This is a genomic window from Jiella flava (genome assembly GCF_017349315.1).
Lineage (GTDB): Bacteria > Pseudomonadota > Alphaproteobacteria > Rhizobiales > Rhizobiaceae > Jiella > Jiella flava.
In genome coordinates this window covers 1-85,942 of sequence record NZ_JAFMPP010000019.1, presented here as the reverse complement: position 1 = coordinate 85,942, position 85,942 = coordinate 1, and the positions used below count along the sequence as shown (strand labels likewise).

The window sequence follows — 85,942 nt, the reverse complement described above, 5'->3', positions numbered from 1 at the left end:
AACGACCAAGTCATCTCACAAACTCATGAAAAAACGGAAAGGATACCGATCTTCATGAGCCGCAAAAACCACGCCGCCCACATTTCTCTTTCTTGTCTCTTAATACCAACTATGTCAAAGAACACGATCAATACTTGATCGCCGGATGAAAAGCGTTCCCGCGTTACCATCCTGTCTCAGTCCCGACCGAAGTCTGAAGAACCTTGTTCGTGGCTTTTCGGCTACCGTTGGAGCGAACCGAAGGGCTCGCCGGCGGCGCCGTCGCCGTCGATGGGTGGCTTATAGGCCCTGTCCCTTCGCGAAGTCAACGCGTTTTTTGCAAAAAAAATCATCCCCCCGAAAATCCCTGAAAAACGCGCCAAAAGCCGATGTTCACGGCTCTTCACGGGTCATCTCACGGTCATGATGACGGGCCGATGGCGTAAATCTTACGCCGCAGAGATTCGCGCCAGCGGCAATTTTCCGGCGCCCATCCCGCTCGCCGCCCGCCTCTTCGGGCTCGCTGACCCGTCATTCCGACGGGTCTGGGCAGGAAATCGGCCCGCCGCGCGGCAAGTATTCGCCACGCCTCAAAATCCGCCGGAAACAAAGTCGAACACCAGCTTGGCATTGAGGACGATAATCATCACCGCGATCACGCCGCTGAGGAGGAGCAGCCAAAGCGGCGGCCGATGCGGCCCCATATGCCGCGATCGGGCGCTGAACATCACCAGCGGAACCACCGCAAAAGGCAGCTGCAGCGACAAAACCACCTGGCTGAGAACCAGGAGCTCCGCGGCGCCCTTCTCACCATAGGCGACGATGACCGCGGCCGCCGGCAGAATCGCCAGACCGCGGGTGATCAGCCGGCGCACCACCGGCGACATGCGCAGCCGCAAAAAGCCCTGCATGACGATCTGCCCGGCAAGCGTCGCCGTCACCGTCGAGGACAGACCCGAGGCCAAAAGCGCGACGGCGAAGAGAATCGGCGCCAACGCCGAGCCGAGTAGCGGCCGCAGCAGCGCATGGGCGTCACTGAGATCCTCCACTACGCCGTGACCCGCCTTGTAGAACGCCGCGGCGGCGAGAATCAGGATCGCAGCGTTGACCAGAAAGGCGAAGCTGAGAGCCGCGGTGGAATCGAGGGTCGCGTAGCGAATCGCCTGTTCCCGCCCCGCCTCGTCGAGCGGATAGGCGCGGGTGTGCACGACGCCGGTGTGGAGATAGAGATTGTGGGGCATCACCGTCGCCCCCAAAATGCCGAGCGCGAGATAGAGCATCTGGTTGTCGGTGACGATCTGCGGCGTCGGAATCAGCCCGCCGACAATCGCCGCAACCGACGGCTCGGCAAGAATGAGCTGGCCGAGGAAGCAGGCCGCGATGACGAGAATCATCGCCGCGACGAAGGCTTCCAGCCGGCGAAAGCCCTTGGTTTGCAGATAAAGAATCAGGAACACGTCGAGGGCGGTGACGACGACCCCCCAAACCAAGGGCAGACCGAACAAGAGCTGCAGGCCGATCGCCGTGCCGATCACTTCGGCCAGATCGGTGGCGACGATGGCAAGTTCGGCCAGCACCCAGAGCGGCACCGACACCCAACGCGGAAAATAATCGCGGCAGGCCTCGGCAAGATCGCGGCCGGTGGCGATGGCGAATCGTGCGCACAGGGCCTGAAGCACAATCGCCATCAGCGACGACAGCAGCACCGCCGCCAGCAGCGTGTAGCCGAATTGCGATCCGCCGGCGATCGACGTCGCCCAATTGCCGGGATCCATATAGCCGACAGCGACGAGGAAGCCCGGACCAAGAAAGGCAAGGAAGCGGCGAAACGGATTGCGCCCACCCACCGCAACCGAGCGGAAGGATTCGTCCAGCGAACCCTCTTGCCCCAGCACACCCGCGGCTCCCTTGACGTCGGCGCCCCAATCTCCGGCCCGCATGCTTCGTCCTCCTTGACCGCTTCAGACGATCGCAACGGCCAAGCGGCCCATTCTGCGACAATGACTCGTGGTTTGGTGAGCGCACTATGGCACGGGTTTTTGGAAATGCAAATTATTTGCAATAAAGCGATTGCAAGCCTGTCAAGGGCCGCGAGACCGGCCGCCGATCCGTGATCGCACCGTCAAACCCTTGCCTCACTGGCTGGAACCGGGCAGACCTCCATGACAATGCCCGGAAAGGAAGAGACGTGGCAGGCATGGCAAAGGGACGGCAAAACAGCGAGACCAGCGATTTCGAGGCGGTGTTGCGCGGCGCTGGCCTCAGAATTACCCGGCAGCGTCGCGTGATCCTGGCGATTTTGGCCGAGGGCGGCGACCATCCCGATGCGTTGGCGCTGTTTCGCCGGGCCGCGCGCCAGGATCCGACGATCTCGCTATCGACGGTCTACCGCACCATGAAGGTGCTGGAGGAAAAGGGCGCGATCCAACGCCACACCTTCGAAGGTGGACCGGCGCGCTTTGAACATGTCGACAGCCAGCATCACGACCACCTGATCGACCTCGACACCGGCGCTGTCATCGAATTTCGCTCCGATCGAATTGAACGGCTGCAGGAAGAGATCGCCAAGGAGCTTGGCTACGAGATCGTCTCCCACCGCCTGGAACTCTACGGCCGTCGCCGCAAGGACTGAGCAGCGCTGGTTCGAGCCGTGTGCGGCCTGACCAGGCACCGCTTTTTTCGCGCCCGGGTCGGCGCCCTCGCGCTTCGGCCTGACGGATCCCGTGTTCCACCGCCGTCACCAGACACGCTGCATGGGCGATCGCTACGGATGTCCTCAACCGCTGTTCTGGATCCCCGGCTCGGGGGCCGAGGATGACGACTCGGTGGAACGGTGCGCACCTCTCATCTGCCGTATCGGAAGCTGCGACCATTGGCCGTTCGTCGCACCCTTGGCGCATTGCAGGCCGAGCACACCGTCCGTCGCGGATGCAAAACCGCGCGACCCTGGGGGCCGCGCGGCGAAGGCTTCGCATGACAATGGGCCGGCGCGGAGCCGACCCGCATGCGGTGCTCAGACGAGCCTGGCGTCGAGGGTCACCTCAATGGCGCCGAGGGCTTTCGAGATCGGGCAACCCTCCTTGGCTTTCTTGGCGAGGTCGTCGAAGACCGCCGGATCGATCCCCGGCACCTTGGCTTCAAGGGTGATCGCGCTCGTCTTGATCGCGAAGCCACCGCCTTCCTGCTCAATATTGACCACCGATTTCGCCTTCAGCTGCTCGGCAGGGGTCCCGTTCTCGGCCAAAAAGTGCGACAGCTGCATAGCGAAGCAGCCGGCATGGGCGGCCGCTAGCAGCTCTTCCGGATTGGTCCCGGCCTTGCCGCTCTCATCCTCGAAGCGGGCCTTGAACGAATAGCCGTGATTGTCGAGGGCGCCCGACTGGGTGGTGATCGAACCGGCCCCGTCGCCGAGGGCGCCCTTCCAGATCGCAGTGGCATGACGTTTCATGACAAATCTCCGTCGTTTGATTGATTGGCATTGGCAAAGAAATTGGCGCGCCGGGCGAGAACGTAGCGCGACGCGGCTGCTGCACACAGATTAGTGCACGCATGAACTAAATCGATTTCTTGTCGATCACGTTCTCGACAAGACTCTTTTGACACACGCGTGGTTTCATCACGATGTCGCCGATCCTCAGGATCGTGACAGCACCGAGCGGTTGTGGATGCCAAAAGCGCGGCTATCGCCACGCAACGAGCCTCCCCCATCCCGGCGCGCGACGCAAGCACGGGCGGCAGGAGAGCGATGATGACCGCGGCGATTTTGGTGCATGCAAGCCGTGCGCTGCTCGATGAAAAGACCGCCTGGCTCGAGACCCTGGCCAGTGAGCGCAACGCCAGCGCGCATACGATCGCCGCCTACGAACGCGATCTGCGGCAATTTCTGACGTTCCTGACCGCGTATCACGCCCGCCCTGCGATGATCGCCGATCTGGCCGATCTGAAAACCGCCGATTTGCGCGCCTTCCTCGCCGAGCGACGGCGCGGCGGCGCTGGCGCGCGTTCGCTCGGCCGCAATCTGTCCGGCGTGCGCGCCTTTATCAAACATCTGGAGAAGAAGGGGCTGGCCTCGGCCGCTGGCGCCCGGGCGATGCGCGCGCCGAAAGCCGCCAAAGGGCTGCCCCGGCCGCTCGCGGTCGACGATGCGCTGGAGGTGGCCGAGGAGGCCGGCAGCTTTGCAGTCGAGCCCTGGATTGCGGCCCGCGACGTCGCGGTCCTGACGCTGCTTTACGGCTGCGGCCTGCGCATTTCCGAGGCGCTGTCGCTGGCCGGCGACGCGCTTGCCGATCCCACCCTGCGCGCGATGCCGATCACCGGCAAAGGCGGCAAGACGCGGATCGTGCCGCTGCTGCCGGCCGTGCTCGATGCCGTCGCCGACTATCGCCGGCTCTGCCCCTTTCCGCTTTCGGCGAGTGAGCCGCTGTTTCGCGGCGCCCGGGGCGGGCCGCTGCGGCCGCAGATCGTCCAGCGCAGCATGGCGCGGCTGCGCGGCGCGCTCGGCCTGCCGGATTCGGCGACGCCGCACGCCTTGCGCCATTCCTTCGCCACCCATCTCCTGGCCGCCGGGGGCGATCTGCGGACGATCCAGGATCTTCTCGGCCATGCCAGCCTCTCGACCACCCAGGCCTATACGGCGGTCGATTCGGATCGGCTAATGAGCGTCTATCGCTCGGCCCATCCGCGGGCCCGCCGCAAGGCCTGACGTCCTCGACGCGCCGCGAGACCGCAGATTGGCCGATCCAGACTGGCCTTTGCCGCCGGCGGCGCCATGTCATCAATGCTCGGCGCCCATCTCGCGCGGTGCCCGCCGTCTCGACCGCTCCGCAAACCTTGATCAAGGACATTCGCCCTTGTCGCTGAGATCGAAATTTCTCGCCCGCAGCGTTGTCGCTGCGACATTGATCGTCGCAAGCTTTCTCGCGGCTGTCAGCGCTCAGGCCGAAGCGGCAAACTGCGACGCCAAGAGCCTCATTCCGCAGCTGAAGACCGAGGGCAAACTCGACGGCGTCGAAGCCGAGGCAGCGAAGGTCAAGAATGGCGAGGGCCGATTTTACCGGATCGAAAAGGATGGGGTCGCGCCTTCCTATCTGCTCGGCACCATGCATCTCGGCGATCCGCGCCTGTTGCAGCTGCCCACCCCGATCGAGACCGCCTTCGATCAGAGCCGGCGCCTGGTGATCGAGACCACCGACGTTCTCGACCAAAAAAAGCTTGCCGGCGTGATCATGGCCGATCCGACGCTGACCATGCTGCCGAATGGCCAGACCCTCGACGACTATCTCGATCCGAAGGAAAAGGATCGGCTGAAATCGATGCTCAGCAAGAAGGGCGTGCCGCTGCAGGCGGTCGAGCGATTGCAGCCGTGGTTTCTCTCCAGCGGTTTCATGCTGCCGTCCTGCCAGCAGGTTCTGGTCAAGGGCATACCGATCGTGCTCGACACCACCCTGGCACTGCGGGCGAAAACCGCCGGCAAACAGGTCGAAGGGCTGGAAACCGGCGTCGAACAGCTGAAGACGATGGCGGCAATCCCGTTGAAGGAGCAGATGGACAGCTTCGTCGCCCTGCTCGCCATCGAAAACCGGATCGGGGACGTCTTCGAAACCATGATCGAACTCTATCTCGAAGAACATGTGTCGACGATGATACCGGCGATCGAGGCGGCGGTTCCCGATGGCGGCGTGATGGTCGGCGCCGGCGAGGGCTACAACAGCTTCGAGGAGAAGGTGATCCTCGAGCGCAATCGGCGCATGGCCGATCGGATGGTGCCGCTGCTCGACAAGGGCGGCACCTTCGTCGCGGTCGGAGCGCTGCATCTGACGGGCGACAAGGGCCTCGTCGCCCTGTTGCGTGGCAAGGGCTATCGCGTGACGCGGGTCACGGTGCCGGTTCCGGCAGCGGCGATCGAGCCGCCGACCGCCGCCGACGCCAGCAAGGAGGTCACGCCACCAACGGCGGCCACGCCCGAGAAAAGCGACGACCAATAACCGATTTTGAGCAGCAGCCCGCGCCGTGTCTTTGCACCGCGGCCGGACGCCTCAATGCCCAACGCCGAGCCGGTCCAAGATCGCGCCGACCTGACGCCGTGCGTCCTCGGTTCCCTTCGATGTGTCGACGACGAAGTCGGCCCGGGCACGTTTTTCCGCATCCGGGATCTGCTTGTCGAGAATCGCCGTGAATTTCTCGTCGCTCATGCCCGGCCGGGCGAGCACCCGCTCGCGCTGCATCTCGAACGGCGCTGAGACCACGACGACCTTGTCGCAACGGCTTTCGCCACCGGTTTCGAACAACAAGGGAATGTCGAGAACCGCGAGCGGCGCGCCAGCCATCTCTTGCGCGTCGACAAAACGCTGTTCGGATCCACGCACCAGGGGGTGAACGATCGCCTCCAACCGCCGCAGCGCCAGCGCATCGCCGAGCACCCGTTGCGCCAGACGTTCGCGATCGACGACACCGTTTGTCACGGTGCCGGGAAACACCGTATCGATCAGCGGCGCAGCGGCGCCGGCATAGAGTGTGTGCACCGCCGCGTCGGCTGAATGCACAGGAACGCCGGCTTCGGCGAACAACGCCGCGGTGGTCGATTTGCCCATGCCGATCGACCCGGTGAGACCCAGAACGATCACCCGATCGAGACCTCCTCCTCGTTGATCACCAGCGCGATCCGCCAGTCAGCGGTAAAATCGTCTCGCCGCAAGGCATAGCGACAGCGAAATTCCATCGCGATTTCTCCGGCCAGCCGCTCCTGCGTCCAGGACAAGCCGACAAAGGCGCCGTTGCCGTCCGAGGCCGCTTCGCCGATTGCAAAGCGAGATTGTACGATTTCCTCCGCTTCGAAAACATCGAACAGGGCTTCGACATTTTCCGCCAGTTCCTCGGCATCGGCAAACACCGTGCCTTTGCCGAGCTGCCAGATCGTCACCGGATAGGCGAAACAGGATAAAACCTTGTCGAGATCGAAATCGTCAAAGCCCTCGGCATAGGTGGAAAACAGCCGGACGATGGCGCGATGAAAGCCCGAGGGCTCGAACCCGGAGGAGGTTTCGCTCGACATGTCTCACAATCCGTTTTCGATATCGGCGATCAGCGCCTGGCGCAGCGCTTCGTCGACCTTGGGTCGCCGGCCGAACCAGCGCTCGAAGCCCGGCACCGCCTGATGCAGCAACATGCCGAGACCATCGGCAAAGCGCAGGCCACGCTCCTTGGCGGCCAAAAGCGTCGGGGTCATCAGCGGCGTGTAGACGATGTCGGTAACGAGCGCGCCATCCGGCAGTGCAGACAAATCCGGGAGCTTGGCGGCAAACCAGTCCGGCGTCTCGTCGTCCGGATCTCTCGCTGGGATCGGCGCGGTATTGACCAGAAGGTCGGTGCGGCCGAGAAGCGCCGCCCGCAGATCCTCACCATGGCCGGCGACACGCCCCGGAAACAAGGCCTCGAAGCGCGCGGCAAGATCATGCGCCCGGGCCTCGGTGCGATTGACGATTTCGACGCGTTGAACGCCGCGAGACAACAGCGCATGGATCACCGCCCGCGCGGCGCCGCCCGCTCCGATGACCAGTGCGGTCTCGGCCGTGGTCCAGCCGGCAAGACGGTCGTCAAGATTGGCCGCGAAGCCGTAAGCGTCGGTGTTGCCGCCGACGAGCGTGCCATCCTCGAACCACAGCGTGTTGATGGCCCCGATCGCTTCGGCGTCACCGTCGCGCCGGCCGACCGCCTCAAAGGCCGAGACCTTGTGGGGGATGGTGACATTGCCGCCGACAAAGCCTTTGTCGGCAAGGCTTGCGAAAAACCCGTCGATCTCCTCCGGTGGCACCCCGATCCGAACATAGGAGCCGGCGATGGCGAAGTCGCTCAGCCAGCGGCCGTGGATCATCGGCGAACGCGAATGCCAGACCGGCCAACCGGTGATGAAAGCCTTCGGACCCTCGCTTGCCGCAACACGGCGTTCGGGGTCGAAGATCGATCCGGCGCCGCGCGGCCGCTCGGCGCCGCTGACATAAGGCTCGGGCGTCCAGTCCATATCGTTTTCAACCATCAATCTCGCCCCTTGCTCGCAACTCCTTGAGCAGCGGCAGAATGGGCAGACCGATAATGGTGAAATAATCCCCCTCGATTGCTTCCATCAGCTGCACGCCTTCCCGTTCGATCTGGTAGGCGCCGACGCTGGTCAAGGCTCGGGCACCGACCTGTGCGAGATAGCGTCCGATGAACGCCGGATCGAGACCGCGCATAGTCATACGGGCGACCGCCATATGCCGCCAGGTGACGACACCTCTCTCAACCAAGACAACGGCGCTGTTCAGCGTATGGGTCTGCCCCGACAAGGCCAACAGCGTGCGCCGTGCCTCGTCCATGTTGGCGGGCTTGTGAAAAACGGTGTCGCCGAGCGCCAGGGTTTGGTCGGCGCCGATCACGATCTCGTCCGGATGGCTGTTCGAAACGTCGCTCGCCTTGGCCTCGGCCAGCACCGCCGCGACATCCTCGGGCGTCGCGCCGGTCTCGCGCAGCGGCGCTTCGATCGCCCGCTCGTCGAGTTCAGACGGCCGAACGGTGAAATCCACCCCGGCATTTTTCAAAAGTTCGCGGCGATGGACGCTGCCGGAGGCGAGGACGATGCCCTTGGGCATGGGTCGTTCCCTTTTTAACAAAATCTTCAAGCTTTCGGCATGTGATAGCGCCATGGCCCCGAAGACCCAAGGGGGCCGGATTCGATTCGTGCTGCCAAGGCAAGCGCTGGCTTGAAGGATTCCCGAAATTCTCGCCAGCCTGTGGGTGAGAGTTGCGCAACTGGGGTCGACGACAGGTCGTCCCCGCCGCTCTGTTCATCAATCCGTCATCCATCCACAGGCGCACGTCGTTCGCCCGCTGTGATCGGCGCAAAGCGAATCTGTGGCTAAGCCTCGTCAAGGGTTAACGGCGAGTAAACCCGTTCTTCGCCGGTGGCGTACGCTGTGTTTTGTCGGCAAGCCATTCACCAAGCTTGGAGAATCTGGTTCATCCCCGAATTTCCCAAGCTGAGCGGCACGTCCCAATTTTGCCTCTTAGTCGAGATTGCGGATCGACTCCCAAAATTGGCGCAGGGTGTGAATCCCGGCTATCCACCGAGTCTAAGAATCATCAATCTCTTCAAATTGGATTCTTGAATGATTGGGAGAACGCCGGCCATGGCACAGCGCAAGCTCATCCGAGTGCTCGAGGGAGAACCGGTCTTCCCCCCTCCCGTCTGGTTGATGCGCCAAGCTGGGCGCTATTTGCCCGAATACCGGGATCTGCGAGCCAAAGCCGGCAGCTTCCTCGATCTGTGCTACGATCCGGACTTCGCCACCGAGGTTACCCTCCAGCCGATCCGCCGTTTCGGCTTCGATGCGGCGATTCTGTTTTCCGACATCCTGGTCATTCCCGACGCGCTCGATCGTGGCCTGCATTTCGTCACCGGCGAAGGCCCGAAGCTGACGCCGATCCGCGAAGACGAGATCGCCGGCCTCGATCCCTCCAAGGCCGAAACCCATCTCGCCCCGGTGATCGCCACCATCGCGAGATTGCGCCAGGAACTGCCGGCCGAGACAACCTTGATCGGCTTTTGCGGCGCGCCCTGGACCGTCGCGACCTACATGATCGCGGGTCATGGTACCCCCGATCAGGGGCCCGCCCGCCTGTTCGGCTATCGCCATCCCGAATCGATGGAAAAGCTGCTCTACCTGCTCGCCGAAATGAGCGCCGATTATCTGATCCGCCAGCTGACGGCCGGCGCGGACTGCGTGCAGATCTTCGATTCCTGGGCCGGCGTTCTCGATGCGGAGAGTTTCGAGGCTTATGCGATCGGACCGGTGCGGCGGATGGTCGAGAAGGTCCGGGCCGCGGTTCCGGACGCCAAGATTATCGGCTTTGCCAAGGGCGCCGGGGCGTTTTTGACCGAGTACCGCGCCAAGACCGGCGTCGACGCCGTCGGGCTCGATTGGCAGATGCCGATGGATTTCGCCCAGGCGCTGCAACGAGGCGGCGCGGTTCAGGGCAATCTCGATCCGCTGCGGCTGATCGCCGGCGGCCGGGCACTCGACGATGGTGTCGATCGGATCCTCGATCATCTCGGCCAGGGCCCGCTGATATTCAACCTCGGCCACGGTATTACCCCCGACGCGCCGATGGCCCATGTCGAGGCCTTGTTGAAGCGGGTTCGCGGTTGAAAAAGCACTGAAAGGCCGATGAACAAGGGGGCGGCCCGCGACGCCAGGGCTTGCTGCCAACACCTTTCCCACAGGCCGTCTGTATAATCCGGTCCTGCCGTTCTCTCGGCCGATCGCGAATTGACTCGTCGGCCTGCTCGGAGTCAGGAACGAAGCCGTCCGGCTGATCCGAGTCGGATGGTGATGTGAGATCGAGGCGCCGATGCTGGCCGGTTCGATCTTTGGCGTTGGGGATGGCCGTAAGCTGCGATGAAGAACGCGATGATCGCCTTTGCCGTGACCATCGTTATCGCGGCGCTGATGTTTCTGCTGGTTCCAGAATCGGGTTATCTCTGGGTCAAAGCGCTGCATGTCTTTTCTGTCATCGCTTGGATGGCGGGGATGCTCTATCTGCCCAGGCTGTTCGTCTATCACGCCGACGCGGCGGTCGGTTCTCTCCAGTCCGAGACGTTCAAGGTGATGGAACGCCGACTTTTGCGCGGCATCATCAATCCGTCGATGATCGGCACCTGGGTCGCGGGCGTCTGGCTTGCCTGGTTCGGCGGGTGGCTGCAAAGCGGCGACCTCTGGATCTGGGTGAAGGTCGTCCTCGTCCTGGCCATGTCGGGCATCCACGGTATGCTGACAGCGGCGACGCGGCGCTTTGCCGAGGATCGCAACGAACGACCCGCGCGCTATTGGCGGATTGTGAACGAGATCCCGGCGGTGCTGTTGATCGGCATCATCATCATGGTGGTGGTGAAGCCGTTCTGACGGGTTTTCGTACCGAACCGTCAGATGAGTGCCAGTACTGCGCTCTGGGCCAGAATGACCATCAACCAGTGGCCGGCGTCGATCACTGTCAGCTCCCAGCGATGACCTTCGAAGCGCTGATTGACGACGATGGTGGTGGCGACAAAGCCGGTCCAAACTGCCAGCCCATGGGCCATCGCATCCCCGAGTTCATCGGAGGCATCATGGTCGAGAAGCAGGGCGAAAACCGTCGCCATTACCAATTCGGCGGCAAAGACGATGAGGATATGGTCCGGCCGGGTCTGTGGGGAATCCTCGCCGCGCTCGGCCGCCCGCTGCCAGGCGTGCGCAAACGCCGTGTACCAGATCGTCCCGACAATCATCGAAGCGACGGTCGCCAGGACGATGGCGAAATAATCGATCGCCGCCAACGACATCGATCCGATCCCCGCAATTCCCCCACCGGCGACCTTGCGGTGTGACATGCGGTCCCGTCAACTTATCGATCGGTTTGAGTGTTATCGCGCCTGGCCAAAAGACGGATGCCCAGTCCTGAAATGCATGATCCTTTGGCTTAAAGGCTGTGAATGTGCGGGGCGTCATTCCCGCCCAGAGCACGTCGCTCCATCGGGCCGACAACGAGGTCCGATCCCCCTTGTCATTCGCCGCCGTGCCATCGCCAGACAACGACGCGCTTGATCTCCTGGTCCTCCAAGGCCCGGCTGACCGGAACGCGGTATTCGGCAAGCGCGGTCAGGTGTTGGCGCGGCAGATAAGCCCGGCCTGGATCGCCGACGAGAACGGTAACGCCGCGCTTCGCCAGTCTGTCGAACCAGGGCACCAGCCGGGCGGCCATGGCGCGGTCGTAGAAGACGTCGCCGGCAAGCAGAACCTCGGCGTCGACAGATTCGCCGGTCAGATCGGCTCGGGTAAAGGTGACGGAGGCCGCTGAGTTTGGCAGGTTGAGAGCGAGGTTCATATCGAGCGCGGTTCCGGCGAAGGGATCGATGTCGGCGGCAAGAACCGAGCACGCGCCGGCCATGGCGGCGGCGATCGCGACCAGACCCGAGCCGCTGGCGAAATCGATCACGGTGCGTCCGGCAACAAGGTTCGCCTCGTCGAGAAGCAGCCGCGCCAGCCCCTGACCGCCGGCCCAGGCAAAGGCCCAGAACGGCGGCGGCACGCCGAGTTCGGCCAATTCTTCCTCGGTCTTCAGCCAGATGTCATGGGCTTCGCTGGCGAGCCGCAACCGAATCTCCGGGACATGCGGCGCCGTCGTGATCGCGGTGTTTTCTTCGATGAAGCGGCGGGCGCGGTGCGGCTCGAGCGGCGGCCGGATCGGGGCATCGGATGACGTGCTCATGAGGGCGGAGCCTTGCTGGCAGCGCCGCGCATTTGCGGCGAATCGGTGTTTGGCGCTCGCTTGGAACGACCGGCTGCGCCGTCCTATCGTCGCCAGCAACGGATGGACAAGCAATCTGGCGACGACATGTTTCGCAGATCCGTGCAAGCCAGGGCGACGACGGAAAAGAGGATCGGGGTCAGATGGGTGAGATTGGGGGCAAAGTGGTGGGTGTGGAGCTTCGCCGCGTCGGCCGGGCCGGACGCATCACGCTGAACAAACCGAAAGCCCTCAATGCGCTCGATCGTGATATGGCGCTGGCGATCGAAGGGGCCCTCACCGGCTGGATGGACGACGAGACGGTCGACGTCATCGTCATCGATGCGGCGGGTGACAAAGCGTTTTGCGCCGGCGGCGATATTGCCGCGCTTTATCATGAGGGCAAGGCCGGCCGATTTGATCCGGCGCGCCGGTTCTTTGCCGACGAATACCGGCTCAACCGGATGATCGCCCGCTACCCCAAGCCCTATGTCGCCTTCATCGACGGGATCGTCATGGGCGGCGGCGTCGGCCTCTCGGCCCATGGCGATTTGGCGATCGTCACCGAACGCTCGATGGTGGCGATGCCCGAATGCGCCATCGGTCTCATTCCCGATGTCGGCGGAACCTTGGTGTTGGCGCAGGCTCCGGGCCGGCTCGGCGAATTTCTCGGCCTCACCGGTTTTCGCATGACGGCGGCCGACGCGATCTTTGCCGGCTTTGCCGATCGCTACATGCCGGTCGCCAAGATCGAAGGGGCGATCGCGCGGCTGGAAAAGACCGGCGATCCGGCTGTGCTGGAGGATCTGTTCGAGGCGCCGCCGGCCGGCGAGCTGTCGGGTCTTCAGGCGGACGTCGACCGCTTCTTTGCCGCTGACGACGCGGCTGCGATCCTGGCGGCGCTCGAAGCGGATGACAGCCCGTTCGCCGCGCGGACCGCCGGGGTGATTCGGCGCGGCTCGCCGCTGTCCGTCGCCGTCACCCTCGACCTGATCCGGGCGGCGCGGGCCGACCCGGTGATCGAGACCAGCCTTGCTCGCGAATATCGCTACACCTATCGCAGTCAGTCAGACGGCGACTTTCTCGAAGGCACACGGGCGGCGGTGATCGACAAGGACAAGACGCCGCACTGGCCGATCGCCCGCATCGAGGATTTGCCGCCGCAGCGCGTCGCGGCGATGCTCGCGCCGCTTGGCGAGGACGACTTGACCTTTTGACCGGCGATGTCCCTGGCAACAAGCGAGATCGACACGATAAAACGGGAGAAAACGGGAGGAGATGCGATGAAGATCGGATTCATCGGGCTTGGCCATATGGGCGCGCCGATGGCGAAGAATCTTGCGGCGGCCGGCCATGGCGTCAAAGGTTTCGACACGGTCAAGGTCACCGTCGAGGGCGTCGAGACGGTCGCGACAATGGCGGATGCGGTCGCCGGCATGGAGGCGATCGTCACCATGTTGCCGAATGGCGACATCGTGCGCCGGGTGCATGAGACCCTGATCGATGTGGCGGAGCCGGGACGTCTCGTCATCGACTGCTCGACGATCGACGTCGAAAGCGCCCGCGCGGTGCATGCGCTGGCAGAGGGCAACGGGCTTTTGTCCCTCGACGCGCCGGTCTCCGGCGGCACCGGCGGCGCTGAGGCCGGCACGCTCACTTTCATGGTCGGGGGGTCAGACGCAGCCTTTGCCAAGGGCCGGCCCCTGTTCGAGATCATGGGTCAGAAGGCGGTGCATTGCGGCGAGGCGGGCGCCGGTCAGGCGGCGAAGATCTGCAACAACATGATCCTCGGCATTTCGATGATCGGGGTGTGCGAGGCCTTTCACCTTGCCGATCGGCTGGGCCTCGACCGCCAAGCGATGTTCGATGTCGCCTCCACCTCGTCCGGCTCCTGCTGGTCGCTCAATACCTATTGTCCAGCGCCCGGCATTGGCCCGGAAAGCCCGGCCGATCGGGGCTACAAGCCGGGCTTTGCCGCCGAACTCATGCTCAAGGATCTTCAGCTGTCGCAAGAGGCCGCCGAGGCCAATGGGGCGGTCACAAAAATCGGCCGGCAGGCGAGCGACATTTATGCCCGCTTCGTCGAGGCCGGCGGCCGCGGCCAGGATTTTTCCGCGATCTTGGAGGCGCTGTCCGGCTCCAAGGGCTGATGCGCCTTCAGCTGCTTGAGCCTCAAGGCTGAAGGCGCGGCCTTGCGGTTGCGACGGAAAGGCGCGGCGCAACGGCAAGAGCTGCGCCGCAGTCTTAAGCGATGGCCGAGCGGCGTGGCTCATGGTCGTCGCGATGGCCGTCGCGCTGTTCCATCTTCTCGGCGTTTTCCAGTTCGGCCTGGGCCTCTTCGAGCGACAGCCGCGCGGCATTGATCTGTACTTTCAGATCCTTGGCCGAGTTTTGCAGATTGTCGCGCCGCAGCCGCGCCGCCTTGGCAAAGGTCGAATAGGCGAAGTGATTGATGTCGGTGATGCCCGACTTCTTCTCTTCGTTCAGGATCTGCGCATCAAGCTCGCCAGCCATCCGGGAGAATTCTTCCAGCATGAGTTCGAGCTGTTCGACCTGCCGGCGCTTTTCCAGAACCTTAAAGCGTGTCAGCCGCACCATGTTGTCGCGTTTCATACACCAACCCTCAACTCACGGCTTTGACGGTCAAAGCACGTTGGAATCCCGCGTTTTGACGGCTTCGGGCAAGGCTCACCCCGTAAGGCTCTTAACCGTCTGTTTACGCGCACGGTTAATCATAGAGTCGAGGGTTTAAGGCCGGGTAAACCGATCTTCGCATCGTTTCTGCATTGGGAAACAAAGGCGTTTGTCGGAAGCCGGTCGGATCCGAAATTCAGACTGCGGCCTCGTCGCAGCCTGGGTCCATGAAGGACCATGAGGATTTGTTAACCATTCGGTGCCAGTTTGGGCCAAACAATGACAATAAACGCTCAGCCGAATATCCGGGGTTCGGCTCAGCTGGCTGAGAGGACTTTTTGATGCGCGTTCTTTTGATCGAAGACGACAGCGCGGTCGCACAAAGCATCGAGCTGATGCTGAAGTCTGAGAGCTTCAACGTCTACACCACCGATCTCGGCGAAGAGGGCGTCGATCTCGGGAAGCTCTACGACTACGATCTGATCCTTCTCGACCTCAATCTTCCCGACATGTCGGGTTACGAGGTGCTGCGCACGCTCCGTTTGTCGAAGGTGAAGACGCCGATTCTCATTCTGTCCGGCATGGCCGGAATCGAGGACAAGGTTCGCGGTCTCGGCTTCGGCGCCGACGATTACATGACCAAGCCATTCCATAAGGATGAGCTGGTCGCCCGCATCCACGCCATCGTGCGCCGCTCCAAGGGCCACGCCCAGTCGGTGATCCACACCGGCGATCTGACGGTCAATCTCGACGCCAAGACGGTCGAGGTGAACGGCCAGCGCGTGCATCTGACCGGCAAGGAATATGCGATGCTCGAGCTCTTGTCGCTGCGCAAGGGCACGACGCTGACCAAGGAGATGTTCCTCAATCATCTCTATGGCGGCATGGACGAGCCGGAGCTCAAGATCATCGACGTCTTCATCTGCAAGCTGCGCAAGAAGCTGGCGACGGCGGCCGACGGCAAGAACTATATCGAGACTGTTTGGGGCCGTGGCTACGTGCTGCGCGAGCCGGAAGAAGCCGCGGCCTGACGGCCGGCCTGTCGTCTTAGATCAGTCCTCGCAACAAACATTGTTCTCGGCCGCCTTTGGGCGGCCGTTTGCGTTTTGACCGGCGATGATGAGACGGCGGCGATTGATCGACCAGGCAGGTGTCCGACCATGACTCGATGGTATGGTATGGGATTGGTTTGGCTCGCCCAAAGCGGTCCGGCAGACGGCCGATAACGCTGGTTCGCCGGCAATTCGGGCTTGGCCGAATCATCGAACGACGCGGACCTTGATCGGTTCGGATTGACGTTTGCCCGGCTCAGGCGACCGCCGGTTCCTCGGCGTCGATCAGATAGGCGCCGAGCCCCTCTTCCAGAGATTGGCGGGTGAACGGCTTATAGATGTAGTTTTCGACGCCGGCGCGACGCAGCCGGGTCATCAGCCCGAGATTGGCTTCGACGATCATCGCCACGAGACGAGTCGATCCGGCGGTACGTTGGCGCAGGATCTTGATCTCGTCGACGATCGCCTTGTCCTGGAGATTGGCGGCGACGATCAGGATGTCGGGCGCGCCGTGGCTGTCGATCCAGCTGCCGGCCTCGGCCATGGTCGCAAGCGTGTCGACGTCGAGCCCCTCCCGGCGCAGAAGGCGGAACGCGATCTTTCGAATCACTGGGGCCTCGTCAACGATCAGACAGGTTTTCATGACTTAGCTTCCTTACCCCCGTCCTCTCTCCGGTCATCACGGGAGCATCCGGAACTCGCCCACTTACCGTTGCCCCAGGTCCTCGCATCGATCAAGAAGAGCAGAGCGAGGATCTAAATCTCATGGCCCGATCCGACTTGCGCCGCAACCTTCCTGATCAGAGTAACGTTGCCGCTTTGAACGACGGTTGAAGAAAATGACTAACGCTAGGTAAATTTGAAGGGCGGTACTTGTCAGCATAGCGTTAGCGACCCTGGCATGAATTTGGCGCTGGAGCAATTCTGCCAAGTCGATGGTCGCCATTTTTTGGCCGTCGGCTCAGCTGTCTGTGGCGTTCGTCTTCGGCGCGATGGCGAAGATCACTTGGCCGTCGGTCTTCTCATATGTAACGGCGAGATCCGATTCTTCGGCAAGGAAGAGCGTGTAATACGGCTGGATCGCCTGGGCATCCATTGCCTCGTCGCTATTGGTGCCGTCGAGCATCTGGAGGAGGCGCGGCTGCAGGCGGATGCGCTCGCCGGTGGCGGTGATCGACGCGCGGAACGGATCGATGGCCGTGATCTGAACCTTGATCTCGCCGCCGCGGCTGATCGAGGCGCTGGCCATGACGATCAGATTGAGCACGATCTTGGCGAAGTTCTTCGGCACGAAACCTGGCTCGCCCTCCCACACCAGCGACGGCTTTTCGTGGTCCATGTAGCCGGTGGCGACGGTTTTGGCGTCGTTGAGGTCGATCGTTGCCGTCTGCGAGCCCGCCGCGCCGAAGGCAATCCGGGCAAATTGCAGCTTGGCGACCGCCGATTTCAGCGATGAGCGCACCAGATCCATCGATTCCTTGTCGCCCGGCATGTCGTCAAGCAGTTCCAGGCCGCTCTGAATGCCGAAGACCGGGGAGATGATGTCGTGGCACAGACGACTCGACAGGAGCGCCGCAAGATCCGCCGCTGAGAGGGATGGCAAGCTGGTCATTGTCTGTCGCACCGTCTGATTGTTCTGCCGAATTGGAGTGTGATCCGCCATTTGAAGGGGGTTGACGCGAATCACGGTTCGCACCCTTGCCCGACCATGATTCCAAGCTGGCGGGACGTCAACCAAGGGCGGACGGGCCAAGGCCAAGGATGCCAAGGCGTTGCGACGAAAAACCTTGAAAGAGCCGCAATTTGTTAGGCTTTCGGAAACCACGTTGGTCTCAAATTGCTGGCTGACGAGGGGTGTCTCTCCTCATTCTGGCCGATCCTCACGAAAGGAATCGATCATGCGCTCGATCGTCGGGACATTTCGAACCTTCACGGCTGCCGCTGTTCTGAGCCTTGCGGCGCTGTTTGCCTTCTCCGCTTCCGCCTCGGCGCAAGAACCAGGGCAGGAAGGCTATACGATGGAAGAGGTGATCAGCACCGGCCATCAGTTCTTCGGCTCGACGTCCGGCGGGTTGGCCCAGCTGATCGAGCGGGCCTTCAGAAGCTATGGTCTGCCGAATGGCTATATTCTCGGCCAGGAAGCCGCGGGCGCCTTCTTCGGCGGTCTGCGCTTCGGCGAGGGCACGCTGTTCACCAAGAATGCCGGTCAACGCAAGATCTTCTGGCAGGGCCCCTCCCTCGGCTTCGACATCGGCGGTGACGGCGCCCGCACCATGATGCTGGTCTATAACCTGCCGTCGGTGAACGCGATCTACGGTCGCTTCGGCGGCATTTCCGGCAGTGCCTATCTGGTCGGTGGCCTCGGCATGACCGTGCTCGCCCGGGATCACGTCCTGCTGGTGCCGGTGAAGACCGGCGTCGGCGCCCGGCTCGGCATCAATCTGAGCTATCTGAAGCTCACGCCGATGCCGACCTGGAATCCCTTCTGAGCGAAACCGTCTGGCCCGCTCAGCTGACACCAGTGGTGCGGGCCGCCCCGTCGCGCGTCTCGCCGAGTGGCGATGATATTGAGAACGCCGGGTCCGATCGCGGATCCGGCGTTCTGTCATGATGCTCGAGACTGCCGCAGCGGCATCAATGGCCGCGCGTCAGGATGTTCGGTCGGCCTTTGGCCGATTTCCGGCGTGACGCGTTCACCATAGGGCATTGCAAGAATGGCACTTTATCATCTTCGCGCGCGCCACTTTCAGTGAAATGCTCTATATGTCGTCTCGAAGGACGTTTGACTTGGAAGCCCGATGATCGCCACCGCCTTGACCTTTGCGTTCGGCTTTCTGGCAGCCATGCTGATTGCTTTGGTGATCGCCCCCCTGTTCTGGTCGCGTTCGCGTCGTCTCGCCCTGAAGGAATATCGAGCCGCGATCCCGGCTTCGGCCCGCGAGCTGCGCGCCAGCCTCGATCACGTGCGCGCTGCCGCTGCGCTGTCAGCCCGACGCCGGGAAGTCGCCGCCGAGGCCCAGATGGAAAAGGCCGCCCTGGCGCGGGCCGAAGCCGGGCGGCTCGCCGGCGAAAACGCCGATCTCCAGGTGCGCAACGTCAGGCTCGCCGATGCTCTGGCGCGGGCCGAGGCGCAACTGGCCGACGCCAGCGAGCGGCTCGCTCGACACGACAGCGAGATCGACGAGATCGAACGCGAGATGCGGGGCCTTGGTCATGACCTGGACTTGCGGAGCGAGGAACTTGGCGCCCTCGCCCAGCGCTTCCGTGAACTCGGCGAGATCGCCGAGGAGCGCAAACAGATGATCGTCGAGCGCGAGGCCCGGATCGAGACCTTGTCCGACGCGTTGCGCCAGGTTGAGCGCGACCGCCACGCCATCGCCCAAGTGCTGGAGCGTCTGCGCGGTGAGGTCGGCGCCTTCGAGGCCAGCCTCAGCAAGGAAAAGACCAGCGTGAAGCGGCTGGAGGAGAAGGCGCTGCAGTTGACCAGCCAGCTGTTCGAACGTGACGACGAGATCGCGCGGTTGCTCGCCAGGGGCGGCGAAAGCGGTGTACAGGACGAGCGCACGCTGCAGATCCGCCCGGCGATGCGCACGGTTTTTGGGCGCGAGAGCCGGAGCGGGACCGGTCCCGACGGCGGCGAGGCGGGCGAATCGGATGAGACGGTGCCTGGCCACCCTGCCACCGCCCAGAATCGCTCGGCGGCGGCGCCATCGCTCGCCGCCGCCCTCGGCCTGTCGGAAAAGCCGGACTTTGCCGAAGACCTCAGTGACGAGGAGCTGCGTCAGACCGTCGGCAATCTCGCCGCTCAGGTGATCGCGCTGACCGCTGAGCGCGATGGTCCGGGCTCGCCGCTCAGCGCCATTTTGAGTGCCGAGACCACGGCCGATGGCCCGCCAAAAGCCGATCAGGCCACGCCGTCGCTTGCCGATCGGGTGCGGATGTTGCGCGAGGAGTTCGCCAGCCGCGACCACGCCGCCGAGTGAGCGACAGCGCGCGCCCCGCCAATGCGCCAATGGGCAGGCTGAGGCAGGCCGCCGCGCTGCGAGAGCACCGGCCCCAACATCGGAATCGATTTTCGGCAATCGTGTGCGTCGACTCAATGAGATCGCGTGTCCTGAGTTCGCCCTATCGGATGCACGGCGCGCTCACGCTGCGAAAAGAGCCAGGACAGAACGATTGCCGCGCTGGTCGCAACATTGAGGCTGTCGATGCCGGGCGCCATCGCGATCCGCACCATCTCGGCCCGCGCCAGCAAGGCAGGCGGCAGGCCGGGGCCTTCGCTGCCGAGGATCAGCGCCGGCACGCCGCGGAAAGACAGCGCGGTCAATTCCACTGCACCGCGCGGCGACAGCGCGATCGGTTGATGGCCTGAGCGTTCCAGCGCAGCAACGATCGCCTCGCCGCTGCCGCCATGATGCCAGGGCAGGGTCAGCGCCGAGCCGACACCGACCCTCAGCGCCTTGCGATAGAGCGGATGGCAGGAGGTCGCGTCGAGCACGATGCCGGCCGCGCCGAAGGCCGTGGCATTGCGGAAGATCGCTCCGACATTGTCGTGATTGGCAAGGCCGACGGCGACCAGCAGCGGCCGTCTCGTCTTGCCGGCCGCGGTGACGAAGGCATCGAGCCCGGCGTCGCTCGGCGCGAGCTGAGGGGTGGCCTCGACCGCATGGGCGAGCACGCCGCGATGAATCGCAAAGCCGGCGATGTGATCCATCACCGTCCGTTCGGCGACGAAGATCGGGACGGCGCCGTCGACCTTGGCGAGGCGCTCGGCGATCCCCTCCACCCGATTCTTCAGGATGAACAGGGCGGTCGCGCGGAACCGCGGTGAGACGAGGAGATGGTCGAGCACCACCGTTCCCTCGGCGATGAAGCCGCCGGCGCGGATCCGGTCGCGCTCGCGGATGTCGCGAAAATCGGCGATCCGGGGATCGGCCGGATCGGTGATCTCGATCAGCCGGGCGGCGAGGGCGGGTGCAAGACTCATGGTGCGGGTTTAGGCCATCGCCAGCCGCCGGCAAAACCAAATTCCGCACGACGCGCTTGCCCATCGGGGGTCCAAATCGGCCGGCGACTTGCCGGGCGCTGCGGCATGTGAGAGGGGATCGACCGATCGGCGTCGGCCTCGATGCCTTGCGAACGACATGGGATGAGCTTGCGATGATCCTCTTTCCGGCAATCGATCTGAAGGACGGCGCCTGCGTGCGGCTGAAACTCGGCTTGATGGACGAAGCGACGGTCTACAACGCCGATCCCGCCGCTCAGGCCGAGGCCTTTCGCGCCACCGGCTTTTCCCATCTCCATGTCGTCGATCTTAACGGTGCCTTTGCCGGCCGGGCGGTAAACGATGAGGCGGTGGAGCGCATTCTCGCCGTTGTCGGCGCCGACATGAAGGTGCAGCTCGGCGGCGGCATTCGCACGATGGCCGATGTCGAACGCTGGCTGGACAAGGGCCTGTCGCGGGTGATCCTCGGCACCGTCGCGGTTCGCGATCCCGATCTCGTCAGGGCCGCCGCGAAGCGGTTCCCCGGTCAAATTGCCGTTGGCATTGACGCCAAGGGCGGCAAGGTGGCCGTCGAGGGCTGGGCCGAGACCTCGGAACTCTCCGCCGTCGATCTCGCCAGGCGCTTCGAGGACGCGGGTGTTGCGGCGATCATCTATACGGACATCGACCGCGACGGGGTGCTCGCCGGCATCAACTGGGACGCGACAATCGATCTTGCCGAGGCGGTGTCGATCCCGGTGATCGCGTCGGGAGGCCTTGCCTCGATCGCCGACGTCGTGCGGCTGACCATGCCGGATGCGGCGCGGCTCGAGGGCGCGATTTCCGGCCGTGCGCTCTATGACGGCCGGCTCGATGCGGCCGAGGCGCTGAAGGTGCTAGAGCAGGCCCGTTGAGGTCTGGTGACACGCAGGTTCGGTCTGACCGCAGATCGGCGACGGCGGTGGTATCTTCCCTGGCGTTGAGACGTTTCGGCATCCGCCCGGTCTCGGCGACGGCGGTCGTTGTGGTCACGTGAAGACGGTCCTCGGGCGTTTCCGGCGTCAGCAGTTTAAAAAGTGCGGTGCGCAACCGGTTGCGACGCAATCCCTGGGATGCCGCGAGGGCCGAGGCGTGAGCGCTCCGCTGCTCGTCGGCGCCATGTCGTGCGATATTGTGCCGCCGTTGCTGGCCGCATTGCCAGCCTTGCCATAACTTAGAATAATTCTAATTTATTGTCGTCATCCGCCCGCTCTGTCTGGCGGTGGTTTCTCCGCAGGTCGCCGATGTTCATGTTTTCCGCCGGTCGCCGCCGGTTTTCCGACCTTTCCGAGCGCGAGATCCTGGCGCTCGCCATTTCCGCCGAGGAGGACGACGGGCGGATCTATGACGGCTATGCCGAACGGCTGGAAGCGGACTATCCCGCGACGGCGAGGATCTTTCGCGAAATGGCGAAGGAGGAAGACGTCCATCGCCGCGCTCTGATCGGCGAGCATGAGCGCCGCTTTGGTCCGACGATCCCGCTGATCCGCCGCGAGCATGTCGCCGACTATGTCTCGCGCCAGCCGATTTGGCTGGTCGAAAATCTTGGCCTGGCAAGGATCCGCGCCGCAGCCGAGCGGATGGAGAGCGACGCCGCGCGCTTTTACGAGCTTGCGGCAAAGCGCAGCAAAGACGCCGGCACGCGGCGGATGCTCGGCGATCTGGCGGCGACCGAACGCGAACACGGCCACCGGGCCGAGGTTTTGACCGGCGCGAGCTTGACCGACGAAGCCCGCGCGGAAGAGGATCGCACGGCCCGGCGGCGGCAGATCCTCACCCTCGTTCAGCCGGGTCTTGCCGGGCTGATGGACGGCTCGGTCTCGACTTTGGCGCCGATCTTCGCGACGGCCTTTGCCACCCGCGATCCGCAGACGACGCTGCTGGTCGGCCTCGCCGCCGCCGTCGGAGCGGGCATTTCAATGGGCTTTACGGAAGCGGCCCATGATGACGGCAAGCTGTCCGGGCGCGGCTCGCCGGTCAAGCGGGGTCTTGCCTCGGGCCTCATGACCGCCCTTGGCGGGCTCGGCCATGCCCTCCCCTATCTGATCTCGGATTTCTGGACAGCGACGATGATCGCCTTCGTCGTCGTCTTTCTGGAGCTGTGGGCGATCGTCTGGATCCAGAACCGCTTCATGGAAACGCCGGTGCTGCGGGCGACAACGCAGGTGGTCGTCGGCGGCGCCCTGGTGCTGGCCGCCGGCATCTTGATCGGCGGCGGCTGAGCGGGACGGCCCGCCGACCCGCCATCCAGCGGCCGGCCTCGGTCGTTGGCCTACGAGCGTTGCACCTGCGACAACGGCGCGCGGAGCCGCACCACAAGGCCCTCCGGCTCATAATCGGTCTCGACGCCGCCGGTGCCGAGTAGACCCATGCGGATGAGGCGCGAGCCGAAGCCACGGGCGGACGGTGGTTCCGAAACGGTGGGTCCACCGGTCTCCGTCCAGCTCATCACCAGGTCCTCGTGCCCGGTCTGGCCCTCGAGCCACCAGCGAAATCGCACGCGGCCGGTCATGGCGGAGAGAGACCCATATTTCACCGCATTGGTCCCGAGTTCGTGAACCAGCAGCGAGAAATACAGGGCCGAACGGGCGCCGAGGGTGACATCCGGCCCTTCGATGTCGATGCAATCGGAGCGGTCGAAAGTCGCGAGCACCGCCGCGGCGATGGCACGGATCGGCGCCGTCGACCAGCTGCGCTGCAACAGCACATCGTGGGCGGTGGACAGCGCGTGAATCCGCTTGTTGAACGCGTCGACGGCATCCCGCTCGCTGACGCCGCGCAGTGTCTGCGAAGCGATTGCCTGCACCATGGTCAGGGTGTTCTTCAGCCGGTGGCTGAGTTCCTGATTCAGCACGCCCTGCTGAACTTCCGCCTCGATCTGGGCGATCGCCGCCTGGGTGCGATCGCCGACCTGGCGCAGCAGCCAGAGTTCGTCCTCGGTCCAGCGATAAGGTCCGTCGTGATGGACAAAGACCACCAGCACGAACCGGCCGCGCTCGATGACCGGAAGGTTGAGCATCGCGCCGATGTTGATCTGCGCGAACTGATCGGCATTCGCGGCCGTGCGCGGATCCTTCCTCACGTCCTGAATGACGACCATCTCGCCTCGGTTCAGATCGTCGATGAACGATCCAAACGTTCGGAAGGCATGCGTACCGGCGATGCTCTCGATACCCGGCGCGCAGGTTTCGGGATGCATCAGCACCGTTTCGTTGTCCGGATCGACGCTGCCGAAGCCGATGCGGCTGCAATCGATGACGCCGACGAGGCTTTCGGTCGCCACGCGGACGACCTCCGAAATGTCGTGCAGCTTGCGCAGCCGTTCACCGAGATCGGCGAGAATGACTTGTCGTTTGATCTGCCGGATCCGTTCGGTCACGTCGGAGCCGTCGATGAAAAGACCTGTAACGGCACCATCGGTGTTGCGCACCGGCTGGAAGACGAAGTCGACATAACGGTCGACGATCGGGCCGCCGGGGATTGATTGGACCGAAAACAGCGAGCCTTGCGCAACATGGGCTTCGCCGGTCCGGTAGACCCGGTCGAGCACCTCGACATAGCCTTGCGCCGCAGCGTCGGGGAGCGCCTCGGCGACGGATCGGCCGACGACGTCGCGGCCGCCGATGAGCGCGCTGTAGGCCGGATTGGCGAATTCGAAGACGTGGTTCGGCCCACGCAGCATCGCCATGAAGCTCGGCGCCTGGCAGAACATGTCGGCAAAGCGTCGCCGATCGTCGCGAATCCGTTGTTCGGTCTCGCGTGCTTCGGCGAGCAGCGCGTCGCGCTCTGCCACAGTGCGTCGCGCCTCGAGCAGCGCCACCACCTGCCCGGCGAGCCCGCGCAGATCGCCCTTTTGTTCCTCGCTCAGCCCTTGTGGCCGCAGCGCGTGATCGATCACGCAGAGCGAGCCGAGCGTATGGCCGTCGGGCGTGACCAGCGGCGCGCCGGCGTAAAAGCGCAGGAACGGGTCGCCGACCACCAGAGGGTTGTCGGCGGTGCGCAGATCCTTTGTGAGGTCAGGGATGATCAACAGATCGTCGCTGGCCATCCCATGGGCGCAGACCGAATGGGAGATCGGTGTCTCGAACGGCTCGAAGCCGATCCGGGCCTTGAACCACTGGCGGTGCTCGTCGAGCAGACTGATCAGCGCGACGGGCGTCTCGCACAATCGTCTGGCCAGTCGAACGATGTCCTCATAGGCAGGCTCGACCGGCGTATCGAGCACGTCGTAGCTGGCCAGGGCGGCCAGCCGATCCGGATCGCCAATCGGTTCCGGTGACGCAACGTCGGTCCGATTGTCCTCTGGTCGCGGGCAGAAGGCGGCTGCAGTCCGTCCGGTCTTCGAGGAGGATGTCACGTAGTGGAACTCGCGGAAAACTTTAATCCTCTAATATTTAGAGCATTTCCGTGACGTTGCGAAGGGGCAGGCACCGGCCACCCCTCGCGAAGCCGTCAGTGACGGAAGTGGCGCATGCCGGTCATCACCATGGCGATGCCATGGGCATCGGCGGCCGCGATGACCTCGTCGTCGCGCATCGAGCCGCCGGGCTGAATCACCGCCGTCGCGCCGGCCTCGACAGCCGACAACAATCCGTCGGCAAAGGGGAAGAAGGCGTCGGAGGCGACCACCGAACCGATCGTCGCCGGCGTGTCGGCGCCGGCCGCCTCGGCCGCGTCCTCCGCCTTGCGGGCCGCAATACGCGCCGAATCGACCCGGCTCATCTGCCCCGCGCCGATGCCGACGGTCGCGCCGTTCTTGGCGTAGACGATGGTGTTCGACTTCACATGTTTGGCAACGCGGAAGGCAAAGCGCAGGTCGGCGAGTTCGGTCTCGTTCGGCGCACGCTTGGTGACCACGTTCAGCTCCAGATCGTCGACGACGCCGTTATCGCGCGATTGGACCAGCAGGCCGCCGGCGACCGACTTGATGAAGCGGCCGGGTGCGCGCGGATCCGGCAGACCGCCGGTGAGAAGCAGCCGCAGGTTCTTCTTGGCCGAAATGATGGCGATCGCCTCCTCCTCGGCCTCCGGCGCGATGATCACCTCGGTGAAGACCTTGACGATCTCCTCGGCGCTTGCCGCGTCGAGTCGGCGGTTGAGGGCGACGATGCCGCCAAAGGCCGAGACCGGGTCGCAGGCGAGCGCAGCGTGATAGGCGCTGATCAGGTCGGGGCCTTCGGCGACGCCGCAGGGATTGGCGTGCTTGATGATCGCAACGGCGGCCGTGCGCGCCGGATCGAACTCGCCGACCAGTTCGAAGGCGGCGTCGGTGTCGTTGATGTTGTTGTAGGACAGCGCCTTGCCCTGCAACTGGCGGGCCGTGGCAACGCCCGGCCGGGCCTCGCCGGTGCGATAAAAGCCGGCGGTTTGATGCGGGTTTTCGCCATAGCGCAGGGACTCGGCGAGTTCGCCGGCGATCGACAGGCGTTTCGGTGCGCTTTCGCCAAGGGTTTCGGCGAACCAGCCGGCAACGGCCGCGTCATAGGCGGCGGTGCGGGCATAGGCTCGGCCGGCGAGCTGCCGGCGCAGCGCGATGCCGGTCTCGCCGCCATTCGCCTTCAGCGTCTCCAGAACCTCGGCGTAATCGGCGGGATCGACGACGACCGTTACATAGCCGTGGTTCTTGGCCCCGGCGCGGATCATCGCCGGGCCGCCGATGTCGATGTTCTCGACGATGGTTTCAGGCGAGGCACCGGACGCGCGGGTTTCTTCGAAGGGATAGAGATTGACCACCAGAAGGTCGATGCCGGTGATGTCGTGCTCCTGCATCGCGGCGGCATGGGCCGCGTCGTCGCGAATCCCGAGCAGGCCGCCATGGACAGCGGGATGCAGCGTCTTCACCCGCCCATCCATAATCTCCGGAAAGCCGGTGATATCGGAAACGTCGCGCACGGCGAGACCGAGAGCGGCGATCGCCTTGGCGGTGCCGCCAGTGGAGATCAGCTCGACGCCGAGACCGGCGAGGCCTTTGGCGAAGTCCGCCAGCCCGGTCTTGTCGGAGACCGAGAGCAGCGCGCGGCGGACCTTGACGCGGTCGGGCAGCGGCGTGGCGTTGGCTTTGACGGACATGGTGATCTTCCTCGGCTGATCTGTGGCGCCTAGTCTTCCTGCAAAGCGGCGCTAGCGGGGGCTCTCAGCGCGGCATAAGGCCGGGCCTTCGGTTCTGCCGCCCCTGATAGTCGCCCTGCCGCGCTGCGACAATAACCCCGCAGCAATCACAGATAACGCGGCATACCGACTTCCAGCGTGCGGGTCGGCGGCAGGTTGAAGCGGTCCGACGGTCGCAGTGCCAGCCGCGCCATCGCCGCATAGGCGAACAGCAACAGGCCTAGCGGCTTGGAGAAGATCGACGGCGAGATCGGTCGCTCGAGGCCGACGATGTAGACGGTCTCTTCCGGATCGGCGCCAAGACCCTGCAGTTCGCCGGCGATCAGCGACGGCAGGTTGATGCGCTGCAAATAGCCGACATTGACGACGATGCGGGTCAGATCGTCCCGGATCTGGGTCAGCTGGATGCGATCTTCCTGGGAGACGCGCGGAATGGCGCGGGTGCGCACCGAGACGAGGACGGTGCGGGCAAATCGGGTCTCGGCGAGATCGGTCATCTCGACCAGCGTGCGCGGGATGTTGGCACCGCGGCGCACCAGGAAGACCGCTGAGCGCGTGGTGGTCGCCGGACGGTTGGCACAACCCTTCAGATAGTCGCGCAGACCCTGTTCCTCGCCCTCTTGCAAACGCGCCATGCGCAGCTGGCCGAAGCGCCAGGACACGGCGAGGAACGTCACGGCGACGGCGAGCGCCACCGGCAACAGACCGCCGGCCTCCAGCTTGCCGAAATTGGCGGTGACGAAGGCGAGATCTCCTAAAAGGAAGGCGGTGGTGATGCTGATCGACACCACGCGCCAAAGGCCCTTGCCACGCTTGGTCAGCCGATAGGCCAGATAGAGGATCGTGGTGCTCAGCATCGCGCCGGCGACGGCGATGCCATAGGCGTTGGACAGCGCGTCGGAGGAACGAAACGTGATCACGACAAGGGCGGTGCAGACGCCGACAAGGGTGTTGACGGCGGGGGTCAAAAGGTCGTGCGGATTGGTCGGCGAGAAATACTGGATGCGCATCGATGGTAGGAAGTCGAGCCGCATCGACTGGCTGGCGAGGCTGGCGATACCGGTGATCACTGCCTGTGATGCGATGATTGAGGCGAGGGTTGCAAGGGCCACCGCAATCGGCAGCACGCTCGGGCCGAACAGGCTGTAGAAGGTGCTGCCGGTGACGCGGCCGGACAAAACCAGCGCGCCTTGGCCGAAATAGTTCAGCGCCAGCGCCGGAAAGGCGATGTAGAGCCAGGCGCGATTGATCGCCGTGCGGCCGAACTGGCCGAGGTCGGCATACAGTGCCTCGCCGCCGGTGACCGCCAGAAACACCGCCCCGCAGATTGCCGCGGCGATTGCCGGATGATCAACGAGCAGGACGATCGCATAGCTCGGCGATACGGCGACCAGGACCTCCGGCACTTTGGCGATCTGGATGATGCCGGAAACCGCCAGCATGGCAAACCAGGCCAGCATGATCGGGCCGAAGGCCTTGCCGATCCGCCCGGTGCCGAGAAACTGCACGGCGAACAGACCGACGACAATGGCCAGCGCGACCGGCACGATCAGATGGTTGAGGCTTGAGGTGATCTCGCCGAGGCCCTCGACGGCGCTGAGAACGGAAATCGCCGGCGTGAGGACCGCGTCGCCGAACAGCAGCGCACCGCCGGCCAGAGCGACAGCGAGCAGAAACACCGTGCGCGGTTTCATCTCGTGCCGACGGTCGAGCCTAAGGAGCGCCGCGAGCGCGAGAATGCCGCCTTCACCGGCATTGTCGACGCGCAGGATCCAGAACAGATACTTGATCGTCACCACCAGGATCAGCGCCCATAGGATCAGCGACAAGACGCCGAAGACGGCGGACTGTCCGGCACTGCCGGAGGCTTGAAGGGCAACGCGGAAGGCGTAGAGAGGACTCGTGCCGATGTCCCCGAAGACAACGCCGAGAGCGCCGATGGTCAGCACCAGGGTCGGATCGGCGCGATGGCCAGAGAAGCCGAAGGCGCTGGATTGGTTTGCACCGAAGGGAGTGTCGATCATGTTCGAGCAGCCCGAAGGCCTTACTCCAAATGACAGGCTGCGGCGTGGCGCAATCTCGCGCGTGACCGGGCCTGACTTGTCAGGGTTAAGATGGGGAGGGAGCGGGCCGCCAGGAGGTATCGGGCGACCGGCCGCAATCGTTTTGAACCGGCATTGTCAGCGCTGGATCATCAATCCACCCTTGTCGTGGTCGCGATATGAAGAAGGAAGAAACCGATTTGCAGCCTGATAATGCCGAGTGCGGCAATAGGTTCGCGCAAGCACGGCCAAGATCAGAGGGTGGCCGGCATCTCTCGATGCGTCATTGCGCCAAGTCGCGCCACAGTCAATGGGCAAGTTGCCACCCGGGAAGCTGGCCGCGTTCCGACTTGCTGATCGAACAGCTTGAAATTCGGTGGGTTTTCAGGTGCGGACGGGCCATCAAAACGATGGTCGTAAAATCGCCTAAAAACTGATTATAAGACCGGCGCCACAACCCTGACAGGGGAATCACTTGGATCTTCAATCGGCGGCGTCGACCCGGCCCGCGGATTGCGCGACGAGCGATTTTGTGCACCGCATCACTTTCGCGCGATTGGCGTTGATGCTCGGGTCCAAGGCGCGCCAATCGCCCGCCCGTGGGGGATAATCCGGATCAACGCTGACAGGTCATTGACCCCGCGCGCCCGGCTCATCCGAGCGGCGATCCGGGCGCGCTTGCTCCTCCGCACGCTTGGCGCGAAACGGCGCGGTCTTTGCTTCAAGGTCGTCAAAGGTCCGCGGCACGGTTGTCACTGCCCGGTTCATGCCGGCACAGGCCGACAGCAAGGCAAACAGGCCGAGGGCGGCCAGCCGAAGGGGGCAGATAGACCTGATCACACCCTCGACAGATGGCCAGGTCGTTCGAAAAATCCAGCTGCGCGACGGCTGAGTTGTCCGCGGCGTTCTATGACAGCCGCTCGAATGCCCAACGGACTGTGGTCACGGGGCCCGGCACGAAGGTGATGACGAGCTGCAGCGTGCGCCGCGGCCCGGAGGTCTCGGCGAATTGGATCGAATCGTCGACGCTGAAATTTTGGTCGGCGCTGAACCGCCAGATTTGTCCGCGCAGCGACAGCCGGGCGAAGCGGCCGAGGGTCTCGACGGTCACGCCCGGATGGAGATGGAAGCGCAAGTCTGCCGCTTGGGCATCCGCCCGGCCTCGGGTCCGGCGCGGGGCGATGAGTCGGTCCTCACCGTCCAGTCGATAACCGTCCGGCGAGAGCTCCAGACGGCGGGCGTGCAGGAAGCCAAGCTCACGCTCATAGCCGTTGTGGCTGGCAAAGAAGCCGACGGCACGGCCGGTTTCTGCCGTTTCGACCTCCTCCACCGATACTTCGGTCGGGCCGGGCACCAAAGGCGAGCCGAGAAACCGGTCGAGGCCGGGCTGACCGGCAAAGCGCGAGGATGACCGCTCGTCGAGAACCAGCGTCGAATGGGCGGCGGTCGAGCGGGCGAGTCGCTTCAGCTCCGGCTGGCCCGGCTGCGGGCAGCCGCAATTGACGACGATGCGGGCGTTTTCGGACGATAGTTCGAAGGCGAGCGTGCCGGCATGGGCGTTTTGCGAGACGGCGAGCGGCGGCGGGGTGCCGGTGTCGGCGATCACCACGGTTCCGCCGGCCGAGAGCCGGTGGTAGCCGGAATGGCGGGCATGGGACAGCGGCTCGCCGAGGGTCTCGTCGAAGCGGGTCAGCGAGGCCAGAAGCTGCACGTCGCTGGCGCCGGCGCCGTTGAACTGGGCGAGCGTCCCGTCGGTGTGGCGGAAGAAGCGCAGCGCCGGCAGCATCCGGTCGATCGCCGAATAGATACCCTTCGGCACCGGCTGACCCTGAGAGGTGAGGGTCTCGCGGATCGGCAGCAGTTCGGCGAGGATTTCGGCAAGCGCCGCCGGATTGCGGCTGATGTGGCCGCCATCCGGCAGGATCTGGCGATCGAGTTCATCGGCGAGATGCTGGGCCGCGGTGCGGCTCCGCCCGGCCGCAAGCGGAAGGCAGAGGGTCGCCAGCGCCAAGGCCATGCGCACCCGCAGCCGCGGCATGCCGGCGGGGGCCTCTTGGGCGATGGAGCGCAGGAAACGGGTCTGCGCCATCAGGCTTTTGAGAAAGCGGCGGTAGAAGTCGTACTCGGCCGAGCCGAGCAGGAGATCGGCATGGCTGAGCCAGGCGATCACCCGCCGGGCCGCCGTCTCCGGCTCATAGGCCGGACCGCTGAGCTTGCCCGAGGCGAGCCGCAGCCAGTCGGACACCAGCGCCCGGGCATTGGCTGCCGCCAGCGTATCGGCCGCCGCCGCATGGTGGCAGAGCCAGGCAAAGCTGTGCAGTTCGGTGGTGAAGTCGGCCGAGGGCATGGGACTGTGGAAGATCGATTGGTCGAAGGCCTGGACAACCTTGCCGGCGAGATGAAAGCGACCGCCGTAGATCGCCTCGGCGATGAAGGGATCGCCGCGCCGCAGCGATGGCGGCACAGAGGCGAGCCGATCGGGCGCCGCGCCGACGAAGCGCAGGCTATGGATCGGACCCGTGCGCAGCCGCCGGCGCACCCGTCGCCAGGCTTCCTGTATCGTCAGAATCGCGATCAGCGGCTTGTTCGCCAAGGCTGTCGACACGTCCGATCATCCTACCCGGCCGAACCGAGATCTTGCGCCTCGCTCGAATTCGACGTGTTGCCAAGACCGGCTCTCGGCCGGCTCGTTTCGGTGCCAAGTTTCTGCCCGTAAGGTAAATAATTCCTTATCACCACTTGTGATGACGAAAGGGAATATGAGGCTATCGGCGGGAAAAGATCAATGCGCTTGACGCCTCAAGCGGGCGGCGAAAAAGCCGTCAAGGCCGCCGCCCTCGCCCGCCCCGTCCAGCATCTCCGGAGTGGTGCGCAGGTGACCGGCGCTCGAAACGGCAAAGTCAAAGCCCGGCAATTCTTCCACGTCCACCGGTAAAAGCCGAAAATCCGGGCGCGCCGCGAGAAAAGCCGCAACGACGTCTTCCCCCTCGCGCCGGTCGATCGAGCAATTGGCAAAGACCAGCCGGCCGCCGGGCACGACGAGATCGGCCGCCTTGGCCAGCAGCTTGCCCTGCAGGGCTGCAAGCTTTTCAATCTCGGCGTCGTCCTTGGTGAAGGCGACGTCGGGATGGCGGCGGATCGTGCCGGTGGAGGAACAGGGCGCGTCGAGGAGCACCGCGTCGAAGGCCGCATCGGGCGCAAAACCCATCAGATCGCCGACGACGCAGTCGGCCTCAAGCTTCAGCCGGGCGAGATTGTCCTTAAGCCGCGTCATCCGGCTGTTGGATTTTTCGACGGCGGTGACGTGTGCCCCCATGGCGCAGAGCTGGGCAGTCTTGCCCCCGGGCGCGGCGCAGAGATCGGCGACCCGGAGGCCGGCAAGGCTGTCGCCGAAAAGCCGTGCCGGCAGTGCGGCGGCGACGTCCTGCACCCACCAGGCGCCCTCGTCGAACCCTGGCAGCGTCGACACGGCACCCTCGATCGGCCCGAGACGGACGGTTCCTGGGCCGATCGCCCGGCCGCCGAGACGCTCGGCCCAGGCCGCGACGTCGGCTTTGACGGTGAGATCGATCGGCGCGCGTTTGAGATGGGCGCGGGCGATCGCCCGCGCCCGCGCGTCGCCATATTGGGCGACGAGGCGATCGAACAGCCATGCCGGGCAGTCGCGCGTCGGATCGGCGTCCGCCCGCGGCAGCCGGCCGGCCTCGCGGGCGATCCGGCGCAGCAGCGCATTCACCAGCTTGGCGAAGCGCGCGGCGCGCGGATCGGCCGAGGCGCTGGCGACGGCGAGGTCCACGGCCGCCGAATCCGGCACCTCGAGACAGAGGATCTGGGCGGCGCCGACATGCAGGATGTGGCGCAGCGAGGCGGCGTTCGGCGGCAGAGGCCGTTCTAGCCGCGCGGCGATCTCGGTCTCGATCGAGCCGCGAAACCGCAGCGCCGCCGTGAGGATCGCCTTGACCAGCGCCTGATCGCGCAGCTCGAGCTGGCGAAAATGCGGCTGTCCTCCAGCCGGGTCCGTGAGGCCGTCAAGCGAGGTCTTTTTGTCGACGACGGCTGCGAGAAGCCGCGCGGCCACCTGCCGCGCCTTCAGGCCCGGCCGCTCGTCGGTCGTGGAAGCCGGCGGCCTTGCCGCGTGCTTGCCGGTGCTCTTGCCGCGCCCGTCTCGGGCGGGTTTGCCCTTGCTCTGCGATGCCGCCCGGTCGCCCCGCGCCTTGTCCTCGACGCTCAACCCCACGGCCCGCGTCTTGAGGACGGCTGGTCGTCGTCGTGATCGGCGCTCGGATCGTAGGGGCGGCCGTCCCAGGGGCCGGCATGGCCGTGGGAGGCCGGCCGGCGGCCTTCTGCCGAGCGCCCCGCGCCTCGCGACCACGGGCCGTCGGCGCCCTCGTCAGGGCCGCGATCGGCGGCGACGCGGTCGAAGCTGCCGGCGCCAAGCACGGTGTCGGCGCTGCCCACCTCGGCCGCGAGCTCACGCAGCGCGGCAATGCGGTTTTCGGTCGCCGGATGGGTCGAGAACAGACCATCCATTTTCTGACCGCTCAAAGGATTGATGATGAACATATGGGCCGTGGCGGGATTGCGGTCGGCGCTCGGATTCGGGATCCGGTGCGCGGCGCCGGCGATCTTGCCGAGGGCGGAGGCGAGCCACAAGGGGTTGCCGCAGATTTCCGCGCCGCGCCGGTCGGCGGCATATTCGCGGGTGCGGCTAACCGCCATCTGCACCATCATCGCGGCAAACGGCGCGACCAGCATCGCCACCAAAACGCCGACGAAGCCGAACGGGTTGTTGTTGTCGCGATTGCCGCCGAAGAAGAAGGCGAAGTTGCCGAGCATCGAAATCGCGCCGGCAAGTGTCGCGGTCAGCGTCATCGTCAGCATGTCGCGATTGTCGACATGGGCGAGCTCATGGGCCATCACGCCGGCGACCTCCTCCGGCGTCAGCCGCTGCAACAGCCCGACGCTCGCCGCGACGGCCGCGTGTTCCGGATCACGGCCGGTGGCGAAGGCGTTCGGCTGGTTGCTGTCGAGGACGAAGACGCGCGGCATCGGCAGCTCGGCCTGCGCCGCCAGCCTCTCGACGATGCGGTAGAACTCCGGCGCCGTGCGGGCGTCGACCTCGCGCGCGCCATGCATGCGCAGCACCATCTTGTCGCCGTTCCAATAGGCGAAGGCGTTCATGCCGAGCGCGATGAGGAAGGCGATCATCATGCCGGCGCGCCCGCCGATCAAAAGCCCGACGCCCATGAAGAGCGCGGTGAGAAAGGCGACCAGCATCGCCGTCTTGAGCATGTCCATCGGGTGCCTCGCACCTTTCGCGTTTGCCGGCGTGATTGACGCCCTCTTACCGGGGAATTTGGGAGGCAGGGGCCTCCGCTTCAATATTCCCCAAGGGCGCCGCAGCCGCCTTTGATCCTCGACGCTGATGCTTTTGCGTCTTGCCGATCGCTGCGGGGGCTTGATTCGACTTTAGTTTTGCGGTCGACGCGATTATCTGAGCTTCGATCGAAAGCGCCGACGAAATGCGGTGGAGGAACCGGTGAGCGACGAAACGGGATCAGACGAGGCGGCAAAAGCCGATGCCGTTTTGGCGAAGCTGCGGCTCTCCTCCGAACAGGGCGGCAAGACGCTGACGCCGGCGGCCCGCCGGGCGCTGGCCGAGGTCGAGGAGCGGCGGCGCCAGCGGTCCGCCGAGACGGTCCATGCCTGCAATCGGCCGAAGGAAGTCGCCGGCCGCGCCGGGCCGGAGCCGATCCGCTACGGCGATTGGGAAAAGAACGGCATCATCTCCGATTTCTGACGGATCGCCGCGCAGCCGCTAAACCTTTGCGAGTGGGCGAATTATCCTATAACTCAGACGAGTCCACATGACGGCGGCACCTGTCGTCGACGGAGGGCGTTCCGCGCCCCGAAGCGCGATGATTGGACGGCGCCCAGCCTCACCAGACATCGACGAGCCGTGTTCGCGCCCATTGCGGGGCAAAATTTTCCACTGGACTTGCCGAATCGGCAAGCGTGCCATATTAGGAAGATGTTCATATTCGGAGCATCGGCCGTATGCATCTCGCAATCCGCCTTGCACTTATAGGATGTGTTTTCGCCAGCAGCCCCGGCCATGCGGCGGACGAGCCTTTTCAGACCCAGATCGCCGGCCCGGTGGCCGCCAAGGTGGTCAAGGTGCGTGACGGCGATACGGTCGAGGTCGAGGCCTATGTCTGGCCGATGCAGAGTGTCCATGTGGCGGTGCGGCTGCGCGGCATCGACGCACCGGAGATGCACGGAAAGTGCCCGGCGGAAAAGGCGGCCGCCGCCCGCGCCACCGACCGGCTGAAGGCTCTCCTCGACACCGATCACGTCTATCTGACCGATATTTCCGGTGGCAAATATTTCGGCCGGGTGCTGGCGCGACTCGGTGTCGACGGCAACGCCGATCTCGGCAGGACGCTGCTCAAGGAAGGGCTGGTCGTGCCCTATCAGGGCGGCAAACGTCGCGACTGGTGCGACGATGCTCGGCTGCGCAGCGATGCCGAACGGCCGGCAAAGGCCGGCTCGGTGCTTTGACGATCCCGCCACGGCGTTGATCGCGGTCGCCGCAGCCCTCGGGTGACGACCGTCTGAACTTCGGCCAACTCAGCAGCCAAGCCGTTCGATGTCGATCATCCCTGACGCTTGGCGAGGACCGCCTGCAGATCCTCGGGCGCGAAGATCGGTGCGCGGCAGACGCGGGATTCGCACAAAAGCGCCGCCGGCAGGCGCTGCGGCATCATCGCGCCGATCGGCAGCTCGTCCGGCAAGTTGCCGCGCCCGGTGGCGAACAGATCCAGCCGATCGAGGTCGATCGCGGCCAGCGCCACCATCCGCATCGCCTCGCGGGTCGCTTCGCCCGCCTCGCCGAGGATCGAGAGTTCGCCGCCCCGCCGCAGCCGGCCGATCGCGGCGACGATGCCGGCATAGCCCGGCGCCCGCGCGCCGATCCGCTCGGCCGCCCGCTCGGCGGCGCGCTCCGCCGCTTCGGTGATGGCAATGCGCCCCGACGCCTGGCCGAGCAGCGCCAGCCCGTCGATCACCAGCGCGGTGGCGCTCGACACCGCATCGTCCTGGTCGCCCCGCAGGCGAAACAGCACGTCGGCGGAATCGGTCGCGTTCAGCGTGTGGCCGCCCTCCCCGTCGCCATGCCAGCGGTCGAGTTCGCCGGCCAGCCACAGACCCTGATCGAGATAGGCGGCGTCGAGCGTTTCGGCGAACAGCGCGACGGCGGCGGCAATCAGCGCGCCATAATCCGACGACAAAGCGAGGCCGGCGGTGCGGCCGTTGCGGCTGACATGATGCAGCCGGCCGTCGACGACCATGTCGTCCATGACGAAGGCGAAGGCGCCCTTGGCCATGGCGAGGGCATGATCGTCCTGAAGGATCGCGGCGATTTCGCACAAGGCCCGGATGGTCAACCCGTTCCAGTCGGCGAGGATCTTGTCGTCGCGGCCGGGCCGGGGGCGCTGGTCGCGCGCCTGCAACAGGATCGCGCGGTCCTCGGTGAAGCTGGTGTCGTCGGAGCGGGCGCCCGGATGCAGCCGATGCAGGATCGCTTTGCCCTCCCAATTGCCGGCCCCCGAGAGGTCATAGGCGCGCTTGAAAGAGGCGGCTTTGGATCCGAGCAGGTGATCGACCTCGCTCTCCTGCCAGACATAGAAGGCGCCCTCCTCCGGATGGCCGCTCGCATCGAGGCTGTCGGCATCGAGCGAGGCGGCGAACCCGCCGCTTGGCAGCCGCATCTCGCGACCCAGCCAGCCGACGGTCTCCTCGATCCGCTCGCGAAACAAGCCGTCACCGGTCGCCCGAAACGCCCAGCCGAGATGCCTGAGGAACTGGGCATTGTCGTAGAGCATCTTTTCAAAATGCGGCACCAGCCAGCGATCGTCGGTGGAATAGCGATGCAGCCCGCCGCCGAGATGGTCATAGATGCCGCCGGAGGAGAGCGCCTGCATGGTTCTGAGGAAGGCGCCGAAATGGGCTTCGTTGCCGGTCTCGAAGGCCGAACGGGCGAGGATCTCCATGAGGGGCGCATTGGGAAATTTCGGCGCGCCGAGAAGTCCGCCGCGGGTCAGGTCGACGCGCTCGCCGATCCGCGCTGCGGTTGCCGAAAGGTCGAGCTGGGAAAGCTGGCTCGTCTTTTTGTCCGGCAGCGTCGCAGCCGCCACGTCTCGCGTTTGAAGGCCGATGACGGACTGGATGTGGTCGGCGATCGTCCCGGCGCTCTTGTCGACCTCGTGCCGCCGTTCGTTGAAGGCGCGTGCCACCGCCTCCATCATCTGGACGAATCCGGCCCGGCCATAACGCGCCTCCTTCGGAAAATAGGTGCCGCCGAAAAACGGCCGCCCCTCGGGCGTCAGAAACATCGTCATCGGCCAGCCGCCCTGTTCGCCGAGGGCGTGCAGCGCCGTCATATAGAGATGGTCGAGATCCGGCCGTTCCTCGCGGTCGACTTTGATATTGACGAACAGCCGATTCATCACCGCCGCGACGCCCGCGTCCTCGAAGCTCTCATGGGCCATGACGTGGCACCAGTGGCAGGCGGCATAACCGACCGAGAGAAGGATCGGGCAATTTCGCGCCTTGGCCTCATCGAGGGCATCCGGCGACCACTCCCACCAATCGACCGGATTGTCCTTGTGCTGCTGCAGATAGGGACTGACGGCCTCGGCAAGGCGATTGACCTTTGTCATGACGGTATTTTCCTCGTCCAAGCCGGCTGGGGCGGATTGATACGCTAAGGTTAGGGTCTTTGGCGCCAATGCGAAGATGCCGTCATTTGCCAACACACGCAAAATTGCACCTTTATGTCGGACACGACGAACGAATACCGCTTTTCGGGCTGACAGGCGTCGGCGCCCCGCTATGCTGGGCGGTGACGTTCCGCACTTGGGACCTTGTCGATGACCGCGCCGCTGCTTGCCCCGCTTTTTGCCTATGCCGCCGCCCTCGGTGTTGCCGCCGCGATTCCAGGGCCGGGGGTTGCCGCGCTTGTCGGCCAGTCGCTCGGCAACGGCCTGCGGGCGGCGCTGTTCTTTCTCGCCGGTCTCGCCCTTGGCGATCTCGTCTATCTGACGGTCGCGGTCGCCGGTCTTGCGGCGCTCGCCGAGATCTTTGCCGAAGCCTTCTTTGTCGTGAAACTTGTCGGCGGCGCCTATCTTATTGACCTCGGCTGGCGATTCTGGACCAGCGATGGGGCAAGCGGCGCGCTCGCTGCAGCCGATAAGCTTCGCGCCGCCCGATCGGCGCGGCGCGGGCTAAAGGCCTTTCTCTCGGGCTTCACCGTTACCCTCGGCAATCCGAAGACCATCGTCTTCTATCTGGCGCTGGTGCCGTCGGTGCTTGATCTGAAGGGGGTTGGCTTCGGCGAATGGGCGCTGCTCGCCGCGATCACCATCGTCGTCCTCTTCACCGTCCTGTCCCCCTATGCGTTGCTTGCCGCCAAGGCCGGCCGTGTGATGAGCGCGCCGGCGACTTTGAAACGACTGAACCGGATCGCCGGCGGCTTTGTCAGCGGCGCCGGGGCGTTGATCCTCGGCGAGGCGGTGGTCACCCTGACCCGCCGCGGCTGAGCCTTTGCCAGCCATCGCCGCGCGGCGGCGGATCGCCCTCGCTGATCTTTGAAACCATCGCCGAAGAGCCATCGCGCTCGCGCCCGCGATGTCGTAGGGTTGCGGCGAAGCTCAAGCATCGACGATCGGACGCGCGTTGCGCAGCCGAACGTCGCCTCGATGCCGCTGACTCTCGTTTGCGCCTCGCCCCGCCTGCTGGGCCCCCGGGCGCGCGACAAACCGACGACGCGAGGAAAAGGCGCCGCGCATGCATTCCGATACCATCGCCGCCCTCTCCTCCGGCGCGCTGCCCTCGGGCGTCGCGGTCGTCCGGGTCAGCGGGACTGACGCCTTCGACGCCGTCCGCAGGCTGTGTGACGGGGCGCTGCCGCCCGAGCGCCGGGCGAGCCTGCGCACTCTCAAGGACCGAGCCGGGGCCGTCATCGACCAGGCGATCGTCGTTATCTTTACCGGGCCGAACACGGTGACCGGCGAGGATATCGCCGAGTTTCATCTGCATGGCGGCCGGGCGGTGGTCACCGCCTGCTTGGCCGCGATCACCGAAAAGGTTGGCACACGGCTCGCCGAGGCCGGCGAGTTCACCCGCCGGGCGTTTGAGAACGGCCGCATCGACCTCACCGAGGCGGAGGGCCTTGCCGATCTGATCGCCGCCGAGACCGAGGGCCAACACAAGGCGGCGATCCTGCAGGCGAGCGGGGCGCTTCGGACGATCTACGACGGCTGGATGCGCCGGCTGACCGAGGCGCGGGCGCGGCTTGAAGCCTCCTTCGACTTTTCCGACGAGGGCGATGTCGGCGAGGATGTCGCCGATGCGCTGGTTGCAAATGTCGCGGCGATCGTCGCCGAGATCCGCGATCATCTCGGCCGGGCCGATCGTGGCGAGATTCTGCGCAGCGGCTTCAAGGTGGCGATCGTCGGCGCGCCGAATGCCGGCAAGTCGAGCCTTTTGAATGCGCTCGCCGACCGCGAGGTGGCGATCGTGACCGAAGTGCCCGGCACGACGCGCGACGTGATCGAGGCGACGCTCGATCTCGGTGGTCTGCCGGTGCGCTTTTCCGATACGGCGGGGATCCGCGAGACCTCCGATACGGTCGAGGCGATCGGTGTCGAGCGCGCACGGGGCGTGATGGCCAAGGCCGATCTGGTGCTCGCCCTCGTCGACACCCAGCACGGCCACGGCCCGCTCGCCCGCTTCACCGATCTTCTGTCTCACGTGAAACACCCGATGATGCTGGCGGCGGATGCATCGCTGGAAGATCTCGCCGAAAGCACCGCCAAAGGCCGGCGGCGGATCCTGACGGTGCGCACCAAGGCCGACCGGCCGGCGCCGAGCGGCCTTGCCGCGCGCTTCGGTAACGAGTGGAGCGACTTTCGCTTCGATTTCTCGATCTCGGCCAAGACCGGCGAGGGCCTCGACGCGCTGACGGCGCGGATCGCGAAGCTGGCTGCCGCGGCCGCCGGGATCGATGGCACCGGCGGCGGCGACGCGATCCCCTTGCGCGATCGCCAGCGGGCGCTTTTACAAGAGACCTTGGCGATCCTACAGGAGTTCGTCGGCCGCGCCAGCCTGCCTCCGGAGATCGGCGCCGAGACGCTCCGCCGCGCTTCGGACACGCTCGGCCGGCTGACCGGGCGGGTCGATGTCGAGGATCTGCTCGACGTCATCTTTTCGGAATTTTGTATCGGCAAGTAAGCCAGGTAAACTTCGGCGCGACCGATCCGGAAACCGGACCTGGATCAATGGCCTCGCCCGCAAGCTTGTCGAGGGGCGGCTTTCCGGCGCGGTCTTGCGCGAGGGCGTGCTGGTCGACACGCTCATCATGGGCCGGTTGAAAGCGCCGCCGCAGCGCGCCCGCTGAGAGGGGCCGATGCGTCAATTCAAAGATTCAGAGCGTCTTTTCTGCGTCCAATCGGACGCAGAGCGCTCTGACGGTTGGACACGGCGATCCCGCGGGCGCAAAAGCTGCGGCCCAAGCCGCCCTCATCGCGCGCGATCCTGGATAAGCGTGCCGGCATCGGCGTCGATCACCGTCTTCGCGCCGATCAGCACCGTGCGGGCATCGGCATGGTGGCCGATCGGCAACCCGCCAAGGATCGGCACGCCAAACCCCGCCAGATGCTCGCGGAGAAGCGACATGGCGCTGAATGGCGGGCGATCCGGCGTGCCGACGAGATGGCCGACGGCAATACCGGCGATGCCGTCGAGATGGCCGGCGCGCACCAGCATGGTCAAAAACCGGTGGAACTGGCCGATGAAAAGATCATTTGATTCGATCAACAGGATCGCGCCGGCAAGCGTTGGCAGCGCCCAGCCGGCAGCGGTCGCGATCATCGTCAAATTGCCGCCGATCAGCGGCCCCATGGCGCGGCCGGTGGTCGTCAGGGAGCCCGACGCGATCGCCGGATCGGCGGCGACGACCACGGCGTCGTCACTCATCAGCACCCTTTGAAGCGAGGCGGTCGCGACCCCGCTCAGCCGGTCCGCCTCATTGCCGGTCAAGGCGCTATGCACCCCGATGGCGCCGCTCTTTTGCCACAAGGCGAGATGCAGCGCGGTGATGTCGCTGAAGCCGATCAGCGGCTTCGGCCGGTGGGCGATCGCCGCAAAAGGCAGGCGATGGGCGATCCGATACGATCCTTTGCCGCCGCGCGTCGCAAACACCGCGTGAACCACCGGATCGAGCAGCGCGTCGGCAAGATCGGCCAGCCGCGCGTCATCCTCCCCGGCCAGATACCCCAGCCGATCGAACGCATGTGCCGCGACCTCGACCCGCAGCCCCCAATCCCGCAACACCTCCGCCCGTCGCTCGACCGCCTCCCGCTCCACCGGGCTCGCGGGCGAGACGAAACGGACGCAGTCATCGGGCCTCAGAAGCGGCATCGGGGGATGATCCTTCGGCAGGCCTCCGTCGACCATGTGGCGTCCGGTTCGTTCGCAAGCATTATCGCACGACTTTGTCGACGACGTCAGAACGGCAGACGCGGCAAACGGGCTCGGCGCGCCTCGACGGGAGCGTGGTCGCCCGGTCCACAATCAGCGGCTCGGATCGTTGAGAGTGCCGCATAGCCTTTCAAGCGGCGGTGGGAACTCCGTCGAAGACGGCGGGCGTTCGGATCAGCCGGCATGGGACATCGCCTCAGGACCTTGTGCGATCGCTTCCGCGCTCATCCACATCGGTTCCCAGATATGGCCGTCGGGATCAGCGAAGCTGCGGCCATACATGAAGCCGTAATCCTGTCTTGGGCAAGGATCGGCGGTGCCCCCCGCATGCGCCGCAGCCTCCGTTATCTCATCTACGGCCGCTCTGCCGGCTCGGCTGATGGCGAGAAGCACCTGCGCCTCGGCCCGCGCGTCGACGCGGCGCCGGTCGGTGAAGGTCGCCCAGAAGTCGTGGGTCAGCAGCATGACGTGGATGGTATCCGAGAGCCGCATGCAGGCGGCCTTGTCATTGGTGAATTTCGGGTCATTGGTGAAGCCGATGGCCGCGTAGAAGGCTTTGGCGCGGTCGAGGTCAGCAACGGGCAGGTTGATGAAAATCATCGGATTCATGTCAGGTTCCTCCTCAGTCATCGCCGTGGACAGATGACCCGGCTTGAGTTACAAAATACCACTATGGAATCACAAAAAGTAACTAAATCCGATAATGGTCCGCATGGCAAGTGGTATGGCGATGCCTGCGGGGCGGCCTTCGCGCTCGAACTCATCGGCGAGCGCTGGTCGTTGCTGATCATGCGCGAGTTGATGTTGGGCCCGCGACGCTTTTCCGACATTCGCGCGGATCTGCCCGGGATCAGCGCCAAAGTTCTCAGCGAACGCCTGGCCGGATTGGAGGCTTACGGGGTGCTGGTTCGGCGCACCGTCCCGGAGCCGACGCCGGCTCGGCTCTACGAACTGACGAAATGGGGTTATGCCGCCGAGCCGATCCTCCTGGAGCTCGGCCGCTGGGCGGCCGCCTCGCCGCTGCATGATCCGAGACTGCCGCTTTCGCCGGTCTCCTTCATGCTCTCGCTGCGAACGATGCTGGACAGGGCGGCAGCCCGCGATCTGTCGGCTGTCGTCGTCTTCGCGATCGGGACAGTGCGGTTCACGGCATGTCTGAAAGACGGCGAGATCGCGATCGAGCGGGGAGAGACCGTCCCAGCCGATCTGCGCTTCACCGCACCGTCCGGCCCGGTGATGGCCGCCGTGTTTTATGGCCGGGCCGCGCCCTCAGACGTCGGCGTGGTGATCGAGGGAGATCCAGCTCTGGCTCGACGCGTCATCGCTTTTTTCGATCTGCCCCGAATTTTTGAGATGGAACCGCGGCCGGCCAGGGCCGCCCATGGGCCAACGCGTTCGGACGATGCCGATGTGTCGAGGTGAAGGGGGCGGGTCCAATGGTTGAGCGGGGATCGGCTGGATCGTTGTGCTGAACGGTGCGCCGCGCTCGGGCAAGTCCAGCATCGCAATGGCGCCACAGGAGCGACCGGATCTCGAAGCCAGATTGCCGGTTCTCTTCGCTGCCTTGTACGGGTCGATCGCCGCTCATAACGGAGTGCTGCAACCGTGTGCTGCCGAGCGGATCGCAAATGCCGCTGATGGCTTTGGTTCCCGAGGCAACAGAGGTGCATTTCCAGCGGCACAATTGGCCCTGCCAATGGACCAAATGAACGGTGTCTTTGGAAGGATCAACTCCCCAAGTCCGATCATTGTCCCCAAGCGCGGTTTCTTTTATAGCAGCGCTCAAAGAGCCGATGGCGTTGCGAACCCGCGCCGCAGTCTGCGGCATCCACGCCAGCGCGCCGCCACCCAACACCAGCCCTTGCAACCCACATCCGTTAACCCGATCTCGCAGCCATGAGCGATCCTTCATCCCTTATCCCGTCTGCCCTCCCCGCTGCCTGCGACGTGGTCGTGGTGGGCGGTGGCCACGCGGGCTGCGAGGCGGCGAGTGCGGCGGCGCGGGCGGGAGCGGCGACGGTGCTGGTCACCCACCGGGCGGACACCATCGGCGCGATGAGCTGCAACCCGGCGATTGGCGGGATCGGCAAGGGCCATCTGGTGCGCGAGATCGATGCGCTGGGGGGGCTGATGGGGCTCGCCGCCGATCGTGGCGGCATCCAGTTCCGCATGCTCAACCGGCGCAAGGGCCCGGCCGTCTGGGGGCCGCGCACCCAGGCCGACCGAAAACTCTATCGCGCTGCGATGCAGGCGCTGATCGGCGAAACCGATGGCCTCAGCGTCGTTGAGGGCGATGTCTTCGATCTCAGCCTGAATGACGCCGGTGCGATCGCGGGCGTCGTTTTCGCCGATGGACGACAGATCGCCTGCCGCGCGGTGGTGTTGACGACGGGCACGTTTTTGGGCGGGCTGATCCATCTTGGTGATCAAACGATTCCGGCGGGCCGCATGGGCGAAGCGCCCTCGCTCGGCCTCTCTGCCACGCTCGGCCGGCTCGGCCTGCGCCTTGGCCGCCTCAAGACCGGCACGCCGGCGCGGCTTGATGGCGCCACCATCGATTGGGCGAGCCTCGACCGGCAGCGGCCGGACGAGGCGCCGGTGCCCTTTTCCTTTCTCACCGAGCGGATCACAACGCCGCAGATCGATTGCGGCATCACCCGCACGACGCCGGCGACCCACGCGATCATCCGCGACAATCTTCATCGCTCGGCGCTTTATTCCGGCCAGATCGAGGGCGTTGGCCCGCGCTATTGTCCCTCGATCGAGGACAAGATCGTCAAATTCGGCGAGCGCGACGGCCATCAGATCTTTCTCGAACCCGAGGGTCTCGACGACGACACGGTCTATCCGAACGGTCTGTCGACGTCGCTGCCCGAAGATGTGCAGACGGCGTTCCTGCGCTCGATCCCGGGGCTCGAAACAGTGCGCATTCTCAAGCCCGGCTATGCGATCGAATACGACCATGTCGACCCGCGCGAGCTGGATCGGTCCCTTGCTGTGCGCAAGGCGTCGGGGCTGTTTCTCGCCGGCCAGATCAATGGCACCACCGGCTATGAGGAGGCCGGGGCGCAGGGGCTCGTCGCCGGCCTCAATGCGGCGCGGCTCGCCGGCGGCGCCGAGCCGATCGTGATCGGCCGGGCCGACGCCTATATCGGCGTGATGATCGACGATCTCACCCGCACCGGCGTCACCGAACCTTATCGCATGTTCACCTCGCGGGCCGAATTCCGCCTGTCGCTGCGGGCCGACAATGCCGATCGCCGGCTGACGCCGCTGGCGATCGGCCTTGGCATCGTCTCGACCGAGCGGGTTCGGCGGTTCGAGGCGGGCGAGCAGGCGTTTCTCACGGCCCGCGCCGCGCTCGAAGCCGTCACCCTCACTCCGCCGGAGGCCGCCCGGCATGGCATTACCCTCAATCAGGATGGCCGTCGGCGCAGCGCTTGGCAGCTTTTGGCCCAAGCGGCGATCACGCCCGATCAGCTTGCCGCGGTGTTTCCGCAGCTGCCAGAGATCGGCGGTGAGACGCTTGAACGGGTGCGGATCGAGGCAGCCTACGACGTCTATCTCGATCGCCAGCGCAAGGATCAGGAGCGGCTGCGCAAGGACGAAGCCCGAGAGCTTCCGGCCGATCTCGATTATCGTGCGATCCCCGGCCTGTCCAACGAGCTTCGGCAGAAGCTCGAAGCGCGCCGGCCGTCAAGCATCGCCGAGGCCGAGCGGATCGACGGCATGACGCCGGCGGCGCTGGCCCTGGTGCTCGTCGCCCTTCGCCGCCGGGGGCTCGCCGATGCGGCGTGACCGGCCGGGTGGGCGCTTTCACGAGCGGCATGGTGACAAGCGCGACGACGATCGCGCGGCTCGGCCGAGGCCGGCCGCAGGCACGCGGAGGAGGAGTGGTGCCAAGTCGCCCTCGCCTGTTGATGTTGCAGCGCAGCAATCCGAGGGTCGCGCGTGGTTTCTGTCGCATTATGACGTTTCACGTGAAACCATGCAGCGGCTCGACATCTATGTCCGTCTGCTGACCGAGTGGCAGGCGCGGTTTAATCTTGTCGCGCCCTCGACGATCGGCGACGTCTGGCGGCGGCATGTCGCCGATGCAATGAGCCTCGAAGCGCGGCTGCCAAAGTTTTCCCAAGTGGTGGATCTCGGCTCGGGCGGCGGGCTGCCGGCACTGGTCATTGCCGCCTGCAGACCCGACGCAGCCGTCGACATGGTGGAGTCGAGCCACAAAAAGGCGGCGTTTCTTGCCGCCGCCCAGCGCGAGATGGGCGTTACCGGACGGGTTCACCCGATCCGGATCGAAACGGCGGGCGCAAGGATCGCCCGCGCCGACATCGTCACCGCCCGGGCACTCGCGCCCCTCGCCGACTTGCTGGCCATGGTCGCCCCGCATATTTCACGTGAAACACGATGTTTTTTCGCCAAAGGCCGCAGTCATGAACAGGAAATTGACGCCGCGACTGCCCATTGGCGATTCACCATGTTAATTCACAGATCAGCGCTCGAGGATGATTCGGTCATTCTGGAGCTTGCCGATCTCGCGGCGCGCGCGGACTGACCTGATATCTGGCGCCACGCGTTCGCCGCCTCGAGTCTTGAGTTGGGTCCAGCGGCGAGGCGACCGACTGTCTCGACGGGCCGTCAGGTAACCTTGGATTTCAGTCGATGGACGTGGCAGCCAAAAAGCGAATGCGGATCATCACCATCGCCAATCAGAAGGGTGGCGTCGGCAAGACGACGACGGCGATCAATCTCGCCACCGCCTTGGCCGCCATCGACAAGCGGACCCTGCTGATCGATCTCGATCCGCAAGGCAACGCCTCGACCGGCATCGGCATCGACAAGGACGACCGCGAATTCTCTTCCTACGACGTGTTGCGCGAGACCGCGTCGATCAGCACGGCGGCGATGCAGACCGTCGTGCCCAATCTGTCGATCATCCCCTCGACGATGGATCTGCTTGGCCTCGAAATGGAGATTTCCGGTGTCCATGGCCGCGCCTATCGCCTGCGCGACGCCCTGCATTTTCATCAGGAGGAGCAGGCGGACTACGATTTCGTGCTGATCGACTGCCCGCCCTCGCTGAACCTGCTGACGATCAACGCCATGGCCGCGGCGGACGCGATCCTGGTACCGCTGCAATGCGAATTCTTCGCCCTCGAAGGCCTGTCGCAGCTCTTGCAGACCGTCGAGCAGGTGCGCGACAGCCTCAATCCGATGCTTGGCCTGCATGGCATTGTCCTGACCATGTATGACAGCCGCAACAATCTTGCCGCCCAAGTGATGCGCGACGTGCGCTCCTATATGGGCGAGCATGTCTATGACACGGTGATCCCGCGCAATGTCCGGGTCTCCGAGGCGCCGTCCTTCGGCAAGCCGGCGATCCTTTACGATATGAAATGCCCGGGCAGTCAGGCCTATATCCAACTGGCCTCCGAGGTGATCCGTCGCGAGCGCCGGCTGGTGGCCGCTTAGCGGCGGAAGCGATTTATCGCCGGGTCGGCCGCCTCGGGCGATCCTGGCGGCAGAGCCGGCAGGCAGCGCGCGGCGGGCAGAACGGGTGGCCGCGCCGGGCGGCGATAGACAGGCGAGCGAACCGGACGGCGACGGGGCGTCAGGCACAACAGGGAAAAGATCAATGAGCGAAGATAGATCGCGCCAGAGATTGGGACGGGGCCTCGCCTCGTTGATCGGATCGGGCGTTGCCGCGCCGGCGCGGCCGGTTCCGGGCTTCGATTCCCAGCAGCCGGCGACCCCGACCGTGCAGGCGGAGGGCCAGGTGCCGATCATCCGCATCACGCCCAACCCGCACAATCCGCGCCGCACCTTTCGCCAGGACGAGCTGGAGGAGCTGGCGGCGTCGATCCGCCACCATGGCGTCGTCCAGCCGCTTTTGGTGCGTCCCCTGCCCGGCCGTGATGGCCATTTCGAGCTGGTCGCCGGCGAGCGCCGCCTGCGCGCCGCCCAGCTCGCCGGATTGCGGGACGTCCCGGTGGTGACGCGCGAGATCAATGATCGCCAGTCGCTGGAGATCGCGATCATCGAAAACGTCCAGCGCGCGGATCTGAACGCGATCGAAGAGGCCCAGGGCTATCAGGCGCTGATCGACGAGCATGGCTATACCCAGGCCGATCTCGCCGAAATCCTCGCCAAAAGCCGCAGTCACGTGGCGAATACGCTGCGGCTCTTGAAGCTGCCGGCGGAGGTGCGGGCGATGGTCGAACAGGGCATTTTGTCCGCCGGCGCCGCGCGCACGGTCGTGACCGCGGCTGATCCGCTGGCGCTGGCCAAGCGCATCGTCGCGGAAAACCTGTCGGTCCGCGAGGCCGAGGCCTTAGCGCGAAATCCGGATGGAGAGGACGCCGCGCTGGATGATAAGCCGGCTGATTATCGTCACGCTAAGCCGGCGAAATCGAAGGCCCGCAGCGCCAATGGCGATGCCGAAGACTCTGAGCCGAAGAGCGAGGCCATTCTTGCCTGGGAGCGGCGTTTTCGCGAGCTGAGCGGTTTCGACGTCGCGATCGACATGGCCGGGCGCCGGCCGGTTCTCGCCTTCACCCTCGACCAACTTGCAGACCTCGACGCCCTCGCCGATCGCCTTGCCAAGGGGTCTTCAAATGCGGGCTCGGCCGGGGTCATGGCAGGCCCGCGCCTGCGCTCGTTGTAAGGCCCTCGCGGTAAGGCCTGTGCCGCGCTTGCCAGGCGGTTGTGCGCCACCGGCTTCGAACGCCCTGCCCGCCTCATCGCGGCGGCCGGCGCAGTTTCCCTGCGGTGGGCTCATCGCGGTGGGTCGGCCGTCGTCGGCCGGACAGTCCATGTCTGCCCTCCCCCGGGCGCAAAATTTCGCGGCCGCCTGGACCCGATCACGGTCATGACGAGACTCGGCTCGGCGGCTTGGGCGTTGCCGTATGGTGGTCGCAACGCTTCGAAATTGGCGATAGGAGGCCGGGTCGAGGCCGGCCTATCGTGTGAGGTCAACGGAGAAACCCTGAAAAACCTCCGTTTCCTTCCCGCCAGGAGCCCCGCCATGAAAGCCACCATCCGCCTCACCTTGCTTGCCTCTACTCTTGCCGCCGGCATGAACACCGGTTCGGCCAATGCGCAGGACATGACCAAGCTGACCGTCGTTCTGGGCTACATCCCCAACGTCGAGAGCTTTGGTCCTGTCTATGCCAAGGCCAAGGGCCTGTTCGAGAAAGAGGGGCTGGACGTGACGCTGGTGCCTGCGGGCGTTGGCGTCGACGGCGTGCAGATGGTCTCGGCCGGGACCGCGCAGATCGGCATCTCCAACCCGGAGCTGATCCTCGCGGGGCAGGACAAGGGCGAAAAGTTCAAGGTGATCGCCGGGGAGTTCCAGCGCACGCCGCTGGCGATGACCTGCCGCAAGGATTCCGGGGTGACCAAGCCCGCGGACCTGCCCGGTCATACGCTGGGGGTCAAGCAGAACGCCCAGGCCTTCGCCGACCTGTTTCTCAGCAAGAACGGCATCAAGAAGAGCGACCTGAAGACCACCGCAATCGGCCCGAACGACGTGTCGCAGATCATCGCCGGCCGGGTGGATTGCATGATCACCACCTTCGCCTTCAACGAGCCGCGCCAGATCGAGGATGCCGGCGTGCCGGTCAACGTGATCAGCCTCGGCGACTGGGGCATGAACGGCCAGTCGGATTCCTACTTCGTCAAGGCTTCGTACCTCGCCGATCCGAAGAACAAGGAGATCCTCAAGAAATACCTGAAGGCCGAGCTCGAGGCCTGGAAGGTGTTCTTCAAGGATCCGACCGCGGCGGCCCAATTCATCGTCAACGGCGGCTTCTATGACGGTCTCGACATGGACCAGCAGATCTACCAGGCCAAGGCGATGGTCGGCTACATGACCAGTCCGCTGACCAAGCAAGACGGCTTCATGTCGCTGAATCTCGCGACCTGGAAGGAAACGGCCGAGAACGACAAGCTGGCCGGCCTGACCGATAAGGTGGTGGATCCGACGCCGATGTTGACCGACGAGATCCTCAAGGCCGTCGGTACCTTCAAACAGTAATACCGCCGATCAAAGGGAAATGACCTCTCGGCCCTTTCCCTCTCGGCTTTGGTTCGAACGCCGCTGTGGCGGTGCCGTAAGCGCCCGCGTCTCAAGAAAACGCCCCGGTTCCGCGATGGACCGGGGCGTTTGTCATTTGCTTCGTTCACGGGTGCGGGGTCGCCGGAGCGGGCCCGGACGGTGCGTCAGGCGTAGCGCGCGTAATGCGCCCGGATCGCCGGCATCGCGGCGCTGACCATCGCGGCGGCCTCGACCTCTGCCGCGCTGGGCGGCGCGGTCAGCTTGACGCGGATTTCCTCCAGCACCGCGTCGCGGTCGAAAAGGCAGACCTTGCCGTCCTTCACCACCGGACGGCCGTCGACCAGCACCATTTGGACCGCATCCTTGGTCGCGCGGTGCAGCACCAGCGCCTCGGGTGGGGTGCGCGGGTCGGTGAAGGGGCGTTCCACCCGGGCGCGGTCGAGCAGCACCAGATCGGCGCGCATCCCACATTCGACCCGGCCCGTCCATCCGCCGAAGCCCGCGGTTTCCGCCCCGGTTTCGGTGACGGCACGCAGGATCTCAGCCTCGGGCACGCGCGGACCGAACATCGTGGTGCCGCGGTGCAAAGCCCAGGCGAGCTTCATTTCCAGCAGCATGTCGCGATCGTCGGCGATGTTCGACTGGTCGATTCCGAGCGCAAACCCCACGCCCGCCTTGAGTGCCGTCGCGATATCCGCCCGCCCGCTGCCGAGCCGCAGCCCGGATGAAGCGTTGTGGCAGAGCGTGCAGCCGCACTGCCCGAGGATTTCCGCGTCGCCCGGCTCCAGCCAATTGCCATGGCCGAAGGTCGTGTGCGGGCCGAGAAAGCCGAGGCGTTCCAGGTGTCTGACCGCGGAGCAGCCGAAGCGTTCGCGGGCATAGATCGCCTGCCGCTCGGTCTCCACGAGATGCATGTGCAGCCGCGCGCCGTTGTCGCGGGCGGCAGCCCCCAGCGCTTCGAGCAGCGGGTCGGAGCACCAGTGCAGGTTGGCCGGCGCATAGTTCACCCGCAAATGCGGGTTTGCGGCATGGCGCCGCGCCAAGCGGTGGTGAAAGTCGAGATAGGCGGCGGTGCTGCCGTTGCGCGGGTAAAGCCGCGGCGCGAACCAGCTGCGCGCGGCCTCGGGCATCGCCGCCAGCAGCGCGTCGTCGCCGTCATAGGCGAGGATGTTTTGGTCGCGCAGCATGACCGACCAGCCGGCCCGCATCCCGGCCTCGCCATAGGCGGCGATGACGGCGTCGGCCTGGCCGTCCCAGTCGTCGGGGCCGCCGATCAAAGCACTGGCGATGTGGTGAACGGTGGTCACCCCGGACTCCAGCATCTCGATGGCCGAATAGAGCGTATCCAGCCGCGCCCCCACCGGGCGCATCATGCGAAATTGCGGCAGCCAGAATTCCAGCGGCTCGAACGGCACCCCGGCCATCAGCGGCGTGATCCCGAAATGGTGGTGTGCGTTGGTCATCCCGGGCATCACGATGGTGCCGCGGCCGCCATATCTTGGCAGATCTTCGTTGCCGCCCATCATGCCGCGCAGTGGGCCGATCTGGGCAATCACCCCTTCATGCACGTGGAGCGCCACGTCGTGGCGCAGGTCCATGCTGCCATCGGGCTTCAGCCCGACCAGAACGGTGTCGGCTTCGACCAGGCAGCTTTCGGCCTTTTGCGGCGTGCTCATGCCGTCATCTCCGCAATCAGGCCCAGCCGGCGGGCGGCGGCCCGGCGGTAGAGCGGGTCGCCATAGACCGCCTCCTCCTGCTGGGCGCTGAAGGTCAGGCTGAGGTCGTGTTCGTCAAGGCTCTGGCAGGCGGCGTGAAAAATCTCGGGCCAGTCGGGGCAGGGCAGGCTGCGCCAGCGGTCCAGCGTGGCGGGCGCGGGCAGAGCGGGATAGCCCATCTCGTTCATCAGCGCGGCCACCCCGGCCCAGAAGCAGCGCACCATCTCGGGCGTGGCGCCGTGATAGGGGGCAAGGACGCGGATCCAATGCATCCCGGTCACCGCGTGCAGGGCGCAAAAATCCTGTGTCGCGGCAAAAAGCGCGATCGAGGCAGCGGCGCAGCGCGCGCAGGCCGTGTCGTTGATCGCCAGCCAGTCACCGGCGGTCTCGAACCCCGGCAGACCAAAACTCTGGCGCATGTTGTGCCAGATCAGCGGATGCACCGGCTGACCGTGCATCGCCGGAATGGATCCCGCGTGGGCGAGGACCGCCGCCGGGTCGTCCGTCAGTGCGGCGGTGCCGGTGCGGGCGGGCATCATCAGCCAGGTCGCGCACCAATAGGCCAGGCCCAGCACGATCTCGGCATCGTTGTCGTCGATCACTCCGTAAGCCGTGCGCATCAGCCCGTGAAAGGCCGAGGCGCCGATCCCCGGCGCCAGCCGCGGCAGCCAGCGGGCGAGCAGTGCCGCGCGCCCCAGCGCCGCCATCTCGGCGTCAAACAGCCGTCGGTAGGCGCCTTCGGCGCGACGCTCGCCGAGATACGCCTGCCAGTCGTCGGGAGCGATATCAAAGGCGCAGTCCTGGAACGGAAGGAGCCTTTTGTAGCCGCTGTAGAAGTCGAAAAAGCGCTGCATCTGTGCCGGGCTGCCGCCCATCCGCGCTTGCGCCACAAGAACCATCGGCGCATGGTTGGCGAAGGTCAGCGCGAATTCGCTGCCAAACGCCGGCATCCGCGCCAGCAGGTCGTCCAGGCTCTGGCGGGTGGCCGGCGTCATTTCGGGGCCTTGGAAGTGTCGGCCATGCATGTGTTGCTCCCTCTTGCGGTGCCTTGGACGGTGCCTGATCATGCGCCGCCCGGCTTGCGGCGCAAGCGTCAAGGCGCGGGTGTCGCGCCGTGTTCGCGTCCGCTAAGCGATTGAAAAGCTTCAACCGTTGCCGGGGGCGCAACGCCACCCTGCCAATTCTCCGACAGGGCAAGGCGGCGAGCGCATGTCGGTGTTGCCTGTTGGGCAATAGCCTACCCACCAAATGGTGTTTGTGCCGACCGGTGTCGCGCCGCTAGCCTCAGAACGGCTGCGAGACATGCGCGGTGTGCCGCGCCATTCGTGGCCCGTTTTCAGAGAGGAGAACATCCGGCATGACGTCAGCCAGCGCCGCCAGCTTGACCAGGGCAGACACCGCGAGCGAGGCGACCGGCGCCGCGGGCCTCGTGGCCCAAGGGGTGAGCGTCACCTTTCGGCGCGGCACCCAGGTGATCGATGCGCTCAAGGACGTGTCGTTGAACATTCCGCGCGGCACGCGGGCGGCGCTGATCGGTGCCTCTGGCTGCGGGAAATCCACGCTGCTGCGGGTGTTTGCCGACATCGTTCAGCCGACCTCCGGCACGGCCAGCCATTACGGCCTCACTCCGGCAGAAGCGCGCGCCAACCGAGTCTATGCGCTGGTGCAGCAGGGCTCCACCATGCTGCCGTGGCGCACGGTGATCGATAATGTCGCGCTGGGGCTGGAAATCGCCGGTACATCGAAGCCCGAACGGCTGGAGCGGGCCGCCGAAAGTCTGGCTCTGGTCGGGCTGAAAGGTTTCGAGAAAAGCCTGCCGGCCGAGCTTTCGGGCGGCATGCGGCAACGCGCGGCGATCGCACGGGCGCTGACCCTGCGTCCGCGGTTTCTGTTGATGGACGAGCCCTTCGGCGCGCTGGACGAGATCACCCGCGATCGGCTGCATTTCGAGCTGTTGCGGATCCTCGAAGAGACGGGGGCGACGCTCTTCCTGGTCACCCACTCGATCGCCGAGGCGGTGATCCTGTCGGACAAGGTGGTGGTGATGACGCCGCGTCCAGGCCGGATCTCGCAGGTGATCGATGTTGATCTCGGCCAGCATCGCACGCCCGCAACGCGAGAGGATCCGCGCTTTGGCCATTATGAGCTGATGTTGCGGCGGGCGTTGCACCATGACGCGTGAGCTGTGGATGGGGCGCGGCGCGCGGATCCTGCCGCCCGTGGTGCTGGTCGCGGCGCTGGTCGCGATTTGGGGCTGGAGCGCGGCGACCGGCCTGTTGCCGCGCTGGCTGCTGCCCGGTCCAGGTGCCGTGTTGCACGAATTCGATGTCTCGCGCGCCGTCCTTTTGAAACATGCCCAGGTCACCGCGACCGAGGCGCTGGGGGGGTGCGCGATTGGCTCCGTCCTCGGCGTGGCCGCGGCGATGGTGATGACGCTGGTCGCGCCGTTGCGGCAGACGCTCTACGCTTACGCGCTGGCCAGCCGGGCGCTGCCGCTGATCGTCTTTACCCCGGTCCTGGTGATCGTGGTCGGGCGCGGCATCGTGCCGGTCATGGTGATCGTGTCGGTGACCACCTACTTCCCGGTCTTCCTTGGCATGATGCGCGGGCTGGAGCGGTCAAATCCCGATCGGATGGAGCTGTTGTATAGTCTTTCGGCCAGCCCCACGCAGATCCTGTGGAAGGTCCAGCTGCCCTCGGCGCTGCCATATCTCTTTGCCGCGCTCAAGGTCGCGGCCTCGACGGCCTTCGTCAACGCGCTGGTGACCGAGTGGATCGCGGCCAATGCCGGACTGGGCTATCTGGTGATGGTCTCGGGCCAGTATTTCCGCCTGCCGCTGATGTGGGCCGCGATCTTTTCCGCAGCGCTGATGACGCTGGCGCTGCTGGGGCTGATCCTGTTGGCCGAGCGTCTGGCGGGGCGCTGGACCCAACAGGCGACGGAGGTCTGAAATGGCGCAACTGATGCACCGCGTGGTGTTGCCGGTGACCTTTGGCTTGGCGGTGTTGGTCGTCTGGCAGGGGGTGATCGAGGCCGGGATGGTATCGAAGCTGGTGCTGACCGGGCCGGTGCAGATCGTCACCGCGCTGATCACCGAGGCACCGACGCTTCTGTCGAACGGGCTGATCACCCTGACCGAAGCGGTGTCGGGTTTTGTGCTGGGCAGCCTGGCAGGACTGGCGACTGCCGCGCTGTTCATCCGCTTCGGCGCGTTGCAGCGCGCCGTCTTTCCGCTGACCATCTTGATGGAGGCGGTGCCGGTGGTGGCGATCCTGCCGGTACTGATGCTGTGGATGGGCAACGGCATGGCGCCGAAGATCTTCATCGCGGCCTTTCTGAGCTTCTTTCCGATGCTGGTGAACGCCTATCGCGGCTTTTCCAACGTCGATGCGGATGTCCAGGAGCTGATGCTCAGCTATTCGGCCAGCCCCGAACAGCTGTTCTGGAAGGTGCGATTGCCTGCGGCGCTGCCCTTCATGTTCACCGCCTTGAAGCTCTCGGCCTGCTCGTCGATCGTCTCGGCACTGGTGGCCGAGTGGCTGGCCTCGGACCAGGGGCTCGGTTACCTGATCATCTCCTACGGCCAGGGCTACCGCGTCGCCGATGTCTGGGCGGCGGCGACGCTGGCCTGTCTGCTGGCGCTGGCCTTCTACGGCATCACCGCCGCGGGCGAAAAATGGGCGTTGAGCCGCCGGACGCGCTAAAACGCGCGAAGTGGCCATGTGTGGCGGAACCGGCGATGCCGCCTGGCGCCCAATCTGCATCTCGGCCTATATCTTTTCCGCGAACTGGAAAGAGAAGGTCGATGCCCAAGAGTTTCGTTCATGTCCACCTGGTGGCGCTGCGCTACTTTGCCGAAGCCGCCCGCGCCGGGTCGATGCGTCAGGCCTCGGATTTCCTGTCGATCGCGCCCTCGGCGGTGAATCGGCAGATCCTGAAGCTGGAGGATCAGCTGCAGGTGCGGCTGTTCGACCGGGTGGCCGACGGGGTCAAACTGACCGCGGCGGGTGAGGTTCTCTACGGCTATATCAGCAACCTGCAGCGCGATCTGGACAAGGCGATCGCGCAGATCGACGACATGCGCGGATTGCGCCGGGGCCATGTGCGGATTGCGCTGGAAGACGGCATCGCGCGCGATTTTTTCGGGCCTGAGCTGGCGAAGTTCTCCAAGGAATATCCCGGGATCTCCTACTCGCTGATCATGCAGGAGGCCGCCAAGGTCATGGAATGTTTGGCCGATGGAGAGGCCGACATCGGCCTGTCGGTGGATCCGCCGACCCGGTCCGACATCCGCCGGATTGCGGCGCTGCCGATCCCTACCGGCGCGATCATGCGCCCCGATCATCCGCTGGCCAGCCGCGCCAGTGTGACGCTGTCGGATCTGGCGGGGGAACGGATGGTGCTTGGCAGCGCCGGCTATGGCGGCGGCGGGCCGGTCAATCATATCCTCACCGAAGGCGGTCGCCACCGGCCGTTCATCGAGATCAACACCTCCGATAGTGCGCTGGACCTCGTGCTGGCGGGCCTTGGCCTCGCGGTGCGCAGTCCGGTGGGGATCATGGAGCGCCTTGGCCGCGGCGATCTGGTCTTCGTTCCGCTTTCAGGCCGGGCGACGCCCAAGATGCAGATCGTCCTCTGGACGCAGATGAGCCAGGGCCGGTCCAATGCCGCGGCGGTGCTCTTGCAGCGGCTGACCGCCGCGCTGCCGCTGTTCTCCGAAAAGCTGGAGGTCTGGCGCGTGGCCGACGCCTAAGCCTGGCAGCCTGCTTCCTCCAATTCAACCGAGAGATCACGCCTGGCGCTGCCCGTTTCCGCCGCCGCGCCCGTGGTCGATCTCGCCGTTGGGGGCCTGCCGGGCCCGCCCGTGTGTGGGCGGCGGGCGCCGTTGCCCGATAGGCAACGATGCGCGCCTTATTCTGCGCTGTCCCTTTGTCCTAAGAGGCCGGTAGCTTTGGGCTCGGCGGGCGCGTCTGCCCGCCCCCGCAAGGGAAGAGCGATGCTACAAAATCACCCTCAGGCTGAGGCGCGCCTCGATGCGCTGGCCGCACAAATCCGCCGCGATATCGAGATGATGCGCTTTGCGACCCGGCCTTGGGTTCTACCCGCCCCGGGGCAGGGGCCGGAGATGCCCGACGTGGTGATCCTCGGCGCCGGGCAGAGCGGACTTGCCGCGGGCTGGGGGCTGAAACGTCACGGCGTCACCAATGTCGTCCTGCTCGACGCCAGTCCGGCCGGGTGCGAAGGCGTCTGGGAAACCTATGCCCGCAATTACGAGATCCGCTCTCCCAAGGAAACCACGGGGATCGAGGGAGGCATTCCGTCCCTGTCGATCGAGGCTTACACGGTGGCGCGGCTGGGCCAGCCTGCCTGGGACGCGATGGGCGGCGTGCCGCGCACGATCTGGATGGATTATCTGCGCTGGTTCCGCAGCTTCGCGGGGCTCGAAATCCGCAACGACACGCGGGTCGAGCGAATCGATTATGACGCCGATGGGGTGAGCCTGTCGCTGGCCGGCGGCGGCACGATGCGCGCGCGGCTTCTGGTGCTGGCCACGGGGATGGAGGGCGGCGGAGCCTGGGTCACACCCGGGATCGTGTCTGAGAACCTGCCGCGGCATGTCTGGAACCATTCTGCGGACGTTTTTGACGAGCGCCATCTGAGTGGCAAGCGCGTTGCGGTGCTGGGCGCGGGAGCTGCGGCCTTCGACATGGCGGTGACGGCGCTCGACGCCGGGGCCGAACGGGTCGACATGCTGATCCGCCGCCCCGAGCTGCCGCTGCGCGACGTGCTGCGCTGGTTCGAGACCGGCGGCTTCCTGGTTCATGCGGCGCGCATTCCGCCCGAGGTCAAGTGGCAGATCTCGTCCTATGTCGGGGGGCTGCGTCAGGCCCCTGCGGCGCATCACTTTCACCGGGCCTGCACGTTCGAGAACTTCAAGATTCACGTTGGATCGGGGATCGAGGCGTTGTCCTGGACGGGCAGTGAGATCGCGCTGCGCACGCCGCGGCGGCTCTGGGGCTTCGACCACCTCTTTGCCGCGACCGGGGTGGGGGTGAACATGGCGCTGCGCCCGGAGCTCTCGCGGTTGCGCGAGGAGGCCGCGCTGTGGCGCGATCGCTTCACCCCGCCGGCGGGCGAGGAACGCAGCCCCAAATTGGATTTCCCCTGGCTCGACGACTATGCCTTTACGGAACGGACCCCGGGCAGCGCGCCGGGGATCGACAGGGTGCTGGCCTTCAATCAGCTGTCGGCGATGAGCATGGGCAGCTTTGCTTCGGTGTCGATCGCGGCCTTCCTTCATGGCACGCCGCGACTGGTACAGGCGGTGACCCGGCGGCTTTTCGACGAGCAGATCGACAAGATCATGCCGCAGCTGGAGGCCCTGACCGCGCCCGGAGTCGTGGTGCCTGACGCCATGGCGCGCTGGCTCGCGGAAGAGGAACGAGCGGTGGCGGAGATGTGTCTTGCTGGCGAATGACGCGCCCTTCGTGATCCGCAATCTGCGGCTGCCCGACGGGCGCGCCGGCCTGTCGGTGCGGGTCGAGGGCGGATGTATTGCCGCGCTGGAGACCGAGGTCGATACCGACGGGGCGGAGGTGCTGGACGCGCAAGGCGCGCTGATGGTGCCGGGCTTCACCGATGCGCATGTTCATCTGGACAAGGCGCTGATCCTCGGTCGCTGTCCGATCTGCGAGGGCACGCTTTCCGAGGCGGTGCGACTGACCGCGGCGGCCAAGGCGGGCTTTACGGCCGAGGACGTGCACGCCCGCGGCGCCGAGGTGTTGGAGATGGCGGTGCGCGCGGGCACCCTTCGCATGCGCAGCTTTGCCGAGGTCGACCCCCGCGTGGGGCTGCGCGCTTTCGAAGGGGTCTTGCAGCTGGCCCGCGATTTTGCCGACCTGATCGAGGTGCAGGTCTGCGTCTTCGCGCAAGAAGGACTGACGCAGGAACCCGAGACGCTGGCGCTTCTGGCCGAGGCGCTGGCGGCGGGGGCCGATCTGGTGGGCGGCTGCCCCTATACCGATACCGACCCGCCGGCTCATGTCCGGGCGATCTTTGACCTGGCGGAGCAGTTCGACGTCGATGTCGATTTCCATGCGGATTTCGACCTTGATCCGGAGGGCACGATCCTGCCGGTGATCCTGGCCGAGACCGAGGCACGCGGCTGGCAGGGGCGGGTGACCGTCGGCCATGCCACCAAGTTCGCGTCTTTTCCCGAGGCGCAACGCCAGGAGCTGGCGCGCGCCATGGCCCGCGCAGGCGTCGGGCTGGTGGTGCTGCCTGCGACCGACAGTTTCCTCAACGCCGCCGGGCAGGGCCCGATGCGCCCCCGCGGCATGGCGCCGGCGGCCGAGATTGCCGGGCTCGGCGCGACCGTCGCCTTGGCGACCAACAATGTCGAGAATCCGTTCACCCCATTCGGTGACGCCGCGCTTTTGCGCATGGCGCAGTATTACGCCCATCTCGACCAGCTGGGGAGCGAGACCGCGCTGGCCGGCGTATGGCGGATGATCTCGTCCGCCGCGCAAGAGATCACCGGGCTGGCCGCGCCGGGCATCGCGGTCGGTCAGAGCGCGGAATTCGTGCTTTTGGCCGCCCGGACCGAGGCGGAGGCCATCCGCCGCAATGCCCCGGTCACCGGGGTGGTGCGGGGCGGGCGGGTTCGGCTCTGGCGGCCCGAACCGGTCCTGATGCGGGATCCCCGGGCATGATGAGCACGCGGTCAGCGCCGCGACCGGTGGGAAAGGAGGCATGATGATCGTGAACGACGACGAGACCCTGGCCAACCTGACCGCGGCCTGCGATGCCTATGAGACGGCGCTCAGGGACAATCGGCTCGACGAGATGGATGCGCTGTTCTGGGACAGCCCGCTGACCTTGCGCTATGGCGTGGGCGAGAACCTGCATGGCATCGACGAGATCCGGGCATTCCGCAAGGCCCGCCCCGGCGGCTCTCCCGCGCGGGAGGTGGTGCGGCGCGACATCGTCACTTTTGGCCCCGACCTCGGCGTGTGCAACCTGATCTTCCGCCGCGCCGGGGGCAGTCTGGGCCGGCAAAGCCAGACCTGGATCCTGACCGCGGACGGGTGGAAGGTGGTCGCCGCCCATGTCTCGCTGATGGCCGACACGCATTGATTCCTCCCACTTGCCCCTCTGCCGCCTGTGGCATGCCGGGGCTCTGCCGTAGCGAAAGGACGAGATGACCTTGAAATCCCATTGGTGGAGCGATCTGACCACGGCCGACTTCGCGGCGCTGGACCTGTCGCAGGTGGTGGCAGTGTTTCCGGTCGGGGCGACCGAACAGCACGGACCCCACTTGCCGGTCCGCGTCGACGCCGAGATCTGCGACCGGTTGATCCGGGCGGCGGTGGAGCGGATGGATCCCGACTTTCCCGCGCTGGTCTTGCCCCTGTCGGCGGTGGGCAAGTCCGACGAACATCTGGCCTATCCCGGCACGTTGACCATCCCCGGGCCGCTTTTGGCCGAGTACTGGTTCGAGATCGCCCGCAGCGTCCGGCGCGCCGGCTGCCGGCGGATCCTTTTCGTCAACTCCCATGGCGGCCAGCCGCAGGTGATGGAAATGGTCTGCCGGCGCCTGCGGATCGAACTGGGCATGCTGGCGGTGTCATCCACGTGGTCGCGCTTTACGCCGATGAATGATCTGTTCTCGGACCATGAGCTGAACCACGGCATTCATGGCGGCGAGGTGGAAACCAGCGTCATGCTGCACCTTAGGCCGGATCTGGTCGGGATGGACCAGGCGGGCGACTTCGTGCCGCTGTCGGTCGCGCTGGAGCAGATCGGCGGAATGCTGACGCCCGAGGGTGCCGTGGGCTTTGGCTGGCAGGCGCAGGATCTGCATCCCTCGGGCGCCGCGGGCAATGCCGCGGCAGCGGATGCCGAGCGGGGGGCGGCGGTGTTCGACCGCGCGGTCGGGCGCCTCCTGACCCTGATCGGCGAGGTTTCCGCCTTTCCTCTGGAGACGTTCAACACGGCGCCCGATCACGCGCTCCCGCAGGACCGCGCATGACCAGGCCCGACCAGCCGCCATTGGGCCTGCCGGATCTGCCCATGGCGGGGGGCGGGGGCGTGCTGGCGCCCGAAACCCGGTCGATGACCACAGCGGACGGCACGCGGCTCGATGCCGATATCTGGCGCCCGGCGGGGCCGGGGCCCTGGCCGGTGCTCTTGCAGCGGCAGGCCTACGGGCGGCGGATCGGCTGCACTGTCTGCTACGCCCATCCGGCCTGGTATGCGGCGCAGGGCTATCTAGTGGTGGTTCAGGACGTGCGCGGGCGCGGCACCTCCGAGGGCCGGTTCGACCCGGGCGCTGACGAGGCCGCTGACGGTGCCGAGACGGTGGAATGGGCGGCGGCGCTGCCCGGCTCGGACGGCCGGGTCGCGATGTATGGGTTTTCCTATCAGGCCTATAACCAGCTTCTGGCCGCCACCGGCGACTGCCCCTCGCTGGCGGCGCTCATCCCGGCGATGGGGCCGTGGGATCCGGCCGAGGGTTGGGCCTGGCAGGGCGGCGCGTTCAACCTGGCCGAAATGGCCGGCTGGGGCACCCAGATCGCCGTCGAGGGCGCGCGCCGGGCGGGGCAGGGCGCGGCCCATGCCAGTCTGCGCGCAGGCCTCCCAGGATTGTTTTCCGGCCGGGTTCCGGGCCAGCCCGAGGCGCTGGTCGGCGCGCAGGCCGCTGGCCACTTTCCCGCCTGGTCGACCACCCCGCCCGACGATCCGCGCTGGCAGATGATCTCGGTCGGGGCGCAGGTGGCGAGGCTTCGGGCGCGGGGTCTGCCGATGCTGTTCATCGGCGGCTGGTACGATAGCTTTCTGGGCGCCACCCTGACAGGATTCTCAGCCCTCGACCGGCCCGGTGATCCGACGCTGCGGCTAAAAGTCGGGCCCTGGGCGCATTTCCCTTGGACGCGGCATCTGGCTGGCATGGATTTCGGCCCCGAAGCAGCGACCGACACCGACCGGGCACAGATCGCCTTTCTCGACGCGGTGCTCAAAGGCAGGGGCACCCTTGCGGCGGATGACCGGGTGCGGCTCTTCGACATGGGCACCGGCCGCTGGCAGAGCCACGCCGCGCTGCCCACGACCCCGCGCCGGCTCTATCTGACCGGTGCGGGCCGGGCGGCGACGCGGCCGGGCGATGGCGGTCTGGCCGAAGCCCCGGGCCAAGGCTCGGAGATCATCGTCCACGATCCCTGGCGCCCGGCGCCGGCGGCAGGGCCGATCTATGGGCGGGGCCCGGGCCCCCATGACCGCAGCGAGACCGACGCGCGAGGCGATGTCGCGACCTTCGACACCGCACCATTCGACGCGCCTGTCCGCCTGGCGGGGCGGGTGGCGCTGTCACTCCGCGTCACGGCCGACCGGCCGAGCTTTGACCTTTCGGCGACCCTGTCGGTGATTGAGCGTTCGGGCAAGGTTGCGCCGCTCTGCGGCGGATACCGGCACCTGCGCGAACGGCCCGACGGCCCGGTCAAGATCGCGATGACCGGCACCTGCCGCACTCTGCAGCCGGGCGAGGCGCTGCGCCTCTCGCTCGCCGCCTCGGATTTTCCGGCCCATCCGGTCAATCCGGGCACCGGGGCCGACCCGGTGACCGCGGCCGCGGAGGCCGCATTGGTGACTACGATCGTCCTGCAGCTGGGCGCCGACTGCGCCTTGACCCTGCCGATCCTGCCAGCAGAGGAGGGGGTGTGATGGCCGCTTCGCCCTTCGTTCTGACGCTCGACCCCGCCGATTTTCCCGCGGGCGACGGGCCGCTCGCCGGGCTGCGCCTGGCGATCAAGGACAATTTCGAACTGGCGGGGACGATCGCGGGCTCGGGGCATCCGCTGTGGGCGGCCTCGCGTCCGCCCGCCCTCGATACCGCGCCCCTCGTGGATCGACTGATCAGGCAGGGCGCTCGGCCCGTGGGCAAGACCCATATGGATGAGCTGGCCTATTCACTGATGGGCGAGAATGCCCATTATGGAACGCCCCTCAACCCCGCCGCGCCGGAGCGTGTGCCGGGTGGCTCCTCTTCGGGGTCCGCCTCTGCGGTAGCGCAAGGTTTGGCCGACATCGGTCTCGGCTCGGACACCGGTGGGTCGGTTCGGTTGCCGGCCTCGTTCTGCGGCCTCTGGGGCTGGCGGCCGACCCATGGCTTGCTGCCTGCGGTGGGATTGCAGGCGCTGGCGCCCTCCTACGACGTGCCGGGGTTCCTCACGCGGGATGGTGCGACGCTGTCGCGCGTCGCCGACGCGGTGCTGGGGGGGATCACCGAGGCGGTTGCAAAGGAGGCTCCGAGGGGCCCGCACCGGTCGATCGCTCCCGACGATATCTGGGCGCTTGCGCCCGACGCGGCGGTGCCGCTGGCGCGCCATCGCGACGGAGCCGACCGGTCGGCGCTGTTGCCGCCCGCATTGATCGCCGAGTTGCAGCCGGTCTTCGGTATCGTGCAGGGAGCGGAGGTTGCCGAGGTCTTCGGTGACTGGATCCGCGCCAACAACCCGGAATTCGGCCCGGGCGTGCGAGAGCGGTTCGAGGCGGCGCTGCGGCTTCACCCCGAGGCCATTGCGACGGCAAGGGCGCTGCGCGCGAGGATCGCTGCGATCATCATGGATCGGCTCGCTCCGGAGGGGGTCATGCTGGTTCCCACCGCGCCGGGGGCGGCGCCACGTCTGGGCTCGTCGGGCGCGCAGATGGAGCTTTACCGCAACCGGGCGCTCTCGCTCCTCTGTCTGGCCGGCCATGCCGGGCTGCCCCAGATTAGCGTGCCGTTGGCCGAGGTCGAAGGGGCGCCCGTGGGCCTGTCGCTGGTCGGGCCGCGGGGAAGCGACCGTCGGCTGATTGGGCTGGCACGGGCGATCGCGGAGCAGTCCCGGCCGTCGACAGGGTCGCCGGTCAAGACTTGGCACGCCGATTGAGGGGTCTGTCGGCCGCAACGCATTTTACGACGATCTTGGTTCCGGTCAGTTCCAGAAGTCCCCAACACCGGCAAGCGTGGTGGCGGATTGGACGGGCCTCGGGACGGTGTCTGTTGGGCCATTTGTGTGGTTGTCACACGGCAACGAGCCTCGGAGCGAACATCGCAGGACAGCGATGCGCTCCTGTGTTCGCCGGAATGGGCGGGGGCAGCAAAATGCCGCGGCATCGATCCTCCACGGCATCAACTGCCATTTCAGACAGAGCGGAGCGCCGTTCGAGCGGACAATGATAAAATAATTGCATTAATGATTGCGATATCTATCATTGATGATAGGATCGAGGCAGGATATGATTGTGCAAGCACAAACGAGATGGCAACTATTGCCGCTACAAGTGTTCATTCAGCAGGTCAGCTGTGCCAATTATCTTCGCTTTGAATCACATGACAGCGCCAAAGCTCGGCCCTGAAGACTTTTTCGCCCTTGCCACAAAAACCGGCATTGAGGCCGTCGAAATTCGAAACGATTTGGAAGGCAATGCGATCCTGGACGGGACCTTCCCCGACAGGATCAAGGCGTTGGCCTCTGCGGCACGGGTGCGGATCGTTTCGATCAATGCGTTGCAGCGCTTCAACGCCTGGTCGCCGGCACGAGAGGCCGAAGCGATCGAGCTTGCCGACTATGCCCAGGCGTGTGGGGCGCAAGCCCTCGTTCTCGTTCCGAAGAATGATGGGACCGGTGTCGAGGAATCGGAGAGACTGCCGAATTTGAAAGAAGCCCTCGCCGGGCTTGCGCCGATCCTTCAAGCGCGAGGCTTGATCGGTCTCGTCGAGCCGCTCGGTTTCGAGTGCTGTTCGCTTCGTTTGAAGAGCGAAGCTGTCGCCGGGATCGAGGCGACGGCTGGGCGCGAGGTCTTCAAGCTCGTGCATGATACGTTCCACCATCATCTGGCCGGCGAAACGGCGATCTTTCCCGAACAGACGGGCCTCGTGCACATATCAGGTGTGACAGATCCCTCTCTCGCTGTCGCAGACATGAAAGACGAGCACCGCGTTCTTGTCGACGCGACGGACCGGCTGGGCAATGTCGAGCAGATCGTCGCTCTCGACCGGGCGGGATATCAGGGCTTGTATTCGTTCGAACCGTTCGCGCGGGAGGTTCACGAACTTTCCGACCTTCAAGGGGCGATCGAATATTCTATCGAATTTATCAATGAGGGCTTGCAGCGGCAGTCGGTTTAAACTCTCAATTCCCCTTATGTCGCGATCGAGCACAGCGGTCTGGGAGGACCGTCGATCGGCGAAGCGCCGCAATGGCGAGCGGCACTGAATTCCGGTTTGTTTTACGGGTACGGCCGGATACCCAAAGCGGAGGAAATGAATGAAAAAGGCTCTTCTCGCAGCTGCTCTTGCAGCCATGATGACGACCACCGCTATGGCTGAGACGGTCGCAGTCTCGATGGCGAAGTTCGACGACAACTTCCTCACCGTTCTCCGGAACGGGATGCAGGATTACGTGAAAACCCTCAAGGGAGTCGATCTGCAGATCGAAGATGCGCAGAACGACGTCGGAAAGCAGCTCAATCAGATCCAGAACTTTGTCGCTTCCGGCGTTAATGCCATCGTCGTCAATCCGGTCGACACCGACGCCACACAAGCGATGACGAAGGAGGCGGAACGCGCGGGCATCCCCCTCGTCTACGTCAATCGTCAGCCGGTGAACGTGGACAGTTTGCCCGACAATCAGGCTTTCGTCGCATCCGACGAGAAAGAGTCTGGAACGCTCGAGACGAAGGAAGTCTGTCGTCTGCTGAAGCAAGAGGGCAAGAGCGAAGCCAATATCTATGTGATCATGGGCGAGCTTTCCAATCAGGCGGCACGCCAGCGCACCCAAGATATCCATGACGTGATGAAGTCTGGCGACTGCGGCGTTACCCTCAAAATCATCGACCAGCAGACCGCCAATTGGTCGCGTGACCAGGCGCAAAGTCTGATGCAGAATTGGCTGTCCACGAGCACGCCGTTCGATGCCGTGATTTCGAACAATGACGAGATGGCAATCGGCGCCATCCAGGCGATGAAGTCGGCTGGCATGGATATGAAGAAGGTCATCGTCGGTGGTATCGACGCCACGCAGGACGCTCTTGCCGCAATGGAAGCCGGCGACCTCGACGTCACCGTCTTTCAAAACGCGGCGGGACAGGGAAAAGCCTCGATCGACGCGGCGTTGAAGCTGGCCAAAGGCGAGCATGTCGATCAGAAGGTCTACATCCCCTTCCAGCTGGTGACCCCGGCGAACGTCGCCAAGTTTCAGACGAAGAACTGACTTCGAATCGGTTCGGCAGCGGCGTGACATTAGCCGCCGCCGGACCGTCATCATGAATGGATCGGCGGGCCGTCCAAGTCCGTGATCTGCGATCAAGACTGCGTTCCCACATGAGGCGGCGACGCTTGCGTCCCTGACGATCGCGCCCCTCGTTGCAGATCCTCCGGGAGGAACCCGAAACGATGTCATCGAATACCGAAATTTCAAGTTCGCCGCAGACGACGGCCGGCCTTTCAACCGATAAGCGGTCGCAGCCGGCGCGCAAATCCGTTTCGCGACCTCAGGAAATGAACGTCCTTATAGGGCTCGTTGCGATCGCGCTGATCTTCGAGATTCTCGGCTGGATCGTGCAGGGCGAAAGCTTCCTGTTCAACACTCAGCGGCTTTCCATCATGATCCTTCAGGTCTCCGTCGTCGGCATCATCGCCGTCGGCGTGACCCAGGTCATCATCACCGGCGGCATCGACCTCTCGTCGGGCTCCCTCGTCGGCGCAACGGCGATGATCGCGATGAGCTTCGCACAGGCATCGACTTATGCGCGGGCCGTTTACCCAAGCCTGACGGATCTTCCGGTCATCGTCCCAATCGCCATCGGGTTGGGGTGCGGAATCCTGGCGGGTGTCGTCAATGGCGCCTTGATCGCATATACCAAAATACCCCCCTTCATCGCGACACTCGGCATGATGGTCTTCGCGCGTGGTGTCGCGAAATGGTACACGCGCGGCCAGCCCGTTTCCTTTCCGACCGACTCTTACGCCGCGATCGGCGATGGAATGAATCCGGTTCTGATCTTCCTGGCCGTCGCGATCGTGTTTCATGTCGCGCTGCGCTATACCGTCTACGGCAAGCACACCTACGCGATCGGCTCAAATGAGCAGGGTGCGCGCATGAGCGGCATCAACGTGGAACGGCATCTCGTCCTCGTCTATGCGATCGCCGGCATGCTTGCCGCGCTTGCAGCCGTCGTGATCTCTTCCCGCAATCTGACCGCGCAGGCGAGCTTCGGCAACATGTACGAACTCGATGCGATCGCGATGGCGGTCATCGGCGGTGTTTCGCTGTCGGGTGGCCGGGGATCCGTTCCGGGCACGGTCCTGGGCGCTTTGATCTTTGGCGTGATCCTTTCCGGTTTCACCTTCCTGCGGCTCGATGCCTATTACCAGGAGATGATCAAGGGCGTCATCATCGTCGCCGCTGTGGTCGCGGACATCTATCGCCAGCGCTCGCGCGCCAAAATGATCGATAAGGAGTGAGCGCCGTGCAAGCTGACATTGCCAAGACCAATAGCCCGGAACGCCCTCTGAACACCGGCAGCGGCCGCGTGGTGCTGGAAACCCGAGGCCTGACGAAGCACTACGGCGGCGTCCGTGCGCTGAGCGATGCCAACTTCGTGCTCCACGAGGGCGAGCACGTGGCGATCGTCGGCGACAACGGGGCCGGCAAGTCGACCTTCGTCCGCCAGATCACCGGTGTCGAAGTACCGACGTCGGGAGAGATCCTGTTCGACGGCAAACCGGTGAAGTTCGAGAGTCCGGTCGATGCCCGTCAGACCGGAATCGAAGCGGTGTTCCAGAACCTGGCTCTCGCCGACGACCTCGACGTTCCGTCGAACATCTTCCTCGGCCGCGAGGAGAAGATCCTTCCCTGGCTCGGGCCATTCGCCTTCGTCAACGAGAAGAAGATGCGGGAGCGTTCGATCGCGGCCTTGGAAACGACGGGGGTCAAAATCCCCAACCTCTCCAGTTCGCTGCGCCATATGTCCGGCGGACAACGCCAATGCGTGGCCATTTCGAGGGCGGCCTCGTTTGCCTCGAAGCTCATTCTCATGGATGAGCCGACCGCGGCACTGGGCGTTCAGGAGACGACGCAAGTCGAGAATATCATCCGTCGGTTGAAGCAGAAGCGGATTCCGCTCATTCTGGTCAGCCACAATCTGCGGCAGGTGTTCAATCTCGTCGATAAGATCTGGGTGTTCAGGCGCGGTGAGATCGCTGGCATGCTCGAGGCCGACAAGACGACAGGCAATGAGGTCGTCTCCATGATCACCGGTGTTGCCGACAGCGGCGTTCATGAGAACGCCAGCTATATTTGAAGCACCGATCCGAAGGTGAACCGCCCAAAAATTGCCGATGGCTCCGCTCCTTCAGTCAGCAGACGGAGCCATCGTGGGCACGAGCACCTCAGGTCTTAAATGCTTTCAGGAACATGAAGGTCGAATGGCAGAAAATACTGCCCTGGGATCGCGGAGTGGCCGACATCCAGCGATGCGACCATGCGTTCGACCAATGCCGTACTCAGGGCGCGAAGCGGCGTCCCGATGACTGTGGTCAGAACGCCGTCTTCCAATGCCGCGACCGAGGCTTCGGTCAATTCGTTGACGACGACGCTCGGCAGTGGGTTCAAGGTGGTCTCGCGTAACGCCGCTATCGCGCCTTCCGTCCCCCCACCGGCGACGTAAATGCCCGCCAGATCGGGCTTGCGTGCCATCAGTGACAGGGTCGCTTCACGCGTCACGTCGACGGTGTCGAGATCGAAAACGGTGTCGAGAATCTCGAACTGCGGTGCTCTCTCGCGGAAATACGCCCGAAAGCCAGTCTCTCGCAATTGATGTCCATGCCACCGATGACTAGCAAGAAAGAACGCGACAGGTCCGGGCTGAGCCGCCGTTCTCGAGATCATCCAAGCTGCGGTTCGACCGGCCTTGATGTTGTTCAATCCGACGTAAGACTCGCGGATTCCTTGCGCGAAATCCGAAAGCAGCGCGTAGACTGGCACGCCTTTTTCGCGCAGCCGGGCTGCGGTACGCGTCACCTGTGGGCAGTCGATGGCGGTTGCGGCGACAGCGTCGCAACGCGTCCCCAGTCCCTCCAACGCGTCAGCGAATGCCTCGGGTTTTTGCTCGTCGACGAACGCGATCCGAATGGTTCCACGGACGCTCTCGATTGCTTCGATGGCCGTCTCGAGTTCGCGCGCGAAACGATTGTAGAAAAGCTCGTTCCGTTTCAGAAGGACAAAGCCGAGGGTCACCGGCTTGACGTCCGCCATAATGCGTTGACGAACAAGCGAGGCGCCATGATAGCCAATCGCCGTCGCGGCTTCGTAGACCCGTCGTGTGGTCTCTTCGCGAACACGCGCCCGACCGTTCAGGACGCGGTCGACGGTGGCAACACTGACGCCGGCTTGGCGGGCGAGATCGGAGATCGTTGGTCGGTTCACCATTGCGGTCCATGAGGAGATCAGACGATGAAGCATTTGACGTTTTAGCCACCTTTTCGCGATTTGAAAATGATGGAAATGATAGATTATCTATCAATGCGCTTGAGGTGATTGGTGCTCTGCACCTATTCTATTTCCGATAGATTTGAGGAGGTTCGCGCATGTCTCTTATCGCAGATTCACCAGAGGCCGGTGCCTTGGACGCCGTTCCGCTTCGCCCCCGCCGCTCCACGCGTCGCGACTACAGCTTGGTCGGAGAGGAGGGGCAGCAGGCTGTCGAAATCGGTCTTGCATCGGCGCAGTGGTACCACAGTGACGTTCCGCGCAAGCAGATGAAGGAACTGATGAAGCGCGAAGATGGGCCCGCGATCCGGGATACGGCGATTTGGATCGGGTCCATGGTCGCTTTCGCAGGAATTGCGGCTTGGCTCTATCCCTCGCTTTGGTCGATCCCGTTCTTCCTGGCATACGGGACACTCTACGGGTCCGCGTCGGACAGCCGCTGGCATGAGTGCGGCCACGGGACGGCCTTCAAGACCCGTTGGATGAACGATTGGGTCTACCAGATCGCTTCGTTCATGATGATCCGCAACCCGGTTGTCTGGCGATGGAGCCATACCCGCCACCATACTGATACAGTGATCGTCGGGCGCGATCCGGAGATCGTTTTCATGCGGCCGGTCGAGGCGATGAAAGTCGCGCTGAACTTCGTCGGCATTCTCGACACCTGGCACGGTTTGAAATCGATGGTGGTCAACACGTTCGGCGGCCTGAGTGAAGAGGAAAAAACCTTCGTCCCGGAGATGGAATGGTCTCGCGCGATCAAGATCGCCCGCATCTGGTTCGCCATTTATGCCGCAACCGTCGCCCTTGCGATCGCGACCCAGTCATTCCTGCCCCTTTTGCTCGTCGGCTTGCCGAGAATGTACGGTGCGTGGCACGGGGTCATGACGGGTCTCTTGCAGCATGGCGGCCTTGCCGAAGACGTGATCGACCACCGGCTGAACAGCCGTACGGTCTATATGAATCCGGTCAGCCGGTTCATCTACTGGAACATGAATTACCACGTGGAGCATCATATGTTCCCGATGGTTCCTTACCACGCCCTTCCCCGACTTCATGCTTTGATCAAGCACGACTTGCCCCGGGCGAACACGTCGATCTTTGACGGTTATCGTGAGATGTGGCCGGCAGTGCGTCGCCAGATGAAGAACGAGGATTATTTTCTGAAGCGCGAATTGCCCGCGACAGCCAAGCCCTATCGCGGCGAGTTTCACGAAGTCGAGCCAGGTTTGCGTGCCAAAGCCGCGTAAACGCCATTACTGAACAACATGCCGAAATATGGAGGAGAATGATCGTCATGGCCAATTGGATCGAAGTCTGTGCCGAGGGAGAGATCGAGGAGGAAGATGTCATTCGCTTCGATCACGACGGTCGCACCTTCGCCGTTTATCGCTCGCCGGACGATGCCTACTTCGCGACGGACGGGCTTTGCACCCATGAGCAGATCCACCTTGCCGACGGTCTCGTGATGGACGAAGTGATCGAGTGCCCGAAGCATAACGGCCGCTTCGATTACCGGACCGGCGAGGCGCTCGGTGCCCCGGTTTGCGTCGATCTCAAGACCTACCCGGCGAAGGTCGAGGGCGGTCGAGTTCTGATCGATTTGGGGTAAGGCTGGATCAAGATACAACTCATTCAGGCGGCGATCCGTCGCTGCCTGAGTGAGAGCGCAGCAATCGATGACGAGGATAAATCTCGTCGAAACAAGGGTCTGCCGCATCCTTGGCGTCAAATTCGATCGATGTCTGCAGGCAGACGCTGCGTGTGGCCGTCAGTGTGGCCGGTGACATCATCGCGATCTAATTTATCTGAGATTGAATCCCATGGACGACATCGTGATCATCGGCGCGGGAGAATGCGGCGTACGCGCCGCCTTCACCCTGCGCAAGCTTGGCTTCGAAGGCCGGATCGTGCTTTTCGGCGCGGAGACAATGGTGCCGTACGAACGCCCGCCGCTGTCCAAGGCGAAAGCGCCGGAACACAAGCCGATCGCGGCCCGCGAGGCCTTCGAGGAGGCGCAGATCGACCTGCGCCTTGGCGTGACGGTGAGGGCGATCGACACCAGGGCGAAGACGGTGACGCTCGAAGAAGGGGCGAGCCATTCTTACGGCAAGCTGCTGATCGCGACCGGCGCCCGCGCGCGGCTCTTCCCCGGCATGGACGATTGCCTGACCCTTCGCACCCACGAGGATGCCGAGACGATCATGCGCCATGTTGAGCCGGCCGCGACGATCGGCATCGTCGGCGGCGGCTTCATCGGGCTGGAGCTCGCGGCGACCGCGGTCAAGGCCGGCGCGGATGTCACGGTGATCGAGGCCGGTCCGCGCATTCTCGGCCGCGCCGTGCCGGAGGAGATCGCCCGGCTCGTGCATGAGCGCCACGCGGCCGAGGGTGTCACGCTCCTCACCGGAACGGGCGTCGAAACGGTGCGCGCGACGGGCGTGACGCTGTCGGACGGGCGCGAATTCTGCTTCGACAAGGTGATCGCAGGCGTCGGCGCCCTGCCGAACACCGCGCTGGCAGAGGACGCAGGGCTCGACGTCGAGAATGGCATCGTCGTCGACGGCAGTTTCCAGGCCTCGGCCAAGGACGTCTATGCCGCCGGCGATTGCTGCCGCTTCCCCTGGCGCGGCACACCGGTCCGGCTTGAGAGCTGGAAGGCCGCGCAGGATCAGGGCACCCACGTCGCGGAGGCAATGATGGGGACATTGGCACCTTACGAGAAGGTGCCTTGGTTCTGGTCCGACCAATATGATTTGACCCTGCAGGTTGCCGGCCTCTTCGACCCGCGGTTCCAGACGCGCTCGCGTGGCGCAGGCGCTGCCGGCGACACGCATATTGTCTTCCAGTGCGATACGGCCGGAAAGCTCGTTGCCGCCGCTGGGATCGGGCCGGGCAACACCGTCGCCAAGGATATCAAGCTCTTCGAGAAGCTGATCGAGAAGAATGCCCCGCTGGACCCCGATGCATTGGCCGATCCCTCTCACAATCTGAAGACGTTTCTCAAAGCGGCCTGACGGACATGACATCACCTGTGTGAGATGTCGCTGAGTTGCCGCGATGTTTCATGCATTGGCGTCGACCTCATCGGCCCGCCTCCGTTGGAAGCACCGGAGGGTCAAATCCGAAAGCGATCTCCACGGTCTCGAGGCCACTCCATTTCGCCCGTCTGCGGGTTTCATCCGCGCGACGCTCGCCTGAATACACACCTCTGCCCCTCTCAGCCGTCATCCTCGGGCTCCGGCCCGAGGATCCAGGACAACGGCAGAAGCTGCGCACGGCCGTTTTCGGCTTGAGACCGGCGCCTCCCTACAGCATCGGCCCGACAATCGGAATCGATTTTCGGCAAAGCACGATGCGTCGATTCCAAGGGTTCGAGCGACCTGTCTGCGTCCGATAGGACGCAGGGCGCACTAAAGCATGGTGCCGAAAAATTGCATGACTTTTCGAGTCACATCATGCGCCAAAACAATGGCTTACAGCGGAATGGCGATTCCAGTTTATCGCATTCCGCTCAAGGCGGCCGATCGACCGGCTCAGCCGTCGTAATCGGCGTCTGAGACGTGCTCCAACCAGTCGACGGGGCTGCCGTTCTGGCGCTCCTGAATGGCGATGTGGGTCATGCCGGTGGTGGCCGTCGCACCGTGCCAGTGTTTCTCGCCCGGCGCGAACCATACGACGTCGCCCGGCCGAATGGTCTGGCGGGCCTGACCTTCGCTCTGCACCCAGCCGCAGCCCTCGGTAACGATCAGCGTCTGGCCGAGCGGATGGGTGTGCCAGGCGGTGCGGGCGCCGGGCTCGAAGGTCACCCGGGCCATGGCGACGCGGGCGGGCTCCGGAGGGCTCGCCAGCGGATCGATGCGAACGCGTCCAGTAAAATAGTCGGCCGGACCGGGATTGGACGGCGTCTCGCCAACGGGTTTGAGGTCCATCGATCTGCTCCTCATTGGGGGTGATCGCCCTTCGGGCGGGCCGGCTTGCGGCTGGCCGAGGGGCTGTCGAGCCGATATAAGGTCGGCGCCGCGGCGGTCGAGAGAGACTGCCCTGTCCGCTCTTCCAACCGACCGGATTTCAGCCCATGACCGAACGCCTTGATCTCGTTCTCGATTCGCAATGCGCGCTCGGCGAATGCCCGGTCTGGTCGCCGCGCGAGACCGCGCTCTATTTCGTCGACATCAAAGGTATGAAGCTGCATCGCCTCGAGCCGGAGACCAAGCGCCACACGGTGATCGCCTTGTCGGAGGAGATCGGCTGTTTCGCGATCCGCAAGGATGGTGGCTTCATCGCCGGCCTGCGTTCCGGCGTCTGGCATCTGGCGGCCGACGGCTCGCGCGTTGCGATGCTGGCGCCGAACCCCGAACATCACGCGACCAACCGCTTCAATGACGGGCGCACCGATCCACGTGGGCGATTCTTTCTCGGCACGATCGACGAGCCGAAGGCCGGCGCGACGGCCGGGCTCTATCGCTTCGACAAGCGGGGGCTGGCACAGATCGAAGGTGGGCTCACCACCTCCAACGGCCTGGCCTTTTCGCCCGATGGCCGGGTGATGTACCATTCCGATACGCCGCGCTTCACCATCTATGCCTATGACTACGACGTCGAGACCGGCACGGCGTCAAACCGGCGGATCTTCGCGCAGCTGCAGCCGAACCCCGGTGGCGGGGGCGGGCGGCCGGATGGCGGCGCCGTGGATGTCGAGGGCTGCTACTGGACGGCGCTCTATGATGGCGGTCGGGTGCAGCGCTATTCGCCGACGGGCGAGCTGTTGGCGGAATATCAAGTGCCGGCGGGCGCGCCGACGATGGTGGCCTTTGGCGGGGCGGATATGAAGACGCTCTATATCACCTCGGCGCGGGACGGCCGGCCGGCGGACGAACTCGCCCGTTTGCCCCATTCGGGCGGGATTTTCAGCCTGCGCACAAAGGTGCCGGGGGTTCCTGAGCCGCTGTTCGACCCGGAGGCTTGAGGTTTACGATCGGAGGGCAAGGCTCGACCGGGCCCTCGACAGACGATGCGTGCAGGCGATGCGTTATGACCGGCGGGCCCGCAGTTGGGCGGCCGTAACGGCGGTGTCGATCAGCGTGCGGTGGGTGATGGCGAGGGCGAGGTGGGCGTCCTTGCGGCTCGCCAGAATGTCGGCCTCGATGGTCTGCAGCCGCGCGTCGATCGCCTCCAGCGTCCAGGCGTTGAGGGCGGCTTCCAGCGCCGCGCGGCGGCGAAAATGCGGGCGGCGGCGCTCCACCGCGCGGGCCACCGGCTCGCCGCGCCGCTCGACCCCCTCGCGCAGCGCTTGCAGCTGCTGGAAATAGCGCAGCAGCGCCTGATGCAGCTGGAAGGTCGCGGTGCCCGCCGTGGTCAGCCGGTCGATCAGATGCGGCAGCCGCTTCACCGCGCCGGCCGCCGCCGCGTCGATCGCTTCCTCAAGCGCGTCGGCCGAAACGTCGCCGACGATCGCGACGACATCCGCTTCGGTCACCGTTGGCGTGCCAAGGGCGTAGAGGCAGAGCTTCTTCACCTCGCCGCGCGAGGCGATCCGGTCGGCGCCGAGCCGGGCTCTGAGGGCATCGCGGGCGTCGCGGTCCATGGTCAGGCCGGCGGCGGTCAGCTCCTCGTCGATCATCTGGTCGAGCGCCCGGCCTTCGTCCTGATAACAGGGCAGGGCCATCCCATGGCGCCCGCGCTCGACATTCAGCCGCAGGCCGGCGTTTTTCTTCAGATCGCCGGCCTCGACGATGATCAGCGTGTCGGGAAGGTGTTCGGCTGCAAGCTCGCCGACCGCGTCGCAGAGTGCCCGCCCGGCGCCGGCGCCGCGCACCCGCACCAGCCGCTTGCCGCCGAGCAGCGACAGGGTTTTCGCCTCGTCATAGAGCCGGCCGATATCCTTTTCCAGATCATCGGCGGCCAGCGTCACGGCCGCGAAGGGATCGCTCGGGTCGACGCCAAAAGCCTGGGCCAGCTTGCCGGCGCGTTCGGCGACAAGGCCGGTGTCGGGGCCGTAGAAGACGACGAGGGAAAAGGCGAAGTCGGGCCGAGCGAGAAAGGCATCGACCTCGCTGGCTTTCTTTTGGGCCACGCGGCTTGCGTCCTCCTGCTGCGCCGCGACGAGCCGGCGGCGCCAAAGATGAAATCCTTCACGCCGCTGCGCTTCGAGCCAATCGCCGACGCTTCAGGGCGGACCGCGGATCGATGCTTCTAGCCGGCGCTCTTCGACAGCGCGGTGGCGATGGCGAGTTCGAGCGAGCCGGCAAGCTCCGTGCTCGCTTCCTTACGGGCATTCTTCAGGGCGCGCTGGCTCTGATAGAGCTGGATCGTCTGGTCGTAGGGCACCGTCACCGAGCGTGTGCCAGAGGCGACCACGACCCGGTCGGCAAGCCGCACGACCTGATAGGTCGCGGTCTCGATATAGATCACCGAGCGCGACACGCCTTCACTCTGCACGATCGTGCCGCGCGCCTTGCCGGTGACGGCGAGCTTGACCTCGTAGAGCGGATTGGTGACCGGCGTGCCGCGATTGAGGCGGAACAGAAGCTCGTTGCGGACCAACTGATCGGTGCGGGTATCGGCCTCGGTGATGGCGATCCGGCCCGTATAGGGCAGGCGCGACTGGGTGCTGCCGAAATCGACCGTGGCAACGCCGTAAGTGCCGTAGAGCGGGCCGGCGCGGCAGCCGGCAAGCAGCAGCGCTGCGCCGGCCATGAGCGCTCCGGCGGCAAGGAGGAGGGTGCGAGCCGGGCGCCGCTGGGACAGGGCAGGGCGCAGGGCGCGATCAGACGACGACATTGACGATTCTCCCCGGCACCACCACCAGCCGTTTCGGCGCCTGGCCGGCCAATGCGGCGCTTACGAAATCAAGCGACAGCACGGCCGCCTCGATGTCAGATTTGCCGGCGCTGGCGGGCATGGTCAAGTCGCCGCGCTTCTTGCCGTTGATCTGAACCGGCAGTGTGACCGTATCGTCAGCGAGCAGGCTCGCCTCGACGCTCGGCCAGGGGGCCGCTGCGGCAAGGCCCGCTTCGCCGAGCTCGTCCCATAAGGCTTCGGCAAGATGCGGCATCATCGGCGCGATGACGCGGGCGAGCATCGACAGCGCCTCGCGGGCCGCGGCCGCCTGGCCGGCGTCCCCGACATCGAGCTTGCCGAAGGCGCTGGCCAGCTGGTTGACCAGCTCGTGCACGCGGGCGATCGCCTTGTTGAAGGCGAGGCGCTCGATATCGTCGCCGACGCCGGCAACGGTGCGGTGGGCGAGCTTGCGGATGTCGCGGGCGAGGCCGGTGTCGCCGGGCGCGACGCTCTGGCCGGCCCCACCGAGCTTCTCCGCCGTCTCGGTGACGAGCCGCCACAGCCGCTGGACAAAGCGGTGGGCGCCCTCGACGCCGGCCTCCGTCCAGATCACGTCGCGGTCGGGCGGCGAGTCGGACAGGACGAACCAGCGGGCGGTGTCGGCGCCGTAGGAGGCGATGATGTCGTCCGGATCGACGACATTCTTCTTTGATTTCGACATCTTTTCGATGCCGCCGATTTCGATCGGTGCGCCGGTGGAGATGCGGGTGGCGCTGCGCTGGCCGTCGATCTCCTCGATCCGCACATCGGCCGGGGCGACCCATTCGCGCCCGTCGCGATAGCTCTCATGGACGACCATGCCCTGGGTGAACAGGCCCTTGAAGGGCTCGTCGAGATCGAGATGGCCGCAGACCTTCATCGCCCGGACGAAGAAGCGCGAATAGAGGAGGTGCAGGATCGCATGCTCGATGCCGCCGATATACTGATCGACCGGGAGCCAGGCATTTGCGGCGGCGGGCTCGGTCGGCTCGTCGGCATGCGGCGCGGTGAAACGGGCAAAATACCACGAGGAATCGACGAAGGTGTCCATCGTGTCGGTTTCACGTGAAGCATCGCCGCCGCATTGCGGGCAGGTCGCCTTGCGCCAGGTCGGATGGCGGTCGAGCGGATTGCCGGGCTTGTCGAAGTCGATGTCCTTCGGTAGCTCAACCGGCAGGTTCTGGCGCTTTTCCGGCACCACGCCGCAGCGTGGGCAATGCAGCACCGGGATCGGACAGCCCCAATAGCGCTGGCGCGAGACGCCCCAGTCGCGCAGGCGATAATTCACCTTGCGGGTGGCCTGCGGCGCGCCGAAGAGCGGCGTCGCCTCGAGCTTTTCGGCGACCGCCTCGAAGGCCTCGTCCGGCGTCTTGCCGTCGAGAAAATCGGAATTGTAGATCGCGCCGTCGTCCGTATAGGCCTTGTCGCCGACCGAAAAGGCCACCGGATCCTCATGCGGCGGCAGCACCACCGGCTTGACCGGCAGACCGTATTTGCGGGCAAAATCGAGGTCGCGCTGATCGTGGGCGGGGCAGCCGAAGACCGCGCCGGTGCCGTATTCCATCAACACGAAATTCGCCACATAGACCGGCACCCGCCAGCTGTCGTCGAGCGGATGGATCGCCTCGAAGGCCGTCCGGTAGCCCTTCTTCTCGGCGGTCTCTAGCGCTTCGGCCGAGGTGCCTGTCTTGCGGCATTCGGCGATGAAGGCGGCGAGCGCCGGATCGCTTTCGGCCGCCTTCGCCGCCAAGGGATGATCGGCCGCGACCGCGATGAAGGAGGCGCCGAACAGCGTGTCCGGCCGGGTGGTGAAAACCGTGACCTCGGCGTCGGCCTCGGGCGCGGTGTCGGCGGCGAGCGCCCAGCGCAGCATCAGGCCCTCGGACTTGCCGATCCAGTTCTTCTGCATCAGCCGGACCTTTTCCGGCCAGTTCGGCAGATGGTCGAGGGCGGCGGCGAGATCGTCGGCGAAGTCGGTGATCTTGAAGAACCACTGGATGAGCTCGCGCTGTTCGACATCGGCGCCCGAGCGCCAGCCCTTGCCGTCGATCACCTGCTCATTGGCGAGCACGGTCATGTCGACCGGGTCCCAGTTGACCTTCGACTTCTTGCGATAGGCCAGGCCCTTGTCCAGCATGTCGAGGAAGAGCATCTGCTGGCGATGGTAATATTCGACGTCGCAGGTGGCGAATTCCCGCGACCAGTCGAGCGACAGCCCCATCGACTTCAGCTGCTTGCGCATGGTTTCGATGTTTTCGTAGGTCCATTTCGCCGGATGCACCTTGTTCTGCATCGCGGCGTTTTCGGCCGGCATGCCGAAGGCGTCCCAACCCATCGGATGCAGGACATTGAACCCCTTGGCCCGCTTGTAGCGCGCCACCACATCGCCGAGCGCGTAATTGCGCACATGGCCCATATGGATGCGCCCGGAGGGGTAGGGGAACATCTCGAGGACGTAATATTTCTCGCCGGCCGCTTCGGTCTTCGTCTCGAAGAGCTGCGCCTCGGCCCAGGCTTTTTGCCATTTCGGCTCGGCGGTGCGGGGATTGTAGCGTTCGGATGCCATAGTCGGGATGCTTTTCGCTGGGAGAGCCGTCTTGGAAGTCGTTGCCCGTCGTTCAACACCGCTTCGCAGGACCCGTCAACCAAGCTTGCTCGCGGGGCGTCGTTTGATATGGGAGCAGGGCGACATGATTGTTGGAAGGACGTCAGCCATGCCCATCGCCGAGCGATACCGAGCCGTTCTATCCGCGATCGACAAGGCCGCGACGGGGGGCGGCCGCCCCGCCGGCGCCGTGACTCTCGTCGCGGTGTCGAAGACCCATGACGCGGCGGCGATCCTGCCGGTGCTCGAGGCCGGGCAGCGGGTGTTCGGCGAGAACAAGGTGCAGGAGGCCAAGGCCAAATGGCCGGCGCTGCGCGAGCGCTTTCCGGACATCGAATTGCGGCTGATCGGGCCGCTGCAGTCAAATAAGGCGGCCGATGCGGTCGCGCTGTTCGACGTGATCGAGAGCGTCGACCGGGAGAAGATCGCTCGCGAGCTGGCCAAGGAGATCGCCAAACAGGGCCGCACGCCGCGCCTCTATGTCCAGGTCAACACCGGCGAGGAGCCCCAGAAGGCCGGCATTCTGCCGAGCGAGGCGGTCGCCTTCGTTGCGCGCTGCCGCGAGGAACACGGCTTGGCGCTCGAGGGCCTGATGTGCATTCCGCCGGCGGATGAAAATCCCGGCCCGCATTTCGCGCTTTTGAAAAAGCTCGCCGGCGAGGCGGGTCTCGACAAACTTTCCATGGGCATGAGCGGCGATTTCGAAACCGCCGTCGAGATGGGCGCGACCTCGGTGCGCGTCGGCTCGGCGATTTTCGGCGCGCGCGACTACGCCTGACCTTCGCCGCCGAGGCCTTCGCGGGCCTGCCGCCGGCGGCGGCGCCAATACCAGATCCCGGCGGCGATGAGCGCGAGGATCATCACGGCATCGGCGATGTGAAAAGCGGTCTTCATCGCCGGGCTGTCGTTCCAGTGATCGCCGAGCAGCTTGCCCACCCAGGCAAGGCCCAGACACCAGATGAACGAGCCGGCGAAGGTGTAGAGGTGGAAGGTCAGCCGGTTCATCCGCGCCATGCCGGCCGGCACCGCGATGAAGGAGCGCACCACCGGCAACAACCGCGCCAGGAACACCGCCGAGGCGCCGTAGCGGGCGAAGAACTTTTCCGACAGCACCAATTCGCGCTCGCTGAAGATCGCCTTGTGGCTCCAGCGCTCGATCAGCTTGCGCCCGCCACGGGCACCAACGGCGTAGGCGGCCCAGGAGCCGAGATTGCAGCCGATCGCCCCGGCCAGCGACACCATGATGAGATCGAACCGTCCGGTCGAGGCGAGATAGCCGGCAAACGGCATGACGATTTCGGACGGGATCGGCAGGCAGGCCGATTCAAGCGCCATCAGAACAGCGATGCCGGGCAGGCCGAGCGCCGAGATGACGGCAAGCACCCAGGCGGAGAGCGTGGCGATGATGGAGGTCATGAAAGCGACTTCGAACCTGCAGGTAAGCGTGCGGTCTGCCGGCAACGGCCGCACGGATGGTGATCGATCGACGCGGATCGCCGTGATGCCGGGCCAGAGCGTTGCGAGGGGGCTTGGCGATGGTTTGGCGGATGCATGGGGCTGTAACGGCGCATGGGGGGCAAGGGTAGCGCGGCACACTATACGATTTCGTAACATTGCGCCGATGCTGGCGGCGGACCGATGCGTTCCGGCAGTCGGACAATTCCCACCTGCGGCGCATGCGCTCGGCGGCGTCCAAGGTGAAACGCCACTCTAAGCCTTGCGGCGCGTGGCTTTGGCGCGAAAGCCGGTAGCCGGCCATCGCTTCGCCAACTGTCCCTACGGCAATCGGGCGCCATATCGGCTGGCGCACCCCCTGTGACGGAGAGCCGCGCGTGAAAGACGAGGTCGAGGAAGAACTCACCAAGAAGGCGACGATCGTCACCGCGGTCGTGCTTGCCATGACGGCTACGGCAGCGTTGGTGTGGGCCGCGGCACCCGCTCTCCTGCTAATCTTCGGCGGCCTGCTCCTCGCGGCGATCGTCGCCGCGCTTGCCCGGCCGCTGCGCTGGGCCGGCCTGCCACGCAACTGGGCCTTCTGGATCGTCGTCGGCTTTCTGGTCGTTGCCATCGGCGGCGGATTGTTTTGGGGCGGCTTTACCCTGGTCACCCAGTTCAACGATCTGTGGCATCAGCTGCGCGAGCAGCTGCATGCGCTCGCCAAGACCGTCTCCGACATGGGCATTCCGTCCGGCCAGGGCGACAAAAGCGCCGGAGGCAACGGGGCAAATGGCGGTGATGGCGGCCGATCGCTGGGGCTCGATACGCTGCTGCCGAACCCGTCCGGGATCTTCTCCTCCGCTTCTCAGGCGATGTTCTCGGTGCTCGGCGGGCTCGGTAACATCTTCGTCGTCGTGTTTATCGCGATCTTTCTGATCGCCCAGCCGGATATCTATCGGCGCGGCCTGGTCAGCCTGTTTCCGAAGTCGAAGCGCCGCCGTTTGAACGAGACCATCGGCGCCGCCACCGAAGAGCTGATCCTGTGGGTCTGCGGCACCGGCATTTCGATGGCGATCGTCTTCGTCGTCACCTTTGTCGGCCTATGGCTGGCGGGCATGCCCACCGCCTTCCTCTTGGCGCTGCAGGCCGGGTTGCTCGCCTTCATTCCGACGCTCGGCCCATTCATCGCCGGCATCCCGATCGTTCTTGTCGGCCTGTCGGAATCGATGTCGATGGCGGTCTGGGGGCTCGGCATCTATGTCCTGGTGCAGGGCGTCGAGAGCAATGTCGCCCAGCCGCTCGCCCAGCGCTACACCTCATCGCTGCCGCCGGTGCTGACGCTGGGCGCCCAGGCGGTGTTCGGCGTCTTGCTCGGCACCCTTGGCATTGCGCTGGCGGTGCCGCTGGTGGCGGTGATCATGGTGTTCGTGCGCGAGCTTTATGTGGAGGATACGCTCGGCGGCATCTATGACGAGCGCGACGGCGCGGCGCCATGAGGGTGCCGGCGCCCCGCAACGAAGCGGCGGCAAGGGCGTTGTCTCGAAAACCGCGTGGCGCGCCACGGCATCATGTGAGCGATGCCCATCTTCCGCTTCGATCATGCGGTGCCACGCCATCACCCCCGGCGAGGCTCCGCCGGCCGCCGCTCATGTTTCACGTGAAAGGATCTCAGCCCCATGGGTCTTGCCGATGCCGCCAATCCCGTTCCGAGCCTCATTGCCGCGCTTCTCGCCTTCGGCTTCGGCTTCTTCTGGCACAAGCTGTTCGAAAAGCCCTGGATGACGGCGCCGGGCTACGAGGGCGAGCCCGGCCTCAAATTCGCACCGCTGCTCATCGTCTTCATCGCCTATTTCGTCATCGCCGAAATGTTGGCCGGCGTCTCTGCCCATATCGGCGGGATCACCCTGCAAAATACCCTGCTCAATGCCCTGATCGTCTGGGCCGGCTTCATCCTCGCGCCGATGGTCGTCGACCATTCCTTCGAGGCCCGGCCGCGCAAACAGACTCTGATCAATGGCGGCCACTGGCTCGGCGTCTTCATCATCATGGGCGTGGTGATCGGCACCTGGGGATGAGTAGACGGCGACAGACTGGCTGGGATGGCGCTTGCCGAAAGTCTAACGCTGTTCACCTGGACCTTGCCGGGATTCCTGCCCTAAATGCGGGGGAGGAGGCCGCCGACCAAGCGGTTCGCATGTAGCATGTCTGGGAGGAAGACGATGACGACGATCGCCGTTAAGGACGAATGGAAACGCCGCGCCAAGATCGACGACGCGACCTATAAGGCCTGGTACGAGACGAGCGTCTCCGATCCGGAAGGCTTTTGGGGCGAACACGCCAAGCGGATCGACTGGATCAAGCCGTTCTCCAAGGTCAAGAACACCTCCTACGCCCCGGGAAACATCGACATTCGCTGGTTCGAGGACGGCACGCTGAACGTCGCGGCCAACTGCATCGACCGGCATCTGGCGACCCGCGGCGATCAGGTGGCGATCCTTTGGGAGGGCGACGATCCGAAGGACTCCAAGGCGATCACCTTCAAGGAGCTGCACGAGAATGTCTGCCGCATGGCCAACATTCTGATCGAGCGCGGCGTTACGAAGGGAGATCGTGTCACCATCTATATGCCGATGATCCCCGAGGCGGCCTATGCCATGCTCGCCTCGGCGCGGATCGGGGCGATCCATTCGGTGGTGTTCGGCGGCTTTTCGCCCGACGCGCTGGCCGGCCGGCTGGAAGGCGCCCAATCGAGCGTGCTGATCACCGCGGACGAGGGGCTGCGCGGCGGCAAAAAGGTGCCGCTGAAAAAGAATGCCGACAAGGCCTGCGAGATCGCCGCCAAGGCGGGGCAGAGCGTCGACACCGTGCTGGTCGTCCAGCGCACCGGCGGCGAGGTGGCCTGGACCAAGGACCGGGACGTCTGGTGGCACGAAGCCCGCGATGAGGTTTCCGCCGACTGCCCGCCGGTCGAGATGGGCGCGGAAGATCCGCTCTTCATCCTCTACACCTCGGGCTCGACCGGCAAGCCGAAGGGCGTCGTCCACACCTCGGGCGGCTATCTCGTCTATGCGTCGATGACCCATGACTATGTCTTCGACTACCATGACGGCGACATCTACTGGTGCACCGCCGATGTCGGCTGGGTGACCGGCCACAGCTATATCGTCTACGGTCCGCTCGCCAACGGCGCGACGACGTTGATGTTCGAGGGGGTGCCGAACTATCCGGATGCCGGCCGGATGTGGGAGGTGGTCGACAAGCACAAGGTCAACATCTTCTACACCGCGCCGACGGCGATCCGCGCGCTGATGGGCGCCGGCGACGACAAGGTGACCCGCGCTTCACGCGCAACGCTGAAGGTGCTCGGCTCGGTCGGCGAGCCGATCAATCCCGAAGCCTGGACCTGGTATTACAAGGTGGTGGGCGAGGAGCGCTGCCCGATCGTCGACACCTGGTGGCAGACCGAGACCGGCGGCATCCTGATCACCCCGCTGCCGGGGGCGACCGCTTTGAAACCCGGCTCGGCGACCCGGCCCTTCTTCGGCGTCCAGCCGCAGATCGTCGACAATGAGGGCGCTGTTCTTCAGGGCGCGACCGAGGGCAATCTCTGCATCATCGATTCCTGGCCCGGCCAGATGCGAACCGTCTATGGCGATCACGAGCGCTTCGAGCAGACCTATTTCGCCACCTACAAGAACAAGTATTTCACCGGCGACGGCGCCAAGCGCGACGAGGACGGCTATTTCTGGATCACCGGCCGCGTCGACGACGTCATCAACGTTTCCGGCCACCGCATGGGCACCGCCGAGGTGGAATCGGCGCTGGTCGCCCATCCAAAAGTCTCCGAGGCGGCCGTCGTCGGCTATCCGCACGACATGAAGGGCCAGGGCATCTACTGTTATGTCACTCTAATGGAGGGCGAAGAGGGCTCCGAGGCGCTGCATAAGGAGCTCGTCGCCCATGTGCGCAACGAGATCGGCCCGATCGCCTCGCCGGACAAGATCCAGTTCGCCCCCGGCCTGCCCAAGACCCGCTCGGGCAAGATCATGCGCCGCATCCTGCGCAAAATCGCCGAGGACGATTTCGGCTCGCTCGGCGACACCTCGACGCTCGCCGATCCGGCCGTCGTCGACGATCTGATCGACAACCGGCAGAACAAGAAGGGCTGACCGGCGGGCGGTCGCGACGCGTATCTCGTTTCGCAGAACCCTGGCCCCGAAGTCTTCAGGCCGTGGCGCGGCGCGGTGGAGGGGAATGGCCCACCGCGGTGCCCGGCCTGCCGCGCGATGAGCCGGCAACGGCGTTGCGCCAGGCCCTGGACGCGGCGGGAATCGACCCGGCGCGGTTTCTGGCGATCGAGCCCGGCGGAACGCTGGATGTCGCCGCGATGCGGCCGACGGCCGAGCCGCTGGGTGCGGGTTGAGCAATGGCGGCATTGGGCGAAAGACGGAGGGCGTTTGTCCGAGAGATGCCAGGCGCATCCAGTGTTGCGAGCGCCGTCAGCCGCAATGTTGCCGGAGATTGCTCGCTGAGCTTGTGCGAGACTGGCGAAAATTCCGGCAGCCTCTTGCACGGCCCGAATCCGCGCCCCATACTCTTCTTTGTGTTCAACGAAGTGAAAGGAGGTGATCCAATGTCGAGTGATTGTCTGAAGCCGGTTGGATCTATGATTCTCGGTGTTTCGACGGAGCAGCCTCCGCGCTTCGCCTGAGAATTGCGGATACCGCCACGGTCTCTGACGACCGCCGGCTGACGCAGATCACGGGGCCGCTTTCCCTGCCGGGAAAGCGGCCTTTTGATGTTTGGGGGCTGTTTCGGGGTGCAGATTTCGCCATCGGAGGGGCCCGCATCGCGGTCTTTTTCGTCGGACCGCCTTGCGGTTCAGCCCCTGAGCTTTGTCCTGATCCGCCGATCAGGGGAGCTTGCCCTCCAAGGCCTGCGGCAAGGGGGGCGCTTCTGCCGGCAGGCCCGGAACGGGAGCGGCGAGCGGTGGTTTCTTGGCGGGATAGGGGCGCCAGCGTTCAAAAAGAGAGATTGCGATACTACGAGTTAGGTTGCCGAAATTGTCGACCAGAGCATCGAGGTTAGGCGTTTTATATCGAAAGAAACGGTCCTGCGGTTGGCGATAGGGGGGCCAGCCACCGGCTTTCAGCAGCGCGCCTTGTGCCCGGATGTCGTCGATGATCTCTCGCTCTTCTGAATTGAGGCGATCCCAGACGGCATCGGCGTCGGCGCACAGATCATCGATCATCGCGATCAGCACCGGCACATGCCGCGGCTTGAGCAGGCCATGACCACGCAAAACCAAGTAGAGCCGCCCGAGCGCATCATCCAGCCCGTCCGGATCGACGATGTCCGCCACGCAGGCAAGATCTCCGGACCCCACCACATAATAGATCGTCCCGGCATAGCTGTGAGGGACCGGGATCGGCAGGCGCCGCCGCCCGATCTCTTGCTCGATCCAGGCGATTTCGAGCAGCACGCGGCCATCGGGGGTGTCGTTGGTCAGCCGGCGCTCGCCGCCCAGCGCGCGCCGCAGATCGGTGATGGCGGCCATGGCATCGGCATATTCCTCCTCGATGCCCGGCCCCATAATGGCGGGTGTGATTTCGATCATGGCCAGAAAATCTCCTGGATGGCGCTGAATGGATCGCAGGATGTTTGACGGCGGAGGCCGCATCGGTCTCGCAGCTGCCTGCTTTGTCTGGGCCCCGCCGCCCGGATCCGCCGATCAGGGGAGCTTGCCCTCCAAGGCCTGCGGCAAGGGGGGCGCTTCTGCCGGCAGGCCCGGAACGGGAGCGGCGAGCGGTGGTTTCTTGGCGGGATAGGGGCGCCAGCGTTCAAAGAGCGACGCTGAGACATCCTCGGCACGATTACCGAAATTGTCGACCAGAGCATCGATATTCGGCGTTTTATATCGAAAGAAGCAATCTTGTGGTTGGCGATAGGGAGGCCAGCCACCGGCTTTCAGCAGCGCGCCTTGCGCCCGGATGTCGTCGATGATTTCTCGCTCTTCTGAATTGAGGCGATCCCAGACGGCATCGGCGTCGGCGCACAGATCATCGATCACCGCGATCAGCACCGGCACATGCCGCGGCTT

At 65.1% G+C, this 85,942-nt stretch carries 75 protein-coding genes and 1 pseudogene; 45 read left to right on the top strand and 31 right to left on the bottom strand.

Translation table 11 applies throughout. The features are described from left to right. Positions 1-569: 569 nt before the first annotated feature. Positions 570-1,919: an Nramp family divalent metal transporter gene (locus J1C48_RS17220; RefSeq protein ID WP_207259239.1), complete on the bottom strand. Its 1,350-nt coding sequence runs from the start codon at positions 1,917-1,919 to the stop codon at positions 570-572. 257 nt (positions 1,920-2,176) lie between these two features. On the opposite strand from J1C48_RS17220, the gene J1C48_RS17215 reads away from it, so the two are divergent. After that, positions 2,177-2,611 carry a Fur family transcriptional regulator gene (locus J1C48_RS17215; protein WP_207259249.1) on the top strand — a complete coding sequence of 145 codons (435 nt, stop codon included), beginning with the start codon at positions 2,177-2,179 and terminating at the stop codon, positions 2,609-2,611. A 381-nt stretch (positions 2,612-2,992) separates the two neighbouring features. Here J1C48_RS17215 and J1C48_RS17210 read toward each other — a convergent pair whose 3' ends face one another. Beyond that, positions 2,993-3,427 (bottom strand): OsmC family protein, encoded by a 435-nt coding sequence (locus J1C48_RS17210; protein ID WP_207259238.1) that lies wholly within the window; start codon positions 3,425-3,427, stop codon positions 2,993-2,995. 300 nt (positions 3,428-3,727) lie between these two features. Between J1C48_RS17210 and J1C48_RS17205 the strand changes: the two genes are divergently transcribed. Together J1C48_RS17205 and J1C48_RS17200 are read left to right on the top strand one after the other, a co-directional pair. Continuing rightward, positions 3,728-4,681, top strand: coding sequence for a tyrosine recombinase XerC (locus tag J1C48_RS17205; protein WP_207259237.1), 954 nt, complete (start codon positions 3,728-3,730; stop codon positions 4,679-4,681). Between the two features lie 148 nt (positions 4,682-4,829). Beyond that, positions 4,830-5,963: a TraB/GumN family protein gene (locus J1C48_RS17200; protein WP_207259236.1), complete on the top strand. Its 1,134-nt coding sequence runs from the start codon at positions 4,830-4,832 to the stop codon at positions 5,961-5,963. A 51-nt stretch (positions 5,964-6,014) separates the two neighbouring features. Here J1C48_RS17200 and coaE read toward each other — a convergent pair whose 3' ends face one another. Genes coaE through J1C48_RS17180 form a run of 4 tightly spaced genes read right to left on the bottom strand, consistent with a single transcriptional unit; the run spans position 6,015 to position 8,603 of the window. Then, positions 6,015-6,602 carry a dephospho-CoA kinase gene (gene coaE, locus J1C48_RS17195; protein WP_207259235.1) on the bottom strand — a complete coding sequence of 196 codons (588 nt, stop codon included), beginning with the start codon at positions 6,600-6,602 and terminating at the stop codon, positions 6,015-6,017. Next, on the bottom strand, positions 6,599-7,030 hold the full coding sequence (locus J1C48_RS17190) for a hypothetical protein (RefSeq protein ID WP_207259234.1): 432 nt from the start codon (positions 7,028-7,030) through the stop codon (positions 6,599-6,601). Before J1C48_RS17190 ends, coaE begins: the two co-directional genes overlap by 4 nt. 3 nt (positions 7,031-7,033) lie before the next feature. Beyond that, positions 7,034-8,011: a shikimate dehydrogenase gene (locus J1C48_RS17185; protein ID WP_255679441.1), complete on the bottom strand. Its 978-nt coding sequence runs from the start codon at positions 8,009-8,011 to the stop codon at positions 7,034-7,036. Further along, the gene (locus J1C48_RS17180) at positions 8,004-8,603 is read right to left on the bottom strand and encodes a Maf-like protein (protein WP_207259233.1); all 600 of its coding nucleotides are present in this window, start codon (positions 8,601-8,603) and stop codon (positions 8,004-8,006) included. Before J1C48_RS17180 ends, J1C48_RS17185 begins: the two co-directional genes overlap by 8 nt. Positions 8,604-9,140: 537 nt before the next feature. On the opposite strand from J1C48_RS17180, the gene hemE reads away from it, so the two are divergent. Both hemE and hemJ read left to right on the top strand, forming a co-directional pair. Continuing rightward, entirely contained in the window at positions 9,141-10,160 is a 1,020-nt protein-coding gene (gene hemE, locus J1C48_RS17175) for a uroporphyrinogen decarboxylase (protein ID WP_207259232.1), read from the top strand. A 249-nt stretch (positions 10,161-10,409) separates the two neighbouring features. Further along, positions 10,410-10,913 carry a protoporphyrinogen oxidase HemJ gene (gene hemJ / locus J1C48_RS17170; protein ID WP_207259231.1) on the top strand — a complete coding sequence of 168 codons (504 nt, stop codon included), beginning with the start codon at positions 10,410-10,412 and terminating at the stop codon, positions 10,911-10,913. Positions 10,914-10,933: 20 nt separating this feature from the next. Here hemJ and J1C48_RS17165 read toward each other — a convergent pair whose 3' ends face one another. Next, positions 10,934-11,377 (bottom strand): DUF1761 domain-containing protein, encoded by a 444-nt coding sequence (locus J1C48_RS17165; protein WP_207259230.1) that lies wholly within the window; start codon positions 11,375-11,377, stop codon positions 10,934-10,936. Between the two features lie 173 nt (positions 11,378-11,550). Beyond that, positions 11,551-12,255, bottom strand: a complete 705-nt coding sequence (locus J1C48_RS17160; protein ID WP_207259229.1) for a class I SAM-dependent methyltransferase — start codon at positions 12,253-12,255, stop codon at positions 11,551-11,553. Between the two features lie 182 nt (positions 12,256-12,437). Here J1C48_RS17160 and J1C48_RS17155 point away from each other — a divergent pair, with 182 nt between their 5' ends. Next, positions 12,438-13,490, top strand: a complete 1,053-nt coding sequence (locus tag J1C48_RS17155) for an enoyl-CoA hydratase/isomerase family protein (RefSeq protein WP_207259228.1) — start codon at positions 12,438-12,440, stop codon at positions 13,488-13,490. A gap of 66 nt (positions 13,491-13,556) precedes the next feature. Then, positions 13,557-14,423 (top strand): 3-hydroxyisobutyrate dehydrogenase, encoded by an 867-nt coding sequence (mmsB, locus tag J1C48_RS17150; protein ID WP_207259227.1) that lies wholly within the window; start codon positions 13,557-13,559, stop codon positions 14,421-14,423. Between the two features lie 94 nt (positions 14,424-14,517). On the opposite strand, the gene J1C48_RS17145 is transcribed toward mmsB, so the two are convergent. After that, a complete protein-coding gene (locus tag J1C48_RS17145; RefSeq protein WP_207259226.1) occupies positions 14,518-14,886 on the bottom strand; it encodes a flagellar export protein FliJ in 369 nt (122 codons plus the stop codon). Between the two features lie 362 nt (positions 14,887-15,248). On the opposite strand from J1C48_RS17145, the gene ctrA reads away from it, so the two are divergent. Then, positions 15,249-15,938, top strand: a complete 690-nt coding sequence (ctrA, locus tag J1C48_RS17140) for a response regulator transcription factor CtrA (RefSeq protein ID WP_207259225.1) — start codon at positions 15,249-15,251, stop codon at positions 15,936-15,938. A 277-nt stretch (positions 15,939-16,215) separates the two neighbouring features. On the opposite strand, the gene J1C48_RS17135 is transcribed toward ctrA, so the two are convergent. Further along, positions 16,216-16,602: a response regulator gene (locus J1C48_RS17135; protein ID WP_207259224.1), complete on the bottom strand. Its 387-nt coding sequence runs from the start codon at positions 16,600-16,602 to the stop codon at positions 16,216-16,218. A 318-nt stretch (positions 16,603-16,920) separates the two neighbouring features. Beyond that, on the bottom strand, positions 16,921-17,571 hold the full coding sequence (chpT, locus tag J1C48_RS17130; RefSeq protein WP_207259223.1) for a histidine phosphotransferase ChpT: 651 nt from the start codon (positions 17,569-17,571) through the stop codon (positions 16,921-16,923). 286 nt (positions 17,572-17,857) lie between these two features. Here chpT and J1C48_RS17125 point away from each other — a divergent pair, with 286 nt between their 5' ends. Then, on the top strand, positions 17,858-18,448 hold the full coding sequence (locus J1C48_RS17125) for a DUF1134 domain-containing protein (protein WP_207259222.1): 591 nt from the start codon (positions 17,858-17,860) through the stop codon (positions 18,446-18,448). Positions 18,449-18,757: 309 nt separating this feature from the next. Further along, on the top strand, positions 18,758-19,942 hold the full coding sequence (locus tag J1C48_RS17120) for a coiled-coil domain-containing protein (protein WP_207259221.1): 1,185 nt from the start codon (positions 18,758-18,760) through the stop codon (positions 19,940-19,942). Between the two features lie 113 nt (positions 19,943-20,055). Here the strand turns inward: J1C48_RS17120 and J1C48_RS17115 are convergent, their stop codons facing one another. Continuing rightward, on the bottom strand, positions 20,056-20,946 hold the full coding sequence (locus J1C48_RS17115) for a TrmH family RNA methyltransferase (protein WP_207259220.1): 891 nt from the start codon (positions 20,944-20,946) through the stop codon (positions 20,056-20,058). A 173-nt stretch (positions 20,947-21,119) separates the two neighbouring features. Here J1C48_RS17115 and hisA point away from each other — a divergent pair, with 173 nt between their 5' ends. Both hisA and mbfA read left to right on the top strand, forming a co-directional pair. Beyond that, on the top strand, positions 21,120-21,857 hold the full coding sequence (gene hisA, locus J1C48_RS17110) for a 1-(5-phosphoribosyl)-5-[(5-phosphoribosylamino)methylideneamino]imidazole-4-carboxamide isomerase (RefSeq protein WP_207259219.1): 738 nt from the start codon (positions 21,120-21,122) through the stop codon (positions 21,855-21,857). A 369-nt stretch (positions 21,858-22,226) separates the two neighbouring features. Further along, complete coding sequence (mbfA, locus tag J1C48_RS17105) at positions 22,227-23,204, top strand: iron exporter MbfA (protein WP_207259218.1); 978 nt, start codon at positions 22,227-22,229, stop codon at positions 23,202-23,204. A 50-nt stretch (positions 23,205-23,254) separates the two neighbouring features. On the opposite strand, the gene J1C48_RS17100 is transcribed toward mbfA, so the two are convergent. The 6 genes from J1C48_RS17100 to htpX all read right to left on the bottom strand — a co-directional run bounded on the left by J1C48_RS17100 (position 23,255) and on the right by htpX (position 34,430). Next, positions 23,255-25,339 (bottom strand): GAF domain-containing protein, encoded by a 2,085-nt coding sequence (locus tag J1C48_RS17100; RefSeq protein WP_207259217.1) that lies wholly within the window; start codon positions 25,337-25,339, stop codon positions 23,255-23,257. Between the two features lie 95 nt (positions 25,340-25,434). Next, positions 25,435-27,051 carry a bifunctional phosphoribosylaminoimidazolecarboxamide formyltransferase/IMP cyclohydrolase gene (gene purH / locus J1C48_RS17095; protein WP_207259216.1) on the bottom strand — a complete coding sequence of 539 codons (1,617 nt, stop codon included), beginning with the start codon at positions 27,049-27,051 and terminating at the stop codon, positions 25,435-25,437. A gap of 146 nt (positions 27,052-27,197) precedes the next feature. Next, entirely contained in the window at positions 27,198-29,114 is a 1,917-nt protein-coding gene (locus tag J1C48_RS17090; protein ID WP_207259215.1) for a KUP/HAK/KT family potassium transporter, read from the bottom strand. Between the two features lie 925 nt (positions 29,115-30,039). Beyond that, the gene (locus J1C48_RS19195) at positions 30,040-31,737 is read right to left on the bottom strand and encodes a heparinase II/III domain-containing protein (protein ID WP_207259214.1); all 1,698 of its coding nucleotides are present in this window, start codon (positions 31,735-31,737) and stop codon (positions 30,040-30,042) included. A 177-nt stretch (positions 31,738-31,914) separates the two neighbouring features. Then, the gene (locus tag J1C48_RS17080; protein ID WP_210345438.1) at positions 31,915-33,363 is read right to left on the bottom strand and encodes an RsmB/NOP family class I SAM-dependent RNA methyltransferase; all 1,449 of its coding nucleotides are present in this window, start codon (positions 33,361-33,363) and stop codon (positions 31,915-31,917) included. After that, positions 33,360-34,430, bottom strand: a complete 1,071-nt coding sequence (gene htpX, locus J1C48_RS17075) for a zinc metalloprotease HtpX (protein ID WP_207259212.1) — start codon at positions 34,428-34,430, stop codon at positions 33,360-33,362. The genes J1C48_RS17080 and htpX overlap by 4 nt, the downstream gene beginning before the upstream one ends. A 241-nt stretch (positions 34,431-34,671) precedes the next feature. Between htpX and J1C48_RS17070 the strand changes: the two genes are divergently transcribed. Together J1C48_RS17070 and J1C48_RS17065 are read left to right on the top strand one after the other, a co-directional pair. After that, a complete protein-coding gene (locus tag J1C48_RS17070) occupies positions 34,672-34,932 on the top strand; it encodes a DUF1674 domain-containing protein (RefSeq protein WP_207259211.1) in 261 nt (86 codons plus the stop codon). Between the two features lie 257 nt (positions 34,933-35,189). Next, entirely contained in the window at positions 35,190-35,693 is a 504-nt protein-coding gene (locus tag J1C48_RS17065; RefSeq protein ID WP_207259210.1) for a thermonuclease family protein, read from the top strand. 95 nt (positions 35,694-35,788) lie between these two features. Here J1C48_RS17065 and J1C48_RS17060 read toward each other — a convergent pair whose 3' ends face one another. Then, complete coding sequence (locus J1C48_RS17060; protein WP_207259209.1) at positions 35,789-37,852, bottom strand: thioredoxin domain-containing protein; 2,064 nt, start codon at positions 37,850-37,852, stop codon at positions 35,789-35,791. Between the two features lie 210 nt (positions 37,853-38,062). Between J1C48_RS17060 and J1C48_RS17055 the strand changes: the two genes are divergently transcribed. Together J1C48_RS17055 and mnmE are read left to right on the top strand one after the other, a co-directional pair. Then, the gene (locus J1C48_RS17055) at positions 38,063-38,731 is read left to right on the top strand and encodes a LysE family translocator (RefSeq protein WP_207259208.1); all 669 of its coding nucleotides are present in this window, start codon (positions 38,063-38,065) and stop codon (positions 38,729-38,731) included. Positions 38,732-38,978: 247 nt separating this feature from the next. After that, positions 38,979-40,424, top strand: a complete 1,446-nt coding sequence (gene mnmE / locus J1C48_RS17050; protein ID WP_207259207.1) for a tRNA uridine-5-carboxymethylaminomethyl(34) synthesis GTPase MnmE — start codon at positions 38,979-38,981, stop codon at positions 40,422-40,424. 288 nt (positions 40,425-40,712) lie between these two features. Here mnmE and J1C48_RS17045 read toward each other — a convergent pair whose 3' ends face one another. Beyond that, a complete protein-coding gene (locus tag J1C48_RS17045) occupies positions 40,713-41,648 on the bottom strand; it encodes a S66 peptidase family protein (protein WP_231081856.1) in 936 nt (311 codons plus the stop codon). Positions 41,649-41,969: 321 nt separating this feature from the next. Further along, positions 41,970-42,272: pseudogene (locus tag J1C48_RS17040) on the bottom strand (VOC family protein); the annotation flags it as partial. 42 nt (positions 42,273-42,314) lie between these two features. On the opposite strand from J1C48_RS17040, the gene J1C48_RS17035 reads away from it, so the two are divergent. The 6 genes from J1C48_RS17035 (at position 42,315) to J1C48_RS17010 (ending at position 49,710) form a co-directional block, all read left to right on the top strand. Then, complete coding sequence (locus J1C48_RS17035; RefSeq protein WP_343217708.1) at positions 42,315-43,094, top strand: winged helix-turn-helix transcriptional regulator; 780 nt, start codon at positions 42,315-42,317, stop codon at positions 43,092-43,094. 495 nt (positions 43,095-43,589) lie between these two features. After that, positions 43,590-45,470, top strand: a complete 1,881-nt coding sequence (mnmG, locus tag J1C48_RS17030) for a tRNA uridine-5-carboxymethylaminomethyl(34) synthesis enzyme MnmG (protein WP_425523521.1) — start codon at positions 43,590-43,592, stop codon at positions 45,468-45,470. Continuing rightward, complete coding sequence (gene rsmG / locus J1C48_RS17025) at positions 45,460-46,230, top strand: 16S rRNA (guanine(527)-N(7))-methyltransferase RsmG (RefSeq protein ID WP_207259203.1); 771 nt, start codon at positions 45,460-45,462, stop codon at positions 46,228-46,230. The genes mnmG and rsmG overlap by 11 nt, the downstream gene beginning before the upstream one ends. 107 nt (positions 46,231-46,337) lie before the next feature. Then, positions 46,338-47,147, top strand: a complete 810-nt coding sequence (locus J1C48_RS17020) for a ParA family protein (protein WP_425523520.1) — start codon at positions 46,338-46,340, stop codon at positions 47,145-47,147. A 163-nt stretch (positions 47,148-47,310) separates the two neighbouring features. Beyond that, complete coding sequence (locus tag J1C48_RS17015; RefSeq protein WP_207259202.1) at positions 47,311-48,339, top strand: ParB/RepB/Spo0J family partition protein; 1,029 nt, start codon at positions 47,311-47,313, stop codon at positions 48,337-48,339. 360 nt (positions 48,340-48,699) lie between these two features. Beyond that, the gene (locus J1C48_RS17010) at positions 48,700-49,710 is read left to right on the top strand and encodes an ABC transporter substrate-binding protein (RefSeq protein WP_207259201.1); all 1,011 of its coding nucleotides are present in this window, start codon (positions 48,700-48,702) and stop codon (positions 49,708-49,710) included. A 185-nt stretch (positions 49,711-49,895) separates the two neighbouring features. Here J1C48_RS17010 and J1C48_RS17005 read toward each other — a convergent pair whose 3' ends face one another. Both J1C48_RS17005 and J1C48_RS17000 read right to left on the bottom strand, forming a co-directional pair. Further along, positions 49,896-51,329, bottom strand: coding sequence for an amidohydrolase family protein (locus tag J1C48_RS17005; protein WP_207259200.1), 1,434 nt, complete (start codon positions 51,327-51,329; stop codon positions 49,896-49,898). A 74-nt stretch (positions 51,330-51,403) separates the two neighbouring features. After that, complete coding sequence (locus J1C48_RS17000) at positions 51,404-52,441, bottom strand: questin oxidase family protein (protein ID WP_231081857.1); 1,038 nt, start codon at positions 52,439-52,441, stop codon at positions 51,404-51,406. Positions 52,442-52,803: 362 nt separating this feature from the next. Between J1C48_RS17000 and J1C48_RS16995 the strand changes: the two genes are divergently transcribed. The 14 genes from J1C48_RS16995 to J1C48_RS16930 all read left to right on the top strand — a co-directional run bounded on the left by J1C48_RS16995 (position 52,804) and on the right by J1C48_RS16930 (position 67,791). Further along, positions 52,804-53,628 carry an ABC transporter ATP-binding protein gene (locus tag J1C48_RS16995; RefSeq protein ID WP_207259199.1) on the top strand — a complete coding sequence of 275 codons (825 nt, stop codon included), beginning with the start codon at positions 52,804-52,806 and terminating at the stop codon, positions 53,626-53,628. Next, complete coding sequence (locus J1C48_RS16990) at positions 53,618-54,397, top strand: ABC transporter permease (protein ID WP_207259198.1); 780 nt, start codon at positions 53,618-53,620, stop codon at positions 54,395-54,397. Before J1C48_RS16995 ends, J1C48_RS16990 begins: the two co-directional genes overlap by 11 nt. Position 54,398: 1 nt before the next feature. Next, positions 54,399-55,151, top strand: coding sequence for an ABC transporter permease (locus J1C48_RS16985; protein ID WP_207259197.1), 753 nt, complete (start codon positions 54,399-54,401; stop codon positions 55,149-55,151). A 101-nt stretch (positions 55,152-55,252) separates the two neighbouring features. Beyond that, positions 55,253-56,200 (top strand): LysR family transcriptional regulator, encoded by a 948-nt coding sequence (locus tag J1C48_RS16980; RefSeq protein WP_207259196.1) that lies wholly within the window; start codon positions 55,253-55,255, stop codon positions 56,198-56,200. 372 nt (positions 56,201-56,572) lie between these two features. Continuing rightward, positions 56,573-57,925 (top strand): NAD(P)-binding domain-containing protein, encoded by a 1,353-nt coding sequence (locus J1C48_RS16975; RefSeq protein ID WP_231081858.1) that lies wholly within the window; start codon positions 56,573-56,575, stop codon positions 57,923-57,925. Continuing rightward, complete coding sequence (locus tag J1C48_RS16970; RefSeq protein ID WP_207259195.1) at positions 57,912-59,159, top strand: amidohydrolase family protein; 1,248 nt, start codon at positions 57,912-57,914, stop codon at positions 59,157-59,159. Before J1C48_RS16975 ends, J1C48_RS16970 begins: the two co-directional genes overlap by 14 nt. Before the next feature lie 40 nt (positions 59,160-59,199). Continuing rightward, complete coding sequence (gene hpxZ, locus J1C48_RS16965) at positions 59,200-59,583, top strand: oxalurate catabolism protein HpxZ (protein WP_343217707.1); 384 nt, start codon at positions 59,200-59,202, stop codon at positions 59,581-59,583. 64 nt (positions 59,584-59,647) lie between these two features. Continuing rightward, on the top strand, positions 59,648-60,478 hold the full coding sequence (locus J1C48_RS16960) for a creatininase family protein (RefSeq protein WP_207259194.1): 831 nt from the start codon (positions 59,648-59,650) through the stop codon (positions 60,476-60,478). Next, complete coding sequence (locus J1C48_RS16955) at positions 60,475-62,166, top strand: CocE/NonD family hydrolase (protein ID WP_231081859.1); 1,692 nt, start codon at positions 60,475-60,477, stop codon at positions 62,164-62,166. The genes J1C48_RS16960 and J1C48_RS16955 overlap by 4 nt, the downstream gene beginning before the upstream one ends. Next, the gene (locus J1C48_RS16950; RefSeq protein WP_207259193.1) at positions 62,166-63,374 is read left to right on the top strand and encodes an amidase; all 1,209 of its coding nucleotides are present in this window, start codon (positions 62,166-62,168) and stop codon (positions 63,372-63,374) included. Before J1C48_RS16955 ends, J1C48_RS16950 begins: the two co-directional genes overlap by 1 nt. Positions 63,375-63,817: 443 nt before the next feature. Then, on the top strand, positions 63,818-64,615 hold the full coding sequence (locus tag J1C48_RS16945) for a TIM barrel protein (protein ID WP_207259192.1): 798 nt from the start codon (positions 63,818-63,820) through the stop codon (positions 64,613-64,615). 139 nt (positions 64,616-64,754) lie between these two features. Next, positions 64,755-65,699, top strand: coding sequence for a sugar ABC transporter substrate-binding protein (locus J1C48_RS16940; RefSeq protein WP_207259191.1), 945 nt, complete (start codon positions 64,755-64,757; stop codon positions 65,697-65,699). A gap of 182 nt (positions 65,700-65,881) precedes the next feature. Beyond that, on the top strand, positions 65,882-66,952 hold the full coding sequence (locus J1C48_RS16935) for an ABC transporter permease (protein ID WP_207259190.1): 1,071 nt from the start codon (positions 65,882-65,884) through the stop codon (positions 66,950-66,952). Between the two features lie 47 nt (positions 66,953-66,999). Then, positions 67,000-67,791 carry an ATP-binding cassette domain-containing protein gene (locus tag J1C48_RS16930; protein WP_207259241.1) on the top strand — a complete coding sequence of 264 codons (792 nt, stop codon included), beginning with the start codon at positions 67,000-67,002 and terminating at the stop codon, positions 67,789-67,791. A 95-nt stretch (positions 67,792-67,886) separates the two neighbouring features. Here the strand turns inward: J1C48_RS16930 and J1C48_RS16925 are convergent, their stop codons facing one another. Then, the gene (locus tag J1C48_RS16925) at positions 67,887-68,918 is read right to left on the bottom strand and encodes a LacI family DNA-binding transcriptional regulator (protein WP_207259240.1); all 1,032 of its coding nucleotides are present in this window, start codon (positions 68,916-68,918) and stop codon (positions 67,887-67,889) included. Positions 68,919-69,076: 158 nt separating this feature from the next. Between J1C48_RS16925 and J1C48_RS16920 the strand changes: the two genes are divergently transcribed. The 3 genes from J1C48_RS16920 (at position 69,077) to J1C48_RS16910 (ending at position 71,995) form a co-directional block, all read left to right on the top strand. Further along, a complete protein-coding gene (locus J1C48_RS16920) occupies positions 69,077-70,228 on the top strand; it encodes a fatty acid desaturase family protein (RefSeq protein ID WP_207259189.1) in 1,152 nt (383 codons plus the stop codon). 47 nt (positions 70,229-70,275) lie between these two features. Further along, positions 70,276-70,590, top strand: coding sequence for a MocE family 2Fe-2S type ferredoxin (locus tag J1C48_RS16915; RefSeq protein ID WP_207259188.1), 315 nt, complete (start codon positions 70,276-70,278; stop codon positions 70,588-70,590). Between the two features lie 211 nt (positions 70,591-70,801). Next, on the top strand, positions 70,802-71,995 hold the full coding sequence (locus J1C48_RS16910; RefSeq protein WP_207259187.1) for an NAD(P)/FAD-dependent oxidoreductase: 1,194 nt from the start codon (positions 70,802-70,804) through the stop codon (positions 71,993-71,995). 519 nt (positions 71,996-72,514) lie between these two features. On the opposite strand, the gene J1C48_RS16905 is transcribed toward J1C48_RS16910, so the two are convergent. Beyond that, complete coding sequence (locus tag J1C48_RS16905; RefSeq protein ID WP_207259186.1) at positions 72,515-72,910, bottom strand: (R)-mandelonitrile lyase; 396 nt, start codon at positions 72,908-72,910, stop codon at positions 72,515-72,517. A 146-nt stretch (positions 72,911-73,056) separates the two neighbouring features. Between J1C48_RS16905 and J1C48_RS16900 the strand changes: the two genes are divergently transcribed. Beyond that, positions 73,057-73,947, top strand: coding sequence for an SMP-30/gluconolactonase/LRE family protein (locus J1C48_RS16900; protein WP_207259185.1), 891 nt, complete (start codon positions 73,057-73,059; stop codon positions 73,945-73,947). Positions 73,948-74,010: 63 nt separating this feature from the next. On the opposite strand, the gene holA is transcribed toward J1C48_RS16900, so the two are convergent. From holA to leuS, 3 genes are all read right to left on the bottom strand, one after another. Further along, on the bottom strand, positions 74,011-75,054 hold the full coding sequence (gene holA, locus J1C48_RS16895; protein WP_207259184.1) for a DNA polymerase III subunit delta: 1,044 nt from the start codon (positions 75,052-75,054) through the stop codon (positions 74,011-74,013). Positions 75,055-75,173: 119 nt separating this feature from the next. Further along, on the bottom strand, positions 75,174-75,761 hold the full coding sequence (locus J1C48_RS16890; RefSeq protein WP_207259183.1) for a hypothetical protein: 588 nt from the start codon (positions 75,759-75,761) through the stop codon (positions 75,174-75,176). After that, a complete protein-coding gene (gene leuS / locus J1C48_RS16885; RefSeq protein ID WP_207259182.1) occupies positions 75,748-78,366 on the bottom strand; it encodes a leucine--tRNA ligase in 2,619 nt (872 codons plus the stop codon). Before leuS ends, J1C48_RS16890 begins: the two co-directional genes overlap by 14 nt. A 148-nt stretch (positions 78,367-78,514) precedes the next feature. Between leuS and J1C48_RS16880 the strand changes: the two genes are divergently transcribed. Next, positions 78,515-79,183: a YggS family pyridoxal phosphate-dependent enzyme gene (locus J1C48_RS16880; RefSeq protein WP_207259181.1), complete on the top strand. Its 669-nt coding sequence runs from the start codon at positions 78,515-78,517 to the stop codon at positions 79,181-79,183. Here the strand turns inward: J1C48_RS16880 and J1C48_RS16875 are convergent. Next, positions 79,174-79,821, bottom strand: a complete 648-nt coding sequence (locus J1C48_RS16875; RefSeq protein WP_207259180.1) for a DedA family protein — start codon at positions 79,819-79,821, stop codon at positions 79,174-79,176. The genes J1C48_RS16880 and J1C48_RS16875 overlap by 10 nt on opposite strands. A gap of 416 nt (positions 79,822-80,237) precedes the next feature. On the opposite strand from J1C48_RS16875, the gene J1C48_RS16870 reads away from it, so the two are divergent. The 4 genes from J1C48_RS16870 to J1C48_RS16855 all read left to right on the top strand — a co-directional run bounded on the left by J1C48_RS16870 (position 80,238) and on the right by J1C48_RS16855 (position 84,265). Continuing rightward, positions 80,238-81,338: an AI-2E family transporter gene (locus J1C48_RS16870; protein ID WP_207259179.1), complete on the top strand. Its 1,101-nt coding sequence runs from the start codon at positions 80,238-80,240 to the stop codon at positions 81,336-81,338. Between the two features lie 180 nt (positions 81,339-81,518). Then, the gene (locus J1C48_RS16865; RefSeq protein WP_207259178.1) at positions 81,519-81,917 is read left to right on the top strand and encodes a DUF1761 domain-containing protein; all 399 of its coding nucleotides are present in this window, start codon (positions 81,519-81,521) and stop codon (positions 81,915-81,917) included. 144 nt (positions 81,918-82,061) lie between these two features. Continuing rightward, positions 82,062-84,011 carry an acetate--CoA ligase gene (gene acs / locus J1C48_RS16860; protein ID WP_207259177.1) on the top strand — a complete coding sequence of 650 codons (1,950 nt, stop codon included), beginning with the start codon at positions 82,062-82,064 and terminating at the stop codon, positions 84,009-84,011. Positions 84,012-84,109: 98 nt separating this feature from the next. Beyond that, the gene (locus J1C48_RS16855; protein ID WP_207259176.1) at positions 84,110-84,265 is read left to right on the top strand and encodes a hypothetical protein; all 156 of its coding nucleotides are present in this window, start codon (positions 84,110-84,112) and stop codon (positions 84,263-84,265) included. Between the two features lie 489 nt (positions 84,266-84,754). Here the strand turns inward: J1C48_RS16855 and J1C48_RS16850 are convergent, their stop codons facing one another. Both J1C48_RS16850 and J1C48_RS16845 read right to left on the bottom strand, forming a co-directional pair. After that, on the bottom strand, positions 84,755-85,459 hold the full coding sequence (locus J1C48_RS16850; protein ID WP_207259175.1) for a hypothetical protein: 705 nt from the start codon (positions 85,457-85,459) through the stop codon (positions 84,755-84,757). 114 nt (positions 85,460-85,573) lie between these two features. Then, positions 85,574-85,924 (bottom strand): hypothetical protein, encoded by a 351-nt coding sequence (locus J1C48_RS16845; protein WP_207259174.1) that lies wholly within the window; start codon positions 85,922-85,924, stop codon positions 85,574-85,576. Positions 85,925-85,942 lie beyond the last annotated feature (18 nt).

Coding starts and splice junctions, on each gene's coding strand:
- J1C48_RS17220 (WP_207259239.1), bottom strand. CDS start 1,919: ATGCGGGCCGGAGATTGGGGCGCCGACGTCAAGGGAGCCGCGGGTGTG.
- J1C48_RS17215 (WP_207259249.1), top strand. CDS start 2,177: ATGGCAAAGGGACGGCAAAACAGCGAGACCAGCGATTTCGAGGCGGTG.
- J1C48_RS17210 (WP_207259238.1), bottom strand. CDS start 3,427: ATGAAACGTCATGCCACTGCGATCTGGAAGGGCGCCCTCGGCGACGGG.
- J1C48_RS17205 (WP_207259237.1), top strand. CDS start 3,728: ATGACCGCGGCGATTTTGGTGCATGCAAGCCGTGCGCTGCTCGATGAA.
- J1C48_RS17190 (WP_207259234.1), bottom strand. CDS start 7,030: ATGTCGAGCGAAACCTCCTCCGGGTTCGAGCCCTCGGGCTTTCATCGC.
- J1C48_RS17185 (WP_255679441.1), bottom strand. CDS start 8,011: ATGGTTGAAAACGATATGGACTGGACGCCCGAGCCTTATGTCAGCGGC.
- J1C48_RS17180 (WP_207259233.1), bottom strand. CDS start 8,603: ATGCCCAAGGGCATCGTCCTCGCCTCCGGCAGCGTCCATCGCCGCGAA.
- hemE (WP_207259232.1), top strand. CDS start 9,141: ATGGCACAGCGCAAGCTCATCCGAGTGCTCGAGGGAGAACCGGTCTTC.
- hemJ (WP_207259231.1), top strand. CDS start 10,410: ATGAAGAACGCGATGATCGCCTTTGCCGTGACCATCGTTATCGCGGCG.
- J1C48_RS17165 (WP_207259230.1), bottom strand. CDS start 11,377: ATGTCACACCGCAAGGTCGCCGGTGGGGGAATTGCGGGGATCGGATCG.
- J1C48_RS17160 (WP_207259229.1), bottom strand. CDS start 12,255: ATGAGCACGTCATCCGATGCCCCGATCCGGCCGCCGCTCGAGCCGCAC.
- J1C48_RS17155 (WP_207259228.1), top strand. CDS start 12,438: ATGGGTGAGATTGGGGGCAAAGTGGTGGGTGTGGAGCTTCGCCGCGTC.
- mmsB (WP_207259227.1), top strand. CDS start 13,557: ATGAAGATCGGATTCATCGGGCTTGGCCATATGGGCGCGCCGATGGCG.
- J1C48_RS17145 (WP_207259226.1), bottom strand. CDS start 14,886: ATGAAACGCGACAACATGGTGCGGCTGACACGCTTTAAGGTTCTGGAA.
- ctrA (WP_207259225.1), top strand. CDS start 15,249: ATGCGCGTTCTTTTGATCGAAGACGACAGCGCGGTCGCACAAAGCATC.
- J1C48_RS17135 (WP_207259224.1), bottom strand. CDS start 16,602: ATGAAAACCTGTCTGATCGTTGACGAGGCCCCAGTGATTCGAAAGATC.
- chpT (WP_207259223.1), bottom strand. CDS start 17,571: ATGACCAGCTTGCCATCCCTCTCAGCGGCGGATCTTGCGGCGCTCCTG.
- J1C48_RS17125 (WP_207259222.1), top strand. CDS start 17,858: ATGCGCTCGATCGTCGGGACATTTCGAACCTTCACGGCTGCCGCTGTT.
- J1C48_RS17120 (WP_207259221.1), top strand. CDS start 18,758: ATGATCGCCACCGCCTTGACCTTTGCGTTCGGCTTTCTGGCAGCCATG.
- J1C48_RS17115 (WP_207259220.1), bottom strand. CDS start 20,946: ATGAGTCTTGCACCCGCCCTCGCCGCCCGGCTGATCGAGATCACCGAT.
- hisA (WP_207259219.1), top strand. CDS start 21,120: ATGATCCTCTTTCCGGCAATCGATCTGAAGGACGGCGCCTGCGTGCGG.
- mbfA (WP_207259218.1), top strand. CDS start 22,227: ATGTTCATGTTTTCCGCCGGTCGCCGCCGGTTTTCCGACCTTTCCGAG.
- purH (WP_207259216.1), bottom strand. CDS start 27,051: ATGTCCGTCAAAGCCAACGCCACGCCGCTGCCCGACCGCGTCAAGGTC.
- J1C48_RS17090 (WP_207259215.1), bottom strand. CDS start 29,114: ATGATCGACACTCCCTTCGGTGCAAACCAATCCAGCGCCTTCGGCTTC.
- htpX (WP_207259212.1), bottom strand. CDS start 34,430: ATGGACATGCTCAAGACGGCGATGCTGGTCGCCTTTCTCACCGCGCTC.
- J1C48_RS17065 (WP_207259210.1), top strand. CDS start 35,190: ATGCATCTCGCAATCCGCCTTGCACTTATAGGATGTGTTTTCGCCAGC.
- J1C48_RS17060 (WP_207259209.1), bottom strand. CDS start 37,852: ATGACAAAGGTCAATCGCCTTGCCGAGGCCGTCAGTCCCTATCTGCAG.
- J1C48_RS17055 (WP_207259208.1), top strand. CDS start 38,063: ATGACCGCGCCGCTGCTTGCCCCGCTTTTTGCCTATGCCGCCGCCCTC.
- mnmE (WP_207259207.1), top strand. CDS start 38,979: ATGCATTCCGATACCATCGCCGCCCTCTCCTCCGGCGCGCTGCCCTCG.
- J1C48_RS17045 (WP_231081856.1), bottom strand. CDS start 41,648: ATGGTCGACGGAGGCCTGCCGAAGGATCATCCCCCGATGCCGCTTCTG.
- J1C48_RS17035 (WP_343217708.1), top strand. CDS start 42,315: ATGACCCGGCTTGAGTTACAAAATACCACTATGGAATCACAAAAAGTA.
- rsmG (WP_207259203.1), top strand. CDS start 45,460: ATGCGGCGTGACCGGCCGGGTGGGCGCTTTCACGAGCGGCATGGTGAC.
- J1C48_RS17020 (WP_425523520.1), top strand. CDS start 46,338: ATGGACGTGGCAGCCAAAAAGCGAATGCGGATCATCACCATCGCCAAT.
- J1C48_RS17015 (WP_207259202.1), top strand. CDS start 47,311: ATGAGCGAAGATAGATCGCGCCAGAGATTGGGACGGGGCCTCGCCTCG.
- J1C48_RS17010 (WP_207259201.1), top strand. CDS start 48,700: ATGAAAGCCACCATCCGCCTCACCTTGCTTGCCTCTACTCTTGCCGCC.
- J1C48_RS17005 (WP_207259200.1), bottom strand. CDS start 51,329: ATGGACCTGCGCCACGACGTGGCGCTCCACGTGCATGAAGGGGTGATT.
- J1C48_RS17000 (WP_231081857.1), bottom strand. CDS start 52,441: ATGACGCCGGCCACCCGCCAGAGCCTGGACGACCTGCTGGCGCGGATG.
- J1C48_RS16995 (WP_207259199.1), top strand. CDS start 52,804: ATGACGTCAGCCAGCGCCGCCAGCTTGACCAGGGCAGACACCGCGAGC.
- J1C48_RS16990 (WP_207259198.1), top strand. CDS start 53,618: ATGACGCGTGAGCTGTGGATGGGGCGCGGCGCGCGGATCCTGCCGCCC.
- J1C48_RS16985 (WP_207259197.1), top strand. CDS start 54,399: ATGGCGCAACTGATGCACCGCGTGGTGTTGCCGGTGACCTTTGGCTTG.
- J1C48_RS16980 (WP_207259196.1), top strand. CDS start 55,253: ATGCCCAAGAGTTTCGTTCATGTCCACCTGGTGGCGCTGCGCTACTTT.
- J1C48_RS16975 (WP_231081858.1), top strand. CDS start 56,573: ATGCCCGACGTGGTGATCCTCGGCGCCGGGCAGAGCGGACTTGCCGCG.
- hpxZ (WP_343217707.1), top strand. CDS start 59,200: ATGATGATCGTGAACGACGACGAGACCCTGGCCAACCTGACCGCGGCC.
- J1C48_RS16960 (WP_207259194.1), top strand. CDS start 59,648: ATGACCTTGAAATCCCATTGGTGGAGCGATCTGACCACGGCCGACTTC.
- J1C48_RS16955 (WP_231081859.1), top strand. CDS start 60,475: ATGACCAGGCCCGACCAGCCGCCATTGGGCCTGCCGGATCTGCCCATG.
- J1C48_RS16950 (WP_207259193.1), top strand. CDS start 62,166: ATGGCCGCTTCGCCCTTCGTTCTGACGCTCGACCCCGCCGATTTTCCC.
- J1C48_RS16945 (WP_207259192.1), top strand. CDS start 63,818: ATGACAGCGCCAAAGCTCGGCCCTGAAGACTTTTTCGCCCTTGCCACA.
- J1C48_RS16940 (WP_207259191.1), top strand. CDS start 64,755: ATGAAAAAGGCTCTTCTCGCAGCTGCTCTTGCAGCCATGATGACGACC.
- J1C48_RS16935 (WP_207259190.1), top strand. CDS start 65,882: ATGTCATCGAATACCGAAATTTCAAGTTCGCCGCAGACGACGGCCGGC.
- J1C48_RS16925 (WP_207259240.1), bottom strand. CDS start 68,918: ATGGTGAACCGACCAACGATCTCCGATCTCGCCCGCCAAGCCGGCGTC.
- J1C48_RS16920 (WP_207259189.1), top strand. CDS start 69,077: ATGTCTCTTATCGCAGATTCACCAGAGGCCGGTGCCTTGGACGCCGTT.
- J1C48_RS16915 (WP_207259188.1), top strand. CDS start 70,276: ATGGCCAATTGGATCGAAGTCTGTGCCGAGGGAGAGATCGAGGAGGAA.
- J1C48_RS16910 (WP_207259187.1), top strand. CDS start 70,802: ATGGACGACATCGTGATCATCGGCGCGGGAGAATGCGGCGTACGCGCC.
- J1C48_RS16905 (WP_207259186.1), bottom strand. CDS start 72,910: ATGGACCTCAAACCCGTTGGCGAGACGCCGTCCAATCCCGGTCCGGCC.
- J1C48_RS16900 (WP_207259185.1), top strand. CDS start 73,057: ATGACCGAACGCCTTGATCTCGTTCTCGATTCGCAATGCGCGCTCGGC.
- J1C48_RS16890 (WP_207259183.1), bottom strand. CDS start 75,761: ATGTCGTCGTCTGATCGCGCCCTGCGCCCTGCCCTGTCCCAGCGGCGC.
- leuS (WP_207259182.1), bottom strand. CDS start 78,366: ATGGCATCCGAACGCTACAATCCCCGCACCGCCGAGCCGAAATGGCAA.
- J1C48_RS16880 (WP_207259181.1), top strand. CDS start 78,515: ATGCCCATCGCCGAGCGATACCGAGCCGTTCTATCCGCGATCGACAAG.
- J1C48_RS16875 (WP_207259180.1), bottom strand. CDS start 79,821: ATGACCTCCATCATCGCCACGCTCTCCGCCTGGGTGCTTGCCGTCATC.
- J1C48_RS16865 (WP_207259178.1), top strand. CDS start 81,519: ATGGGTCTTGCCGATGCCGCCAATCCCGTTCCGAGCCTCATTGCCGCG.
- acs (WP_207259177.1), top strand. CDS start 82,062: ATGACGACGATCGCCGTTAAGGACGAATGGAAACGCCGCGCCAAGATC.
- J1C48_RS16850 (WP_207259175.1), bottom strand. CDS start 85,459: ATGATCGAAATCACACCCGCCATTATGGGGCCGGGCATCGAGGAGGAA.